The organism is Nonomuraea glycinis, from assembly GCF_014646515.1.
In the GTDB taxonomy this organism is placed as follows: domain Bacteria; phylum Actinomycetota; class Actinomycetes; order Streptosporangiales; family Streptosporangiaceae; genus Nonomuraea; species Nonomuraea glycinis.
This window is the reverse complement of the sequence record NZ_BMNK01000001.1, coordinates 931442-1045543: the sequence shown is the minus strand read 5'-3', so window position 1 is coordinate 1045543 and position 114102 is coordinate 931442. Positions and strand designations below refer to the sequence as shown.

Sequence of the window (114102 nt, the reverse complement as noted above, 5' to 3'; positions counted from 1 at the left end):
TAACCCGGCCGGCAGAGGGAGAGGAACCCGTTCGTGGCGGCAGCGTCCCCCGCGCACCTTGCCATCGGCGTCATCACCGCAGCGGCGGTGATCTTCATTCCCGCGACCGTGTCGTCCGCGGCCGGCGCCGAGCCCAAACCGACCGAGGCCCAGCTCCGCAAGGAGCTTAAAGGGCTGAACCAAAAGGTCGACAAGCTCATCGAGCGGTACAATCTCAAGCGGGTCGAGCTGGCCAAGGCCAAGCAGGCCGCCGAGGTGGCCGAGAAGCGGCTCGCCACCGCCGAGGAGGCGCTCACCGCCGCTCGGGGGCGCGTCTCCGAGCTGGCCAATCTGCGTTACCAGAACGGCGGCATGGCGCTGCCGACGTGGGTGGTGCCGCCAGACGGCGCCTCCGCGGCCCTGCTGGAGCAGCTCACCGCCGAGCAGACGGCCGTGGTTCAGGGCGTGGTCGACGCGCGCGACGAGAAGAAGAACGCCGCCGACGAGGCGGCGGCCCTCGCCCGCGACATCAGCGCCGACACCGCCGAGGTGGCCGAGCAGCGTGACGAGGCCGAGGACGTCATCGACGACATCCAGAAGAAGCTCAAGGACCTCATCCCGTTCAGCACCGGCCGCCGCTCCGACGGCAGCTGGGCGCCCCAGCTCCCGTCAGGCGCCGACAACATCACCGGCCGCACCCGGCTGATGCGCGAGCAGTTGCGGAAGAACTTCAGGCTGCCCTTCTCGGTCGGCTGCTTCCGCTCGGGTGGCGGCGGCGAGCACCCCCTGGGTCGGGCGTGCGACTTCATGATGAGCACCGGCGGCAGCCTGCCCAGCGCCGTCAACAACGCGCTCGGCGACAGCATCGCCGCGTGGACCATCGAGAACCGCAACAAGCTCGGCGTCAAGTACGTCATCTGGAAGCAGCGGATCAACCACGGCTCCGGCTGGAGCCCGATGTCCAACCGCGGCAGCGTCACCGAGAACCACTTCGACCACGTACACATCTCCATGCAGTGACCCGGGCGCCTTCCTGAGCCGCTCGGTCACCGCGCCGGGTTGACGGGCCCGCCTTCGTATTCAGCGGGGTCTGGCCCGAAGGGACCGGCAGGCAGGCGCTCGACGCAGAAGCCCAGCCGGCCGTCATGGTGATGGTCGGCGTACATGACGAAGGTCTTCTTGCCCCTGACGAACCAGGTGGGCTCACCGTGACTGAGTCGCTCGGTCGTCTCGGGCAGGGCGCGGCAGAGCTCTCGCAATGCGTCCAGTGGGTTCATAATCGGACACTATGCGGGAGTATCCCTATCCGGCCTACATCGCCGGCGAGCGCGAGATGCTGGACGAGTGGCTGAACTGGCATCGCGAGACCCTGATGCTCAAATGCCAGGGTCTCAGCGACGAGCAGTTGCGCCTGGCCTCGGCGCCGCCGTCGACGTTGTCGCTGATGGCGCTCGTACGGCACCTGGCCAAGGTGGAGCGCTCCTGGTTCCGGCGCCGCCTGGCCGGTGAGGACATTCCGCACCTGTACCCCGAGCTGGCCGAGTTCACCGAGGCGGGGACGGCCACCTGGGCGGAGACGTCCGCGCAGTGGCGGGAGGAGGTGGCGCAGGCCCGCAAGGCGGCCAGGTGCGTGCCGCTGGACGGGCTCGCCAAGCGGGGGCGGAACGGTCAGGCGGTCTCCCTGCGGTGGATCATGATGCACATGCTCGAAGAGTACGCCCGCCACAACGGCCACGCCGACCTGCTGCGCGAGCGGATCGACGGGATGACCGGGGACGGGGACGTCAGCCCGTGAGCCTGAGCGGATTGATCAGGTCAGCGTAGACGAGCAGCCCGGCCATGATGATCATGACGAACGCCAGCGCGTACGTGAGCGGCAGGACCTTGGCGATGTCGACGTAGTTGGGCTCGGGGCGGCGCATGACCCGGGCGTAGCCGCGCTTGATGCCCTCCCACAGGCCGCCGGCGATGTGGCCGCCGTCGAGCGGCAGCAGCGGGATCAGGTTGAACATGCCGATCGCCAGGTTGAACCCGGCCAGGAGGTTGACGAAGACGGCGAGCTTCTGCACCCCGGTCAGGTCGGAGGCGAGGATCTCGCCGCCCATGCGCCCGGCGCCGACGACGCCCACCGGGCCCTCGGGGTCGCGCTTCTCACCGGAGAAGGCGGCGTGCCAGACGCCGACCATCTTCTCCGGCAGGTTCAGCAGTGACTGCGCCACCCTGCCGGTGAGCTCCGCCATGTGGCCGAAGACCGCGCCGACGCTCTGCGTCTGCATGACCTGGGTGGGCAGGACGCCGAGGAAGCCGACATTGCGCTCGATGGTGTCGGGGTCGTCGGGCTTGGGCCGGTCCTGGGCGATGAGCGTGACGGTCAGCGTCATGGGCTTGCCGTCGCGGACGACGCCGAGCGCGACGTCGCCCGCGCCGTGGGAGCGGATGAGCTGGGTGGCGTCCTGCCACGTCTCGATCTTCTTGCCGTCGAGGGAGACGAGCTTGTCCCCGGCCTTGAGACCGGCCTGGGAGGCGGGGGTCGGCTGGTCGGTGGCCTTGCACTCGGTGCGCTGCTCGCTGATCGGGATCACGCACGTGTTGGTGTCGGGCGACACGATCGGGGCGAACGTGGGCAGGCCGATGCCGACGAGCAGGATCGTGAAGAGGATGAACGCCAGCACGAAGTTCATCGCCGGGCCGCCGGACATGATGATGACCTTCTGCCACCACTTCTTCCGGTAGAAGACCCGGTCCTCGTCGCCCGGTCGTACCTCTTCCTGCGCTGCCTCACGGGCGGTGTCGATGAGGCCCTGGAAGGGGCCGGTCGAGCTGCCCCTGAGCTTGTTGGGGTCGTCGCCCGGCCGGGGCGGCAGCATGCCGATCATGCGGATGTAGCCGCCCAGCGGCAGCCACTTGATGCCGTACTCCGTCTCGCCCTTGCGGCGGGACCAGGCGGTCGAGCCGAAGCCGACCATGTACTGCGTCACCCTGACGCCGAAGATCTTGGCAGGCACGAGATGCCCGATCTCGTGCAACGCGATGGACACCATCAAACCGATGAGGAAGATGACGATCCCCGCGAGAAAGAGCCAGTCCATCTACGTGTGCTCCAGGCAGCCGGAGGGTCTTGACAGCCCCAGGGTAGTCGAACTCTCCGCACCTGGACGGCTTGCGGACAATCCATGCCTAAGGGCGCCAGATGAGCACCAGCGCGCAGTCGTCGTTGTGCCCCGAGGCCATGGCGTTGACCAGGGCACGGGCGCCGTCCCGGAATCCGGACGGCAGCAGCCGCTCGGCCTCGCCCAGCAGCTTGTCGAGCCCGGCGTCGATGTCGCGCCCCGGCTGCTCGATCAGTCCGTCGGTGTAGAGCAGCAGCGCGTCGCCCTTGTGCAGGGTGCCGCTCTCGGGCTCGCAGTGCAGGTCGGGCACCACGCCGAGGACCACGCCCTTGGCCGAGGCGACCTCCCAGTTGCCGGTGCCGGCGTCGAACTTCACCACCGGAGGATGGCCCGCCGAGGTGATGGTGTAGTCGCCGGTGGCCAGGTGAAGCCGGACGTGCACGGCGGTCACGAAGCCCTCGTCGCCGCGCTGGCGGTGCAGGTAGGAGTTGCAGGCGGGCAGGAAGTCGTCGACCGAGCCGAGCAGCCCGCCGAAGGTGCCCGACAGCAGCAGCGCCCTGGTGCCCGCGTCGACGCCCTTGCCGGAGACGTCGACCAGCGCGATGTCCACCTGGTCGCCGTCGCGCATGGACACCAGGAAGTCGCCGCCGAAGGAGGAGCCGCCCGCCTGCTTGAGCACCACCTTGCCGCCCCAGTCCTTGGGCAGCTCGGGCAGCTCGCCCTGGCTTCTCAGCCGGTCGCGCAGCTCCAGCAGCATCGCGTCGCCGCGCAGCCCCTGCACGCCGAGCTTGCCGCGGGTGCGCGCCATGAGCACCGCGAGCACCGTGGTGAACCCGATCGTCACCATCAGCCCGACGCCGATGCTCGCCGCGCCGAGGGTGAAGGCGATGTAGCCGAGCGCGACGGCGACCACCGCCAGCAGCTTGATCAAGTTGCGCACCCGCAGTTGCAGCCCGCCCACCAGGGTGACCAGGATGAGCAGCGAGGGCGAGAACCACTCGGTCGACACCCGCGCCGCCAGCAGGCCGGTGACCAGCGACAACACGGCCAGCGTGATCAGCAGGTTGCGCTCACGCGCGAGAGGCCCGCGCCGGAGGAATCGTACGGCCTGCACCAGGAAGGGCACCCGCACGAGCAGCGCGCGGAGCCGTGGCGGGATCAGCGGGGCCGGGCGGGAACTCATGATGCGCCTGACTGTATCGGTCTGAACCATCTTTGGGCAGCCCACTTGACCAAGACCTTGATCATTAAGCACCGATAATCAGGTGCCGTCCGTCTTGGCCCGTGCGTACCGTGGAGGGATGACCTACCCCATCCGTCCTGTTGCCGAGGCCGAGTGGTCCGCCTTCGGCGACGTGCTCGCCGAGGGGTTCGCCTGGACCCCCCATCCCGTTCAGTCCGAGCGGCACAAGCGGGAGACCGAGTTCGACCGCACCCTGGCCGCCTTCGACGGCGACACCATCGTCGGCTGCACGGCGATCTTCAGCTTCCGGATGACGGTCCCCGGCGGGCCGATCCCGGTCGCGGGCGTGACGGCCGTCAGCGTGCTGCCCTCGCACCGCCGCCGGGGCGTGCTGTCCGCGCTGATGCGCAGGCAGCTCACCGACATCCGCGAGCGCGGCGAGGCGGTCGCGGCGCTGTACGCGTCCGAGACGCCGATCTACGGCAGGTTCGGGTACGGCAGAGCGGCCGGCCAGATGGCGCTGACCATCGACAAGCGCGGCGCCGCCTTCGTCAGGGACGCACCGGTGGATCCGGCGCTGAGGCTCAGGGTCGCCAAGCCGGCCGAGGCCCGCGCCGACTTCGAGCGGCTGTTCGCCGCCGTCGTCACGCAGCGTCCCGGCCTGTACGAGCGCAAGCCGGAGTTCTGGGACAACATCCTGGCCGACGAGGAGTTCGACCAGCGCGGCGCGGGCGCGCTCCGCTCGGTGATCGCCGAGGACGACCAGGGTGTACGGGGTTACGCGCTGTTCAGGATCAAGCCGGACTGGGACGCCGACGGGGTGCCCGCCGGTGAGCTCAGGCTGAACGAGTTGTTCGCCGCCGATCCGGCCGCCTACGCGCTGCTCTGGCGCAGCGTGCTCGACCGGGACCTGGTCAGCAAGATCGTCAGCCATGCCCGGCCGGTGGACGATCCGCTGTTCGCGCTGGTGGCCGACCAGCGGCAGCTGCGCGCTCGCTGGAGCGACGACGTGTGGGTGCGCCTGGTCGAGGTGGACAAGGCGCTGACCTCGCGCTCCTACGCGGCCCCGGTGGACGTGGTGCTGGCGGTGCGGGACGAGGCGTGCCCCTGGAACTCCCGCCGCTGGCGGCTCAGCGCCGACACCACGGGCGCGGAGTGCAAGCCGGTCGACGACGAGCCCGACATCACGCTGAAGGCCGCCTCGCTGGGCTCCGCCTATCTGGGCGACGGGACCCTGATCGAGGAGCACGGGGCCGGACTGCTCGGTGAGCACACGCCGGGCGCCGTCCGCGCGCTGAACACGGCCATGTCATGGAGCCCCAGGCCATGGGCCGGCCTCGTCTTCTGACGTAGAGTCCGGGACATGGCCCTGCAGAGTTTGCAGATCACTGCGATCACCGCGATGCGCGCGCGAGAGGTCTCGCGGCCGTCGAAAGAGCAGCAGGAGGCCGCCGACAGGCGGCCCCTGCGTGACGAGATGCCCAAACGCGACGCCAAGCGCAGGAGCTAGGGCAGCGAGGGAAGCTGGCCGATGGTCTCGTAAGCCTGCACCTGGGCGATGCGCCGGCTGTGCCGCGCGCTGCCGGAGAACGCGGTGCCGAGGAAGACCTCGACGAAGCCGGTGGCCTCTTCGGTGGTGTGCATGCGCGCGCCGAGGGAGACCACGTTGGCGTTGTTGTGCTCGCGGGCGAGCTGGGCGGTCTCCTCACTCCAGGCGAGCGCGGCCCGGATGCCGCGCACCTTGTTGGCGGAGATCTGCTCACCGTTGCCGGAGCCACCGATGACGATGCCCAGGCTGCCCGGGTCGCCCGCCACACCCTCGGCGGCGCGCAGGCAGAAGGCGGGATAGTCGTCCTCGGCGTCATAGACCGAGGGACCGCAGTCGGTCACCTCGTGACCGTGCTCCTTCAGCCAGGACACCAGGTGGTTCTTGAGCTCATAGCCGGCATGGTCGGCACCGATGTAGACACGCACCCGCCCAGTCTTCCACAGCTGCGCCCGCCCGTTTCCAGTGCCGTCGGCTCTGACTAGAGTAAGGACTGCCAACGCCATGCAGCCCTTACGAGAGATGGGAGCGTCCATGCGTGAGATCCGCGTGATCGGCGACCCGGTCCTGCGCACCCCCGCCGAGCCGGTCAAGGACTTCGACCGTGAGCTGCGCCGCCTCATCGACGAGATGTTCCAGGCGATGTACGCGGTGGACGGGGTGGGACTGGCGGGTCCGCAGATCGGCGTGTCGCGGCGCGTGTTCGTCTATGACATCAGCGGGCGCAAGGGCCATCTGATCAACCCCACACTGACCGTCGACGACGCCGAGGAGATCGTCGACGAGGAGGGCTGCCTGTCGGTGCCCGACCGGGGCACGGGGCGACCGGCCTTCGCCCCGGTGGGACGGGCGGCCGGCGTGACGGTCGAGGGCTTCGACCGGCTGGAGCGCCCGGTCCGCGTCCAGGCCCGCGGCTCGCTCGCACGCTGCTTCCAGCACGAGAGCGAACACCTCGACGGCAAGCTGTACGTGGACCGCCTGCCGAAGAACCAGGCCCGGAAGATCATCCTCCAGGCGTAGCCCGGCGCCGAAGGGCGGCGCGCGGCGAACCGTACATCTCATCAGCGGCCTGGAGGAGCACGGCGGGCGGTGCCGCGCACCAGGCGGTCACAGCTGCAGCGACTTGATCTCGAAGAACTCCTCGAGTCCGTGCTCGCCGAGCTCGCGGCCGATGCCGGACTGCTTGTAGCCGCCGAAGGGGGCCAGCGGGTTGAATCCGCCGCCGTTGATGGCCACCTGACCGGTGCGCAGCCTGCGCGCGAGCGCGACGGCCCGCTCCTCGGTGCCCGCCCAGACCGCGCCCGCCAGGCCGTACGGGGTGCCGTTGGCGATCTGGACGGCCTGGTCCTCGGAGGTGTAGGGGATGATCGACAGGACCGGGCCGAAGATCTCCTCCTGCTCGATCGTCATGCCGGACTCGACCCCCGCGAAGACGGTCGGCTCCACGTAGAAGCCGCGCGGCAGCGGCCGCTCGGTGCCGCCGGCCACCAGCCTGGCGCCTTCCTCCTGGCCCCGGTTGATGTAGCGGACGACGCGGTCGCGCTGTGCGGCGGAGACCAGCGGCCCCAGCCGGGTGCCCTCGTCGAACGGGTCGCCCACGGTGTACTTGCGGGCGGCCTGGACGGCCAGGTGGACGGCGTCGTCGTAGTGGTCGCGGTGGACCAGCATGCGGGTCCAGGCGGAGCAGGTCTGGCCGGCGTTGACGAAGCAGTTGGCGACGCCCACCTTGACGGCCACGCCGAGGTCGGCGTCGGGCAGGATGACGTTCGCCGACTTGCCGCCGAGCTCCAGGGCGACCCGTTTGACGTCCTCGACGGCCAGCGCGGCCACTCTGCGGCCGGCCCTGACGGAGCCGGTGAAGGAGATCATGTCCACGTCGGGATGCGCGGCCATGGCCTCGCCGACGACCGGCCCGCGCCCGCTGACCAGGTTGAAAACGCCTGGTGGCAGGCCCACCTCATGGAAGATGTCGGCCAGCGCGTAGGCCGCCAGCGGCGCCACTTCGCTCGGCTTGAGCACGACCGTGCAGCCGGCGGCCAGCGCCGGGGCGACCTTGGCGATGATCTGGTGCAGCGGATAGTTCCACGGCGTGATGGCGGCGACGACGCCGACCGGCTCCTTGACGACGAGCGAGTTGCCGACGCGCGACTCGCGCGGGTGGCTCTCGGCGAGCCCGGCGTAGGAGGCGAGCACGCGGGCGGGCATCAGGGTCTGCACCTTGAGCGCGAACCCCAGCGGCGAGCCCATGTCGGCGGCGATGATCCGGGCGACGTCGTCGGCGCGCCGCACCAGTAGCTCGGCCGCGGCGGTCAGGAGTTTGGCCCGGTCGGCGGGCGCGGTGACCGACCAGGAGCCGAAGGCTTTCCTGGCCGCTCGCACCGCTTCCTGGACGTCCGCCGCGGTGCCCGCGGGCACCCGGTCGATGATCTCCTCTGTGGCCGGATTGACGACCTCGATGGCCTCTCCCGAGGCTGAGGCGGTCCAGGCACCGCCGATGTAAAGCTGACGCATATCTCTCATCCTGGCGTGCCCGTGGTCACTGCGCGAGGGAGTCACGCTTTCCGGGATGAGCTGTGTCCCCCGCGAACACAGCTTCTTCTACCGCCACAGAGGGAGAAATCAGTCGAAACGCGGCGAACGCGTGCGGGTCCGCTTCAGCTCGAAGAAGTCTTCGAACTCGGTGACCAGCAGGACGCCGTCCCACAGCCGGCCCGCGTCCTCTCCCCTGAGGATGGAGGTGATCACCGGGCCGAAGAACGCGTTGGCGCCGACGCGGATGACGGGCGTGCCGACCTCCTGGCCGACCAGGGCCATGCCCTCGTCGTGGGAGATCCGGACGGCCTCGTCGAACTCGTCGGAGTCCATCGCGTCCGCCACCCCCCTGTCCAGGCCGGCGGCCACGAGGGCCTCCTCGACGGTGGGGCGCAGGCTCCCCTCGCCCTTGGCGTGCTGCTCGTTGTGCAGGAGCGTGCCGAGCTCGGTGTAGTAGCGCCCGACGGCGTCACCGTCGTACTTGGCGGCGACCGCGGCCACCGTCCTGCCCGGGCCGACCACCCTGGCGATACGCGCGCGATAGTCGTCCGAGACGTCCTTGTCCTGGTTGAGCACTTGGAGGCTCATGATGCGCCAGCTGATCTCGATGGGCCGGACCTTCTCGACTTCGAGAAGCCATCGTGACGTGACCCAGGCATAGGGGCAGAGAGGATCGAACCACAGGCTGACAGGAGTCTTCTGCGTCATGTGGGGCCATAACCTTGTGAGGTCCGTGTCCTATTCCTGGCATGGCAGGATACGGACAATTCGCAGACGAAGTGGTGAAAAGGAGCGCAACTTGGCAGGCAACCTGACCCGGGACGAGGCTCGTACGCGTGCCCGGCTGTTGAAGGTCGAGTCGTACGAGGTGGCACTCGACCTCACCGAGGGCGACGAGCGCTTCGAGAGCGTGACCACGGTCCGCTTCACCAGCGCCCAGCCGGGCGCCGCCACCTTCATCGACCTGCACGGCGCCCGCGTGCGCAAGGCCGTGCTCAACGGCCAGGAGCTCGACCTGGCCACCTACGACGAGGACAAGGGCCGTCTCCCGCTCCCCTCGCTCGCCGACTCCAACGAGCTGCTCATCGACGCCGACTGCGCCTACATGCGCTCCGGCGAGGGCCTGCACCGCTTCGTCGACCCGGTGGACCAGAAGGTCTACCTGCACAGCCAGTTCGAGACGGCCGACGCGCACCGCATGTACGCCTGCTTCGACCAGCCCGACCTCAAGGCCACCTTCCAGCTCACCGCGCTAGCGCCGAGGGACTGGGAGGTCGTCTCCAACGCCGCGGCCGCCTCCGTGGTGGAGCTGCCCGCGGAGCCCGGCAAGCACGGCACCGTGCCCGCCGCCAAGCGCTGGACCTTCGCCGTCACCCCGATCATGTCCACCTACATCACCGCGCTCGTGGCCGGCCCGTACCACAAGGTGACCGCCGAGCACGACGGCATCCCGCTGGGCATCTACTGCCGCGCCTCGCTCGCCGAGCACCTCGACGCCGACAACATCCTCGAGGTCACCCGGCAGGGCTTCGACTTCTTCCACAAGGTGTTCGGCGTCCGCTACCCCTTCGGCAAGTACGACCAGCTCTTCGTGCCGGAGTTCAACGCCGGCGCGATGGAGAACGCGGGCTGCGTGACCTTCCTCGAGGACTACGTCTTCCGCTCCCGGGTCACCGACGCCGTGGTCGAACGGCGCGCGGAGACGATCCTGCACGAGATGGCGCACATGTGGTTCGGCGACCTCGTCACCATGCGCTGGTGGGACGACCTGTGGCTGAACGAGTCGTTCGCCACCTACATGTCGGTGCTCGCCCAGGCCGAGGCCACCCGCTGGGGCGGCGGGGCGTGGACGACCTTCGCCAACGTGGAGAAGTCCTGGGCCTACCGCCAGGACCAGCTGCCCTCCACCCACCCGATCGCCGCCGACATCCCGGACATGCAGGCGGTCGAGGTCAACTTCGACGGCATCACCTACGCCAAGGGCGCCTCGGTGCTCAAGCAGCTCGTCGCCTACGTCGGGCTGGACAACTTCCTGGCCGGCGTGCGCGACTACTTCAATGAGCACGCGTGGGGCAACACCGAGCTGAAGGACCTGCTCGGCGCGCTGGAGCGCACCTCCGGCCGCGACCTGTCGTCGTGGTCGAAGGAGTGGCTGGAGACCTCGTGGGTCAACACGCTGCGGCCGTCGTTCGAGGTGGCCGACGGCAGGTTCACCTCCTTCGAGGTGCTGCAGGAGGCCCCCGCCGACTACCCGACGCTGCGCTCGCACCGCGTCGCGATCGGCCTCTACTCCCTCACCGACGGCGCGCTGACCCGTACCAAGCGGGTGGAGCTCGACGTGGTGGGCGCCCGCACGGCCGTCGCCGAGCTGGTCGGCGCGGAGCAGCCCGACCTGGTGCTGATCAACGACGACGACCTCACGTACGCCAAGGTCCGGCTGGACGAACGGTCGCTGCGCACGCTGGTCGAGGGCGGCATCTCCGGCTTCACCGAGTCGCTGCCCCGCGCGCTGTGCTGGTCCGCGGCCTGGGACATGACCCGTGACGGCGAGATGTCCACCCGCGACTACGTCAAGCTCGTCGTCTCGGGCATCGCCACGGTCAAGGACCTCACCGTCCTGCAGACGGTGCTGCGGCAGGCGCGGCAGGCCGTCCAGCAGTACGCCGACCCGGCGTGGCGGGCCGAGGGCATGGCGCTGCTGGGCGGCGAGCTGCGCTCGCTGCTGGCCGCCGCCGAGCCCGGCTCGGACCACCAGCTCGCCTACCTCCAGGCGTTCGCGCCGGTGGCCACCTCCGCGGACGACCTGGCGCTGCTGACGGCGATCCTGGACGGCTGCGATGTGCCCGCCGGGCTGTCGGTGGACACGGACCTGCGCTGGACGCTGGTGCACGCGCTGGTCGTCGGCGGCCGGCTGGGCCCGGCCGACATCGAGGCCGAGCTGGAGCGCGACCCCACGGCCACCGGCGAGAGGTCCGCGGCGCTGTGCCGGGCGGCCGTCCCGACGGCCGAGGCCAAGGCCGCGGCCTGGGAGCGGATCGTGGGCGGCGAGCTCGCCAACCACATCGCCCGCACCACGATCAACGGCTTCCAGGACCCGCACCACCCCGAGCTGCTGGCGCCCTACCGCGCGAAGTACTTCGAGCAGGTGGGGCGGATCTACCAGGAGTGGACGTTCGACCAGGCCTCGACGTTCGCGGTCGGGTGCTTCCCCTCGCTGCTCATCGAGGAGGAGACCGTACGCGCGGCGCAGGACTATCTGGCGGCCGAGGAGCGGCCCCAGGCGCTGCGCAGGCTGATCCTGGAAGGCGCCGACGGCGTCAGCCGGGCGCTGCGCAACCGCGCCAAGGACGCCTCCTGAGGGCTCGGGCGGCTTGACGGCGGGGCGAGGATCACGGCGATCCTCGCCCCGCCCGTTTCGGCGGGCCGGGACACCGCCTGCTGGGCGGTCCAGGACACCGCCTGTTCCGGCGGTCCGGGACACCGCCGCCGGTTCGTTCACCGGCGGCGGATTCCGGCCCCGGGCACACCTGTCACGGTGTTAGCCTCGATGACGTGCTCGAATCCGGGATCACGCTCAACGGCCGCTACCTCCTGACCCGCCGGGTCGGTGGCGGCGGCATGGGCGAGGTCTGGCGGGCCGACGACACCGTCCTGCGGCGCACGGTGGCCGTCAAGGTGCTCCAGCCGGCCCTGTCGGAGGACCCCACGTTCCTGCGGCGCTTCCAGAACGAGGCCAGGGCCATGGCCACGCTCAACCATCCCGGCGTGGTCGACGTCTACGACTACGGCACCTGCGAGGTCGCCGAGCGCCAGGTGAGCTTCCTGGTGATGGAGTTCGTCGAGGGCGAGTCGCTCGACCGCGTGCTGCGTCGTGGCCCGCTCTCCCAGGCCGACACCATGCGGCTGGTCGTCGAGGTGGCCGGCGCGCTCGCCGCCGCCCACGCGCAGGGCATCGTGCACCGCGACGTCAAGCCGGCCAACCTCATGGTCCGGGCCGGCGGCGAGGTGGCGCTCACCGACTTCGGCATCGCGCACTCCGCCTCCGCGGGCCAGCTCACCGCCACCGGGGCGATGCTCTGCTCGGCCGGCTACTGCGCGCCCGAGATGGCCACCTCCAGCGACGTGACGCCCGCCGTCGACGTCTACGCGCTCGGCGTGGTCGCCTACGAGTGCCTGACCGGCCGGCTGCCGTTCGAGGGTGATACTCCCGTACAAATCATCTTCAAGCACCTGCACGCCCCCGTCCCCGAGCTGCCCGCCGAGGTGGCGCCAGGGCCGCGCCAGGTGGTGACCCGGGCGATGGAGAAGGCGCCGGAGCGGCGCTGGGCGTCGGCCGCCCTGATGGCGCAGGCGGCGCGGCGAGCCCTGGACTCCCCCGACGCCATCACCGCCCCCGCGCCGGCCGCCACCGTCCCCGCGACCGCCTCCGCCGCCGCTGTCACCACCGGCGGCGGCACCGGCGCCACCGCTGACACCATCGCCGGCACCGCCGGCGGCACCACCACCCCGCGCCGCCGCGCGCTGTCGGCGGTATTGGCCATCACCGCCGCCGTCGCGGTCACCGCGGGGGTCGCCGGGATCGTCTGGATGCGCCCAGCCGAGACCAGCGGCCAGAGCGGCGTCGTCCCGCCGGTGACCCAGCAGGAGCCGCGCACCACCACCAGCGGCCCCGCGCCCAGCGACAGCGGCAGGCCCGTCCCGCCGACGAAGAAGACCCCGGCCCCGCAGCCGAGCACGGGCACGAGCACGCCCACGGTGCCCGCCCCCAGCGCGACGGCCACCGTCACCCCGACCGTGACGCCCACCGTCACGCCCACGGTGGAGCCCCCCTCGGAGCCAGAGCCGGAGCCGTCGGAGGAGCCCAGCACGTCTGAGCCGCCGGCGCCGACCGTGGAGCCCACGGCCACCGAGCCCCCCGGCGAAATCCAGTGCATCAGGACGCCTTGCCCGTGACCGGCGGGTAACGCGGCGCAAGATCGACTATTCTTGCGTTCCGTCACCCCCCGACCGCGCGTGGGAGCCACGTTGAACAGGCCCACCAAGAAGCCCTCCATCATCGTCGATCCCGTGCTGATCATCGGCACCGGCCTGTCGGTCCTGCTGGCCGTGATCTTCTACGTACGCGAGGACACCGCCCAGGCGCTCGGCACTGTGGCCGGGCTCATCGGCGGCGTCATCACGCTCCAGGTCCAGACGCTGCTGAAGGAGCGCCGCAGGATCGACCACGAGACCAGGGTCGGCCACATGGTCTCCACCATCGAGAAGATCCCGTGGCTGCCGGACCTGATGGAGCCCATGCTGCGCGCCGCCAAGCACGTCGAGCGCGACTACGACGGGACGCCGGCCCAGGACGCCTGCCGGCGCGCCTTCGAGGAGTGCCTGCGCACGCTGACCGACCTCGAACGCGGCCACTTCCGCTCGCCGTACGGCGACAACGAGGTGTTCCTGGGGCTGATCGAGCGGGCGCGGGAGCAGATGTGCGTCACCAGCGTGCCCGCCGTCGACCTGACGTGGTGGCGTGAGCCCGTCGGCAGGCAGTACTGGCAGGCCCAGGTGGAGGCGCTGGCGCGGGGCGTGGTGATCCGCCGCGTGTTCATCTACCACGAGTGGACCGACGATCTCGACGCGCTGGCCCGCGAGCAACTCGACGCGGGGGTACGCGTCCGCCGCGTGCAGGCCCTGCGGCTGCCCGCCGCCATGCGGGTGATCACCGGGGTGTGGGACGGCAGTTGCGGGCACGAGCTCAACTACACGGCGGCGGGCGAGGCCGTCCACGACACCTTCACCGTGTCTCCTCCGGATCTCGAACGCCTGATGAGGCAGTTCGAGATGATCGAGCGGAGCGCGGTGGACCTCGACGAGCCGCGGGCGCCCGACCTCGTGCCCTGAAGCCGTCGGCCGTCAGCACCACGAGCGCCACCCACAGCAGCCCGAACGCCAGCCACCGGGTCAGGGGCATGGACTCACGGACGACGAGCAGCCCGATGAGGAACTGCACGATCGGCTCGATGTACTGCAGCATGCCGGTCACGCTGAGCGGGATCTTCGTCGCGGCGGCGCTGAACAGCAGCATCGGCACCATCATCACGAACCCGGAGCCGACGCCGAGCAGCGTGTTGACCACCGACACGTGCCCGAACGTCGCCTGGCCGCCCGCCTGCAACACCACCGTGTAGACCAGGGCGAACGGGAACAGCACCGCCGTCTCCACCATCAGCCCCTCGACGGCGCCGACGTCCACCCGTTTCTTGATCAGCCCGTAGCCGCCGAACGTCACGGCCAGGGCCAGCGCGATCCACGGCGGTCCGCCGTACGCGAGGGTGAGGACGAGCACCGCGACGGCGGCCAGCCCGATCGCGGCCCACTGCGGGCCGCGCAGCCGCTCCCTGAAGATCCCGACGCCGAAGGCGATGCTGACCAGCGGCGTGATGAAGTATCCCAGCGAGGCGTCGACCACGTGCCCGCTCATCGTCGCCCAGATGAAGAGCGCCCAGTTGATCGAGGTCAGCACGCTGGCCAGGGTGAGCAGGGCCAGGTCACGCGGCCGGCGCAGGATCGCGGCCACCTGCCGCCGGCGGCCGAGCGCGAGCACCAGCAGTCCGATCGCCACCGGGGACCAGAGCACGCGCAGGGCCAGGATCTCCACCGGGCCGGTGGGCTCCACCAGCGGCCAGTAGAGGGCGGACAGACCCCACAGCACATAGGCCGCCACGCCGAGCAGGACACCACGGCGCGTAACGGACACCCGGCCCACCCTACGCGGTCTTGGAGCGCAGCACCCTGACCCGTGGGACACGCGGCCCTGACGCACTGGGCCCCGCCCTGGTGTTCGGAAAGCTGGCCATTCGGCCGTGAGAGGGTGATCTGGTGGAAACGACCCGAGATCTGTTCGTCGCCCTGGCCCGGCGCTACGCGTTCGCCGATCTCGGCGCGCTGACCCCGAGTCCGCAGATCGCCGAGGCCTGCGAGTTCGGCCAGCGGCTGCTCTCGCTCGACGCCGAGGACTTCGCGGTGGACACCAAGGCCGTGCCCGCCGACCTGAAGCGGCAGGCGAGGGCCTGTCACATGCCGCAGACGCCGCGTGAGCAGCCGCGTGGCGCCCTTGAGTCGCTGCGTCCCGCCTTCGGGCTGCTGCTGGAGGTCATCGCCATCCGCTGGCACCGCCGCGAGCTGAGCCCGATGATCGCCGCGGTGCACATCGCCGGCGAGTATCTGCCGCTGCTCGCCTTCGAGCCGCGGCTCGGCCACGCGGGCGACCCCGCACGCTGGCCGGCGGGGCTGAACGCGCCCGAGAGCCGGTTCGGGGTGATCGGCGACCGCGAGTGCGACCACACCAAGTCGGAGCAGTCGGCGGCCAACCGGACCCTGCGGGTGGCGGGTGAGCCGCCGCAGGGCTGGCGCGCCTACTTCGACCGCCAGCACAGCCAGGTCGCCGGCGCCCTGGCGGTCTGCGTGGCCACCTGCCGCAACCCCTGCACGGCCATGGACTGGATCGAGCCGGGGCCGCGCGCCGACCTTCAGGCGCGCGCCCGCACCGCGCTGGCCTTCGCCGACACCCCGCTGGTACGGCTCCGCCACGCGGCTCCCGTCGGCCACGGCTTCGGCGTGCCCTCGCCCGAGGAGGTGCTCGAAGCCTGGGAGCGCAGCAGGACGGCGCTGGACAAGAACCCGGTGGGCGCGGCCGCGACGCAGGACGACGGCTTCCCGCTGCCCGGCCTGCCGTCGCTGTTCGGGGCCGTGGCCGCCGTCCCCCTCGCCCCCTCGACGCTGCTGGAGGGCGTCAGCCGGCACGTCGTCTCGCTGATCGAGCGGTAGAGCGCTAGCGCCGGGCGGTGGCCTGCTCCGCCAGGGCGCCGATGCCGTTGAGCAGCCCGCCGGCCAGGTCACCGACGCCGAAGGAGGTGGCCATCGACATCGCGGTCAGCCCGCACACGGCGTCGGGGATCCTGCGCCCGGCGTTCTCGCCCGTGACGATCTCCAGGGCGCAACCCTTGACGTCCACGAGCAGCACGACGGCGCCGGCGGCCTCGGCGCCGAGCGCGGCGTGCAGCTTCTCCGCGAAGTGCCGTCTGCCGCCGACCGGCTCACCGAGGAAGAGGCCGAAGCGCAGTCCGCTGCGCCGCTCGGCGACCGTCAGCGCGTGCCTGACGTCGTCGGCCTGCTGCGGGGTGAGTGCGCGCGTCTCCGCTCGCCATCCGACCGACGCGCCGCCGATCCGCCTGCCGGGCTCGGCCGTCTCCGCGGCGGTCACCCAGTCCGCCCCCGTCACGGCCGCCCAGCGTGGCGGCGGGTCGGTCAGCACCGGGCCGGAGGTGCTCGCGCCGTGTTCGCTGCCCGCGGGACCGCCGAACCACACCGGGCCGGCCGCCGCCCTGCGCGCCGAACGGCGGCCCGGCACCAGGACCAGCAGGCTGATCAGCACGAACAGCCCCAGCGACACCCCGACGAGAAAGAGCAGGATCTCCAGCGCGCTGTCCACACCCCGACCGTATTCCCGGGCCGGTCCGCCGGGCCAGCACCCGCCGGGAGATCATCCCCCCAAGGTGGGCAAAGCCGGGGCAGGTCACCAGAGCGACGGCCTGCGTTCGCCCCAGAATCCGCCCCTGGCGGCCTCGACCTGCGCCGACACCGAGACCAGCGAGACGAAGTCGCGGTACGTCGCCGACCCGAACATGATCGGCACGTCCCTGACCAGGTTAAGATCCTTGACGGGGATCGGCACTCCGGCGAGCGGTCCGTCCGGCGGTTCCCGTTCCAGACGGCGGGCCTGCTGGAGCGCGCTTGTTCGAGAGCCGAAAGGTCGTGCTGGCACGCTTCCGCACCCTGGACATCTCTAGAGAAGAAAGTAATAAGTACCCGGAAATCGGGCGTGGAACACAGTGAGCTGGGCCATAAAACTATGGACAAGGCAGCACTAGGAATCGATCGAACCAGCGGACTACGGTGAGTTGCGTGGACTCCGACCCTCAGCGCGAAGACGGTCACAACACCTCGCCCATCTGGGTGAGCGACCGACCCGAAGGCGAGCAAGCCGCCGCCTCCGCCGCCAAGCCATCGGCGCCCATCACGACGTACGCGCCGATGGAGCGCGCCTCCCTGCGTGACCTGATGCAACAGCCGCGCTTCCGTCGCCTGGGCAGCCGGGCGCTGGTGGCGCTGGCCGTCGGCGTGGTCGTGGGTTTCCTGGTCTCGGACTGGCGACTGGGTGTGACCGCGGCGATCGTGGCCGCGATCCTGGACACGGTCTACCGGGCCCGCTCCAACTCCACGGTGCCGGCCTGGCGGCGTGCCTCCGTCGCCGAGCGCCGGACCGAGGCGCAGCTGCGCAGGCTGGAGCGCAACGGCTACCGCACGCTGCACGCCAGGGCGATTCCCGGCAGCGAGGCCCAGATCGACCACCTCGTCGTGGGGCCGACGGGCGTCTACGCCGTCGACTCCGAGAAGTGGGACAAGCGGCTGCCGGTCCGGGTGCAGATGGGCAAGAAACTCTTCCACGGGCCGTTCGACATGAAGCCCCGCATCACCGAGGCCAAGTGGGAGGCGTCGCAGGCCAGCGAGCTGATCACCAAGTCCTTCGGGCGGGAGATCTCGGTCGTGCCCTCGCTGGCCATCTACGGCCCGCCGGTGCCCTGGAAGATCATGACGATCCGCGGCGTGGACGTCTACGAGGGCGCCCGGGCCCGCAGGTGGATCACCAAGCGGGAGCGCGCGCTGACCGACGCCGAGATCGACCGTATCTACGAGATCGCCGCCCAGGTCCTGCCCGCCCGCTACGGCGAAGGCTGAGGCGAGGGCCGCTCGCGTCGGGTCCGTGCCGTTCCGGCACGGACCCCGGCCTTGTTGTCCGGGCTGTGGACACGCGTCTCAGCTACCGGGCGAGGGGCCGTACCATGTGTAGACGCTAGCGATGGGAGAAATCATGCCCGCCCTCAGGTCACGTACGGTCACCCACGGCAGGAACATGGTCGGCGCCCGGGCCCTGCTCCGGGCGACCGGCGTAGCGGGCGGCGACTTCGGCAAGCCCATTATCGCGGTGGCCAACAGCTTCACCCAGTTCGTCCCCGGTCACGTGCATCTGCGCGAGGTGGGCGACGTGGTGGCGGGGGCGATCCGCGAGGCGGGGGCGATCCCCCGCGAGTTCAACACGATCGCCGTGGACGACGGCATCGCCATGGGCCACGGCGGCATGCTCTACTCCCTGCCGTCGCGCGAGCTGATCGCCGACGCGGTCGAGTACATGGTCAACGCGCACTGCGCCGACGCGATGATCTGCGTCTCCAACTGCGACAAGATCACGCCGGGCATGCTGCTGGCCGCCTTCCGGCTCAACATCCCCACGGTCTTCGTCTCCGGCGGCCCGATGGAGGCCGGCAAGACCCCGGGCCGCAAGCTCGACCTGATCGACCCGATGATCGCCGCGGCCGACGAGTCCGTGTCCGACGCCGACCTGCTGGAGATGGAGGAGAACGCCTGCCCCACCTGCGGCTCGTGCTCGGGCATGTTCACCGCCAACTCCATGAACTGCCTGGCCGAGGCGATCGGCCTGGCGCTGCCGGGCAACGGCACGATCCTGGCCACGCACAAGTCGCGTAAGAAGCTGTTCGAGGACGCCGGCCGTCAGCTCGTGGAGATCACCCGCCGCTACTACGAAGAGGACGACGAGTCGGTGCTGCCGCGCTCGATCGCCACCAGCGAGGCGTTCGAGAACGCCATGACGCTCGACGTGGCGATGGGCGGCTCCACCAACACGATCCTGCACATCCTGGCCGCGGCCCGCGAGGCGGAGGTCGACTTCGGGCTGAAGGAGATCAACGAGATCTCGATGCGGGTGCCGTGCCTGTGCAAGGTGGCCCCGGCCAGCAGCAAGTACCACGTCGAGGACGTCCACCGGGCCGGCGGCATCCCCGCCATCCTGGGCGAGCTCGACCGCGCCGGGCTGCTGCACAGCGACGTGCCGACCGTCAACGGCGGCAGTCTCGGTGACATGATCGCCGCCTGGGACCCGCAGTCGCCCACGGTGCTGCCGGAGGCGGTCGAGCTGTGGCACGCGGCGCCGGGCAACGTCCGCACGGTCAAGCCCTACTCCCAGGACAACCGCTGGGACGACCTCGACCTCGACCGGGCCGACGGGTGCGTGCGCGACCTGGAGCACGCCTACACCGTCGACGGCGGCCTGGCCGTCCTCTACGGCAACATCGCGCGCGACGGCGCTGTGGTGAAGACCGCCGGGGTCGACGAGTCGATCTGGAAGTTCACCGGGCCCGCGGTGGTGTTCGAGTCGCAGGACCAGGCGGTCGAGGGCATCCTCGGGGACAAGGTCAAGGAGGGCGACGTGGTGGTCATCCGCTACGAGGGCCCCAAGGGCGGACCCGGCATGCAGGAGATGCTCTACCCGACCTCGTTCCTCAAGGGCAGGGGTCTCGGCAAGGCGTGCGCGCTGGTCACCGACGGCCGCTTCTCGGGCGGCACGTCCGGCCTGTCGATCGGGCACGCCTCCCCCGAGGCCGCCGAGGGCGGGACGATCGCGCTGGTCGAGGATGGCGACCTCATCGAGATCGACATCCCCGGCCGCAAGCTGGAGCTGCGCGTCCCTGAGGCCGAGCTGGCCGCGCGACGCGAGCGCCTGCTGGCCGACCTGGGCCGCTACCGGCCGCGCGACCGTGACCGGCAAGTGAGCGCCGCGCTGCAGGCTTACGCGGCCATGACGACGTCGGCCTCCACGGGCGCGTCGCGCGACCTGTCGCAGCTGTCTCACTGACCGGCTGTACGAACCTGTCCGGCAGGCGATGACCGTGTCGCCTGCCGTACAGGTATTCGAAAAATGTCGGTGGCCTTACGTATTCTTGGGGTATGGCTACAGTCGTGAAGCCCCAGACCCGCCCGCTGACGACCGCCGAGATCGCCGCCCTCGCCCTGTCCCTCGCTCATCTGGGGTCGGGCCCCCAGGCCGTCACCGCCAGGCGCGGCCTGCAGCACGTCTTCGACCATCTGGACCTCGACGACGACGTCATCGCCGCCACGCTGACCACGCTCACCGAGCCGCTGCCGGTCGACGTGGCCTCCCGGGCGCGGCTCATCGCCGACGCCATCACCAGCCGCATGATGATCCGCCTCCACTACCGTGACGCCGCCGGAAACGTCAGCAGCCGGCAGGTGGAGCCGGTCACCTGCCTGGTCCACCGCGAATACTGGTATCTGGTCGGCGTGTGCCGGACGCGCCGCGCGATCAGGGCCTTCCGGTTCGACCGGATCCTGGCGGTCGAGCCCACTCTGACCCCGTCCCGGCCGCACCTGGCCGACCGCTTCCTCCCCTTCCAGCGCCGCAAGCGCACCAGGGCCGTCGCCTGACCGTTCGGCACACGTGTCCCCTCCCTGCCCGGGAGGGGACACGGCCCCCGTCGGCGCGGTCGAACCGCGCGGGCAGAGGCTGACCGCGCAAGTGTGGGCCCGGCCGACACGCAACGAGCGGTAGAGGCTCGGGGGACTCGCGCAAGCCAGGTAGAACCGGCGCGGAAAAGTGGCCGGTGCTTGACTCTTCGTGCCCCCGGGCTTTGGGATGGCGGCTGCCAGGCTCGCGGGCATGCGTGTTCGGCGTATCTGGCTCATCGGCGTCCTGCTGGTCGCCTCGTCGGGCTGTGCGGTTGCGGCGCTTCCCCCGGCCGGGCCACCATCCGTGAGTGACCTGGTCGCGCGGGAACTGCCCGGACCTTGGCCCGGGGCTTCCACGAAGCTGGGGCCGCCGGGCGCCGAGGCGGCCACGAGGCCGGAGAAGCGGGTGCTGCCCGTTGAGCGGCGGCGCCGGCTGGATCGGGCGCTGGAGCGCTATCTGGCCACCCGGCCGGGCCGCGCGGCGGTGGCCGTCTACGACAGGACCACCGCCACCGGGTACGCCTTCCCCACCGAGCGGGAGCCGTTCATGCTGGCCAGCGTGGCGAAGGTGGACATCCTGCTGGCGCTGCTGCTGCGCACCCAGCAGGAGGGACGCCGGCTGGACGGCTACGAGCGCACGCTGGCCGCACGGATGATCCGTTACAGCGACAACGACTGCGCGCACGAGCTCTACCTGACGATCGGCGGCCGGCGCGGGCTCTCCGAGGTGCTGGGGCGGCTCGGCGTGCGGCACACCCGGCCGGGACCTGGCCTGTATTGGGGGGCGACGCCCAGCCACCCGTCGGACCAGGTCATGGTGCTGGAGCGGCTCACCGCCCCGGACGGGCCGGTGTCGGCGGCCAACCGCCGCTACGCGCTCGGCCTGATGACCACGGTCGCCCCCGCACAGGCGTGGGGCGTGGGCTCGGTGGGCGAGCGAGTGGCGGTGAAGAACGGCTGGCTGCCCGCCGAGGCGCACGACGGCCGGTGGACCGTCAACAGCCTGGGCCGGCTCACCGTCGGCGGGCACGAGCTGCTGATGGCGGTGCTGTCAGAGCGCAGCCCGGACATGAGCACCGGCATCGCCACGGTGGAGGAAGTGGCCCGGCTGGCCGTACAGGCTTTCACCCGCCAGAACACCTGACGGCGAATCGAGCCGCCTCATCGGGCGTACGCGTGGACCAACGGCAGAGCGAATCGCCCCGCGGCCGGACACGCAGACCAACGGCGGAGCGAATCGCCCCGCCTGCCGGACACGCAGACTAACGGCGGAGCGAGCCACCCCACCGGGCATACACGCGGACCAACGCGGAGCGAATCGCCCCGCCGGCCGTACGGGCCGCTCCGCAGGGTGCTCAGCCGCAGCAGCCGCCGCCACAGCAGCCGCCCCCACCGCCGCCGCTCGTGCGGGGGGCGGCGGCGGAGCCGGTCATGGCGACGGTGGACAGCAGCTTGACCGTGTCGTCGTGGCCCTCAGGGCAGGGGGCCGGGTCGCTCGACGCCGACATGGGACGGGACAGCTCGAACGTGGAGCCGCAGGCGCGGCAGCGGTAGTCGTATCGCGGCATACGCCAAGAGTACGGCCGTCACCGGTAGAAGGTCACCTGGGCGTAGTCGGACACCGGCTCGTAGCCGATCGACCGGTAGACGGCGTTGCTCGTCGGGTTGCCCAGATCGGTGAAGAGCACGACCTCGTCGCAGCGCTCGGCCAGCCCCACCTGGCTGGTGTAGGCGGTCACAGCGGCGCCATGGCCTCTCCTGCGCTGCTCCGGCGGTGTGTAGACCGGGCCGATCCGGCAGACTCCGCCCGCAGCCGGCGACAGGGCGGCGAACGACACGGGCACACCGCCGGACTCCCACACGAACAGCTCGCCCAGGGACAGCCGCTGCCTGGTCCGCTCGGGCACGTCCTCGCCCGCGCCCAGCTTGACCTCGGCGAAGAAGGCGTACATCCAGCTCACCAGCAGGGGCAGGTCGGCCTCGACGGCGGGCCGGCCGCGGCCGGGCACGTCGGGGACGGTGAGCGTGCCGAGCCGGTAGAGGCGCTCGGGGAGCACGTGACCGGAGCGGCCGAGCGCCCGCGCCACCTCGTCGGTCAGCTCGCGCGGGCCCACGACCTCGGGAATGTCGCCCTTCAGCGCCCGTACGAGCTCGGCGACGGCGCGGACCGGCATGCGGGCGAGCCCCACGGGACGGGGAGGGGTGCGGAACGCGGCGCCGCGCACCTGGCCGCCGTCGGTCCACCAGCCGAAGTAGGCGTCCTGGGCGGGGAGGCCGGCGCGCAGCCCGGCCAGGACGGTGAGCGGCACCGTGTTGCTCACCGGATCGGTCAGCAGGAAGGGCTCGGCGGCCCTGGCGAACTCCTCGGCGTCCGTGGTGAAGGTCCACATGCGGCAGATCCTGCCAGGCGACCGCGCCGGAGGGAAAGTGAGAAAAGCCCGGCCCCGGACAGGGGACCGAGCCGGAGGGAGAGCGAGAAGGGCCCGGCCCCCGGGCAGGGGACCGGGCCGCGGATCACTTTCGGGCCGCCGGTTCGCGGATCGCTTTCAGGCCGCCGGTTCGAGGTAGGGCGCCCATTGCGGGTCACCGACGAGAGACGCGCCGATGAGCCGCCAGTGAGCGCCCCGTGGCACCGCCGGGGCGACGCGGAGCGACCACCCCAGCTCCTCAAGGTATTTGTCGGCCTTGCGGTGGTTGCACGGCGTGCACGAGGCGACGCAGTTCTCCCACGTGTGGGTGCCACCCCTGGAGCGAGGAATGACATGGTCGATGGTCTCGGCCCGCTGGCCGCAGTAGGCGCAGCGGTAGTCGTCGCGCCGCATGAGAGCGGCCCTGGTCAGGGGAATGCGCGATCGGTAGGGGATGCGGACGTATCGGCGGAGCCGGATCACCGACGGGACGTCGAGCGTGCAGGAGGCGGAGCGCAGCACGGCGCCCCGGCCGTCGCGGTGCACGACGTCGGCCTTCTCCCGCAGCACCAGCACGATGGCGCGGTGCAGCGAGAGCGTGGTGAGTGGCTCGTAGGTGGCATTCAGCAGCAGGACTTGGCGCATCATCGGGCCTCTTCCCGCTGCGGGCGTATGAAGGGGGACATGCCGCGGCATGTCCCGGCTATTCGCCCCTCCTGGGGCATCAACGCTTGCGTCACGTGGACCTCCGCCGGACGGCCCAGCGGATGGTCACCACGGCACCGTCCTGTCTGCAAGTCTGGCGTTTCCCGCGTGGTCCCCGCCACCCCTTAACCTCCAGCCGGAATGACCAGAGGGACGCACGGTACGTTTTATTCCCGCATCACCAGGCCTTTACGCCATCCTCCCGGCATCGCGCTTGCCGTAGGGTTCGAAGCATGACGCGAGAGCCCTACCCTGCCGCACCGCGCGAGGAGACCGTCGAGATCCTGCACGGCACGCCCGTTCCCGACCCCTACCGCTGGCTGGAGGATCCGGCCGGCGCGGAGACGGAGAAGTGGCTGCTCGGGCAGGCGGAGTTGTTCAAGCGGGAGAGCGAGCCGCAGCGCTTCAAGTCGCGGATCGCGGAGCTGCTGATGTCCGGCTCGGTGGGCACTCCGGCCTGGCGCGGCGGCCGGCACTTCTTCAGCCGGCGCACGCCGGAGCAGGAGCACGCCGTCTACTACGCGGTGGACGCGGACGGCACCGAGCGGGTGCTGGTCGACCCGATGGCGCTCGACCCCACCGGGCTGACCACGCTCGACGCGGTCCAGCCCGACAAGGAGGGGCGCCTGCTGGCGTACCAGATCTCGGTGGGCGGCGACGAGGAGTCGGTCCTCTACGTCATCGACGTGGCGACGGGAGCCCGTGTCGAGGGCCCGATCGACCGCTGCCGCTACTCCCCCATCGCCTGGCTGCCGGGCGGCGAGGCCTTCTACTATGTGCGGCGGCTGCCGAGCACCGAGGTGCCGGAGAACGAGCGGCAGTTCCACCGCCGCGTCTATCTGCACCGCGTCGGCACCTCCACCGAGGACGACGTGCTGATCTTCGGCGACGGCATGAAGATGACCAACTACTACGGCGTCTCGGTCTCGCGTGACGGCCGCTGGCTGCAGATCTCCGCCAGCGAGGGCACCGCTCCGCGCAACGACCTGTGGGTCGCCGACCTGGAGGTCTCCACGCCCGAGCGGCCGGAGCTGAGCGTCGTGCAAGAGGGCGTGGACGCCCAGACCGGCCTGGTGTTCGGCCGCGACGGCAGGCTCTACGTGCACACCGACCGGGACGCGCCGCGCGCCCGGGTCTGCGTCACCGACCCGGCCGAGCCCGGCCACGACTCCTGGCGTGACCTGATCCCACAGGACGAGGAGGCGGTGCTGTCCGACTTCGCCATCCTCGACGGCCTGGAGCGCCCGGTCATGCTGGTGGGCTGGACCCGCCACGCGATCAGCGAGATCACCGTGCACGACCTGGCGACGGGCGAGCGCCTGGGCGAGGTGCCGACGCCCGGCCTGGGCACCATCGGCGGCATCTCCGAGCGGCCCGAGGGCGGCCACGAGGCCTGGTTCGGCTACACCGACAACACCAACCCGCCGTCCATCCAGCACTACGACGCCCGGACCGGCGAGACCACGCTCTGGGCGGCCTCGCCCGGCGCGGTGGAGGTGCCGCCGGTGCGCACCGAGCAGGTCGTCTACCGGTCGAAGGACGGCACCGACGTCCGCATGCTGATCATCTCGCCGGTCGACGGCGAAGGCCCGCGCCCGACGATCCTGTACGGCTACGGCGGCTTCGGCCTGTCGATGACGCCCGGCTACTCGGCGTCGATCCTGGCCTGGGTGGAGGCGGGCGGCGTCTACGCGATCGCCAACCTGCGCGGCGGCGGCGAGGAGGGCGAGGACTGGCACCGCGCCGGCATGCTCGCCAACAAGCAGAACGTCTTCGACGACTTCCACGCCGCGGCCGTCCACCTCGTCGAGACGGGGGTGACCACGACCGCGCAGCTCGGCATCTCCGGCGGCTCCAACGGCGGCCTGCTGGTGGGGGCGGCGCTGACCCAGCGCCCGGAGCTCTACTCCGCGGTGGTCTGCTCGGCGCCGCTGCTCGACATGGTGCGCTATGAGAAGTTCGGGCTCGGCGCCACCTGGAACGTCGAGTACGGCACCGCCGAGGACCCCGAGCAGTTCGGCTGGCTGCACGCCTACTCGCCCTACCACCAGGTCCGGGAGTCGGTCAGCTATCCCGCGACGCTGTTCACCGTCTTCGGGTCCGACACGCGGGTGCACCCGCTGCACGCGTGGAAGATGTGCGCGGCGCTGCAGCACGCCTCGTCGGGCGACCGGCCGATCCTGCTGCGCAACGAGACGGAGGTCGGCCACGGCGCCCGTTCGATCAGCCGTACGGTCGATCTGTCGGCGGACACGCTGACCTTCCTGGCCAAGCACTTGGGCCTCTAGGCGGCGTATCGTCAGAGCATGAGCGAGCTGGGGCTGGCGATCGTCGAGGCCGACCCCAGCCCCGTGCTGCGGCCCTACGTGACACGGCTGACGGCCTACCGCGAGCGTTACGCCGCGCCGGTGACCCGCGCGCAGGCGGCGATGCCCGCCACGGTGCTCATCCTGGGCTTCGGCGCGGCCATGGAGGTGGCGGGCGAGCGGCTGACCTCGTTCGCGGGCGGCCTCGCCGACCGCTTCACGGTGACCCGCACGGCCGAGCCGACCGAGGGGGTGGAGGTCTACCTCACCCCGTTCGGGGCCAGGCGGCTGTACGGCGTGCCGATGCGGCACCTGGCGAACCTGACGCTGCCGGTGGACGACCTGCTGGGCCCGTGGGCGCGCACGGTGGTGGCCCGGCTGGCCGAGACGCCTTCGTGGCCCGACCGGCTGGCCCTGACCGACCGGCTGCTGACCGAGCGCATCCTGGCCGGTCCGGAGCCGGACCCTCGGGTGCGGTGGGCGTGGGCGCGGCTGCTGCGCGCCGGCGGCGACCTGGGGGTGTCGTCGCTGGCGGACTCCCTCGGCTGGAGCCATCGCCACCTGGTGTCCCGCTTCCACGACCAGGTGGGGCTCACGCCCAAGGCGGCGGCCAGGGTGATCCGGTTCGGGCGGGCGGCGCACCGGCTGCGCGCCGGGGCGACGATCGCGCAGGTGGCCGCCGAGTGCGGCTTCTACGACCAGGCGCACATGAACCGCGAGTTCAGAGCGCTGGGCGACACGACTCCCGGTCAGATATATCCAAGACCCCGGCCCGCGCCCGGCGCACACTGACGGCATGAGACGAACCGTTTGCGCACTGGCGCGCTATCAGGACTGCCAGGCCGCCCTCGACTTCCTGACCAGCGCCTTCGGGTTCCGGGTGCACGAGACGTCCAAGGACGAGGAGGGCCGGATCAAGCACGCCGAGCTGCTCGTCGACGACGACATCATCATGATCGGGCCCGGCGCCCCCGGCGGTCCGGGCGTCTACGTCGCCGTCGATGACGCGGACGCCCACCATGACCGTGCCAGAGCGGCCGGTGCCCGGATCACCATGCCGCTGGTCGACCAGTCCTACGGCTCGCGGGAGTACGCCTGCGCGGACCCCGAAGGCAACACCTGGTATTTCGGCACCTACCGGCCCTGAGCCTCACGATCGGTGCCGTGCCGGGAAATAGTGGCGCAGCACCGGCTGCCAGCGGTTGGCGGTCACGCCGTGCAGCGCCGCCACCCCGAGGCAGTACTTACTGACGCTGACGGGCCGCACGCCCAGCCGGCGCAGGATCCGGTCCGCCGTGGCGCTCCCGTCGGCGGACTTGGACTCCAGCAGGACGCGGTCACGGCGGGCCGCCAGCGTGCGCCGCCCGTCGCCGCAGACCAGGCCGGTGTCGCAGGTGAGCCGGGCCGAGCCGGACCTGTCCACCAGGGTGACGCGGCTGTAGTCGGTGGACAGCACCGGGCCGAGCGACGGCGGGCGGGCCAGCCGCAGGTTGCCCGCCAGGGTGTCGGCGACGTAGTCCAGCGCCTCTCGGGTGAGCGCGTCGGCCGGGGATGCGTCGTACGGGATGCGGTGTTTGTCGGTGCTGCCGCCCGCGCCGGCGAGCTTGACCTCCAGCCAGCGGCCGCCCCCGTCCAGGTACGTGCGCGTACGGATCTTGAATCTGCGCCGCCGGTCCTGGCGGTGCTGGCGGAAGGTGAGCAGGTCGGGGGTGTCGAAGTAGGTGGAGGTGTAGCGGAACTGCCGCCGCCCGCCGATCCGCAGCACGGCGAACCCGTCGCCGAGCTCGGCCGCGAGCCTGGCCATCGTGGACGCGCTCACCAGATACTTGCGGTCCACCCGGGTCATCAGCCCGCAGGCGGCCGTCACCTCCTCCAGGGTGATCGGCGGCAGCACCGAGGCCACCCCCGCGAGCAGGACGCCGGCGGCCGGCCCCTCCGTGCGGGCCGTCATCGCCAAGCCCGCACAGGCGCGTGCTGCGGCAGCTCGAAGCGGACGTCGACCACGGAGATGTCCCTCACGTAGTCGGCCTGGGTGACGGAGCACTGCAGCACCCGCCCGCCCAGCCGGCTCTCCAGGTCGGCCCGGAGCAGGGCCTGGTCGGCGTGGACCACGTCGAGGGTCACCACCTGGTGGTGGGTACGGCCGAGCAGCCGGGGATGGTCGGCCGCGTACATCACCGCCAGCAGCACCACGTCGAGGAAGAGCGCGGTCAGCGGCCAGGCTGCCGCGATGGCGTTGACCAGGCCGAGCGCGATCGCGACGAAGTAGTAGGCGATCTCCTGCTGGGTGATCTCGTCGGACCTGAGCCGGATGATCGCCAGCACGCCGAACAGGCCGAACCCGACCGCCAGGTCCACCCGCTGGACGAGCAGCAGGGACACCACCGCGAAGATGCCCGCGTTCAGCGCCAGGTAGGCGAACAACAGGTCCCGGCGATGGTGACGGCGGTAGTACAGGCCGTAGGCGAGCGTGATGATCGCCGCCAGGTCCATCGCGAACCCGAGAATCGTGGTCGCTCGCAAGGTGCGCCTCCATGGATCGGTACCGTTGCCGAACAGCCTGCCGACCAGCGGTGAAGCGCCGGTGAGCCGATGATGAGGGCGTTCTCATCAAGATGTCACCCGGCGCGCAGGCGGTATCCCGTCCCCCGCACGGTCTCGATCCGGTCGGCGCCGATCTTGCGCCGCAGGTAGCGCACGTACACGTCCACCACGTTGGAGCCGGGGTCGAAGTCGAACCCCCACACGTGGCTGAGCAACTGCTCGCGGGTCAGCACCTGGTCGGGGTGCCGGCAGAAGACCTCCGCCAGCGCGAACTCGCGGGTGGACAGGTCCACCGACCGCTCCCCGATGTACACCCGCCGGGTGCGCAGGTCGAGGGCCAGGTCCGCGACCCGCAGCACGGTCACCTCGGGCTGCCGGTCGGCCCGCAGCCGCAGCCGTACCCTGGCCAGGAGCTCCTCGAAGGCGAACGGCTTGGCGATGTAGTCGTCGGCGCCGCCTTCGAGCCCGGCGACGGTGTCGGTGACGCTGTCGCGGGCGGTCAGAATGATGACGGGGATGCCCACCTTGGCCTCGCGCAGCCGCCGCAACACGGTGAACCCGTCGCTCAGCGGCAGCCCGATGTCCAGGATGAGCAGGTCGAACGCGCCACTGGCGGCCACGTCGTAGGCCGCGACGCCGTCCTCGACGACGGCGGTGACGAACCCGTTGCCGCGCAGCCCCTTCTCCAGGAAGGACGCGATCCTCCCCTCGTCCTCGGCGATCAGAATGCGGTTCACCGCACCTCCCTGAGTGGAACGGTCATGACGAAACAGGCGCCGCCCCCGGGCGCGTCCACCACGGTGACGGTCCCGCCGTGCGCTTCGGCGATGGTCGTGACGATGGCCAGCCCCAGCCCGGCGCCGTCGTGCGCGCCGGTGCGGCCGGCGCCGCGCATGAAGCGCCGGAAGATCCGCTCACGGTCCGCGGGCGCCACCCCGGGGCCGCTGTCCCGCACCCACAGCTCGACCGACCGATCCCGTACGGCGGAGCCGACGGCGATCAGGTCGCCCTCCTCGGTGTGCCGCACGGCGTTGGCCGCGAGCTGCATCAGCGCCTGGGTGAGCCGCTGCCGGTCGGCGGGCAGGCGGGCCTCGGCCACCTCGTCCACCCGCCAGCGCCGCTCGCCGAGCGCCCGCGCCTTGGCCACCACGCTGACGGTGAGGTCGGCCAGCTCGACCTCCTCGATGTCGAGGAAGCCGGGCTGCTCCGCCTTGGCCAGGGTGAGCAGGTCGTCGACCATCCGGTTCATCCGGTCGAGCTCGTCGGTGACCAGGGCGAGGGTCTCGGCCCGGTCGGCGGGGTCGTCGCCCATCAGCTCCAGGTGGCCGCGGATGACGGTGATGGGGGTGCGCAGCTCGTGGCCGGCGTCGTCGACGAAGTGCCGCTGCACGGCGAAGGCCTGCTCCAGCCGGTCGAGCATGTGGTCGAAGGTCGCGGCGAGCGCGGCCACGTCGTCCTCGCCCGGCACGTCGAGCCGTCTGGTCAGGTCGGCGGAGTCGCTGATCTGGGCGGCGGTCTGGCGCACCAGCCTGATCGGGGCGAGCACCCGCCCGGCGACGAACCAGCCGGCCCCTCCCGCCAGGGCCAGCGCCGCCAGCGCGGTCAGGCCGACCACCCGGACCACGTCCACGATGTCGTCCCGGTGCCGGTCGTAGAAGATCGCCACCACGAAGTGGCCGGACCGGGAGTCGCCCGCCACACTGACCGGGACGGCCGTGTACCAGACCGTCCCGGCGGTGCTCTCGTACATGTCCACGCGTGGTCTGGACGCCTTGGACATGCCGGCGACCAGCGCGTCGTCGGTGTCGAGCCGGGCGGGCGCGGGGACGGCCGTGCGGCGGTCCGCCTTGCCGTCGACGATGCTGAAGAAGGTCTCCCACCGGTCGGGCGGGTTGTAGGCGAGGTAGCCGGTGAGCAACTCTTCCACGTCGTCGACCCGCCGGCCCGTCGAGGGGTCGAACGCGGTCGCGGCGTAGCGGCGCAGTTTCTCCACCTCGTTGACGAACTCGTCGTGCATCCGGTCGCCGAGCCGGGTGAGCAGGATGGTCCAGGTGGCGAAGACCGAGACGGCCAGGGCCAGCCCGGCGACCGCGAGCATCCAGCCCACGATCCGGGCACGAGCGGTCATCCGCATCGGCGCGCCGGATCAGTCGTCATCGCCATCGTCACCGTCATCGCCATGACCGCCGTCGTCACCGTCGTCGCCGTCATCGCCGCCTGGCCTCGGCGACGCCGGACGGACCGGCTCCACCTTGGCCGCGCGCTTGCTCGGTTCGACAGCGGGCCGCTCGGTGGCGGGCCGCTCATCGGCGGTCGACTCGGCGGCGGTCCTCTTGGGGGAGCTCGGCTCGGCGGTCCGCTCTGGGGAGCTCGGCGCGGTGGCGGCCGGTTCGCGGGTACGGCCCTCCTGAGGCTGCGCGCTGCCCTTCGAGGTCTGCGACACGACAACGGGCCCGCCCAGATCCGGGCCGCTGCCCGCGGCCCGGACGAGCCCGATCGCAAGGAACCCGGCGGCGGCCACTCCGATCAGAAGCGCGGCCAGGGGTGTTCGACGTCTCATGACGTCGAGCATGCCGGTTGCGGAGGAGAGGGCGCTGAGGCTCGGATGAGAATGCTCTCATCCGCCGTGCTCAGCCAGGCAGCGTCTCCCCGCCGATCGGCGCGAGAACCTCGCCGGTGTAGTACGACGACAACCGGTCGGCGGCGAAGAAGACGTACGACGGCGCGATCTCGTCGGGGTCGGCGGCCCGCTTCATCGGCACCTGCTCACCGAACTTCTCCACCTTCTCCGGCGGGAAGGTGGCCGGGATCAGCGGCGTCCAGACCGGACCGGGCGCGACCGCGTTGATCCGGATGCCCCGATCGACGAGGTTCTGCGCCATCGAGTAGGTGAAGGCGTTGATCGCCCCCTTGGTCGCCGCATAGTCGATCAGGGTCTTGTTCCCGCGCAGCCCGTTGATCGACGAGGTGTTGATGATCGCGGCGCCTTCGCGCAGGTGCGGCAGGGCCGCCTTGGTCACCCGGTAGTAGCTGTGGATGTTGACCGCGAACGTGTGCTCCCACTGCTCGTCGGTCAGCTCCTCCAGCGAGTCCACCGGCGCCTGGTAAGCGACGTTGTTCACGACGATCTCCAGGCCGCCGAGCTCGGCCACCGTCCGCTCCACGACCTGCGCGCAGTGGTCGCGGTCGCTCAGGTCGCCGGGGAGCAGCACGCAGCGCCGCCCCTGGGCCTCGACCAGCTTCCTGGTGTGGTTGGCGTCCTCGTGCTCCTCGAGGTACGCGATCGCGACGTCGGCCCCCTCCTTGGCGAAGGCGACCGAGACGGCCCGGCCGATGCCCGAGTCGCCCCCGGTGACGAGCGCGCGCTTGCCGGCCAGCAACCCTCTGCCCTCGTAGCCGCGCATCTCGTCCCGCGGCTCGGGCGCCATCCGGCCGGTGTCCCCTGGGTACGGCTGACTCTGCGGTGGTGGTGTGGAGTTCGCATCTTCTGGCATGCCCAGCGCGTGCCCCGGCCGGCGTCCGGCTAACGCCAGGTTCAGCGAGGGAAGACGACGGTCTTGTGACCGTCGAGCAGGACGCGCTGCTCAGCGTGCCATCTGACCGCTCTGGCCAGCGCCACGCACTCGACGTCGCGGCCGATGGCGACCAGGTCCGCAGGCGAGTGGCTGTGGTTGACGCGGGCCACCTCCTGCTCGATGATCGGGCCCTCGTCCAGGTCGGAGGTGACGTAGTGGGCCGTCGCGCCGATCAGCTTGACGCCGCGGTCGTGCGCCTGGTGGTAGGGCTTGGCGCCCTTGAACGACGGCAGGAACGAGTGGTGAATGTTGATCGCCCGGCCGGCCAGCTTCTGGCACAGCTCCTCCGACAGCACCTGCATGTAGCGGGCCAGCACCACCAGGTCCACCTGGTAGTGCTCCACCAGCGCCAGCACCTCGGCCTCCTGCCTGGCCTTAGTGGCGGCCGTGACCGGCAGGTGGTGGTAGTCGATGCCGTGGGACTGGGTCAGGGGGCGCAGGTCGGGATGGTTGGAGACGACCGCGACGACCTCGATGTCGAGCGCTCCGGACCGGACCCGGTAGAGCAGGTCGTTGAGGCAGTGGCCGAATTTGCTGACCATGATGAGCACGCGCGGCCGGCGCGCCAGGTCCCGGACCTGGAACACCATGCCGAACTCCGGCGCCAGGGCGGCGAAGGCCGCGCGGATCTCGTCCTCCGGCTGCGTCGCGGCGAACTGCACCCGCATGAAGAACCGCTGCGCGTCCCGGTCGCCGAACTGCTGGCTCTCGGTGATGTTGCAACCGCGCGCGGTCAGCAGGCCGGCGACGGCGGCCACCACTCCGGGCCGGTCGGGGCAGGACAGGGTGAGAACGTATTCGGTGCTCATGCTTCACTCTCGCGGCGGGGCGCAGGATGGCTCAACCGTCGACAATACCGGGCACGGACCGCCTCATAGACCCGGCCTTGGGTATGTACCAGGCATTACGCGACAGCTTTCGGGGAAGGAGCGCATGCCCTTGGACGCCGTACTACTGGTCGGGGTCGCCTGCCTGTTCGCGATCGTGTCCGGGATGAACGACGGAGGGGCGCTCCTCGCGACGGGGCTCAAGCTGCCCACCGTGCGCCCGGCCACCGGCATCGCGACCATGGTGGTGTTCGTGGCCCTGGTCCCGCTGGCCACCCACCAGGTCGCGCTCACCTTCGTCACGCGGCTGGCCACCTTCGACGGCGACGGCGGTAGATCGGCCACCACCATCGCCGTCATCTGCTCGCTGGTCGTGGTCCTGGTGCTCAGCGCGAAGGGCAGGCCGACCAGCCTCACCCTCGCCATCGTCGGCGGCCTCACCGGGGCGGGCCTCGGCTGGGGGCTGCCGGTCTCCGGCTCGTCCGTGGCCCTCGTGCTGTCCTTCGGCGTCGCGGCGCCTGTCGTGGGCGCGTTACTCGCCTGGGTAGTGAGCGGGCTGCTGATCAAATTCACCACCACGCGCGGGCTGTGGCACTGGCACTGGGCCGGCTTCCTGCTCCAGACCCTCGCCTACGCGGCCAACGACGGGCAGAAGATGCTCGCCGTTTTCATGATCGCACTGGGCTTCTCGGGAGCGCCGCTGGCGTACACGTCGCTGGTGGCCGCCCTGTTCGGTGTCGGCGCCCTGTACGGCCTGCCGAAGGCGGGACGTACGCTGAGCCGGGAGATCATCGCCTTCCGGCCCCTGCACGGCGTGTCGGCGGAGCTGTCGGCGGGCACCGCCGTGCTCGGCTGCTCGGCGCTGGGCATGCCGGTGAGCATGACCCAGGCCATCGCCGGCGGGCTCATCGGCTCGGGCGTCAACCTGGGCGGCGGCCGGGTCCGCTGGTACGCCGCCGTGAAGATCGTCACTGCCTGGCTGCTGACGCTGCCGGCCAGTCTGCTGCTGGCCGCGGTGGCGGCCTTTCTGGTGAAGGGAGCGGGAGCGTGATGGACCGTGTCGACGCAGGCGCATCGGAGGTGGGCCGGTGAAGCGGCTGCGCCGCATCCGCGACCTGCTCATCGGCCGCATGGACAGCGCGCTGTCGGACGCGCTGCTCGGGCAGCTCGCGGCGACCAAGGAGGGCGCCTGGCTGGCCATGGCGATGATCGGCGGCGAGGTCGGCAGGACGGGCGCGCACGAGCAGATGCGCACGATCGAGCACCTCGGCGACGAGGAGCGCCGCCGCCTGGTCGAGGAGCTCCGCTCGGCCCTGGTCACGCCGATCGACCGGGAGGACCTGTTCAGGTTGTCGCGCTCGATCGACGACGTGCTCGACTCGCTGCGGGACTTCGTCCGTGAGTCGCACCTGTATCAGGTGCCCGACCAGATCCGCTTCACCCCGCTGCTCGACCAGGTGATCGTCGGCATCGACGCGCTGGAGAACGCCGTCCGCGACCTGGTCTCCAGCCCGTCGGCCGTGGTGCACGACGCGCTGGAGGCCAAGAAGACGGGCGGCGCCATCCGCCGGATGTACCAGTATGAGATCTCCCGCATCTTCTCCGGCGAGCTGACCGCCAACGCCATGAAGGAGCGCGAGCTGGTGCGGCGCCTGGAGATCGTGGGCATCGCCATCAGCGAGGCCGCGGACGCCATCGCGGACGGCGCCATGAAGCGCTGAGCCGGAGCGAGCCAGAGCGAGCGGGCTAGAGCGAGCGAGCCAGAGCGAGCGGGCTGAAGCGAGCGGGCTAGAGCCCCAGGGCGGGAGCGAGGAGACGGAGCTGGACCAGGGCGTCGGCCAGGTCCGGCTCGGGCGACAGCGGCTGGATCGCCACATGGTCGGCCCCCGCGTCGAGATGGGCGCCGATCCGCTTGGCGACCGTCTCGGGATTGCCCCAGGCCACGATGGCGTCGGTCAGCCGGTCGCTGCCGCCGTCGGCGAAGTCCTCGTCGGAGTAGCCCAGGGTGCGCAGGTTGTTGAGGTAGTTGGGCAGCCGCAGATAGGTGGACGTGTGGGCGCGGGCGATCTCGCGGGCCCGCGCCGGATCGGTCTCCACGACCACGGCCTGCTCCGGCACGAGCAGCCGGTCCGGCCCCAGGATGTCGCGGGCCAGCACGGTGTGCTCGGGCGGCACGAAGTAGGTGTGCGCGCCGCCGGCCCGGTCCCTGGACAGCTCCAGCATCCGGGGACGCAGCGCGGCCAGCAGCCGGGGCGCCTGCGCCTGCGGCGTCGGCAGGACCTTCCTGGCGTCGTCCATGCCGTCGAGGTAGCGGCTCATCGCGGTCAGCGGCTTGGCGTAGTCGTGGCCGCGCATGCTCACCAGCGGGCGGTGGCTGACGCCGATGCCCATCAGGAACCGGCCGGGAAAGGCGTCGCCGAGCGTCGCCTCGCCCGCGGCCATGGCCGTCGCGTCACGCGACCAGATGCTGGCGATCCCGGCGCCGATCGCGAGCCGCTCGGTGGCGGCCAGCAGGACGGCCGCGCAGGCGAACGGGTCCTTGCTCCCCCGGCCGTCGTTGACCCACGCGGAGCCGTAGCCGAGCTCCTCGATCTCCACCGCGGCCCGGCGGCCCTCCCCTGCCGGCGCCTTGGCGATCATGGGGTGCCACACTCCGACGTGCCCGGCGTCCACGGCCACTCCTTCTGGTTAAACTGTTCGATCGAGATGGAACACTACACCAGAGCCCCATCGAGCCGATCTCGCTCCCTGGTGCACGCCTCCCCCGTCGAGGTGTCGCTGCAGGCCGCCCTCGACGCGCTCAGCGACCCGATCCGCCGCCGCATCGTCCGCGAGCTGGCCGGGGTCCCCGACTGGAGCCGCCCCTGCGGCACCTTCAGTCACCTGCCGGTGGCCAAGTCCACGCTCAGCCACCACTTCGCGGTCCTGCGCGGGGTGGGTCTGCTGGAGCAGCGCGACGAGGGTCCGCGCCGGCTCAACCGCCTGCGCAGGCCCGAGTTCGACGACCGCTTTCCCGGCCTGCTCCCGCTGATCCTCACCGAGCCGGAGGACCGCCCATGACCACCAGCGACCGGCCCGCCGCGCGGGTCGTCTGCCTGGACCGCGACGAGCGGGTGCTGCTGCTGCACTGGCACGACCGGGTCAGCGGCCAGGACCTCTGGGAGCCTCCCGGCGGCGGCCTCGACCCCGGCGAGACGCCGCTGCGGGCGGCCCGGCGGGAGCTGACCGAGGAGACCGGCCTGCCGGGCGCCGCCGTCCAGGACCTCGCGGTCGAGGTCGAGCGGGACTTCACCTGGCTCGGCGTCCGCTACGTCAAGACGGAGTCGTTCTTCCTGGCCCGCTTCGCCACCAGCCGCCCCCAGGTGACCCCGGGCGCGCTCACCGAGGAGGAACGCGAGGCCTACCTCGGCTGCCTGTGGACACGGGAGCTGCCCACCGCCGTGGAGCCGCCGACCCTGGCGACGGTCATCCAGCGCCTGACCACCCTCGGCTGACGACCCCTGACAGAAGATCATCGGGTGCCACTGTGACCAACGGGACGGAAAGCCATCGGGTGTCACCATGGCCAACGGTCAGAAGGCCAACGGGTGTCGCCGTGGCCAACGGTCAGAAGGCCAACGGGTGTCGCCGTGGCCAACGGACCTGAGGTCATCGGGGGTCGCTGTGGCCGAGCTCGGCGAGGGTCGTCGCCAACAGCTCGCGCAGCAGCGGCCCCGACGCCTTCTCGTGCTCGCCCTCGACCGAATCCCCCCGCGCCACCCTGGTGTGGTAGACCTCCCGCTCGCGGGCGTCGGTGTAGGGCTGGGCAGTCAGCGCCACCACCACCGTGGCCCGGGTGCCGGCGTCCGGCAGCACGGCCACCGCGTGAGTGCGCAGGCAGGTCTCGTCCGGTTCGCCGAACCAGCCGCACTTGATCCCCGCCTCGGGCGCGCCGAGCGCCTGGCGCGTGCCGTAGGTCTGCTCGCCCTCGACCCGGCGCATCCAGTCCAGGACGCTGCCCGCCACCGGATCGCCGGCGAACGCGGCCTGGGCGAGCGCCGCGTAGGCGGTGGCGACCTCGTCGGCCGCCACCTCGATCGAGCCGAACCGTGAGGGGTCGGCGTTGTGCATCGGCCAGGAGACGCCGGTGCGCTGGTAGATGTCGTCAAGGATGACGAGCGGGCCGACGGCCAGCCAGAGGCTGCGGGTGTCGGAGTTGGACGAGATGACCACCGCGGGCTCCGCGTGGCGACGCCAGCGCTCGGTGTCGGGGATGCGCGCGGCCGTCACCCACGCGTACAGCGGTTTGAGCAGTGAGGCGCAGCGCATCCGGTGCAGGCCGGAGCGGGCGCTGACCGTGCGCGGCGGCGGCCCGCCATGGCCACGGCTGATGCCCGCGGCCTGGGCGCTCGCCCCCCGCTGGAGATCACGTAGCAACTCGTTGTACCCCACGGCTCAACCGTAGCCTCTGCGCGGTGCGTTTCCAGCGACCGCCGGGCGTCAGTCGACGCTCTGATGTCCGACGGGCTCGGCGCCGTAGGTCCGCCGTGCTCGCCGTAGGGCCGCCGGGCTCGGCGCCGTAAGGCCGGCGGTCAGGGGACCTCGGGCTGCGGGGCGGCGCGGGCGTCGTCGGCCGCCGCCTCTGCCGTACGCCCGAGGGCGCGCAGGGCCACGGCGCGGTTGACGTACAGGTCGGGCTGGGGGGCCAGGGCGATCGCCCGGGTGAGGTCGGCGACCGCGCCCTCCGGATCGCCCGCCTCGTAGCGGAGCACCCCGCGGTTGCCCCAGGCGGCGGCCAGCCCGGGAGCCAGCTCGATGGCCGAATCCAGCGCTCGCCTGGCCTCGGGCAGCCGGCCCGCGCCGGTTTCGAGCTGGCCGAGGACCGTCAGCAGGTAGGGGTTGCCGGGGCTGAGCGCGAGCCCCGCCGTGGTGTCGGCCCTGGCCTCCTCGTCGCGTTCGAGGCAGGCGAGCAGGCCGGCCCTGTTGACGTAGGCGTCCACGTAGTCGGGGTCCAGGTCGATCACCCGGTCCAGGTCGGTCAGCGCGCCCGCCACGTCACCCTGGACGATCCGCAGCTCGGCCCGGTTGTAGTGGGCCTCCGGCAGTGGCGGCCCGGCCCGCAGCGCGGACTCGTAGTCGGCCAGCGCCTCACGGTGCCGTCCCAGCTCGAACAGCAGGTTCCCGCGGTCCACGTAGGAGTCGGGGAAGAGGGGATCGATCGCGATCGCCGCCCCCCAGTCCTCCAGGGACTCCTTGGCCCGCCCCAGCACGGCCAGCAGTTGCGCCCGGTTGGCCAGCAGCACCATGCGGTGCAGCGGATGCCGGTCCCCGAGCTCGCGGGCGAGCTCGACGGCCGACTCCACGAGCGCCAGCGCCTGGCGGAGGCGGCCCTGCCGCAGCTCGATCAGCGCCAGCCCGTTGCGGTCGAAGCCCAGCTTGAACGCTCGCCGCACGGGGTCGGGCAGCAGCGTGGAGATGGCGATGGCCTCGTTCATCCAGCCCCTGGCCCGCCCGAGATCGCGCCGCGCCGGTTCGGGGTGGCGGGCGTCGAGCATGGCCAGGCCGTAGGCGCTCGCGGCATGCACGGCCGGGTCCTGGCTGGTCCTGCGCACCTCCTCCCACAGGGCGCGGGCCTCCTCCCGGCGACCCAGGCCGCCGAGCGCCGTCGCGGTGCGCTGGGCGAAGCGCCACCACGCCTCGCCGCCCGGCTCGCTCAGCGCCAGCCCGCGCGCGCCGAGCTCGGCCACCGCGTGCAGGAACCCCTCGCGTACGCCGCGGTCCACGATCGCCCAGAGCTCGGCGGCGTCGCGGAAGTCGGGCGGCGGCTCCGGTCCGCCCAGGTAGACGGTGATGGCCAGCACGGCCGGCGGAATCCTGCGCATCAGCACGTCGAGCAGCTCGGCGTCCGTGGGATCGGCCTGCGCTCCGTTGCAGACGACGAGGGTGCGGCCCGGCGGGACCGCGTCGCGGACGAACTCCGCGATCCCGTTGGCCAGCCTGAGCGTGCGGCGGGGTGCGGGGACCAGGATGCGCTCGTCGTCGGTGAGGTCCGCGTCGAGCGTCCCCCGCCTGGCCGGTACGAGGTCACGCAGCTCGGGTGCGACGGCCCGGATCTCGATGTCGTGGGCCGCCACCAGGTTTCCGGACCGTTCCAAGGCGGCCGGGACCAACCGCCCCAGCAGGGCGGCCCCGACCGTGTAGGGACCGCGCGGCCGCCGATGACCGTCGATCATGGGCATCAGCGGCCGCTCGCCCTCGGGGCGGGCGGGCGGAGCGCCCTGCGCCCTGAGGTGGGACCTTCGCTCGGTCACCCCTTGTGAATGACGCCGGAGGTCCCGCCCAGCCTCGCGGTTCCAGGCTTGCGGACAGCGATGCGCTTCATGATGCACCTCTTCATCGGGGTTATTTATCTATTATTCGGACGCCTCGGGAATTATCAAGATTAATGTCCGAATAAGAAGAGTCTAATGGATAAGAAGCGCCTGGTAATTCATGATGATATGTGCCCTATTGGGACCGAAACCAGCAGGAACTCGCCCCCGATCTTGCTGTGTCGGACCGCCCCATAAGATCGCACAGACAACGGCCGAGCACCGTCATCGACTGGCAGCAGCCGGGCGGCGACTGATGCTGGGACCGCACGATGTCGGTCGCGCGCTTCATCAGCCGCTCAAGGCTCGGTTCCCCGGAGCCCTTGACCGCGTGCGCCCTCCAGGGGCAGTCCTTGGTGTGCGCGCAGGAGGTCTTCGCGTCCACGGGCGGGTCCACCGGCGGGTCCACGCCCTCCGGCTTCAGCGGATCGTCGCGCTTGACCTTCAGCTCGCCGAGCACGTAGGAGGCGCGGCGCGTCACGATCAGCAGCTGCCGGCGCACCGGATCCGGCGCGTCCACCTGCGTCCTGGACGGCACCGCGAGCAGCATCGCCGCCGCCATCAGCCCCCCGCCGATCAGCATGCTCCAGCCGATCTCCTCGCCGAACCCGATCACCGCGATGGCGGCCACCCAGAAGGGCTGCGAGGACATCAGCACCGCCGCGGGGACGGCCGGCACGTGCGTCTGGCCGTACGAGCGAGCCAGGAACCCCAGCGCGCACGAGACGACGGAGAGATGCGCGAGCCCCGCCCAGTCCATCACGCCGGTCGGCAGAGTGATGCCGTCCCGCACGGCCAGCGCGCCGGTGAGCAGGCCGATGGTGCCGAGTTGGACGACGGTCAGCGCGTAGGCGTTGAACGTCTCGCCGTTCCTCGACATCCGGGCGAGCAGCAGCGTGTGCCCCGAGTAGAGGGCGGCCGCGGTGAGCGTCACCCAGAGCGCCGGCAGCGAGAAGGCGTCGTCGCCCACCCCGCGCAGCAACGTGAACACGGTCATGCCGGCCAGCGCCAGCAGCACCCCGACCCAGACCCGTCCGGGCATCCGCACCCTGAACAGGACCAGCGCCATGATGGGCGTCATCACCACGCTGGTCCCGACCGCGAACCCGGAGACCGCGGCGGGCAGGCCGTGCAGCGCGACGGCCTGCCCGCCCTGCCCGACCCCGAACATGACCCCCAGGATGATCCCGTTGATCCACACCGTCGGTGACAGCCCCCGCAGGCAGCCGGGCCGGATGAGGAGCAGCGTCAGGGCCGCGATCGTGTAACGCTCGGCGAGGAGATCGTCCACAGGTAACCGGAGAATGAGATCCTTCATCAGCGGAAAGGCCGACCCCCAGGCGGCGCTGACGAACAACAGGAGCACGACTCCCGTCAGGGGCCGGGGAGCGGGCACGACTGCCATACCGGAAGCATCTCATTACCGTTCGCAGTCGCCACGGCCTAGTGAAGCGGTGGTGAGGTTCCTCTACCACCTGGAGTGAAGAGCCTCACTCGTAGACCCTGACATCCTTATCCGCACCACTCGCCGAACCGGCCATATCCCACCACTCACGCCATCAGGCGTAACAGGGCTCATATGCGGACTTTCAGATGGTCGCGGACACCAGGCGCTTCTCGCCGTAGATGACCGTGAGACCGCCCACCTCGCGGCGCGAGGTCTCCCGCCACCCCTGGCGCTGGTACAGCGCCAGGGCCGCGCCCTGGTTGAGAGTGGTGTCGCCGCACAGGTTGTGGAAGCCCAGCTCCACCGCCCGGCACTCCAGCGCCGACAGCATGGCGGCGCCGAAGCCGCGCCGCTGGTAGTGCGGGTGCACGCGCAACCGGCACACCTCGGCCGTACGCGTGTCGACGGGTTTCAGCCCGCCCATCGACACCACCCGCGAGTCCACCTCACCGACCAGGAAGTCCCCGCCACAGGCGAGGTAGAGCTCCTGGATGCGCGGGAAGTCGTCGTCGTAGTAGACGCCGTCGCCCGGCACCAGACCCACCTCCGCGAGGCAGATCTGGTGCAGGGCGAGAATGGTGTCGAGGTCAGACCAGCGATAACGGCGAATCCTCAGCTTCATGCACCGCCGATCCCTTCGCCCAGGAGCGGCTGCGGCGGCCGCAACTGCTCCCGGTAGGTGGTCAGCTTCGGATGGTTGGCGTCCCGCGCCATCACCGCCTGCTCGAGCGCCAGCGCCGGACGCATGATGAAGTCCGTACGGTATTCCGGGCCGAGCAGACGCAGCGCCTCGGTGGCGGTGTCGAGCGCGTCGGCGAGATCGCCCTCGATCAGGCGGCACTGGGCGCGGTCGAGCCTGATCAGCGTCTGGTCGAGGATGTGGTCCTGATACTTGTCCAGGGCCTGGTCGAGCACGACCTCTGCCTCCAGGGTCTGGCCGAGCTTGGTGAGCACGTCACCCTGGTAGAAGTAGAGCTGCTTCTCGGTGTAGCCGAACGCCGCGTCCTCCTGGTCCCCGGCCTTCATGTGCGAGAAGGCGTTACGGGCCCGGGCCAGCGCCCGCTTGGCCTGGTCGACGACCTCCTTCTTGCTGTCGATGCCGGACAGCATGGCCAGGGCTCGGGCCTCGACGACCGGCGCCATGGCTTGCGCCGCGCACGGCGTCTGACCGGCCAGGTCCCGGCTCTTCTTCGCCAGGTTGAGCGCCTCGCGAGCGTCACCGTAATAGAGGGGAACGAGCGCCTCGCGGGCCGTCACCCAGGCGCGCAGGGCACGGTCACCGGTCTCGTCGGCGGCGGTGCGCCCGGTGCGGAAGAAGGAGCGGGCGAGCCGGTGGTCACCCAGGTTGATCATGATCATGCCACTGAGCCCGGACAGCTGGGCGGCCATCCTGCACAGGCGTTCCTGCAGGTCGATCGGCTGACGCCGGCACATGGCGGTGCGTACGGTGCTCAACTCCAGCAGCACGTCGCACAGCAGCCGGAGCGGCGCCGTCGTGGTGTACTGCCGACCGAAGCTGAGCGTCGCCTCCTCCCACTGGTCGAGCATGGCGGGAGAGACCGTGGCGGACACCAGGGTGCGATCCATCCGCCGCCTGATGCCCTCGCAAGCGCCGAGCACCGGGCCGTCGAGCTTGGCCACGCCCGGATTGCTGGACAGAAGCTGTAACAGGGTGCGGCGGAGGATGTTCTCATCCTCCTCGCCCTCGAAGCTCTGGTCCGCGGGAGGCGGCGGCGTCCCGATGTCGGGCGGCTCCGCCAGCGCCGCGCCATGCCGGCCCTGCAGATCGTTGCCGCCGACCACGCCCGGCATCCGGTGGCCGTGCCCGCAGATGCACGGCCCGTCATAGCCCAGCGAGGCTGGCTCCACGCGGTAGACGGTGCACAGGTAGTGCAGGTATTCGGGGCCGGGCCGCTTGAGCCCGCTCTCATAGGCGGACAGCAGCGTCTCGCCGATGCCGGGAGGTGGCTTCTCGTCCCGATCGAACAGGGCTCTGACCTGTTCGATGACGTCGGCGAGCGCGATCCCGTAGGAGAGGCGGTGCCCTTTGATCTTGGTGGTGCCGAACTGAGGTCCACACACTTCGTGGATCTCTTCGGCGATCTGAGCAGCGGAGCGGCCGGTGGCGAGCCCTTTGGCTCTGATCCGCCGGGCCATCTCCGTTTCCCTGTGCTGTCTGCCGGACATTCCGGCCCCTCTCACAACCTTTATCCTGACCGGCTTGTCACTCTAGTCACCCTGCGTAGCGCCTACGTTGCAGTCCGCCTTGCCATGACTATGGACCATTCATGGCTGCTTGAAAACGTCCCTGTGAAGATTACGGATAAGGATCGTCCTCCGGCGGACTGTTTCTTACAACCTACGAGTGAGAATGCGACTCCCCGCCGGCCCAGGGGGCTCATTGCGCGCGCCGTTGACATGAGTCATGTTTGGCCCACCAGCAACGATTCCTGAGGAGGGGACGAAAGGTGGGGGACGACAACTTCGGACATCTGGAGCGCCTGGTGTTGGAGCTCGACGCCCGTGGGTTTCTCGCACGAGTGGTCCGGACCCAGAGTGGCCGGGTGTTCGTCCGGGTGATCAATCCGAAGGCGACCAGCCTGTCCGAGAACGTCACCTGTCGGCCGACCAAGGTCGCCGAACTCCCGGACTGGTGGTACTGCTGGTCCTGGGGTGAGCGGATGCACACGGTCGACGACCCGGCTGGTGCGGCGACCAAGGTCGCTCGCGTGCTCGCCGCGGTGGGAGAGTGACGACGCGGTGATCCGGGTGGAGCGCAGCCACCACGGCTCACCGCAGCCACCGCGGCTCCACGAGGTCGGCGGGGTGGCCGGTGCGGAGGGTTCCCTCTCGCAGGGGGCCCTGGCCATCCCGCCGCCTCCGATTTCGTCACTCAGAGTGACAGGCTCGCTTCGCGGGTTCGCCCGTGGAGCGCTTCGGGGCCCCCTCCCGGAAACGGCATGGGACACGCTTCCGGGTGTGTGTCCCGGCCAAGCCGTCCGTCATCGGAGCGTCAGGCTCCTCCCTTCGCGGCCCAGGAGCCTGACGCCCCCGTCTTCCCCGGCGTGATGTGACGGCGGCCGGTTCGGTCGGCGGTATCTTTGGGGAGTTTGGCCCCATACCGCCGACCGAACCGCTTTCGAGGAGGACCCGTCCCGTGTCCCTGCTGGCTTCACCGGCACCGTCGCCGACCCCATCACTGTCCGAGCTCCCCAGCTTGGGCGAGGTCAGCACCCAGATAGCGAGCGTCTGCTCGAACGACACAGTGCTCTGCGCGACCCTGGCCGGATGGTTCGACAACGCCGCCTGGGCTCCGCTCGTGGCCAGCCTGATCACCGTTCTGCTGATCCTGGTGTTCGGCATCGTGATCCGCAACATCGTGCTCCGGCTGATCACCAGGGTCGTCGCCCGCACCGCCGTCAGCGGGCCGCTCTCCGGCCGCTGGCGCAAGGGCTCGCAGGCCGAGGGCATCGACACACTGCTGCGTGAGCGCCGCAGGCAGCGGGCCGAGACCATGGGGTCGGTGCTCAAGCACATCGCCACCATCGTCATCATCGGCACGACCCTGCTGACCGTGCTGGACCGCCTGACGATCCCCATCGCGCCCCTGCTCACCAGCGTCGGCATCCTCGGCGTCGCCATCGGCTTCGGCGCGCAGGAGCTGGTCAAGGACTTCATCGCGGGCATGTTCATGCTGCTCGAAGACCAGTACGGCGTGGGTGACGTGATCGACACGGGCGCCGCGATCGGCACCGTCGAGGCGGTCACCCTGCGCGTCACCCGGCTGCGCGACTCCGACGGCCGCGTCTGGTACATCCGCAACGGGACCATCACCCGCGTCGGCAACGAGTCGCAGGGCTGGTCGCGCGCCTACATGGACGTCCCGGTCTCCTACACCAGCGACATCACCACCGTGCGCGTGCTGCTGGAGCACGTGGCCGAGGAGATCTGGGCCGACGTCGAGTTCCGCGAGACGATGCTCGTGGAGCAGCCGAAGGTGTACGGAGTGGAGCAGTTGTCGGACAGCACGCTGGTCTTCCGCCTGTCGGCCAAGACGCTGCCCGCCCAGCAGGCGCAGGTCGCCCGGGAGCTCCGGCTGCGGGTGAAGTCGGCGCTGGACGCCGCGGACATCGCCATGGTGCCCACCGCATAGGCTGGGGCCGTGACTGAGATCTCCTTCTACGACGCCGTCGGGGGCGAGGAGACGTTCCGCCGTCTCGTGCACCGTTTCTACGAAGGGGTGGCCGACGACCCGCTGCTCCGTCCTCTCTACCCCGAAGAGGATCTGACAGGCGCCGAGGAACGGCTCCGCGGGTTCCTGATCCAATACTGGGGTGGCCCCAACACCTACAGCCAGCAGCGCGGGCACCCCAGACTGCGGATGCGGCACGTGCCGTTCGTGATCGGCGAGGCCGAGCGTGAGGCCTGGCTGAAGCACATGCGCGACGCCGTCGACGTGCTGGAGCTGTCCGAGGAGCAGGACAAGCGGCTCTGGGACTATCTCGTCTACGCCGCGCAGAGCCTGGTGAACTCGCCGACATAGCGGGCAGGACACGCCACATGGATATCCCCTGGTGGCGTGATGCCGTCGTCTATGAGATCTACGTACGCAGCTTCGCCGACGCCTCCGGAGACGGCGTCGGCGACCTGGCCGGGGCCCGTGAGCGCCTGCCGTACCTCAAGCGGCTGGGTGTCGACGCCGTCTGGCTGACCCCCTTCTACACCTCTCCGATGGCCGACGGCGGTTACGACGTGGCGGACTACCGCGACGTCGATCCGCTGTTCGGGACGCTGGCGGACTTCGACGCGCTGGTCGCCGACGCGCACGCGCTCGGCCTGAAGGTGCTCGTGGACATCGTGCCCAACCACAGCTCCAGTGCGCATCCATGGTTCCAGGCCGCGCTGCGGGGCGAGGGCCGCGATCGTTACCTGTTCCGCGACCGGCCGAACAACTGGCAGTCCACCTTCAGCGGCCCGGCGTGGACGAAGCTGCCGGACGGCTCGTGGTATCTGCACCTGTTCGCCCCCAGTCAGCCGGACTTCAACTGGCGCAATCCCGAGGTGCACGCGGAGTTCCTGGACATCCTGCGGTTCTGGCTGGACAGGGGGGTCGACGGGTTCCGCATCGACGTGGCGATGGGGCTGTTCAAGGCGGAAGGACTGCCGGACGTCGAGGACCAGTCCTTCAAGACCGCCTCGCCCGTGTGGGGCCGGCCGGAGGTGCACGAGGTCTACCGCGACTGGCGCAGGCTGCTGGACGGCTATCCGGGTGAGCGGATGGCCGTCGGCGAGGTGTGGACCGACAGCCCGGAGGACCTGGCCCGCTACGTACGCCCGGACGAGTTGCACCAGAGCTTCAACTTCGCCTGGCTGCAGGCGCCCTGGTCGGCGACCGCGTTCAGAAAGGTCATCGACGACACGCTGGCGACCGTCCCGTTCGCCACCTGGGTGCTGTCCAACCACGATGTCGTACGGCACCGCACGCGCTACGACACCGCCGATCCCGGCACCGGACTTTCACGGGCAAAAGCCGCATTGCTCACAATGCTTGCGCTGCCCGGGTCGGCATATCTCTACCAGGGGGAGGAACTAGGCCTCCCTCAGGTAGAGGATTTTCCACCGGAAGCGCGCCAGGACCCCGTTTTCATCCAATCAAAGGGCGAACTGCCCGGCCGCGACGGCTGCCGGGTGCCGATGCCGTGGTCGCCCCGTGGCGCCTCCCACGGGTTCTCCCCCCAGGGGGTGACGCCCTGGCTGCCACAGCCGGACTCCTTCGCTGCGCTCAGCGCGGACCGGCAGGCCGGTGACCCGGACTCGACGCTGGAGTTCTACCGGCGCGCCCTGGCCTGCCGCGACACGCTGGTGCGGACCGTCCCGTACGAACTGCGGTGGCTGGACTCGCCCGAGGACACGCTGGTCTTCGCACGCGGCTCACTGGTCTGCGCACTCAACTGCGGCACCGATCCCGTACGACTTCCGCCGCACGAACGCGTCCTGCTGTCCAGCGGCCGGCTCGACGGCCGGACCCTACCCCCCGACCAGGCCGTCTGGCTGCACCGCGACGCCACGTAGGACGACGCTGCCCCCCGCAACGCCACGTACGGGCGGCGCTGTCACCCCGCCACGTAAGGGCGGCGCTGTCACCCCGCCACGTACGGGCGGCGCTCGAATCCTGGTGTCACGCAGGGGCGGCGCTCGTACCGTCGCGCTCGTCGCGGACGGGGATGACGGGCACCGAGATCAGCAGGCACACCAGCCCTGCCACGAACGCCGCCCAGTAGCCCGCACCGGTGATCAGCAGCCCGGCCACCGGTGTCACGGCCAGGACCACGATGTTCTGGACGGTGTTGTGGGTGCCGAGCACCCGCCCCGCCGCGGCCGGACCGGCGAGCTCGCCTGCCGCGAGGTAGGCCAGGCCGTTGCCCGCCACAGTGATCAGCGAGGCCAGCGCCAGCATGGCGACGCCGGGCCAGGAGCGGGTGAAGGTGCCCAGCACCAGCAGGGCCAGCACGCCGAGCGCGACCAGGGTGAGCAGCCGCAGGGGAGCCATCCGCAAGCCCGTCACGTCGGACCAGCGGCCCACCGCGACCCGGATGGCCGCCCCGCCGATGGCCGCGAAGCCGAAGAGCTGCCCGGCCTCGACCCCGTCCCAGCCGTAGACGCCGACCAGACAGGCCACCCCGTACGTACCGACCACCACCTGCGGCACCACCTGCAGGGCGCTGGTGGCGTGCACCCGCCACAGCGCCGGCTGCCGGTAGGGCGAGACGGCCGGAGCCGCGCCGGCCCGGCCGGGGGTGTGCGGCGGGTCGGCCAGGAAGACGGCGGCCAGCACCGCCGCGAGCAGGCACGTGCCCGCGCAGACGATCAGCACGCCGGAGATGCCGTGGGCGCGTGCGACCGGTGGCAGGATGAAGGCGGCCGCGGCCATGCCGAGCGTGTAGGAGACCTGGCGCACCCCCATGGCGACCCCGCGTTCCGGCGGCAGGAACCAGCGCAGCACGATCCGGCCGCCGCCCACCAGCGCGGCGCAGCCCGCGGCGCCGGCCAGGGCGAGTAACGCGATCACCGCCCAGATCTGGTCGACGAAGGCCACCGCGGCGAACAGCACGGCGGCCGTCCCCACGCCGAGGCCCAGGACAAGGCGCTCGCCGCACCTGTCGGCCAGCGCGCCCCAAGCCACGAGCGCGAACAGGATGCCGATGCCGGGGGCGTTGCCGATGATCCCGGCCACCGGAAGGGACACCCCGAAGTGCCGTTGCAGGTCGGGGATGACGAGGGGCAGGCCGGACAGCCCGAGGGTGACGCCGGCGTGCGCGTTGACGCCGAGTCCCAGCATCACCCAACGCCTCATGCCACGATTTTTCATGATCGAGGCGGAGATGTGGGGGTCAGTCGCTGGTGAAACACTGAAGGTACGACCTCTCGTCGGCCGTGAGCCTGCGCGGAGCCTCGCGCTCCACGTCGTAGGCCACGAGCACCGACCGGGCGGTCACGTACAGCTCCTCGTCGTCGCGGATCTCGTACCGCAGCGTGAACCGCACCGCCCCGAGGTCCGTCACCCAGGTCTCCACCCTGACCGGCTCGGCGCGGAACCCGAGCGGCCGCTTGTAGTCGATCTCGTGCCGGGACACCACCAGGCCCTTGAACGGCGTCTCTCCGGCCCGCTGGCGATCGACGTACAGCATGCCCAGGCGGGCGTCTTCGAGGTAGTCGAGGAAGCGGACGTTGTTCACATGGCCCTGTGAGTCGATGTCCGCGAATCTCACCATGCGGGGAAAGACGTGCCGCTGTGCGAGGGAGTGTTGAACCACGGGGCAACGCTACCGGTTCATCGCACATGCCCCAGCTCCGGCCCTGTCACATCACCCCGTACGACAAGCGGCCGAGACGCCAGATCAGGGACATCCCCAAATCGCCGGAGCACAAGACCGAGCTCTCAATCCCCCATCGACCGGATCCCATGCCTCTGGCTGCTCGGCCCGCGCCGCTTACACGCCGAATCCCGCGCGGAGAGCTCCGTGCGGGATTCGGGCTGCGAGATCAGGCTGGATCAGTCGCGGTGCAGCTTCCGGTACGTCACGCGGTGCGGGCGGGCGGCGTCGGCGCCCAGGCGCTCGATCTTGTTCTTCTCGTAGTCGGCGAAGTTGCCCTCGAACCAGAACCAGTTGGAGCCCTCTTCCCACGCCAGGATGTGCGTGGCGATGCGGTCGAGGAACCAGCGGTCGTGGGAGGTGATGACGGCGCAGCCCGGGAATTCGAGCAGGGCGTTCTCGAGGGACGACAGGGTCTCGGTGTCGAGGTCGTTGGTCGGCTCGTCCAGCAGCAGCACGTTGCCGCCCTGCTTGAGGGTGAGCGCCAGGTTGAGCCGGTTGCGCTCGCCGCCCGACAGGACCCCGGCCTTCTTCTGCTGGTCGGGCCCCTTGAAGCCGAACGCGGCGATGTAGGCGCGGGACGGCATCTCGACGTGGCCGACCTTGATGTAGTCGAGGCCGTCGGAGATCACCTCCCACACGTTCTTGCCCGGGTCGATGCCGCCCCGGCTCTGGTCGGCGTAGGAGATCTTGACCGTGTCGCCCACGGTGATCGATCCGCTGTCGGGCGTCTCATTGGCCATGATCATGCGGAACAGCGTGGTCTTGCCGACGCCGTTGGGGCCGATGATGCCGACGATGCCGTTACGCGGCAGGTCGAACGTGAGCCCCTCCATGAGCAGCCGGTCGCCGAAGCCCTTGGTGAGGTTCTCGGAGGTGATCACCGTGGTGCCCAGGCGCGGGCCCGGCGGGATCTGGATCTCTTCGAAGTCCAGCTTGCGGTGCTTGTCGGCTTCGGCCGCCATCTCCTCGTAGCGCTCGAGGCGGGCCTTGCTCTTCGTCTGGCGGGCCTTCGGGTTGGACCGCACCCACTCCAGCTCGTCCTCCAAGCGCTTCTTGCGCTTGATGTCCTTCTGCCCTTCGACCTTGAGCCGTGCGGCCTTGGCCTCCAGGTAGGTGGAGTAGTTGCCCTCGTAGGCGTAGGCGCGTCCCCGGTCGAGCTCCAGGATCCAGGTCGCGACGTTGTCGAGGAAGTAGCGGTCGTGGGTCACGGCCAGGACGGTGCCGGCGTATTTCTCCAGGTGCTGCTCCAGCCACTGGACGCTCTCGGCGTCGAGGTGGTTGGTGGGCTCGTCCAGCAGCAGCAGGTCGGGGGCCTCCAGCAGCAGCTTGCACAGGGCGACGCGACGGCGCTCACCACCGGACAGCATGGTCACGTCGGCGTCGGGCGGCGGGCAACGCAGTGCGTCCATCGCCTGCTCGAGCTGGCTGTCGAGGTCCCACGCGTTGCGGTGCTCAAGCTGGTCCTGCAGCTTGCCCATCTCCTCCAGCAACGCGTCGCTGTAGTCGGTGGCCATCTGCTCGGCGATGTCGTTGTAGCGCTGGAGCATCGCCATCGTCTCGGCGACGCCTTCCTGCACGTTGCCGAGGACGTCCTTCTCCTCGTTGAGCGGGGGCTCCTGCTGGAGCATGCCCACGGTGAAGCCCGGCATCAGTTTGGCGTCGCCGTTGGACGGGTGCTCCAGGCCGGCCATCATCCGGAGCAGCGTCGACTTTCCGGTGCCGTTCGGCCCGAGAACGCCGATCTTGGCGCCTGGCAGGAACGACAGCGTGACGTTGTCAAGAACGACCTTGTCACCATGAGCCTTGCGGACGCGCTGCAGCGTGTAGATGTACTCCGGCATGGTATCTAGCTTAGGGGCACTCGACCCGGGCTTCCGCCGCCCCACTCCCCCACCCACCAAGCCGCCTCACAACGCCCTCCCCCGCACTCCACCCCAACGGCCGCCGGTGATCGGCCGAAGACTCAGGCGGGGCCTCTCCTGACAACCCCTCCCCCCGCACTCCAACCCGAACGGCCGCCGGTGATCGGCCGAAAGCTCAGGCGGGGCCTCTCCTGACAACCCCTCCCCCCGCACTCCAACCCGAACGGCCGGCGGTGATCGGCCGAAGGCTCAGGCGGGGGCCTCTCCTGGCAGACGGGGTGGTGGTGAGGGGACGGCTGGGATGCAGATGCGGTTTCGCCCCAGTTCCTTCGCCCGGTAGAGGGCCAGGTCGGCCGCCGCCAGGAGCTCGATCAGGTCGTCGCCGTGGACGCTCATCAGGGCGACGCCCGCCGAGACCGTCACCGTGATCATCGCCTCGTCGGCGGGAACGGCCATGCGGCCGATGCGGGTGCGCAGGCGCTCAGCCACGCGCCGGGCTTCAGGGAGGTCCGCCCCGGGCAGCAGGACGACGAACTCCTCGCCGCCGAAGCGGCCCACCACGTCGTATTCGCGCACCTGGCTGCGGAGCATCCCGGCCACGCCGACGAGAACCTGGTCCCCGGCGAGGTGGCCGTGAACGTCGTTGACCCGCTTGAAATGGTCGATGTCGATGATCAGAAGGGCGAGGGTCTGGCCGGTGCGCCGGGCCCGGACGATCTCGGTGTCGGCCTCCCGCTGCCAGGCGGCGGCGTTGAGCAGGCCGGTTTTGGCGTCGGTGCGGGCCGCCGCCTGAAGTTGGGCGTGCAGCAGGCTGCGCTGGAGCAGGACGACCGGCGGGAGCGCGAAGACGAGCAGCATGAGGTTGAGGTGGCTCCCGATCGCCACCGTGATGCCGAGGCACAGCTCCACCACGTCCAGCAGGATGCTCTCGCGGTTCCACAGAACCTCGCGCCAGCGGGAGTCGGGATCCGCGGTGTGCGCGGCGACGGCGACGAGCGCGGTGTTGATGAGGGCGAAGAGCAGGGCGGCGGCGACCGCGTACATGATCGGGACGGCACTGCCGTGGGACAGCACCCTCGGGTCGGGCACCAGCCGGTGGAAGACCACCGAGGCGACGCAGCCGGCCAGGCCGATGGCGGCCGCGCTCAGCACCCGGCGGTGCAGGACCGTCGCACGGACCCGCACCTGCAGCAGCACCTGCAGCACGATCGGCGCGAAGAGGGCGTAGACCGGCGGCAGCAGCAGCGCGACCGGCAGCCACCAAGCCGACAGCAGGTCGCGTGAGACGCCGGCGGGCATGCCGAGCCGTCTGGTGGCCTCGATGCAGACCGCGCCACAGCTCATCAGGGCGACGAAGGTCAGCACGTCCGGCAACCGGACCTCGGTGGCGGCCCCGAACAGCAGGATCGCCGCGAGGTCGAGCAGGACGATGACGCTGATGTAGGCCACGAGCAACCGGCGCTGGGCGAGGAATGGCCAGCGACCGGCCAGCGATGACACACCGTCGCGAGGTTTTGTCGAGGCGTGACCGGCTGTCACCATCCCGCGTCCCTCCTGACTAACGATGTTCGACTTCTCCCCGCCATGAAAGACGGGGATCCTCCCGCCTCACGGCGGGGTGTTCACTGCTGCTTCTGCGCCGCTCTCGCGGGGGAGATGTCGGGGCGGCGCCAGGGTCGTCGGGATTGCCGTCCTGGTCTGATCTGCCCTGCACAGTCGTTTCGGGTGTCCGCCGTCCCGGCGGCCACGTCATGCACGGCCCCATGCCGTTCAGGCCGCTAAATCGTCCAGGGCGTGCAGGGTCTTCAGGTGGATGCCTTCGGCCAGGATGTTGAGCGCGACGTCGACGTCCGGGGCGACGTCGACGCCCGGGGCGTGGTGCTCACCGCAGGAAGGGCAGTCCCACGCGCGGAACGGCAGCCCCACCGCACACCACCTCCTACACGACGCATAGCCTACATTGTGCAATGCTTCGCATACTTTGAGTGAGCTCGAACATAGTAACGCCTCCTCCGTGGTCACACCAGGTGAACACCCAAGCGGCATACATCGACCACCAGCGCCGACCCCCCACGCCACTGTCCGTGATCCACCCCCACGCACTGCTGGGCGGTCCACCTACCGGCGAGCCGTCCTCCGACGGAAGTCACACTCGGCCCCGGTCCGAGGCTGGAGCCTTGTGCGAACCCTCGGTAACACAATAGTTGCGGAGTGTGCGATGTGCGATGGGAACCGATACGTTGGGCGGAGCGACCACATGTGTCATGGGGTCGGTAATAGGACACCGCTCACTCCGCGAGCGGAGCCGTTCGGAAAGGAGCACACATGGTGCGGGGCGTTACCTGGACCTGACAGCTGCCCTGACCGTCTTCACGGGCAATGCCATCGGCCGCTTCTCCGGACGCTTCAGCCGCCACTTCTCCGGCCGGTGCCCTCTCCGCCCTTCTTCTCCGACCCGCCCTTCTTCTCCGACGGCGCCCCCGCCCAACCGCGATGCGCACCGTCGGCGTCCTTCTCTCCGGTGACTATGCCGCCGCCTTCTCTCCGGTGACTATGCCGCCGCGCGCTCTTCCGTGGGCCATTCGGCCTCTTCGCCGTCCTTGTCGTCGGCCGCGCCAAGGATGCGGATCGTCGCGTTCTCGGGCGCCGGTCCGTCGGTCGCGGATCGCTCTGTGGGCGCCGGGGCGGCGGACAGGGGATCCGGCACCGACTGGAGAGCGCCCGCGCGGCCGCCGGGGTGGGCCGCGCCCAAGGCCCAGTCCCGGGTCTCCTCGTCCAGGCGCTCACGCATCTCCCTGCTCACCGCGGCAGCGGCGCCGCCCCGCTCCGGCTTGGCGAAGGTGCCGGTGCCCCAGCGCAGGTCGTGGCCCACCGAGCTCGCCTCCACCTCCGGCATGAACCGGCGCTCACCCTCCTGCTCGAACTCACGGATGCGGAGCTTGCCGGAGACCACGACGGGCTGCCCGACCCGGACCGAATGCGCGACATTGTCGGCCAGGGCGCGCCAGCAGCGCACCGCGAAGCAGACCTTCTCCCCGTCGACCCACTGGCCCAGCTTCTTGTCGAAGTAGCGGTGCGAGGTGAGCACTCGGAGCGAGGTCACCTTGACGCCGTCGTCGAAGGTGTATTGCCGTGGCTCTGCTGCGACATTGCCGGTGAGCGTGATGTAGATGTCGTTCATCCCGTTGCCTCCCATGCGGCGGGCCGAGCGCCCGCGACCTGGGCCCACGGTGCCCCACCCGCCCGTCCTCCCGGGCACCCGAACGACGTTCTGTGGACAGCCCCGCGACCGGCGGAAACCCTGTGGACAACGCCCTCAGCCCGACAGCTCCGACCGGCGGACAACAGGCCCGACCCGACAAGCTCTCAACCGGCGCAGACTCCTGAGGACGAAGGGCTCAGCCCGACAAGCCTCGCATGGCCGAGTAGAACGCGTGGTGACGCGCGAGCTCCGTCTCCACCGGCTCCACCACCATCTTCTCGGCGATCCCGGCGACCCGCCGCCGCATCTCCCGCTCCAGCCGCTCGCGCTCCTTGGACGCCCCGAGCTCCACGAAGTTACGGGACGCGATGCCCGACAGAGCGCCGAGCCCCAGCACGGAAAGCGTCATCAGCCCCACCCAGGGCAGCGCCTCGGTGTCGCCCACCAGTTGCAGCGACGAGGGAAGACCGCCGGGCAGCAGCAGACCGGCCAGCAGCCAGGCCACCCCTAGGCCGAAGCCCGCGACGAGGACGTACTGCCACACCTTGAGCGCCCGCCACCAGCCGGGCACCCGGTCGAGCTGCGGAGCCACCTCGGTGAGGCTCGTGGTGAGCGCCTGCGGCAGTTGTGCCAGCTGGGAACGTGCCGCCCGGTGCACCGCGGTGTTCCAGACGGGGTGCATCCCGACCGTCAGCCCGTCGGCGAGCGCTTGGACCGCGTTGGTGACCTCGGCCGACTGCGCGCTGACCGAGCCGGTGGTGATGCCGCGGATCTCGTCCCCGATGTCCTCGAGACGCAGGCTTTTGATCGGGTCCGGCCGAAGCTTGTCCACCCAGCGCGGGTACGGCCAGCCGACCCACTGGCTGGAGCGCTCGGCGTACACGTTCTCCATGGCCTCGCCGACGGCGGGGACGCCGACGGCGTCGCAGAGCGCGTCGGTGAGCCCCATTCTGCGGGCCTCGTCGACGGAGGCGGGCGCGGCCAGCGCCTCGCCGACCGGCATCGACTTCGTCAGTCGCTGCATCAGCCGGTGCAGGTCGGCCTCGAGCTTGTGGATGGCGGCGCGGCGGCGCGAGACGGCGCCCGCGACGACGCTCTTGAGGCTCTCCACACCCCGCCCGGTGACGGCCGAGGTGGGCACCACGCTGGGGTGCTCGACGCCTTCGCGGCGGAGCAGGTCGTTGAGGTCGATGACCAGCTCGGCGAGCTCCTCGGGAGCGAGCCGGTCGGCCTGGTTCAGCGCGAACACGGTGACCGCCTCATGCCCGGCCAGCTCCGTGACGTAGCGGCGGTGGGTGGAGGCGTCGGCGTACTTCTGCGGGTCGAGCACCCACACCACCAGGTCGGCCAAGCCGATGAGCCGGTCGGCTTCGGTGTCGGTGAGCGCCCTGATGGAGTCGTGGTCGGGCAGGTCGAGCAGGATCAGCCCGTGCAGCTGGCTCTCGCCCTTGTCGAGCGCGCTGGCCCTGGCGAAGCGGTGACGCCACTGGATCTGCAGCCAGTCGAGCAGCGGCGCCGCGCCTTCGAGGCCCCAGACGCAGGCGTGCGTGCGCGCCGTGGTGGGCCGGCGCACGCCCGTAGGCGACAGCTCCAGCCCGGACATGGCGTTGAAGAGCGACGACTTGCCGCTGCCGGTGCCGCCCGCGAGCGCGACCACGGTGTGCTCCGACGACAGCTTGAGCCGGTCGCCGGCCAGCAGCAGCAGCGCTTCGGCCTCCGACAGCAGCTTCTGGTCCAGCCGGCCGGGGCCGAGCTCGACGATCTTGGTGAGCGCGGACAGCCGGGGAGCGAGCCTCGGCTTGGAGGTGGCTACGGTCATCGTGCGACCTCGAGGTTGTACGTCGCCTGGTAGAGGCGGGTCGCGGCGGACTCGTCGGGAACCCCGGCGGAGTCGAGCGCTTGCACGTAACGCATGGATTCCTCGTCGAACAGCATCCCGATCCTCGCCCTCAGATCGCTGAGCGCCTTGGCCCCGATCCCCCGCAGTGACTCGGCGCCGAGCAGCGCCTTGACGAGCCGGTGCGGCACTCCTTCGGTCCTGCCTCCGCTGAACATCGCCACCATGAAGATCAACGACAGTGAGTCCGGGTCGAACGACACCAGTTTGGACACCGACCGCTTGGCCACGCCTTCGGTGCGTACCAGCTCGGTGATGTGTTCCTGCCAGGCGGAGACGGCCCGGCCGGCGTGCCGCAGCAGCTCGTCGGAGGGCTGGTCCAGCCCCTCGCCGAGGGTGGCGCCCACTTCGGCGCGGTGCCGCCAGCGGCCGATGACCTCCTCGCAGGCCCTGTTCGCGGCCGCGATGATCACCGACTCCAGGCCCGCGCGCAGTGCCGCACGGAACGCGATGATCCGCTCGGAAGCCTGCTTGCTCACCCTGCCGTTCTTACGGATCTGCAGGGAGCGCATCAGATCGCCGGAGCCGGAGAAGTCCTGCCAGCGGGCCAGCACCTCGCCGTGGATCAGCGCCCCGCCCCCGAACGCCTTGTCGATCTCGGTCAGCGCCCCCATGAAGGCCCGGTCGACGTCGCCGCGCAGCTCTGTCCTGACGGCGACCTGCTTCTCCAGGTGCCGGGCGAGCGCCGGAACGCGGGTGCGGAAGCTGTCGAGCACGCCGTTGAGCGTCTCCTTGACCGCCAGGGCGCGACGCGCCTCGTCGACGGAGAGCTCGGCGAGCCAGAGCCGGAGGTCGGTGACCTCGCTGTCGGGCAGCTTGCCGTCGGCGACCTTCGACTCGCTGATGACGAACCGGTCGATCTCGCCCATGCCGTATTCGGTGAGCATCCGGACGAAGTGCTTCACCACCACGTCCCGCGCCTTGGGCTGCACCCGCGACAGCACGATGGCGAGCCTGGCGCCGCGCTCCTTGGCCAACCGCAGCAGGTTCCAGGCGGGGGCGTCGGCGTAGCGGGCGGCGGTGGTGACGAAGATCCACAGGTCGGCCGCGTCGAGCATGCGGTGCGCGATCTCGTGGTGCTCCTCGACCACCGAGTCGATGTCGGGCGTGTCGAGCAGCGCGACGCCCTGCGGGAGCTTCTCTGTGGCGACCACCATGAGGCTGCGCATGTCGGTGTCGGAGGTCTGCTTGTCGATCCGGCGCAGTCGGCCGAGCAGTTCTCCCTCGGCGAACCACTTCTGGTCGTCGGGGTGACAGACGAGAACGGGCACGCCGGTGGTCGGCCGCCGCACGCCGGTACGGGAGACGTTGCGCTCGGCGAGCGAGTTGACCAGCGTGGACTTGCCCGCGCCGGTCGAACCGGCGATCACGATGAGCGCCGGCGCGGTCCTCATCCGCACTCTCGGCAGCACGTAGTCCTCAAGCTGGGCCACCAGGTCCGCGCGCTCCTGCTTGGCCTCGTCGGCCCCCGGCAGGTCCAGCCCGAACCGCAGCCCCGCGACACTCTCCCGCAGCGCGCCGATGGCCGCCATCAACGCCTGCGCGGCTTCCGCCGGCAGCTCCTCTTCCTTCTCGGCAGCGGGCCCACCGTCCTCGGTCCCGCCGGACGTCCCCTCGGCTCCACCCTCATGGGGTACGGAGTCCGCCGCGGCCTTCTCAGCCGTGACTTCCCGCTCGGCGTCCTCAACCGGGACTTCCCGCTCGGCTGCCGGAGCCTGCGCCGCCTCGAAGTCTCCGGACGGGGCGGCATCGGCATCGGTGGTGAAGGCCCACGGCTTGGCCTCCGCCGCAGGCGCGGGGACGGCTGCCGCGGCGGGCGCGGGGTCCTGAGGCCGCCGAGACGAGGGATCGACCGCCTCGGGCTTCGCGGCCTTCTTCGCGGCGAACGCCCACGGCGTGGCCTCCGCCACGGGCGCGGACTCCTTGGAGACGTCCTGAGCCTCGAAGTACGCCACCACGCCCTCGGCCGCAGAAGCGGATTCGTCCGCCTCGGGCTCCGCATCCTTCGCGGCGAACGTCCACGGCGTGGCCTCCGCCACAGGCGCGGACTCCTGGGACACGTCCTGAGCCTCGAAGTACGCCACCACGCCCTCAGACTCTTCAGGCACGGAGTCCCCAGGCTCATCCGGCGCGAAGTCCTCAGGCCCGTCCAGCGCAGAGCCCTCGACCTCGTCCAGCACAGAGTTCTCGGACTCGTCCGGCGCGAATCCGTCGGGCCCGTCCAGCACGGAGCCCTCAGGCTCATCCGGCGCAGAAGCCTCGGGCTCATCCAGCGCAGAAGCCTCGGGCTCATCCAGCGCAGAAGCCTCGGGCTCATCCAGCGCGGAGGCCTCGGGCTCATCCAGCGCGGAGGCCTCAACCTCGTCCGGCACGGAGTCCTCGGGCTCGTCCAGCGCGGAGGCCTCGGGCTCGTCCAGCGCGGAGGCCTCGGGCTCGTCCGGGGTGAGGGCCGGGGGCTCGGGGGTTTCGGGGGGATCGTCCTTGGGGGTCTCGTCCGCTTCCGCGTCCACCTCGGTCGTCGCCTCGGTGGAGGGCGGGGCGGCGTCGTGGTCCGCCGGCAGGTCGATCAGGGCGCGGAACTGCAGGGTCTGCTCCCCCGGCGCCTCATCGTGTTCGTCATCCATGGCCGTGTTCACGGCAAGCGCTCCGCTCGAACCATCTGGACCTCCTGGCCGACCCTTACGACGTCGCCGACGACGATGATCGCCGGTGGCCGTATCCCAGCCGCGGAGACGCGGTCGGCCACGGTGGCAAGCGAGGCGATGACCGCCCGCTGGGTCGGAAGGGTACCGTCCTGCACCACCATTACGGGAGTCTCTGGGGAGCGTCCGTCTCGAACGAGGGCTTCGGCGACCTTCCCCAGCCGTTCGACGGCCATCATGAGCACCAGGGTGCCATGGGAACGAGCCAGCCCAGGCCAGTCAACGGTGGATTTGGGATCATCTGGTGCTACATGCACGGATATAACGTGGAATTCCTGGCTCACCCCTCGATGGGTCACCGGCACACCGGCCGAGGCGGGCACCGCGACCGCGCTGGTGATCCCCGGCACCACCAGCACGGGAATGCCGGCCTGAGCACAGGCGATCATCTCTTCGCCGCCGCGGCCGAAGACGAACGGGTCGCCTCCCTTGAGCCGTACGACGAACTTGCCCTGCCTGGCGCGATCGACGAGCACCTCGTTGATCGCCTCCTGGGAGAGCGACCTGCCGTAGGGAACCTTGGCCGCGTCGATCAGCTCGACGTCGGGCGCCAGCTCGTCGAGCAGCGCCCGTGGGGCGAGCCGGTCGGCCACCACCACATCGGCCTGCGCGAGAAGCTGCCGGCCGCGTACGGTGATCAGCCCGGGATCGCCGGGCCCGCCGCCGACCAGAGCGACGCCGACGGGTTTGGTGCGATTGCGCCGCGCGTCGACGGTGCCGTCACGCAGCGCGCCGACCACGGCGTCGCGGATGCCGGCGGCCCTGCGCGGATCGCCGCCCGCGGTGACGGCCACGCTGATCTCGTCGACCCGTCCGGAGGCGGGGGTCCAGGCGGCGGAGGCGTCCTTGTCGTCGGCGCGCACGCACCAGATCCGTTTCGCCTCGGCCTCGGCGGCGACGGCGGTGTTGACGGATCTGTCGTCGGTGCACGCCTGCACGAGCCAGGCTCCGTCGCAGTCACCCACCTCGTAGGGGCGGGCCTGCCAGGTGATCCGGCCGGCGGCTATCAGGTCGTCGAGAGCGGGGGTGACGCCCGGCGACACCACGGTCACCACCGCCCCCGCCTCAAGCAGCGCGGGCACCCGCCGCTGGGCGACACGCCCGCCACCTACGACGAGGGCTCGGCGACCCTGAAGCCGCAGGCCGAGGAGGTAGGGACCCATAGTGGGGGAATCTCCCGTTCGCGAAGTTTTGTGTGCTAGGAGGTAAACCTACCGGCTATCACCGCGTCAGTTGCTTCGCACGAGTTAACGACCGTCGAGCGAAACGAGACCCGTCCCCGACCTCCATGCGGCGTCCGGCCGTCGCCCAGAGTGGCTCAAGGATAGTGCTCGCCAGCGACCCCGTCGTCATACGGGCTTCTCCGTCACGCCCGCCGAGTCGAAGGTCGCCACCTCGTGCATGACCCGCACGGCCGCGCAGACCAAGGGGTGAGCGAGCAGGGCGCCGGTGCCCTCGCCGAGCCGCAGGCCAAGGTCCACCAGAGGGGGCAGGCCGAGGTGCCCGAGTGCGGCGGAGTGGCCGGGCTCGGCCGACCGGTGCCCGGCCACGCAATGATCGATGGCGGCGGGGTCGAGAGCGGCCGCGACGAGCGCGGCGGCGCCCGCGATGACGCCGTCGAGGATCACCGGCACCCGTGCCGCCGCCCCGCCCAGGATGAAGCCCGCGATCGCCGCGTGCTCGAACCCGCCCACGGCCGCGAGGACCCGCAACGCCTCGGTCGCCCGGCTCCCATCCCCCTCCTGCCCGGAACCCACCGAACCCGAGCCCACCGGGGCCGAGAGCCCTCCGGAGCCGGCCGGAGCCGAGAGCCTCCCGGAATCCGCCGGGGGCGTTTCGGTGAGCAGGTGGTTGGCGCGCAGTGCCTCGCGGACCACGCCGATCTTGCGGGCGTGGGTCTCCTCGTCGATGCCGGTGCCCAGGCCGGTCACCTCGGCCGGGTCCCTGCCGGTGAAGGCCGAGATGAGCGCCGCGGAGGCGGTGGTGTTGGCGATGCCCATGTCCCCGGTGATCAGACAGCGGGCGCCCGCCGCGACCAGGTCGCGCGCGACGGTCATCCCCGCTTCGAGAGCCTGTACGGCCTGGTCGACGGTCATCGCGGGCCCTTGGGACAGGTCCGCCGTGCCGTACGCGATCTTCCGCTTGACCAGCCGGGGGTCGTCGGGCAGGTCGGCGGCGACCCCGACGTCCACCACGGTCACCGAGGCGCCGATCTGGGCGGCGAAGGCGTTGGCCACCGCGCCGCCGGCCAGGAAGTTCGCCACCATCTGCACCGTCACCTCCTGCGGCCACGGGCTGACACCCCTGGCGTGCACGCCGTGGTCGGCGGCGAAGATGGCCAGGGCGGCGGGGACGGGCATGGGCGGCGGGCTGACGCCCGCGGCGCCCGCGAGGCGTACGGCGACCTCTTCCAGCGCGCCGAGCGAGCCGCGCGGCTTGGTGAGGCGGTCCTGGTGGGCGCGGGCGTCGGCGAGGACGACCGGGTCTGCGGAGCGGATCGCGGCGAGCGTCTCTGCGAGCACGGGAACCTCCGGAGTCACGGGTTGACGGGGGTGGAGCGCTTTCTCGTACGGGCTCTGGTCGAAGCTTCGCAGCTCCGTGGCGGAGCGCCTTCTCGGGTCGGAGTCGCCCGGCTCCGACGTCCTACGGGGCGAGTTGGAGCACTTCCTCGTAGCGGTCGATGACCACGTCGGCCAGGGTGTCGCAGTCGCCGATCACCTCGGCGCAGCGGATGTCGAGATCGGGGTGCCCGGCGACGTACGCCAGCGCCTGGGCCCATACGCGCTCCAGCGCGCCACCGGCGAACAGCAGGTAGGGCACGACGATGACGCGCTTGGCGCCGAGGCGGCGGCACCGCTCCAGACCGCCCGGGACGCCGGGCGGGGTGAGGGAGACGAACGCGGTCTCGACGGTCATGAAGTCGTAGGCGTGGGTCTCCCAGAACAGCCGCGACACCCGGTGGATCTCGGCGTTGGCCACCGGGTCCATCGAGCCGTCGCCGACCAGGACGACGGCGGTCTCGCCCGGCTCGATGGGCAGGGGCAGGCTCTCGGCGGGCAGCGTGTCGACGGCTCGCAGCCTGGTCCTGGCGCCGACGAGCTCCAGCGGGCGAGGGCTGGGCGGCATCTCGGCGGCGGCGTCGTTGAGCCGCTCGGCCAGCATCGCGAGCACGCGCGGGTCGGGTCCGAGCGGGCGGCCGGAGTCGTACATCAGGGTGGGGTGTTTCTTCTGCTCCAGCGCCATGGCGTGGGGCAGTTCGTCGCCCACCCGGCTCAGGGTGAGCGGGAGCGTCACCAGGCGGTGGTGCCCCCTGGCGACCAGGGAGGCGACGGAGTCGCTCAGCCGGGGGGTGGCGCGTTCGAGGTAGCCGGCGGAGACGTCGGTGGCGCTCGGGTCGAGTCGGCAACGGAGCCGGTGGACGAATCGCCCGAATTCCGCAGAGTCGGCGTCGTCGTTCGAGCCCTGCCCGATGAGCAGGAGCGGCGGCTTCATGCGAAGGAACTCCGGTGCGTAGAGGAAGACACGCGAGGATAACCGATGTGCGCCGGTGGGCGACAGGTCACGGTGTGTGCGCGGGTGTCGCGTGGACGACGAAAACGGGGTCGGCGGCGGTCAGGCTGTGGGATCCGTCGGGGCCGAGGGCCAGCTTCGCAGCCAGGATCTGGCTGCCTTCGGCACGATAGCCGAGCTCGCGCAGCCGGTCGAGCACGGCGGACACGCGTTCGACGGTCTTGAGCGCGCACACGAGTGAGCGGGGACGGCGGGCGGCGCAGGCGACGATCACGTCGGTGCCGCCGCCGCCGACGAAGACGGCGTCCGGGTCGGGCAGCGGTTCGAGCGCGGGCGGCGCCTGTCCCCTGGTCAGCGCCACCTTGACGCCGTGGGCGAGCACGCTGGCGCGCAGCCGGGCGCAGGCGTCCTGGTCGCGTTCGACGGCCACGACGGCGGCTCCCAGCCTGGCGCACTCGACGGCGATCTCGCCGCCGCCCGCGCCCACGTCCCACACCAGGTCACCGAGGCGGGGGCCGAGCTTGGCCAGGACGTACGCCCGGACCTCCGGCGGCAGCCGCGACTCCAGCGGCGGCGCCCACTCCAGTGCCCACTCCGACGGGCCGGGCTGCGCGCCCGCCACCCAGCCCGGCTCCTTGGGCCGGTGCAGCGGGTCGACGACGAGCACCACGTCGGGGTCCTTCCAGGGCCGGGTGGTGGCCTCGCCCATGCGGCTGTCGGTGACGCGCTGGCCGGGGCCGCCGAGGTCCTCGCAGACGATGAGGGAGCGGGGCGTGGTCGGGGCGAGCTCCCTGGCGATTTCGCCGGGGCCGACGCCGGGGGTGACGAGCACGGCCACCTTGTGGTGTGCCCGGCAGGCGTTGACCGCGCGGTTGAGCTGGTGCGGGCCGGCGGGGGCGACGACGAGGGCGTCCTCCCAGCCGAGCCCGGCGCAGGCGAAGGCGCGGGTGATCAGCGAGGTGGCGGGGAGCACGTCGGGCTTGAGCCCGTGGGCGCGCAGCCGGCGCACCACGCCGAAGAAGCCGGGGTCGCCCTCGGCGAGCACGACGGCGGGGCCTTCGCCCTGTTCGAGGTGCTCGTCGAGGGTTTCGAGCAGCCTGGTGTCGGCGACGGTGGGCGCGGTCAGCGCCAGCCGGCCGATGACGGCGTCGGGCCCGATGACGAGGCGGGCCGCACGCAGCCGCTCGACCGCCCTGGCCGACAGCTCCGAACCGTCCCAGCCGACAACTGTGATCATGGGCCTCACCGTCCTCACCTCCAGGGTGACGGCTCTACCGGCGGTTGACCAACCTTCACGGCAAATCCGAGGGGATGAGGCTGAAGATCACCAGGTCCTCCCCGTCCAGGGCGTTGCGTTCGACGCCTTCGCGGACGAAGCCGGCCTTCTCCGCCACCCGGTGCGAGGCCGGGTTGGACCTGGTCGCGCGGAGCTTGACCCGCCGGAAGCCGTGCTCGCGGAAGAGCCAGCGGGCGATGGCGGCGACCGCCTCGGCGGTGATCCCGTTGCCGCGGGCCCACGGCGCGGCCATGTAGCCGACCTCGCAGCTCCGGTTGGCCCAGTCGACGTCCCTGAGGTCCACGTGGGCGGCGAAGCGCGCGGTCGCCCGGTCCTCCACCGCCCAGGCGAGGCCCTGGCCTCTGGTCCGCATCCGCTCGGCCAGGTCGATGTACCGCCTGGCGTCCGTCTCGGTGTAGCCGCGCGGCACCCCGATCCTGGCCTGGGTGAGCGGGTCGGCGGCGGTGATCGCCAGGTCCGGCGCGTCCGACTCCGCCAGCGGCCGGATCAGCAGCCGCGGGGTGCGCAGCTCGGTGCGGGGCAGCGTGTCGGCCGAGGTGCGGTCGTCGTCGCGCAGCAGGCCGAAGACGACCAGGTCATGCGGTCCGTCATCCTCCAGTACGGCGGCGCGCAGCACGCCTTCCCAGGTGAAGCCCGCTTTGTGGGCCACTCGGATGGACGCGAGGTTGTCCAGGTTGGCCGTCAGGTCGATCCTGCGCAGCTCGGTGGTGGCGAACGCCCAGTCCGTCAGCGCCCGTACGGCTTCGGTGGCGAAGCCGCGTCCCCGGTAGAGGGGGTGGACGCCGTAGCCGACCTCGGTGGTGCCCGCGCCCCAGGAGGTCTTGAACAGGCTGATGGCGCCCACGATGCGATCGTCGTTGTCGTGCATGGCCAGGTGCACGCCCTGCCCGGAGCGCCGCAACCCGTGCACGCCGTGGGCGAGCCACTGCTTGACGCCCGAGACGTGACCGGGCGCTCCCGGCGGCAGGAACGGGACTTTGGACCGCACGATGGACCTGATCCGGTCCGCGTCCTGAGGGCCGAACTGCCGGAGCACCAGACGTCCGGTAGGGAGGTCGACGTCCACATCGAACACCCTCGGCAGGCTACACAATCGCCATGTTTGCCCATGAAAGCGGGGGTAGGTGCGCTTGCAGGGAGGGGCGTTACCCAGGAGCGGAGGTGGTGACCGGTGCGGCTCGACTTCATCCGGCCGCTCTACGAGCGCGGTGGACCGTACACGAGCGTGTACGTGGGGGCGCTCGCCGAGCGGGAACGGGCGGTGCAGTGGGCCGGCCTGCGCGGCGAGGCGGTGCGGGCGGGCGCGCGGATACCGCAGGCGCTGGAGGAGGAGGCGCTGCGGCCGGGCCCGGGGCAGGCGGTGTTCGCCACCGAGCACGACGTGGTGCTGGTCGAGAGGCTGGCCGAGCCGCCGCGGCCACTGGCCCGCTTCTCGCCGCTGCCGCACGTCACGCCCATGCTGATGCGGCGCGGTGAGAACGTGGCGCACCTGCGGGTGGTCGTGGACCACGCGGGGGCGGAGGTGACGGTGTTCGGCGGCGGCTCCCCGCGCAGCGCGACGATCGAGGCCGAGGACTGGCCGCTGCAGAAGACCGCGCAGGGCGGCTGGTCCCAGAAGCGCTATGAGCGAGCCGTGGAGGAGACCTGGGAGAAGAACGCGGTGGCCGTCGCGCACGAGATCGACGAGCAGGTACGGCGCATCGGCGCGGACCTCGTACTGGTGGCGGGTGAGGCGAAGTCGCGGTCCCTGGTGGGCGACCATCTCGGCACCAAGTCCACCGACCGGATGCTGATGGTGGAGCACGGCCATCGCGGCGGTCTCGGCGGGTTCGAGCATGATGTGGAGGTGGCGCTCGACCGGTGGCTCGATCGCAGGCGGGCCGAGCTGCTGGCGCGGCATCGCGAGCAGGACGGGCCGGTGGGGATGACGCAGGTCGCGCGCGCCCTGCGTGAGGGCAGGGTGCACGCGCTGCTCCTGCCCGGTGAGCTGGACCGGCAGGTCTGGGTCGGCGAGGGCGGCACCCAGGTGTCGGCCGACGACGGGGAGCTGCGCGACTGGGGCGTCGAGAAGCCGGTCGCGGAGCGGGCCGACTCGGCCCTGGTCAGGGCGGCGACCATGACGGACGCCGAGCTCTGGTTCACCGACCAGGTGCCGGACGTGGCGGCCGTGCTCAGGTACTGACGATCACTTCGAGCGTGCGCGGGCCGTGCACGCCCTCGACCCGGTTGAGCTCGATGTCGCTGGTGGCCGACGGGCCGCTGATCCAGGTGAGCGGGCGGGCCGGGTCGAGCCTGGCGACCGCCTCGGGCACCCCGGCCACGATTTGCTCGGCCCGCACCACGCACAGGTGGTAGTCGGGCACCAGCGTCTGCGCCCGGCTGCCCTGGCCGGGCCCCGCGTCGAGGACGATCGTGCCGGTCTCGGCGATGGCCACCGCGCAGCCGGTGACGACACCGTCGGCGGCGTCCAGCTCGGCCAGTGAGCCGCCGGCGCGCTCGGCCTGTCCCGCCCACTGGGGCGGCAGCCCGTCGGGCACCACCATGCGGCGGCCGCGTACCAGCTCAGTGATTTTGTCCGGGACCTCGGCCGACGGCAGGACGTGCACGATCGCGCGGTAGTCGTCCACCCGCTCGGCGAACAGGCCCACCAGGTCGGCCACCGATGTCCGGGTGCGGTAGGCGCGGGGGATCTCCACCTCGGGCGCGTCGCGGACGGCCTGCCTGATCCTGCCGAGGATCTCGTCACGGGCGTTCATGACGCTCCCACCAGTCTCTGAAGGATTCTTCCGGGATGTCGGGCAGGTCCCGGGTGTCGGTCCAGGCCGACAGCGGGCCGGGCAGCCGCTTGGGGACCAGCTTGCGGAAGCGGGTGGCCAGGCGCTGTGCCTTGCCGAGTCGTACCGAGTCGTCCAGGATCCAGCCCGCGACGCGCATGCCCGCGCGCTCGGCCGGGTTGTGCGGCGCCTTGCCGCGCAGGTGGACGAGCACCTCGGGGATGTCGATCGCCACCGGGCAGACCTCGTAGCAGGCGCCGCACAGGCTGGAGGCGTACGGCAGGGAGGCGTCCAGATCCGACGACATGCCTCTGAGCTGCGGGGTGAGGATGGCGCCGATCGGGCCCGGATAGACCGAGCCGTAGGCGTGGCCGCCCGCGCGCTCGTAGACGGGGCACACGTTCAGGCAGGCCGAGCAGCGGATGCAGCGCAGCGCCTGGCGGCCGACCTCGTCGGCGAGCACGCCGGTGCGGCCGTTGTCGAGCAGCACCAGGTGGAAGTCCTGGCCTTCGACCGCGCCCGTCCACATGCTGGTGTACGGGTTCATCCGCTCGCCGGTGGAGCTGCGCGGCAGCAACTGCAGGAAGACCTCCAGGTCGCGCCAGGCGGGCACCAGCTTCTCGATGCCCACCACGCTGATCAGGGTCTCGGGCAGCGTCAGGCACATGCGGCCGTTGCCCTCGGACTCCAGCACCACCAGCGTGCCGGTCTCGGCGACCATGAAGTTGGCGCCGGAGATCGCCACCTTGCTCCTGAGGAAGCGTTCGCGCAGGTGCAGCCGGGCGGCCTCGGCGAGCGCGGCGGGCTCGTCGGTGAGGCCGGGCGGGGTCTCGGGCATCTTGTCGAGGAAGATCTCGCGGATCTCGGCCCTGTTGCGGTGGATCGCGGGGACCAGGATGTGGCTGGGGAAGTCGTCGCCGAGCTGGACGATCAGCTCGGCCAGGTCGGTCTCGTAGGCGGTGATGCCCTGCTCGGCCAGGGCCTCGTTGAGCTCGATCTCCTGGGTGGCCATCGACTTGACCTTGACCACCTCGCTCTCGCCGGTGGCCTTGACCAGGTCGGCGACGATGCGGTTGGCCTCGGCGGCGTCGCGGGCCCAGTGCACGTGGCCGCCCGCCCTCGTCACCGCCTCCTCCAGCTGGATCAGGTAGCGGTCGAGGTGGCGCAGGGTCTCGTCCTTGATCGCCTTTCCGGCCGCGCGGAGCTCCGTCCAGTCGGGGAGCTCGCCCACGACGTTCGCGCGCTTGCCCCGGATGGTGTGCGTGGCTTTCCGGAGGTTGTACCTGAGCTGAGAGTCTTGTACGGCCTTCGCAGCGTTTTCCGGGAAATTTCCTGGCATGCCGAGGAATGTGCCGCTCATGGGGTCGCCTCCGTCGTCGCGAGGATCTCCGCCAGATGCATGATCCGCACGCCGGAGCGCTGCCGGCCGAGCGTGCCGCCGATGTGCATGAGACAGGAGTTGTCGGCCGCGCAGAGCACCTCCGCCCCCGTGCCGGTCACGTGACGTGCCTTGTCGGAGCCCATCGCGGCGGAGACCGCCGGGTTCTTCACCGCGAAGGTGCCGCCGAAGCCGCAGCACTCCTCGGCTCTGGGCAGCGGGACCAGCTCCAGGCCGCGCACCTTGCTCAGCAGCCGGGTGGGCTTGTCGCCCAGGTGCAGCCCCCGGAGCGAGTGACATGTCGGGTGATATGTCACCCGGTGCGGGAAATATGCGCCTACGTCATCGACTTTCAGGACGTCGAGCAGGAACTCGGAGAGCTCGTACACCCGAGGCGCGACCTCGGCGATGGCCGCCGCGCCCTTGCTGCCCGGCCGTACCAGCTTGGGGTACTGCTCGCGCACCATGGCCGCGCACGACCCGGACGGCGCGACCACCGCGTCGTAGCCGGCGAAGACCTCGGTGAAGTGGCGCGCCAGCCGTACGCCCTCCTTCGGATAACCGGTGTTGACGTGCATCTGCCCGCAGCACGTCTGCGCGGCCGGGAAGTCGACGTCGCAGCCCAGCCTGCGCAGGAGCGACACGACGGCCTTGCCGGTGCCGGGGAAGAGCGTGTCGTTCACGCACGTGATGAACAGGGCGACTCGCACGCCTCACCTTCCGAGCTTTCCGGGGTATGGTCTGACCACAGTATGGTCAGACCATACCGGACGACATCGTCGGACCGCACCCCCTCGTGGCCGCCAAGGAGACCCCGTTGACCGACCGGCCCGCCAAGAAGACGCGCACGTTCGAGGACGTGCTCGCCCAGATCGAGCGGCGCATCGTCGAGGACGGCCTCACCGTGGGCGCCCGGCTGCCGGCCGAGCGGCAGCTCGCCGAGCAGCTCGGCGTCGGCCGCTCGTCCGTGCGCGAGGCGATGCGCGTGCTGGAGACCCTCGGCGTGGTGTCCTCGCAGGTGGGGCGGGGTCCCGACGCGGGCGCCATCCTCACCTCCCGGCCGGACACCGCGCTCACCGACCTGCTCCGGCTGCACCTCGGCCTGGCGAGCCTGGAGCTGCGCGAGGTCATCGACACCCGGCTGATGATCGAGCGCTGGGCCGCCGACCGGGCGGCGGCCGCCCGCGCCGACACCTCGGGCCTGGCCGCAGCGCTGGCCGCGATGGGCACGGCGGGCTCGGCCGAGGAGTTCGTGGAGCACGACACGGCCTTCCACTGCGCCCTCGCGGACGCCTCCGGCAACCGGCTGATCGCCGCCATCATGCGCTCGCTGCGGGACTCGATGCGGCGCTACGCGGTGGAGGCGGTGGAGCGGCTGGGTGACACGTCCCTGCTGCAGGCCGACCACCGGCGGATCCTGGCCGCCGTCGACGCCGGCGACCCCGGCGCGGCCTCCCGCGCGGTGACCGACCACCTGGCGCACGCCTACCCGTCGCTGTTCCCGGCCGCTGACGGCTAACCGGTGGAGTCGGCGACCAGGCAGTTGGCTCCGGCGCAGGTCCGCATGGCCTCCAGCCGGGCCCGCAGGTCGGTCAGCAGCTCCGGGGAGGCGGTCGCGGCCAGATTGTCGAGCTGGTAGGGGTCCGAGCGCAGGTCGTACAGTTGCTCCTCGCCTGTCTCATATTTGACATAGGTGTAGCGCGGCGTGCGCACGGCCCGATAGGGCGGCACCGGCGTCTGCGCGGCCGAGGACCGGTTGGTCGGCCGGTCGAACTCGATCAGGGCGTTCTTCCGCCAGACCGCCGGCTGCCCGCCGTGCAGCACCGGCAGCAGCGACCGCCCCTCCGCGAAGGGCGGCGGGACGGCCCCGCCGAGCGCCGAGATGGTGGGCGCGAGGTCCACCGTGGCGCCCATCTCCCCGATCGTGACGTTCCTCGGGATCCCCGGCCCGCGCACCACGAGCGGGACCTTGATGGCCTCCTCGAACGGCGTGGTCTTGCCCTTCGGGAGGCGGTGGGTGCCCTGGTGGAAGCCGTTGTCGGAAGTGAAGAAGATGTAGGTGTTGTCGAGCTTGCCGGTCTCCCGCAGCGTCTCGACCACCGAGCCGACGAGGTCATCGACGCCCAGCATGGCCCGCATCCTGTTGCGGTAGCGCCGGTCGACGCGCCGGATCTGCTTCTTGGTCAGCGGGGGCCTGGAGCGCAGCCACTCCGGCTCCCGGCTCACGTCCTCCCTGTTGAACGAGGGCGTCCTCGGGGCACGGGCGCCGGGGAACGCGCCGGCGTGCCGTACGGCGGAGTTGGCCGGCAGGTGCGGCGCGATCGGGGCGAGATAGAGGAAGAACGGCGTCCGGCTGCCGGCGATGAAGTCGCCGGCCTTGCCCGCCAGCACGTCCGAGAGGTAGTCCTCCTCCCCCCAGCCGTAACGGGTCACCCGCCCGTTCTCGTTGAGCCGGTAGCCGTACTCCCGATAGAGATGGCTGACCGGAACGGCCCATTCGTCCCAGCCTGGCGGCACGTAAGTTTTCGGGACCACATTGCCCGGATAGTGGTTGAGATACTTGCCCATCAACGCGGTGCGATAGCCGGCGTCCTTCATCCAGGTTCCGATGGTGGAACGTTCCAGACCTAGTTCGTAAAATCTGGCAAAGCCCCCCTCTGGCGGCGTATTCGTCCATACTCCGTGGCTGTGCACGTACTGCGAGCGCAAGATCGACGAGCGCGACGGACAGCACCAGGAGTTCGTCACGAAGAACCGCTCGAACGAGGTCCCCTCGTTCACCACATGCTGCGTGATGTTCGGAAAGTACGGCAACGTCCCGTAATCGAGGTCGTCGGCCACGATGAAGACGATGTTCGGCCTGCCTCCTGAGGCCGCGGCGGGCTGGGCCACCGGTAGCACAAGCAGCAGGACACAGACGAGACGACACAGAGCCTTGTACACGAAGCACACGTCCCCAATGGATCCGCATTGACACCCGGCCCCTCACCGACCCCTAATAGAACTTAATTCGGGAGGTGTCGATTTGAAGCTCGGCCTTAACCTCGGCTACTGGCAGCGCAACGCCGACGACGCGACCGACTCGGTGCTCGCCGCCGAACGGCTCGGCTACGACTCGGTGTGGACCGCCGAGGCCTACGGCAGCGACGTGTTCACCCCCCTGGCCTGGTACGGCGCGCGCACCTCGCGCATCAAGCTCGGCACGTCGATCGCCCAGATGTCGGCCAGGCCGCCGGTCACCACGGCCATGACCGCGATGACCCTCGACCACCTCACCGGCGGCCGCCTGCTGCTCGGCGTCGGCGCCTCCGGCCCTCAGGTCGTCGAGGGCTGGTACGGCCAGCCGTTCGCCAAGCCGCTGGCCAGGACCCGCGAGTACGTCGAGATCATGCGCAAGGTCTGGCGCCGCGAGGAGCCCGTCACCAACGACGGCCCCCACCACCCGCTGCCCCTGCCCGGCGGCCTCGGCAAGCCGCTCAAGCTCATCACCCACCCGCTACGCCCCGAGATCCCCGTCTACCTGGGCGCCGAAGGCCCCAAGAACGTCGCCCTGGCAGCCGAACTCGCCCAGGGCTGGCTCCCGCTGTTCGCCTTCCCGTCCAAGATCGAGGAGATGTACGGCGAAGCGCTGGCGCCCAGGAGCCCCGGCTTCGACATCGCCGCCATGGTCATGGTCGTCATCTCCGACGACGTCCGCGCCGCCCTGGACGGCGTCAAGATGATGCTCACCCTCTACATCGGCGGCATGGGCGCCAAGCAGCGCAACTTCCACGCCGACATCATCGGCCGGATGGGCTACGCCGAAGCGGCCGAGCACATCCAGTCGCTCTACCTCGCGGGCCGCCGGGATGAGGCGTTCCGCGCCATCCCCGACGAACTCGCCGACGGCATCTCCCTGGTCGGCCCGCCGGGCCGCATCAAGGAACGCCTGGAACTCTGGCACAAGTCCCCGGTCACATCCCTGCTCGTCATGGGCCCCCGCGACGAGCCGACCCTACGCACCGTCCGCGACCTGGTCCTCGGCTGACGGCCTGGACCATGTTCTGGCCCATTCTGGCCGACGGCAGGCGCCGGACCGGATGGGATTTACCTGGTGCTCGGCACGATCCCGCCGCCATTGATCCCGCAGGACGTCGAAGGCCGAAGGCAGGCCCTCGATGTGCTGAAGGACAATGGAATCAAGGTCATGGTCCATGGTCGCTACCAGATGAGCAGGGAACGCCTGGATGAACTGATCCAAGTCCTCCAGCAGACCGCCGACCAGTACGACACTCTCGTGGACAGAGCTGCCAAGGCACAGTCCGAGCACGACGGGAAGGACTGATCATGACGCCCCCCTTGTCTCTTTCTCTCTGCTCCACCAGCACCGCTGAGGAGTTTCGATACGAGCACATACGCTCTACGAGCCCTCAGGTGCGGCGGCGACAGCATCTGAAGCCCGTGCGCGTGAACCCCACGACGTCAGCGGTTCTCCACGGACCCTGGCCCGCAGTTTCCAGCAACTCACCGTTGGTCGGGCCGGCGCCCTACGAGGACTGCGACACGGACGAGCATGTCCGTACATATGTCTCCCGTCTTTGGAGCGAGGACTGGGACAGTCCCGAAGACTCTCTCTACGACGACCTGTGAACCCCGGAGAAGTACGGCTCGTCTGGTTTCCCTTCAGCCATGCGGAGCCGAAACCCTACAAGAAGCGCCCGGTCCTGATCATCGCCACCGCAGGAGCCGGATCAGATCGCGCCATTCTGGCAGCGATGATCACTTCGAGTGCCAAGCGCGCCACGAATCCGGGCCCGCATGACGTGGTGATCTCAGACTGGCAGTCAGTCGGGCTCGTAGCCCCCTCCATCGTGCGTGCCCATCGAATCTGGACCGCACCGATTCAGTCGGGGCGTGGGGCCGGGTCGGCGGTGACAGACCTCAACAGGGGCCTGCTCGCGGCGCCTGCCCCGAGCACCCCGGCGAAGCCGAGCCCCACGCAGACCAGGAGCATGGTCAGGCCGCCGCCGTCGGGTGCGCCGCTCATGAACGGCAGCCCGCAGAACACTCCCACCGCGATCGACCCGCCGCCCATCACCGCGAGCGGGACCAGCGTCTCGGTCCTGCGGGCGCGGTCGAGCACCGTCAGCGGCGTGCCCGCCAGCCGCAGCAGTCCGTACGTCTGCCGCCGGTCGAGGATCGAGGAGGCCGCGGTGATGCCCGCGCTGGCGATGGCCACCAGGAACGACACCGACAGCACCACCACCGTTCCCGAGCGGATGTCGTCGATGATCTGCACGTTGTCGTGCTCGTGGTCGGCGTCGGAGGTGGGGGTGCGGCCGGGGACGAGCCCGGCCAGGGCGGTGCGGGCCCGGTCCATGGTCGCCGGATCGGCGTGGCCGGCCGGGGTCACGCCGACGAGCTTGTCCGAGCGCCGCACGGTGGCGGTGACGCCCGCCTTCCCGAGCCGCTCGCGGGCCTGCTCGGCGACCGCCGACGGCGACCCCTCGGGGACGAGGACGCGCAGCTCGCCCGGGGTCGCGCCGGTGGCGAGCGCGCCCGGGGTGAGCAGAGCGAGGAAGCCCGCGACGAAGCCGGTCATGGCCACGCCGCTCACGGTGCGCCAGGCCGAGCGGGGGTCGTCCACCAGTCTGCGGCCGGCGAGCAGTCCGGCCGGCCTGCGGGCGGTCGCGGCGGTGACGCGGCCGATGATCCCGACCACCCACGGGCCGACCAGGTTGACGCAGAGGAACGCCAGGCCGATCACCACCGCGACGACCGTCACGCTGGTGGCCTGGCCCAGCATGGGGACCACGGCGAGTACCGCCAGCAGGGCGAGTGCCCTGAACCAGCGCATGGCGGGCGGGGTCTCCCGCTTGGCCACGCCGAGCGGGCTGACGACCACCCGCCTTAGCCCGGCCACCGCCGACAGGCCCACCAGCAGCGGCACCGCGACCAGGCAGGCGGCCGGCACCAGCGGGTGCGGCAGCAGGTCCGCGGCGAACCAGGGGCCGCCGCTGATCTCGATACGGGTGAGCAGCGGCACGGCCAGCGCGTAGGCGGCGGTCCCGGCCAGCGCGCCGGCGAACGCCACGATCACCGCCTCGGCCACGGTCATGCCGACCACCTGGCCGGGCGTCGCGCCGACCAGCCGCAGCGTGGCCAGCCGCTGGTCCCGCCTGGCCACGGTGAGCCGGGCCGCGGCCCCGCCGAACACCAGCAGCGGCACCACCATGAGCACGCCGGCGATGAGCGCCAGGATCTGGTAGCCGCGAGCGTCCTCCGAGGGCCTGCCCACCAGGTCGGCCACCTGGGTCGGCCGGCTGCCCGCGGTCCACTCGTCGCTGCGCGCCGCCGTCATCTCCGGCGCGTCGGGCCGGTGGCCGACGACCGCGACCAGCTCCTCCGGGTGGATCAACGCCTCCTCGCCGAGTACGCCCGTCCGCGCGGGGAAGCGGGCGGCGAGCTGGTCGGCGGGGAGCCGCCCGGCCAGCTCGGCCAGCGCCGGGGAGAGCCACGCCTCGCCCGGGGCGGGGAAGCGGGCCAGCCCCGGCGGCGCGGGCGCCCGGCCGTTCAGTGCGGCCAGGTCGACGACCGTGATCTTCCGGCCGCGTACGTAGTCGTAGCGTGTCGCCTCGACGGCCACGGCCTTGCCCGAGGCGGCCGCCACCGGGACGCGCCAGGCGCCTCTGTCGGCCCTGGCCTGGAAGGCGAAGTTGGCCGTCACGGCGAACAGCAGCAGCATCGTGGACACGGCCACCGCGCCCAGCGTGAGCCAGGTGCCGAGCATCCCCTTGCGGCCGCCTCCTCTGAGCAGCCGCCACGTCAGGTCGAGGTTCACGTCCGCACCCCGCCCACTGCCAGCAGGCCGTCGCGGACCTCGACCGTACGCTCGCACCAGGAGGCCACGTTGGGGTCGTGGGTCACCACGACCAGGCCGGCGCCGTTGCCCCGGGTGGCCTCCACCAGCAGCCGCATCGTCTCCTGGCCGGTCGTCTGGTCGAGCGCGCCCGTCGGCTCGTCGGCGAACACCACCGCCGGCTTGGTCACCAGCGCCCTGGCGATGGCCACCCGCTGCGCCTGCCCGCCGGACAGCTCGCCCGGCCGCCGGGTCTCCATGCCGCCCAGGCCGAGGGGCCCGAACCAGGAGCGCGCCTGACGTACGGCCTTGGCGCGAGGGACGCCGCTCAGCATCAGCGGGAGCGCGACGTTCTCCTCGGCGGCCAACTCCGGCAGGAGCTGCCCGAACTGGAAGACGAACCCGAACCGGGTGCGGCGCAGGGCGCTGCGCGCCCGCTCGCGCATGCCGTCGATGCGCTCGCCGAGCAGGCGTACCTCACCCCCGTCCGGTTTCATGATCCCCGCCAGGCAGTGCAGCAGCGTGGACTTGCCGGAGCCACTGGGCCCCATGATCGCCACGGCCTCCCCGGCCCGCACCGCGAGATCCACGCCGCCCAGCGCCACCGTCTGCCCGAACCGCTTGGTCAGGGCCTGTCCAACAAGCACATCGTTCATGCCTCAGAGCCTGGCGGGCGGGCAGGGTGGCGCGGATCGGCTTTGTGACCGGTTTCCCCTCGGCCGAACGGTTGATCCTAGAGTTGGCCCCGTGACTATTCGGGTGCTCATCGCCGACGACCAGCAACTCGTACGTACCGGCTTTCAGATGATTCTTGACGCCCAACCGGACATGGAGGTCGTGGCGGCCGTCGCGGACGGCGCGGAGGCGGTCTCCGAGGCCAGGCGGTTACGGCCGGACGTGTGCCTGCTCGACATCAGGATGCCCAGGCTCGACGGGCTGGAGGCGACCCGCGCGCTGGCCGGGCCCGGTGTCGAGGCCCCCATGCGGGTGGTCATCGTCACCACCTTCGACCTGGACGAGTACGTGTACGGCGCGCTGCGGGCCGGCGCGACCGGCTTCCTGCTCAAGGACAGCGGGCCCACGCTGCTGGTGGAGGCGGTCAGGGCGGCGGCCGGCGGCGAGTCGCTGGTGTCGCCGTCGGTGACCGTCCGGCTGCTGCGGCACCTGGCGCAGCCCCGGCGCGGGCCCGCCCCGCTGCCCGAGCCGCTGACGGACCGCGAGCTCGACGTCGTCCGCCTGGTCGCCAAGGGCCGCACCAACCAGGAGGTGGCCGCCGAGCTGTTCGTGTCGCTGTCGACGGTGAAGACGCACCTCGGCAGCGTCTTCACCAAACTCGGCGCCCGGAACAGGGTGGAGATCGCGGCATGGGCCTGGGAATCGGGCGTCGTCACCTGATTAGCGGAGGGATCTGCGGGATACAAGTGAAACAGAACCTCAGCGCATGGCCCGGGGGGAGAACATCGTGCGCTTTGCCCAGGCACCGCCCATCAAAGCCGCCTCTGCCGTCTACGTGACGCTCGCGGCGCAAGTCGTCTCCCTGGGCGCCCTCGTGCTCTTCGAGCGGGTCCGCGGACGCGAGCTCGCCACGCAGCTCGCCGCGTTCGGCGGCCGTCCACGGGGCGCCGACGCCGAGGCCCTCGTCGGCGCGGTGACCGTCTTCGCGGTGCTGCTGATGCTGACCACGGCCGCCACCCTCGCCGCCGCTGCCGCCTACGTCACCTGGCTGGTGCGCGCCAGACAGGCCAACGACCCCTCCGCGCCGTCCACCGCGGTGGCGGGCGCCTGGCTGATCCCCGGCGTCAACCTGGTGGGGCCCGCTCTGCTGGTGCACGAGCTCTGGAAGGGCGCCCGGCCGCCGTCCGACCGGCGGGCGCGCTGGCTCGCGCTCGTGGCGGCCTGGTGGCTGAGCTGGCTGACGACGCTGACCCTGGCCGTGACCGGACTCGCCCGCGACCCCTCCGGCGGCCTCACGGGAGCGGGACTCGCCGAGCTCACCTGCCTGACCCTGTCCGCCCTGCTCTGCGCGGCCACCGTACGCGAGATCACCCGCCTGCAACAGCTCGCCTGCACCGCCCCGGACAGCACGGACCAGCCCTTGAGCCCTCTGCTCGGCACCGCCCCCATCGGCCGCACCACCTGACCGCTGTCGCGCGATCACCGGACGGGTGACGGATCGACACCGCCGGCCGGCAGCCCTACGCAGTGGTGCTGTCAAGATCCTTGACGGCGCACCCGTCTGAAGCCCTTTCTGTACGATGCGGTCCGGCATCGGAAGGGGCGGACGAAAGGTTGATATGCCGAAGACTACTGTGACTCTTCTTTCACTGGCGTTAGCAGCAAGTCTGGTTGCCTGTTCCCCGGACAACGACCAGCGCGGGCCGGGAGCGGAGGGCGATCGAAGATCGTCGGAGACCGGCATCAGTGCCGACTTCCCTCGGCAGAACGTGATCGTTACGGCGGTGTGCTCGCCGGGGAACGGCAGCGGCGGAGTCGTCAACGTCGATGGCTGGGAGCCGCAGAGCTGGAAGCACGTGGCGCATACGGAGTTCCGGCTGCCGGACACGGCGGTCGTTCAGTCCGACAAGGGCAGGCCGGCCACCGCGGTGCAGGAACTGTGCAAGCTGGCCGACATGCTCGCCGATGCCAGGGATGTGACGGCTATCAGATCGCTCTTCGATCAGGACTTCACGAAGATGGCCGTGGTCACCGAGGACCCGGAGACCGAAGGGACTCATGTCGGATACCTCGACCGCTCGGGGAAGTTCACCGATCTGACGGGGAACGAGGAGTTCGGCAACACTCCGCACGAGGACAATGCGGTCTTCGTACCAGACGGGAGTGCGGTCTGGTTCACCCATGAGGTGGACGGCCAAGAGCGCGTCGCCAGCCGAGCGCTCGCCGGGGACCACAAGGCGGTTGACCAATTGCAGGTCGAGACCGTCGGCGAAAGGCACCTCATCGTGGTGGGGACGCCGGGCAGGGTGGTGCTGGCCAACGACGCTCACGTCTCACCGGACGGAAAACGCCTCCTGAGCGAGAGCTACGTCCAGGAACTCGCGGCAGATCTCCGAGCAGTGGGCCCGGACCTCGTGGAGAAGGGCCGCTTCATCTCCTGCGACGGCGGGGGCCAGGTGGGCTGGCTGGACAACGACACGGTGCTGTGTGACGCGAAGAGCACCCGTGAGGGCAGATTCGCCACACTCGACATCTCTCCTGGGGCGAAGCCCGGGGCGCCCATCGTTCCCGACAACGACCATGGGAACAACGGCATGGTGGTCTCCCCCGACGGGCAGCAGTTCGCGTTCCTCTCCGCGAAGGGGACCGTGAGGGACTACTACCTCTGCGACACCAAGCCGGGCTCCACGCCCAAGAAGGTCGAGCGGACCGGGGAGTTCTCCACCCTCGGTGACACTGCTGTGTTCATCGACTGGCGCTGACACGTCGGTTTCTTCATCCACCGGCCGGTGCGATGGATCGAACCCACCCACCTCGAAGCCCCTCAGGCCGCGGTGGGGCCGGAGCTGCCCTGGCTGGCGTGCCAGAGGGCGCGGGGTGGGGTGGTGAGGGCCGGGCCGCTGAGGTCGGAGTAGGGCGAGAGTCTGAAGCCGTTGGCGTACTCGATGGCGCGTCCGCCCACGGGGCCGCCGTCGGCGGGGGGCGCGGTGAGGAGGGCGCGGGCCGCGTCGGCGCCGCGTGAGCGCCACACCGCGTCGAGGTCCACCAGGTTCCAGCAGTCCAGGGCGCGGATGGAGACCGCGCGGGTGCCGGTGCGCCGGACCACTCCCCTGGCGACCAGGAGCCACGAGCCGAACACCGTGGACGCGCACCGGCCCTGCACCGACTCGAAGAAGGTCAGGTCCACCGGCCCGGTCGAGTCGTCGAGGGTGGCGAAGATGATCCGCTGGCCGGAGCGGATGGCGGGCGTCTGGGTGGCCACCTTGACCCCCGCCACCAGTACGTCGGCGCCGTTGCGCAGGTCGAGGAGGTCCTTGGCGCGGGTCACGCCGAGCACGTCGAGCAGCTCGTCGTGGAAGCTGACGACGTGCCGGCTGATGTCCATGCCGAGGATCTCCAGCTCGGCCTCGACCATCTCCGTCTCCGTCATCTCCGGCAGCTCACCCGGCGCGATGTGCTCGGCGAACCCCAGCGGCAGCTGCACGGCGGCCTGGCGGCGGTCCTGGACCGGCTTCGGGGTGTAGCGCCTGGAAGTGCGCGGTCCTGACTGGACGCCGCTGGCGGAGGCCCGCTCCAGCACGCCGACCTGGGCGATCAGGTCGCGCCGGGTCAGCTCGCCGGGCCGCCAGCGGTCGCCGCCGCCGGGCCGCAGATGGTGCAGCGCGTCCAGGCCGCCGACCTGGACGATGCGTTCCAGGGTGGGCCGGGAGGGGCGGGCCCGGTCCCAGAAGTCCGCGAGCGAGGTGTACGGCCGGCCCGCCACCATGCGTTCCACCTCCGCCTCGCTCACCCCCTTGATCGCCGAGAACGGCACCCGCAGCGCGTACCCCTTGCCGATCTCGGAGAGGCGGAAGTCCCTGAGCCGCCTGGGCAGGTCGGCCTCGCCCAGCCCGGCGGGGTCGACCCGGACCTGGACGCGCGGGCCGAGCCGCTCCACCCGCCAGTCCTTGGCGGACTTGTTCACATCCAGCGGGAGGATCTCCACCCCGCACTGCCTGGCCTCGTCGATGATGACGCGCGGCGGGTACATGCCGGGGTCGTGCGTCAGCACCCCGGCGAAGAACGCGGCCGCGTGGTGCCGTTTGAGCCAGGCCGACTGGTAGGTGGGCAGCGCGAACGCCGCCGCGTGCGCCTTGCAGAACCCGAACCCGCCGAACGCGTCGAGCACCTTCCAGGCCCGCTCCACGGCCTCGTCGCCGAACCCGTTCGCCTTGGCCAGCGGCACGAAGTGCTTGCGCACCCGGTCACGGCCCTCCGGGGTGCCGAGCGCGCGCCGCAGCGACTCGGCGAACGACAGGTCCCGGCCCGTCATCACCTCGATGATCCTGAGCACCTGCTCGTGGAAGACCACGACGCCGTGCGTCTCCTTCAGCGCGCCGTGCAGCTTCTCATGCGGATAGTACGGCTTCCGCCACCCATGCCGGGCCTCCAGGTAAGGGGTGACCATGTCGGAGTTGACCGGCCCCGGCCGGAACAGGGAGATGTCCACGATCAGGTCGTGCATCGTACGCGGCTCCAGCTTCGCGACCAGCTCCCGCTGGCCCGGCGACTCGATCTGGAAGCAGCCGAGGGTACGGCCGGAGCAGATCATGTCGTACGTCGCCTGGTCGTCGTGCGGGACGTACTGGACGCCGGGGTCGGCGCCGGGCCGGCCGTCGAGCTCGACCCGCACGTCGTCCACCCGCTCGATCTCGGTCAGCGCGTAGGCCAGCGCGGACTGCATCCGCACGCCGAGCACGTCGAGCTTGAGCAGCCCGGACTCCTCCACGTCGTCCTTGTCGAACTGCGACATCGGGAAGTCCAGCAGGCTGCGTTCGACGGGGGTGCGGTCGCGCAGCCCGGAGTTGCCGATCAGCACACCGCACGGGTGCAGCGCGATGTGCCGGGGCAGCCCGTCGAGCTTCTCCGCCAGCCGGAACACCCGGTCGAGCCCGGCCTCGCCGAGCCGGCTCTCGCGCAGCTCGGGCAGGTCGCTCAGCGAGGCGGTGATCTGCCTGGCCCTGATGTGCGGGAACGCCTTGGCGATGGCGTCGATCTCGTGCGGCGGCAGCCCCATGGCCCCGGCCACGTCGCGGATGGCGCTGCGGGCCCGGTAGGTCTCCATCATGGACACGCAGGCGACCCGCGACTCGCCGTACCGGTCGAAGATCGCTTTGTAGCAGTCGAGCCGGCGCGCGGACTCCACGTCCATGTCGATGTCCGGCAGCCCGATGCGCCCTTCGGACAGGAAGCGCTCCATGAGCAGGCCGTGGTCGAGCGGGTTCACCTCGCCGATGCCGATGAGGTAGTTGACCAGGCTGCCCGCTCCCGAGCCGCGGATCGCGCAGCGGATGCCCATCTCGCGGATCATGTCGGTGATGCCGGCCACGGCGATGAAGTAGCCGGACAGGCGCTTGCGCTCGATGATGTCCAGCTCGGCGCCGAGGCGCTGCCTGGCGTCGCGGGAGCGGGCCAGGCCGCGTGCGGCCAGCCCGTCCTCGACCCGGTGGCGCAGCAGCGGCACCGGGTCGCGGCCGACCTCCGGCAGGTGCAGGTCCGGCGGGTCCTTGCGCAGCGCGAGCAGCTCCGCCGGGTCGAGCGCGCAGGTCTCGGCGAGCTGCCGTGTGGTGTGCAGCAGGCGGCCGATCCGGCTCTCGTCGGCGCCGCAGATCTTGGCGGCCACCTGCCACATCTCCTTGCCGCTCTTGAGGTAGGCGTGCGAGGTGGTGCGCTCCAGGTGGCGCGGGTGCAGCGGGACGAGCTGGCGGGCCGCGTCGAGCACGTCGCCGACCTGGTGGTCGGCCGGGTCCAGGTATCTGACGGCGTTGGTGAGCACGGCCGGCACGCCCGCGGACTCGGCCAGGCGGAGCATGCGCAGGGCCGTGGTGGCGTCGTGGAAGCCGTACTGGTCGACCAGCTCCACCACCACGCCGGGCAGCACCGAACGCCACAGGCCGAGCAGCATCCTGGCCCGGTCGTCGCGCCTGGCGGCCACCGCGCGCCCCACGTCGGAGCGGGGGCCGAGCAGCACCACCAGTCCCCCGTCGCCGTCGGCGTCCCAGTCGCCGATCAGCTCGCGGGTCACCCGCGGCTCGCCGCGCTCGCCCGCGTAGTGGGCGGCCGTGACCAGGCGGACCAGGCGGGACCAGCCGCGCGAACGGGCCAGCACCGTGACCCGGTCCTGAGCGCCGGGCCCGGTCCGCGGCCGCCGCGAGCCGGGGTCCGGGTCGGAGCGCGACCAGCGACCGGGGCCGGGGGCCGTCCCGGAGCGCCGTCCATGGCCGGGATCTGGGTCGGCGAGGGCGAAGTTCACGCCGTACACCGGGGAGATCCCCGCGTCCGCGCACGCCTGCGCGTGCTTGACCGCGCCGTACAGCCCGTCGCGGTCGGTCAGCGCCAGGATGTCCATGCCGTGCTCGGCCGCCCGCGCCACCAGCCCTCGCGGGAAGGCGGTGCCGTAGCGCATCGAGTACGCGGAGCTCACGTTCAGGTGCGGGAAGGGCGGCGCCATCAGTCCCACGCCCTCATGAGCAGCCAGCCACTGCCGGCGGTGTCGAACCTCAGCTCGTACGAGCCGACCTCGCGCCCCGGGCTGGCCTCGACCCGCCAGAACCGGCGCTCACCGGGATCCCCCTCGCTGGTCTTCCACCACTCGCGCGCGACCACCCAGTGGTCGAGGACGCGGCGGACGAGGTAGAGGCGGTCGTGCCAGACGAACTGGGTCGGCTCCCCGTCCCTGGTCCACACCTCTATCGGATCGCCATAGAGTCTGCTCAAGACGCTTCTCCCCGCGGCTCTGGTCGGATGCTGAGCCACCCGGGGGAAGACGGGTGCTTGCTACGTATCGAACATATGTTCTTACGCCCCGAAGTGCAAGTCGCCCGCCCGCCGGACGAGCGAGTTGGCGCCCAGCGAGTTGCGGATGCTGAAGGCCACGCTGCCCGCCCGGTAACGGTCGTCGGAGCACTCCACGGGCCGGCCCTCGTAGGTGGTGGTGGCCCGGCGCTGGCGCAGCAGGGGGCTGCCGCGCCGTACCCCGAGCAAGCGGGCGTCCTGCGCGCCCGCCGAGACCGCGTCGATGAGATGCTCGCCGTAGGCGAACACCAGGCCGGCCGAGTCGTAGAGCGCCTCGGTGACCGACTCGCACTCCGGCGGCAGCGCCTCGACCGCCGGGGCGATCCAGTGCGCGTACGCCGTCCGCTCCAGCAGCACCGGCTCGCCCTCCAGCGACCGCAGCCGCAGCACGTCGAGCACCTCCTGCGGGCCGAGCCTGGCGGCCTCGGCGGCGCTCGGCGGCCGGCGGTGCTGGCGGATCACCTGACCCTCGAACCGGTAGCCGTTGGCGCGCGCCCACTGGGCGAAGCTGTGCAGCTCGGCGAAGCTCTGGCTGCGCGCGTTGCCGAGCACGATGCGCCTGGCTCCCTGCCGCGATCCGACCAGGCCCTCGGCCACCAGGACGGCGACCGCCTGCCGCACGGTCCCCCGGGCCGCGCGGTGCCGTTCGGCCAGCTCGGCCTCGGAGGGGAGCTGCGCGCCGACCGGGTGGACACCGGTGAGGATCTCGTCGCGCAGCTCATCGGCTATCCGTTCATAGCGCGCAACCATCTACGACCCTCCCAGTTCACAAAAGAGCAATGTATATGCGACTTACTAGGGCTCGCTTGTTTGTACAAGTTCCCTTAAATTCTTCCCACACCCCCGGAGTGGAGGCCCACGTGTTCACACCTCGCGCTCGTGTGGCAGGCGTCATCGCTGCCCTGACCGTTGTTACCGCGGCGTGCGGCGCCGCGCCATCAGCTCAGCAGGCGTCGACCACGGAAGGCGGCGTGAACGCGAGCACCGCGACCTCCGCCGCCGACTTCGGCGGCCTCGACAAGCTGGTCGAGGCGGCCAAGAAGGAGGGCAATCTCCACGTCATCGCGCTGCCGCCCGACTGGGCCAACTACGGCGAGATCATCAAGGCGTTCGAGGCGAAGTACGGCATCAAGATCGAGAGCGAGGACCCGGACGCGGCCAGCGCCGACGAGATCAACGCCGTCAAGACCCGCAAGGGCCAGGACCGCGCCCCCGACGTGCTCGACCTCGGCCAGTCCTTCGCGATCAGCGGTGCCACCGAGGGCCTGTTCGCGCCGTACAAGGTGCAGACCTTCGACAAGATCCCCGAAGGCCAGAAGGAGCCCACCGGGCTCTGGACCAACGACTACGGCGGCTACATCTCGATCGGCTGCGACGCCAAGAAGATCAGCGCCTGCCCGACGAGCTTCGCCGACCTGCTCAAGCCGGAGTACAAGGGCAAGGTCGCGCTGAACGGCAACCCGACCAAGTCCGGCTCGGCCTTCGCCGGCGTCTACGCCGCCTCGATCGCCAGCGGCGGCTCCTTCGACGACATCCAGCCCGGCCTGGACTTCTTCAAGAAGCTGAAGGACGCGGGCAACTTCAACCCGGTCGAGACCACCCCGGCGACCATCGAGAAGGGCGAGACCCAGATCAGCATCGACTGGGACTACAACAACGCCGCCTACGCCCCCCAGATGGCCGCCAAGGGCCTCGACTGGCAGGTCAACATCCCCAGCGACGGCAAGTACTTCCAGATGTACGCCCAGGCGATCAACAAGGACGCCCCGCACCCGGCGGCGGCCCGCCTGTGGCAGGAATACCTCTACAGCGCCGAAGGCCAGAACCTCTACCTGAAGGGCTTCGCCAGGCCGGTCCTGCTGCCCGTGATGGAGGCCGACGGCACCGTGGACAAGGCCGCGGCCGAGGCGCTGCCCAAGGTGGACGGCACGCCCACCTTCCCCACGAGCGAGCAGGTCGACGCGGCCAAGGCCAAGCTGGCCGGCGGCTGGGACGCCGCGATCTCCGGATGAGGCGGCCCAAGGGGTGGCTCGGCGCGCTGCCCCTGCTCGCCTTCTACGCCTTCGTCTTCGGCCTCCCCCTGGTGGCCCTGCTGGTGGGCGCCTTCACCTCGCGGGGCGAGCCGACGCTGGCCAACATGCGCCAGAGCCTGGAGGGCGGCAACCTCACCTCGATCGCCGGCAGCGTCCAGGTGTCGGCCGTGGTGGCGCTGCTCGGGGCCGTGCTCGGCACGTTCCTCGCCTACGCCGTGGTCACCTCCAGGTTCGCGGCGCTGCGGCACTCGGTGCTGACGGCGTCCGGCGTGCTGGCCAACTTCGGCGGCGTCCCGCTGGCCTTCTTCTGGGTGGCCACGCTGGGCAACTCCGGCGTGGTCAGCGGGCTGCTGGGGCTGCCCACCGGCGCCCTGTACACCTTCTGGGGCCTGGTCGTCGTCTACCTGTACTTCTCGGTCCCGCTGATGGTGCTGGTCATGGCACCGGCGCTGGACGGGCTGCGGCCGCAGTGGCGGGAGGCGGCGGCCAACAACGGCGCCACCTCCTGGCACTACTGGCGCTACGTCGGCCTGCCCGTGCTGACGCCGGCCCTGCTCGGCGGCGTGGTGCTGCTGTTCGGCGGGGCGTTCGCCGCCTACGCCACGGCGGCGGCCATGGGCGCGGGCACCGTCGTGCCGCTGGTCACGCTCAAGATCGCGAACGCGCTGACCAGTGACGTGCTCATCGGCCAGGAGAACGTCGCGCTCGCGCTCAGCCTCAACATGATCGTGATCGCCGGCCTGGTGATGGCCGTCTACCTGCCACTGCAGAGAAGGAGCACCCGATGGCTGCGGTGACGGGCCTGGAGCAGCCGCTGGTCGTGCCGTCGGCCGGGCCGCCCGCCCGGCCCAGGGTCTGGCGGGCGGTCGTGCTCCTGCTGGCCGCGCTCTACTTCCTGGTGCCCCTCGGCGCCTCCCTCTGGTACACCATCTACACCCCCACCACCGGCGTGTCGTTCGAGGCCTACGGCGAGCTGCTCACGGCCGAGGGCTTCGCCGCCAGCCTGGCGCTCTCCCTGGGGCTCGGGCTCGCCACCATCGTGCTGGTCCTGCTGCTGACGCTCCCGGCGATGCTGGCCGTACGGCTCAGCGCGCCGCGGCTGCGGCCGGTGATGGAGGTGCTGTGCACGCTGCCGCTGGTGGTGCCGCCGATCACGTTCGTGGCCGGGCTCGGCACCTCGCTGCGCACCGGGGCCGAGGTGCTCGCGCCGACCCCGTTCTGGGCCACGCTCATCGCGGTCCAGGACCCGGCCTTCCCGATCGTGCTGGTGCTGGCGTACGTCGTGCTGGTGTTGCCGTTCGTCTACCGGTCGCTGGACGCCGGGCTGCGCACCATGGACGTGCGCACGCTCGTGGAGGCCGCCCGCAACCTGGGGGCTTCGTGGCCGTACGTGCTGCTGCGGGTGATCGTGCCCAATCTGCGCTCGGCCCTGGCCAGCGCCTCGTTCCTGACGCTCGCCCTGGTCTTCGGCGAGTTCACCGTGGCCAGGCTGCTCGGCTATCAGCCGTTCGCGGTGTGGATCGTGACGATCTCCGGCTCCCGGGGTCAGGTGTCGGTCGCGGTCTCCATCCTCAGCCTGCTGCTCATCTGGCTGCTGCTGCTCGCGGTCTCCAGCGCTTTCGGTAGGGAGAAGAAATGACGTCCAAGGTGGAGTTCCGCGACCTGCGGCGGATCTTCGGCAAGACGGTCGCGCTGGACGGCCTCGACCTGACCATCGAGCCCGGCGAGTTCGTGGCGCTGCTCGGCCCGTCGGGCTGCGGCAAGACCACGGCGCTGCGGTGCGTGGCCGGGTTCGAACGGCCCGACTCCGGAGCCGTGCTCGTCGACGGCAAGGACATCACCGACGTGCCCGCCAACAAGCGCGACGCCGGCATGGTCTTCCAGTCGTACTCGCTCTTCCCCAACCTGAACGCCCGCGACAACGTCGCCTTCGGCCTGCGGGTCCGCCGGGTGCCGGTGGCGGTGCGGCGGGCCAAGGCGGACGAGCTGCTGGAGCTCGTCGGCCTGCCCACGCACGCCGACCGCTTCCCGCACCAGCTCTCCGGCGGCCAGCAGCAGCGCGTCGCGCTGGCCCGCGCGCTCGCCCTGGAGCCGCGCGTGCTGCTGCTCGACGAGCCGCTGTCCGCGCTCGACGCGAAGGTACGGGTCGCGCTGCGGGAGGAGATCCGCCGCCTCCAGCTCGACCTCGGCATCACCACCATCTTCGTCACCCACGACCAGGAGGAGGCCCTGTCGATCGCCGACCGGGTCGCGGTGCTGCGCGACGGGCGGCTGGAGCAGGTGGGGGCGCCCGCCGAGGTGTACGACCGGCCCGCCACGCCGTTCGTGGCCGAGTTCGTCGGCACCATGAACCACCTGGTCGGTCAAGCCTCGCCGGAGGGCACCGTCACGGTCCTCGGCCACACCCTGCCCATCGACGGGCCCTCCCCCGACAGCCCCGAAGTGGACGTCCTCATCCGCCCCGAGGCCGTACAGGTCACCCCCGCCGAGGACGGCGAGGCCGAGGTGCTGGTCGCGTCGTTCCGCGGCTCGTCCGTCCGGCTGCGGCTGGCCCTGGCGGGCGGCGAGGTCCTCGCCGACGTGCCGGGCCACGAGGCGGTACGGCTCGCCGCCGGCACCCGGGTCACGGTGCGCCTGGTGGAACGACCGGTCCTGGTGGCCCCCCGCACGGTCACGGTCCCCGCCCCCGTCACCGAACCCGCCGATGCCGTCTGACCTACCACCCGACAAGCCACCTGGCGATTTCCCCGGGCCGCCTGAAATGCCGGATGGCCCGCCTTCTGATGGGTCCGCCGGAGGACCGCGGTTCGACGGGCCGCCTGCAGGGTCGTCCTGGGCTCTGCAGGCGGTGCTGTTCGACCTGGACGGCACCCTGGTGGACAGCGAGCCGCACTGGTGGCAGGCCACGGTGTCGGTGGCGCGCACGCTCGGCGTCGAACTGGGCCCCGCCGACACCCCGCACGTCCTCGGCCGCACGGTCGAGGACACGGCCGCCCACCTCCTGGCCGCCACCCCGCCCCCTCACTTCCCTGAACGCGCTACGCCCGCCCAGCCTGCCGCCGACCTGATCCGCCTCCTCACCGAGTCGTTCGCCCAGCGCGTCGAGCAGGGCGTGGAGCTCATACCGGGCGCCACGGCCCTGCTGCACGAGCTCGCCGCCGCCCGCCTGCCCACCGCCCTGGTCAGCGCCTCCCCGCGCAGCATCGTCGACCTGGTGCTGCCGAGACTCGGGCACCGTTTCGCCCAGGTCGTCGCGGCTGAGGACACCACGCGCGGCAAGCCGTACCCAGACCCTTATCTGGAGGCGGCGCGACGGCTCGGCGCCGACCCGAGCCACTGCGTGGCCATCGAGGACAGCCCCACAGGCGTCACCGCCGCCACGTCAGCAGGCTGCCGCGTCCTGGTGGTCCACCCGAAACACGGCCTGCCAACCCTCCGCGACATCCGCCACGCCTGACGGTCAGCGTCCGCCTGAAGCGCTTTCAAAGCCTCTGTGGGGGAATCTCTTCATAAGAAGGCGCGAAAGTGTAGCCTGACCGCAGGCTGGCGGATGAGGAGAAGATCGTCGTGCTGTTGCGCTTCAGAGTGGCCAACCATCGGTCCATCCGCGACGAGCAGACCCTCTCCCTCGTCGCCGTGCCGCGCCGCGGCGAGACCACGGAGCTCGACACGGTCCGGGTCGCCGGCATCTACGGGGCGAACGCCTCCGGCAAGTCCAACGTCCTCAGCGCGCTGATGTGGATGAGCGACGCGATCCGCTCGTCCCACACCCAATGGGAACCGGTCGGCGGAGTGCCCCGGCAGCCGTTCAAGCTCTCAGACGCCGGGCGGGCGGCCGCGTCGTTCTTCGAGCTGGACTTCCTGCACAAGGACGCACGCTATTCGTACGGCTTCGAGGTCGACGACACGCAGATCCTGGGCGAGTGGCTCTACACGTTCCCACACGGCCGCAAGAAGAAGCTGTTCGAACGATCGGGCGCCGAGGAGATCACCTTCGGCCGCGCTCTCACCGGCGAGAACCAGCGCATTCGCCGGCTCACCCGGCCCAACTCGCTCTACCTGTCCGCCGCAGCGTCCAACAACCATCCGCTGCTGGGCGCTCTGTACGCCGACCTGATCAACAAGGTGATGTTCGCCCAGCATGGCGAGGAGGACGAGAAGCTGCGCCTCCACCTCACGAAGTTCCTGCTGAACGAGACGGATTTCGCCCCGGCCCTCAACAAGCTGCTGCGACTGGCGGATCTCGGCGTGGAGCGGGCCGAGGTCATGGAGAGACCGAACGACCCGACGCCGGACGATCCCACCGAGTCCGCAGCGGTGCTGAGAGCGGTCCGCGCCCAGGTCGTCCTGCGTAGAACGTCCGGCGGCGTGCCCCTCAGCCTGGAGGCGGAGAGCGCGGGCACCAGAGCCTGGCTCTCCCTGCTCGGCCACGCCCTCATCACCCTGCGCGGAGACGCCGTGCTCGTCACGGACGAGATCGACTCCAGCCTGCACCCTCTCCTCAGCTCCAGCCTCATCCGGATGTTCAGAGACCCGGTGATCAACAAGCGAGGCGCTCAGCTGATCTTCGCCTCGCACGACACGACCCTGCTGGGCTCGATGCTCGACAACGAGATCATGGCCAGGGACGAGGTCTGGTTCACCGAGAAGGACGACTCCGGCGCCACCAGCCTCTACGCTCTCGCCGAATTCCATCCCCGGCGCGACGAGAACGTCGAACGCGGCTACCTTCAGGGCCGCTACGGCGCGGTTCCGTACCTCAACTTCGACAGCATCCGCGAAGTCTTCCGCGAAAGGGACGAAGCAACACGTGAGCCACAGGCGTAGCCCCCAGCGCCTTGACCGTCCCACCGGTCGCCGCACGCCGCGAAAGCGTGTCCTCATCGTCTGCGAAGGCCAGGTCACCGAGGTCGAGTACTTCGAAGGGATCCGCGACCACTTCCGGTCCCTGCCCGTTGAGATCCGAGCCTGCAAGGTCATCGGCCTGGGCCGGGACCCCGGTTCCCTGGTGGCCTATGCCATCCGTGAGCGTGACAAGAAGGACAAGGAGGCACGCGGTCAGCGCGACGCCAACCTCGCCTACGACGAAGTCTGGTGTGTGGTCGATGTGGACGACCACAGCACCCTCGACCAAGCCATGAGCACCGCGCGCAAGGGCCAGGTGCACCTGGCGGTCTCCCACCCGTGCTTCGAGCTGTGGATCCTGTATCACTTCGAGACGTGCACTGCAGCGTGCGACTCCGATCAGATCAGCCGCAAGCTCAAGAAACACATCAAGGGGTACGACAAGCACCTGGGACGGGACTTCCCCTTCGCCGACCACGAGCTCGCCCGCGAACGCGCTCAGCGGGCGGATCCCGATCACTGCGAGGCCAACCGCAAGGGGCGGAATCCGTCAACCAACGCTTGGCTGATTGTCGAGGCCATACGTCAGGCAGGCAGAAATAGGTAAGCTTGCGCGCCGTGAGCGGTGAAACATCCCACATCGGGCGCTACAGGCTGCTGCGAGTGCTGGGCCAGGGTGGGATGGGCACGGTTCATCTCGCCGAGGACTCCTCCGGGCAACAGGTCGCGATCAAGGTGATCAATCCGGAGTTCAGCCAGCATGAGCAGTTTCGCATGCGTTTTCGCAGGGAGGCCGACGCCGCGCGGCGGGTGCGGCGGTTCTGTACGGCCGCGGTGCTGGAGGCCGCGCTCGACGGGAGTCAGCTCTACGTCGTCACGGAGTACGTACCAGGTCCTAATCTTGAGCAGGCCGTACAGCAGTCAGGGCCGTTACGCGGGTCGAGTCTGGACGCGCTGGCCGTCAGCGTGGCCACGGCGCTCATCGCGATCCACGGCGCCGGGGTGGTGCACCGCGATCTGAAGCCGTCCAACGTGCTGCTCTCCCCCGTCGGGCCGCGGGTGATCGACTTCGGCATCGCGCGGGCGCTCGACACTCTCGGCGGCGTCACCGGCACCGGCGAGCTCATCGGGACACCCCGGTACATGGCTCCCGAGGTGCTGCGCGGGGAGCCGGTATCGCCCGCTTGCGACGTGTTCTCGTGGGGGTGTCTGATCGCGTACGCCGCCAGCGGGCGCTCGCCGTTCCCCGGGGAGACGCTGCCGGCGATCGTGTACCAGGTGCTCAACACCGAGCCGAACCTGGACGACGTCGAGCCTGGGCTGCGGGAGCTCGTCATGGCGGCGCTGCGCAAGGACCCGGCCATGCGGCCGACCGCGCAGCAGCTGCTCGACCATCTCGTGGGGCGGTCGGCGGCACCCGAGCAGGCCGCCCAGACGGTGCAGGTGGCCTGGCAGAAGGCGACCACGCCGCTGTTCGAGGGGGCGGCGCCGCGCAAGCACCGGGGCAGGCTCTTCGCGGGGATCGCGGTGGCGACGGCCGTCGTCGTGGCCGTCGCCACGACGGCCTGGGCGATGCTGTCCTCCGGAGGGCCGCCCGACCTCGCCGTCCTCTACCGGGAGGATTTCACCCAGACCACCGGCGGCTGGAACGGCACGTACGACCCGAACGCCTCCTCCAGCTACGGCTACCGCACCGACGGCACGTACGGGCTGGACGTGGAGCCGGACACCGAGGAGCGCTGGGCGGAGGCCGCCATCCCGTTCCTGGTCAAGAAGCCCACCACCACGCCCGAGCCGTCCGCCACGCCTACGCCGATGCTGCCGGAGACGGTGCTCGTGGCGGTCAGTGCCGAGGTGCAGCAGGTTACGGGGTCCGGGGAGTACGGCGTTTACTGTCACGCGGCGGATGACAAGAGTTATTACGAATTCGGGCTGGACACCGGGGGTAATGCTCGCATTCGGCGGATCTATGGGGGGTCGGGCGGGACGCTCACCCAGCCGGTCAAGGTCGGGGAGTTGAAGGGGAAAGTCCGGATTGAGGCCGCCTGTGAGCAGACGGGGTCAGCTGTGCGGTTGACCATGTGGGTGAACGGGGAGCAGGTGCAGCGGGCAGACGACCCCAATGGGATCGGTAACGGCGGGGTGGGGTTGTTCACCCGTACGCCCAAGGACAGCGAGTCGATTTTGAAGACCACCTGGGATGACTTCGAGTTGCGAGGGGCTCGGGAGCAGCAGTAGGGAATCCGGCGGCTCAGGTCCGGCGGTTCGCGGCCAGCCGGCTTCCTCGACGCCTGAGGCGGACGGTCCTGACGCGCATTCGGTCTCGATCAGCGGCGGGCCGGACGCCCTTGATGCCTCACCGGCGACCGGCGCGCGAGCCTCTCGGGCGGTCAAACGATCTCGTCATCGTCTTCCAGGCGCACCAGGTCCCCTACTGGCCCTCCCGTAGCCAGGATGTTTTCCAGGACCTCGCAGATACTGTCGATTCCGGCTTCTCGCACAAGTAAGAGATCGGGGCAGTTGAAGTATCTGCCGTTGAAGCACTCTCCTGACATCTCCCACCGTTCCCAGATGTCATTGATCGCAGCCATGGTGAGAACCGTCGCACTCCATCGCGATCCGTCCTCCAGCGTCAGGATCAGATCCAAATTCGATGCCTCTTCCGGCTCTTGCCCAACTCCGATGAAGAGGACGGTGGCGCCACCGATCCTTCTCTGGATATCCGACTCACTGGCCATAAATCCTCGCCATCATCTTCTTCGCACAGAGCATCATCTTATCCAGATAGAAGCTGACGAGAACGAGCACACACGAGTCGGCGCTGCCTGCTTACCGACACAATGTCGACCCGAACTCCTTACGATACCGGCCGATCACCGTGAAACTGCGTCGTCCGATTCATCGCCGCACTCGTGATAGACATACTGATCGATGTCGAGCGATGCCCTGGCCGCACCCAACCAGGCCAGCAGGTCAGCCCCGAGGAAGATACCTTTCTGCTGCGGATCGTCCGGGTCTCTGATCTTCTGAACAATCTCCAGAGAAACGGCCACTTCCCCGGAGTCTACGAGTCGTCCGAGGGCGTCGGCTAGATCCGTCCCCCATCCGAGGACCACCGGTTCCAGATCCTCCGGTCTCGCTCCGCCTCCCACCGCGCCGGCATGCCGAATCCAGGTCGCACGCGATCGTGGAGGCGATTGAGGACGCCAGCGGCTTCCGATCGACGTCGACTCGTCGGGCTCCGCCCCCAAGCTCCTGGTGATTTCCTCCGGCTGCAAAGACTCGCTGACTACCCTGAGGTACATACGAAATGCGCTCACCGGAAGAACCCATCGTCCATGGCAGAACCGAACTGCTCATTGCCGAGATTTCGTACGACCGTAACGTCCCGTCCGATTCTTAGCATCACTGAAGTTGGATTAATGATCCGACCGCCTGCTCCTATATAATATAGTTTTCGCTGATGAGCCTCATCAGCCGTGGACCATTTCGCGCGATCAGGTCTGGGTGACGTACGACTAGACCTTTCGCTACGAAACCCTCCACATGCTCCTCGATAAGACCACTGTGCAAGGCAAGAAGACCCTCGCACATCTCGAAGAACGCATCTAAGATTTCTTCTTCTGCATTTTCCACCGCAGGGTCGAACACTTCGACCATAATCTCAAGGAGATATTCAAAGGTGCTGACATACAGTCCGTCCTCCATATATTCGGCCTCCAGCTTCCGGACGACTTCTCGTGCATATGGCAGCGTCGTCCATATGAATTCTCGACCGCGGCCCATCAGCTCTTCCAGGCTTACGAAATGATCCAGATCGAACTCGTCCATATTCAGCTCCTTCGGCCGACCATCTAGGAACATCTCGTAACAGTGCCGGCGACAGAGCATCGGAGGCAGTCGAAAGGCGGCCGGAGGCGTTGAGACAAGCCGGTCGGCGCCTGGTCCATCAACCACCCAGGCGCCGCCGTCAAATCCGCCAGCACGGAATGAATCGCCCGGCGGCGACCTCCAGGATCTCGAATCCACCGTCCTCACAGAAAGTCTCTATACACGGCAAGTCTCACATCACTGATACAACGCTTCCATCGGTCGCTTTCCAGCGTCTCACTATGCCAGACCACCACAGGATCGCTATCTGACATGCAATATCCATAAATCTGTTCCGCGACATCTTCGGTGAAGAGGTGATCGAAGTGAAAGGCTCCCTCGAACGCTGACCAGGCCACGCCATCCGCATCTGTACACGCCTTCTTCAGGCATTGCCGTAGATAGGGAACAAGGCGCTGATCGATGTCATTGGAGGTGAGATCATACTCCCAGACGATCAATCCCTTCATGCCTTGCTGAGGGTGCATACGAAAAATTTCCACCCCCTCCGGACGCACTCCGGAAAAGCTGAACGTGGCCTTCTGAAGGCAATCTTCAACCCGACCGAGGGTGAAAATAATGATGACTGCAGGGCCACTCCAACAGACGGCGTCTCTGATAGAGCTCACAAGAGGCCCCGCTTTATCACGTTCTCGGCACCAGGAACCAGAAGAGGAGAGAAGATTTTCCGCTGACAGTATCCTTCCTCTACCTTGAACAGCACAACCACTTTTCCGTCGCCCTTCAGGTAGATCCCCGTCCATGAACTCCACTGACCTTCAGTCGAAGTTCTCTGTGGCGACGTCAGAAGCTGCGAGGCCGCCTGCGAACCGACAGGGTCCGCTGTGACGTTGATTATGTGGGTGAATGGCGAGCAGACGGGGCCCTCACGTGATCGGTAACGGCAGGGTGGGGTGTTCACTCGTACGCCCAAGGACTGTCAGTCGGTGTTGAAGACCGCCTGGGATGACTTTGAGTTGCAGGGACAGCCGTAGGGAGCCCCTGCGCTCAGGCCACAACCCCGATCAAGTTCGAAGAGCCGCCATGGCCCTAGCCACACGGCGAGAATTGAGGCGGAGGGCCAAGGGCGAACGTCAGGCCAGCGTGTCGAAGTCGCCGGCCTTGAGGTCGTGGACGAACGCCTGCCACTCGGGGCGGGTGAAGAGGAGTTTGGGGCCGTCCGGGTCCTTGCTGTCGCGGACGGCGACCACCTCGGGAAGGTTCATGGCGACCTCGACACACTGACCGCCGTTGTCCGAAGAACGCGATGCCTTCCGCCACACGGCGGCGCTCAGGTCCATTCGCGCCTCACTTCCTCGATCTTCAGGACGGATACGCGCTCAGGATAAGCCCACAGCCGGATCGCCTCATAGCGCTGCCAGATCGAGGTCACAACATCATGGTCCGTCGTGGTGTGGGCCTGCGCCGGTGAGTCTGAGCTGACGACGTCCGGCTGACCGTTCGGGAGTTCGGCGATCATAAAGGCCCCTGCCAGACCCGCAACGCATTCTGGATCGACCACCTGGAGGAAGACAGCAGGTCGCTGAGCCGTCTCCAGTAGATGGCCCAATTGCTCTCGCATCACCTGGGGGCCGCCGATTCTGCGGTGCAGCACGCCCTCATCGATGAGCACCAGGAGCATTGGCGGCTTTCTGCGGTCAAGGATGTGCTGCCGCCGCATGCGGGCTTCCACACGCTCATCCACCTCTTCGGGCGCGACCTGCGGCCCCTGGCTGAAGACGTGACGGGCGTATGTCTCGGTCTACAGGAGGCCGGGGATGAGCAGGGGATCCCAGGAGCGTAGGACGAGAAGGTTGGGCTCGATCTCCTCGACCCAGTTCCGGAACCACATCGGACTGCCCGGCTGGGCGACGATGCGCTGATAGATCCGGGCGAAGGAGACGCTCGCCGACTTGCCGAAGAGCATGTCCAGCCGCTCGGCGTCGGACCGTGACGGGGTGCGGGTCGCCTTCTCCAGCCAGCTCACCTGCGTCTGCGTACACCCGAGCCGAGACGCCACCGCCGCCTGCGACAACTCCGCCGCCTCCCGCAGCCGCCGCAACTCGGCACCGAACCGTACGCGAGGCGAATCCGGATCGAGAGACGGCACCACGTGCATGACATTTCCCTCCAATTACCAGAAAACGGAAACATCTCCAGTCGCTGACACCATTTAAACCACACCCGACAGACGATTGTCATTGTCGATGCTGCCTTGGCCTGGCAACTCGGTCGCCGGCCCCACAGCCAAGAAGGCACCCTGAGCACAGATGTTTTCGGCAACAGGTGAAATGGCCGGCCTCACTTCCCGTAGCTGGGAGTGAATAGGTGGCGAAATTGTTCCGCGCCCTGGCCGAACTCCTTGGAAGCACTTGGAAGGCGGAACCATGACGGCGCGCGAACCGTACGAGAGATTCAGCCACCTGGCCCGCCTGGGCTGGGACCTGCACAGCCTGGGCATCCGTGTCTCGCTCGTCGTTCCAGTGACCGGACAGCCGGTCCTGGAGATGCACTCCATGAACGGCACCGCGATCCGGGTCACCGTCATCCGCCGCTACTGCGGCTGGGTGTTCACCTGGCGGCCGTGGTGGTCACGACTGTGGCGGCGCGACACCTGGGTGCTGGCCGACGCCACCAATGCCGCCGACATCATCGTGGCCGAGGCGAACGCATGAAAGGGCCGCTCAACTCTTATGACTCACTCCGGCCGGCGTTCACGACCACGCAACACGCCACCTGGAGTCGGTCCTTCCCCGCGACACCGATGTCCGTTCCCGAGGCTCGTGGCTGGGCCCGCTCCCTGCTGTCCCTCGGCGGCCCGTCCCCGATCCTCGACGACACCCTCCTCCTGCTCAGCGAGGTCATCACCAACGCCATCACCCACTCCGACTCCAGCCACAGCGGCTCCGGCCAGGTGACCGTACAGATCGCCCGCCTGGGCACAACCGTCCAGGTGGAAGTAGCCGACGCAGGCTCCTCCACCACCATGCCCGCCGTACGCACCCCTGCCCTCGCCGACGACGGAGGCAGAGGACTGTGGCTGGTGGACACACTCGCCGACAAGTGGGGATTCCAGCACGACGAGACCGGCGGACTGGTCTGGTTCCGCCTGACGGAGCACGCCTGTCCTCCGGTCGCCGCCGCCCCCTGGGCATAGGAAACGGTGGACCTGTTTTGGCAGATGTATCCAAGCACGCCGCGAGGATCGCCCAGCCTCCATGTACAGGACCTGGCGGAACCTTCGCGGCCAACCACGAGAACGGCCGTGGCGGAGGAACCCTCTAGCTCAGACGAACCTGTACTTCCGCTTGTCGAGACCGCCTCCCCGCTCACCTCACTCGGACGTACGATTCAGAACCTGACGCATCTCGTCCGCGACCTAGCAAGCACCAGGATACTGGCACAGCACAGTCGATAACGGCCTCACCCTCGATGCCCATTAGGAATTACCAACCAATTGCGCAATATGCCCATCTGCCGCCGCCACAAAATCAAGAAAATCATGTTTTGGAATTTTCGTATACCCGCGATTTGCGTCGTACTGCCGCGCAACCAGGTCGACGACAAATTGTTTATACCTCATCCTTGCGCCCCATTGCTCGCAATTTTCAACCGTCCTTCTTTTTTTGTATGCTACGCAAAAAACATGATGGTCATCCGCCGCAAACTCAGAACTCTCTACATCAAGAGAGGTCGCCGCCATGCCATCGGCAAGGTGGAAATTCTCGCCCACGTCGCGCTCGGAGTAGTACTCCTCTGCTTCGACCTGCTGTGGAAACTCGTACACAACTTCCGACAGCGACGGAGCACCCCCTTGAGTTTTGTCGCTCCACGAGCGTATCCGATAGGCGCTGGCGCCGATAAAGGTCACGTCCGTACTGCTGCGTACATCAACCAGTTGTCTCGATATATTCATACGGCCCTTGATCGCCTTGGGTACCTGCCCGTCCGCCAACAACAACTCATCAATGTGAACTCTTGCCGCACCTCCGTCAACGACCTTAGGAGCAGTGCTTCCACTTGCGCCGCAGCCTAACACCATCAAAGCGAGGATAAACATTGATGAGGTATAGCCAAAATTAGTAGTTCGCATTTCAACCTTCTATCTATACTGGAAAAGGTTCTCATCTCTGAATTGAGTGAAAAGGCCGTTATTCAGATTGATCCAGAGATCGTAAGGGCCAATGTGACGAGCCGAGTTAATATCGTTCTTATGAAATCGATAATAGATCGACCACCCCATAATTGCCGACTTCCTATCTCCCGCATCCTCGACCTCCCCCTTCCAGAGAGCCCAAACTCTTGGCGCTGTCGCCGTCAGATGTCTGTTTCGGCCGAGTGCCGCCATGATGAACCCATAGTGCACATTAGAAAAAATGTCGTAATATACTCGCCCTCCTTTACAGTCTTTCTTGATACAAATAAATCCGTCATTGCGCAACTTGCCCGAGCCAAGATTCAAGTGTTTACGTAGATACTGCTTGTGATCCCATCTCCCATCTGTCTTGAACATATCTACCATCCGTTTAAATGCATTTCCAATTTTCACCCTACTCTTACTATGCAAGCCTTCCTTGATGGATCGAAATGCAGAACTATCTAGATTCGTGGCCATCTCATAAGTGGTAAGCAGCAGAGCAGTATAGAAATCGTGATGCAGATCCTTTGCCCAAGAAGGCCTATTTCGCACCTGTTTGTCGACCCACTTCACACAGCCGCTGGAACCTGGGTCAGCTCCGCAATGCTTCCTATACGTAGCCTTGCACTTCTCCGAGAAGCCGAGGCTCCCATCGGCACACCCGCGAGACTTTCCTTGGCGTGGTGTCGCCCCTAAAGCCCCTCCTCCCGCTGTCTCAGCTGAAAGAAGCATACTCCAGACAGCCGCCAGTTCATCCACATCAAGATTCGAATAGTAAGCAATTCTATACTGTTCACGAGCCTCCAGGCTTGCTTCGTCGTAGCCTTTTGGTTTGACCGCTCGGCTACCGAGATAGGTATTGTCTGCGACAAAGTTTTCGAAATGCCACTGAGGATTGTCCTGGGCAACCCTGCCGTCGCCGACGTTCTCGTTACCCCAGCTGTAGAGGGGATCGCGAACTCTGAAGCAGCCCCAGCCGCCACATATCCATCCTTTATCCGGGTCCGCGGTGGCGGCCGTGGGAATGGAGTTGCCAGAGGTTGGGGCCCAGTCCTGCCATCCGCTGCCGCCGCTGGCTGGGTTGCCCTCGACGGCCCAGTGACCGGTGGGGTCGGTGTGGGTGAGGGGTGAGGCGTTGGCGTAGGTGTAGCGGTTGGCCTGGACCGATGGGCTCGGTGACAGGGTCATGGTGTCGCGGCTGGTGAAGGTGCCGGTGCCGGGCTGGTACCAGCGGGCGTGCATGTTGACCTTGCCGGTGTCCGGGTCGGTGTATGCGCCCTGGTAGCCGAGATTGGTCTTGGCCCCGGTCTGGTCGGTGATCGCACCGAAGGGGTCGTACGCGGTGGTGGTGGCCAGGGCGGTGTTGCTGTACGTGGCTACCAGGTCGCCGTGCATGTCGGTCAGGCTGGCGAGGGCGGGGTTGGCGCCTTCTTTCTGACCGAGCAGGGCGCCGAAGGCGTCGCGGCCGTACCGGGCCTGGACGACGCCGAGGGTGTCGACGATGGCGGCGAGGTTGTTGCTGAGACCCGTGTAGGCGAAGGTCTCCTTGGTGACCCCTCTGATGCGGCTGGTGACGCGGTCGAGGGCGTCGTAGCTGTAGACGCTTTCGCCGTCGGCGATGAGCCGGTCGAAGGCGTCGAAGGTGAGCTGGGTGGTCGTACCGTCCTTGGTCTCACTCGCCATGGTGCCGCGCGCCGTGTAGGTGTAGGTGCTGCCACCGCCGGATGTCATCCGGTTGCGCGCGTCGTAGACGTACGTCTTGTCGCCGGCCTTGGTGCGGTTGCCGGCCGCGTCCCACTCATAGGCGGTGGTGGCGCCGCCGGGGGCGGTCCAGGACGTGAGCCGTCCGGCGTGGTCGTAGGCGTAGGTGTTGGTGCCCGCGCCCGCGGTGCCGGCGGTGGTCTTGGTGGTGAGGTTGCCGTCCTTGTCCCAGCCGTAGGTGATCTTCGCGAGCTGGCTGCCGCTGCTGTTCCCTCGCCTCAACGTGTGAGTGAGCGGCTGGTCGAGGTCGTCGTAGGTGAAGGACTGGGAGTCGGTCGTGGTGGTGCCCTGGACGGCGGTCAGGGAGGTGAGATTGCTGGCCCCGTCATAGCCGTAGGTGAGCTTGCGGCCGGTGACCGGGTCGGTGGCGGTGTCCAGGCGGCTGGCCTTGTCCCAGGTGAAGGTGGCCGTGCCGGCGGCGTCGGTGCGCTGGGTGGGGTTGCCGAGGTCGTCGTAGGTGTAGGCGGTCTGCTGGGCGGTGCCGCGCAGGATGCTGAGCGGAAGGCTGCGGTCGTTGTAGTTCACGCTCAGGTCGCCGACGGTCGTCGCGCGGCCGGCGAGGTCATAGCCGAACGTCCGCTCCGCGCTGGCGGCGTCACCACCGCCGCCGCTCTCCAGGGTGAGCCGGCCCAGGTGGTCGAAGGTCCGGTCGGTACGCACGCCGCCCGGCTGCAGGGTGGACAGCGCATTGCCCCCCGCATCGTAGATCTGGGTCCAGGTACGGTCGGCGGCGTCGGGGTGAGCGGCAGTGACCGGCTCGGTGACCGTTTCCGGCAGACCGAGGCTGTTGTACGCGGTCCAGGTGACGTTGCCGCGGCCGTCGGTGAGCCGGGTGCGGGCGCCGCTCGCGTCGTAACCGAAGCCGGTGGTGATCGACTCGCTGTCCGAGACCGGCTCGATCATCGAGGTGACCCGGCTGAGCGCGTCGAACGTCTGCCGCGTGACATGACCCTCGGGCGAGGTGGCGGAAATCAGGTTGCCCGCCAGGTCGTACGTGGAGCTGCTGCTGCGCAGGACCGTGCCGGAATTGTTCACGTCCTTGACGCCGATCTGGCGGCCTGCCAGGTCGTACTCCAGCGTGGTGGCGTTGCCCCGTGGATCGGTGGCCGTGACTGGCCTGCCCGACAGGTCGTACGTCACGGTCGATCTGTTGTTCATCGGATCGGTCGTTTCGATGACCTCTCCGGCGGCGTTCACCTTGTGCGTCGTCGTCTTATTGTCCGGCGCGACCGTCGTCAGGAGGTGTCCGACGTCGTTGTAGGTCATGGTGGTGGTGGAGACCGTCGCGGTGGGTTTGCGTTCGATCACGGCCGCGGTGATCTGCCGGCCCAGGTCGTCGTAGGTGACATCGACCCGGGCGCCGGTCGGGTCGATACTGGCCTTCGTCTCGCCCGCCATGGTGTACTCGGTGATCCAGCGGCCGGGGGTCTGCCCATCGGGGGCCGGATCGGTCATCCGCACCTGGCGGCCGAGCTTGTCGTACTCGAACGTGGTCGTGTGACCGCGGGTGTTGGTGGTCGAGATCAACTGCCCGGCGAGGTCGTAGGCGTGCTCGGTCGTGGGGGTGATGGCGGTGCCGCCCGGTGGGGTGTAGCCGGGGGCGGTCTGCTTGGTCAGTCGCCCGGCCTTGTCGAAGACCGAGGTGACGGTACGCCCTTCGGCGTCGGTCTCGTGGGTTTTGCCGCCGAAGGCGTCGTAGCCGTACCTCGCCGATGGCTGCCCGCTGCTGGTGGCGCCCGCCTTGTCGATCTGGACCTGCGGGCCGGTCGCCTGGACCAGGCGGCCCAGAGGGTCGTAGCGCAAAGTGGAGGTGAAGTCGGCCTGGTCAGCACCATCGGCGTTGCCGCGGGGGTCGGTGGTGGCGACGACCAGACCGCGCTCGTCGTAGGCGGTGGTGGAGACCAGATCCTGCTCGCCGTTCTCGACTGTCTCCTTGGTGGTCCGGTTCTCCTTGTCGTAGGTGAACTGGGTGACCTCGGAGCGCGTACTGCCCTTGCCTGTTTGGGTGGCCTTGAGAATGTTGCCGTTGGCGTCGTGAACGTAGGCGGTCTTGCGGTTGAGGTCGCCGGGGTCCAGCACCTGCGAGGTGAGCAGGCCAGCCGCGTCGTAGACGAAATCGGTGGTGATGGTGGTGGTCGCGCTCTGGCTGACGGCCACCTTGGTACGGTTGCCGGCCGCGTCGTAGGTGTTGTTCTCCAGCACCACGTTCCTGGGGGCGCCGGAGCCGTTCAGCTTGGCGTCCTGGGCCGTCTTCTTGGCGGGCAGGTTGTCGTTGAAGTAGGTGTAGGTGGTCTTGCGGCCCATCACATCGGCCCGCGTGGCCAACCGGCCGCCGAAGTCGTACGTGAACGCCTCCAGCACCTCGTTCACGGCCGGCTTCGGGCTGACAGGACTGTCGGTCCACCCCTTCAGGGTCCGTGAGGTGAGCTCGCCGCGCTCGCTGTAGGCGTGCTCGACCACAGCTCCTCGCGGGTCGGTGGTGGAGGCCAGTTGCCCGAGGGTGTTCCATACCTGGCGGACCACGCCGCCTTCGGGGCCGGTGACCGTCTCGACCCGGCCGTGGTCGTCGTAGGTGGTCACGGTCGCGCGTTCGGCGTCGCCTCCGGTGAGGTCGGCGATGGTCTGGCTGAGCCGGTTGCCGTCCGGGTCGTAGGTGTACGTGACGCGCTTGGTGTGCGTGACGTTGGATATCTCGTTCTTGACGCCCGGTTCTGTCTGGGTGGTCACCCGGCCCACAGCGTCGTAGGTGAAGGTGCTCTTGAGGCCACCCGGGTGAGCTTGCAGGATCTGGATCCCGGCCGTCACGCGGCCGAGCGGATCATGCTCCAGTCTGGTGACCAGCCCTTCCGGGGCGGTCTGCTCGGCCAGATCGCCGGCGGCGGTGTAGCGGTAGTTCCAGGTGTTGCCACGGGCGTCGGTGGCGGACTTCGTCAGGCCGGCGGGGATGGTGCCGCCGTCGATGGCGGTCTCGGTGCCGTCGGTGTAGCTGATCGTGGTGGCGCGGCCGTTGGGGAAGTCCAGGGTGGCGGGGCCGGTCTGCTTGATCGGCTCGCCTGATGCGTTGTAGTCGACGGTCGTGGCGTACCTGTTGTCCTCAGCGCTGGAGGAGCGGGCGTCCCGATAGGTGAGCAGTTTGTCGTTGCGCGGGTCGTACTCGTCGTCCCTGTTGAGGTAGTAGGTGGCGTAATCAATGTGGCAAATGCTCGAGGTACGACACGTTCTTGCTCTGATCGGGTTACCGCGCTTGTCGTTCCACTGCCGCGAGACATTTCCGTTACGGTCGGTGACCTTGGAGGGGAATCCGCCGGTGTCGTACTCGTACTTGGTCTGGTACAACTTCTGGTCTTCCTCGTACACCAAGCGGAAGTTGCGCCCCCCGTCGTAGGCGTAGGTCACCGTGCCGTTTCGCGGGTCGGTCACCTTGACGGTCGCGACCTGGTTGCTCCAGTCGGTCACCGATGTGCCGATCTGCCACGTGCCGCCGTGCCGGTCGGTGTGCGTCTTGAGGCGGTCGGTCGCCGTGTCGTAGGTGTTCGACGCCCAGACCCGTCCGGACGGGAGCGTGCTTCCCGCCAGCTTGTTCGGCACCTTTGTGCGAGCCGTGTAGTGGGCCTGGACTTCGGCGCTGGTCAGCGGCTTGCCGTACAGGGCGAACTCGTCGATCGAGCCATTGAACGCGAAGACACCACGAGTCCTGGGCCCACCAGGGATGTCGGACCAGGAGCTGCCCCGGTCACCGCTGCCGATGACAGCGTTCTCCCGGAACTCCGGATAAAGCTCGCCGGTGACCTCGCCCACCGACTGACCGTCGAGAAACATCTCCTGCCGCGTGCCGTCGACGTTGAGCACCACATGGTGCCACTGGTCATCCGTGACCGGCGCAGCGCTGGTGACCGGAGTGTACAGCGGCGGCCCGGAACCGTTCCTGATCTCCCCCAACTGACCACGCAGAAGCCCGTCGGTCCCTACGTACAGTGCCGGTATCGTCGCCCCGTCCCCACCGTTGAGCTCGCTGGCGGAGAAGATCATGCCGCTCTGTGCCGTCTTGAACCAGGTTTCGATGGACACCCGATCCCGCAACCGGGCCAGCGTGAACAGCGGCAGTCGGACATGCGACTTCGTGAAGCCTGCCGCCGTGTCCGTGCTGCCTTCCAGCGCGCCGGGCTGCCCCACGGTGACATCGGTGTACTGGCCCGTCTGCCAGCTGACCTCGTTGGCCGCCGGCTCGAACCGCTTGTCGCCCAGCCGCCAGTACCCCACCGGCTCGGAATCCAGCACGATGCTGCGATAGCGGGACCCGTCCGCGTAGGTGTAGCCGGTGCAGTTCGGTGCCGCGACCGGTGCGCACACCTGGGTCAGGTTGTCGCCCTCGTAGCCGTAGGTCCAGGTGAGACTCTGTCCGTCCACCGGGTCGGTGGACACCGTCGCCACCCGGGGGCCGGACCAAGTGAAGTGCAACGAGCGACCGCCCACGCCGGTCGCCTCGGTGAGCTTGCCGTCGCTGCCGTACGTCAGCGTCTGCGCCCGCCCGCGAGCATCGGAGATCTTCGTCAGGCGGCCCGAGGCGTTGAAGGAGAAGCTGGTCGACGACTGATCCATCAACCGCCAGCCGCCGCCGTCGACATCCGACAGCACGGCGTGCATCCCCGGCGGCGGCTGATACCCGCCGTCCCCCTTGCTCGCGAACCGCACCCGGCTACCGTCAGGGTAGAAGACCAGCAGCCCGGTCACCTGTGAGCCCGTACTCTCCGCCACGATCTTCATGTCCCACTGGGTCGACCACCCGGCGCCGAAGATCCCATCGGTGCGTGCTTCGAGACTGTTGTAGGTACGCGTCACCGAGAGCGGCGGCCCCGCGACGGCTATCTGCGCATCGATGACAGCGGTGGTGTAGTTACCGGAGATCGGCGCGAACTCCTGACCGCCGCTGGCCCGCTCACCCAGGTGCGCCCCCGTCTCCGGCTGAGGCGCCCCCGTGGTGAACCGCTGATTGTCCGTCCGCGCCGACCCCTCACCTCCCGGGTCGACGACGCGGGCCCACCACTCGTACTGCTTGCCCCACTCCAACTCACCCGCCGGCACCCGCCAGGTGTCCTTTCCCGCGAGCCTTCCCGACTCCACGCACTCCGGCGTCGGATCGGGTTCCGGGAACCCGCCGTCATCCTCGTCTTCCTCCAGCACCTCACACACGGTGTAGAAGAAATTGAAATCCGCCGATGACCCGCCGCCCCCGCTTGTCACCTGCACGCTCAGCAGCGGCGTGGCCTCCACCAGCGCTCCGTTTTCGGGCCAGAAGTCGTCGATGAGCGGAAAGCCCATCGCCGCTTGCCGATCGAGCTGCTCCGCCCGCTCAACACCCCCGGGAAGCTTCGGCCCGGTGCTCTGCGAGGTGGAAACTTCGACCGACGGTCGCTTCTCCAACGGCAACGCCCCACGTACGGGACCGTCCTCGACCTCCGGCGGCCCGCTGGATGCCTGAGTGACGGAGGTGTCCACCAGCGTCGGCAACCCAGCGGCCGTCCCGGTCATCTGCTTGGGAACGTCAAAGGGCCCCGTGGCCAGGAGTTCTTCGGCCTGTGCGACCGCCTGGGCTTGAACGGGCACCACAGGAAGAAACAGCAGCCCAGGCAGCGATGCGGCGACCAGCAACGGAATCAGGCGCGGCGATCGAGCCCACGACGAGAACCGGCGCATACGCCACCACACTCCGAACCACGAAGGACGCCCGCCAAGGCGTTAGCCGTCGCCCTCCGCAGCGGTGGAAGTACTCGTTCTCCGCGCAGCTCGGAGCTGATCATCAACCTGATGATCAACGTAAGAAATTATGACCATCCCGACAAGAGGAGCGATCATCACAAAATGGATAACAGCCCTATCCGGTATGCAACCCTCCGTTATCACAGCCTTGCCTGCCTCAAGCCCAGGGCGCCGCCGGGTATGCCGCACCCCCGTGAACGTGAGCAGCGGTGGCAAGCCCTGCCTTTCCCGAGGACGTGCCCTCTCAACCGAGGCGGGTGGTGCTTGATCACGGTTTGGTGTCGCGCGACCGGCCGATCTTGACGTGGGAGCACCCGAAAGACCTTATTAGAACGTCTGTTCCCATTTGTGCAGGAGGTCTTCGTGCGCCACCCGCTGGTTCGCCGATTAGCCGCTTACTGCGGCGCCGCCGGTTTGATCACCGGCCTGCTCGCTGTCGTGGCCCCCGCCGCGTCGGCGGCCGACACCACGACCGACCTCGGGGTGACCTTCGACTCCTACACCGCCGACCTGGCCGTCGGCGCCGGTCGGGTGTTCGTCGCCGCCGACGACCGGATCATCGTGGCCGGCACCGACGGAAACCTCACCGGCGACGTCGTCACCGGCCTGCCCGGCGTCCGCGAGCTGGCCATGAACGCCGACGACACCCGCCTGTACGCGGCGCTCGCCGGCTCGAACGAGGTGGCCGAGATCGACACCGCGAGCCTCGCCGTCACCCGGCGGATCGACCTGTCGGCCCACCCGTGCCCGTCCACCCTGGCCTTGCTGGGCGAGCGGCTGTGGGTGGGGCACGGGTGCTACGACAACGGCCCTGGCGGCCTCGTCAGCCTGGATCTGGGCGCGGCCACACCGGCTCCGGTGGCGGTAGAGGGCGAGCACCTGCGCGCTCCCGTGCTCGCGGCCGCCGGCGACACGCTCGTGGTCGGCCTGACCGGCCTGCACCACGCCGACATGCTGGTCTACGACGTCGGCGGCGGCACCGCGGAGGCGCGCGGCACGATCGACGGCGAGGAGTGGCGCATGGACTACCTGCGCGACCTCGCCCTGACCTCCGACGGCACCACCCTGTTCGCCGCCGCCGACGCTCCCGGTCACTTCGCCAGGTACGACACCAGGACCCTGGCGGCGACCGGCACCTACGGCGACGGCTGGGACGGGTATCCGTCGGCCGTGGCGCTCGGCCCGGGCAGCGCCTACATCGCCGCGGGACGCCAGTGGGGCAGCACCGACCTCACGCTCTACGACGCCGCGACCGGCGCGGCGATGTTCGCGGCCGACCAGCCGGACGCCGAGCTGCTCCCGGACGGCGTCGCGTTCTCCGGTCCGGACGTCTTCGTGCTGCTGCGGAGCTCCGCGGACCGGCTGCTGCTGTGGCGGGTGACGGGCGCCGCACTGCCGGCGTCCAAGCTGACGGTGACGGCCCCGGCGTGGCAGTACGCCGGCTCACCGGTCACCGTCGAGGGACGGCTCACCCGCACCGACGGCAAGACGCTCGGGATCAAGCCACTCGCGGTGACCCGGCGCCTGATCAACGGGGCCAAAGAGTCGATCACCGGCGTGACGACACAGAAGAACGGCACGTTCACCTTCGAAGACACGCCACCGGACATCGGTGAAGTGACCTATCTGGTGTTCTGGGACGGCGACGACCGCTATCGCCGAAGCAGCGCCTCCGTCACCGTGAAGGTCAGGCACAGATCCGCCCTCACCATGACCGGGCCGCAGTCAGGCGTCGTCGGCACGGCCATGGAGCTGACCGGCGTGCTGACGGCGGGCGGCCAGCCGCCCTCGCCGGGGTCCACGCTCACCGTGCAGCGCAGCGTGTCCATCGACAACGTCAGCGCCGGAAGCGTCAAGCTCCCGCCAGTGCGCGTGAACGCCGACGGCACGTACACCTTCACCGACACGCCCGCCATCGCCGGCAGGTACAGCTACCTCGCGTTGTCGTCAGGGGATGCCAAGGCCGGGCCGGCCAAGGCCACCTATCAGCTCATGGTCGAGTGACCTGACGGCCGTGCCCGGCCATCGAGCCGGGCACGGCCGTCAGCCCTTCATCGCACCGCCGAAGTCGAAAGAGCCCGCCAGGTACTTGTCGACCGCCACGTAAAGGATTGCCGCCAGCGCCGTGTACAGGATCGAGAACGCGGCGAGCCGCTCGTAGGCGTCCTGCCCGTACCGGTGACGGTTTCCCACTTGTAGCGCCGTAGCCGACATCACAGCGCGCTGCCCACAATCGGCCACCGGCCACCGGCCATCCCGAAGCGAAGGCCCTCAGAGCACGCCGGCGCGGGCCGCAGCCAGAGCCGCATCCGCCGCCCGATCGGCGTCCCGCTCGGTCACCGGCTCGTGTGCGACGAACAGCCGGTAGTAGATCGGCGCCACCGCCACCCTGATCACCTCCCGCACATCGACCGTGACAGGCAGCTCGCCACGGTCGACGGCCCGCCGCACCACCTGAGCCGACTGCTCGTGGCGGGCCTCGAAGAAGTCGTGCAGCGCGCGGGCGGCCTCGGGGCTCTGCATGGCGGCCGCCACGAACGCCGACGAGACTGGCCCGAGCTCGGGGTCGTCGAACCCGCTCTGCACCAGCCTCGCCACCCCGCGCAGGTCCTCCTCGATCGTGCCCGTGTCGGGGATCGGCCATGGCTCCTCCTGAGCCATCTCCAGAGCGTCGGCGATCAGCCCTTCGACGCTCCCCCAGCGCCGGTAGACCGTCGTCTTGTGCACGCCCGACCTCTCGGCCACGTTCTCCACGGTCAGGCCGCGCATGCCGTGCTCGGACAGCTCGGCCAGTGTGGCCCGTCGTACGGCGTCGCGGACCCGCGCACTGCGTCCACCGGGTCGCTTACTCGTCTCCAAAAACTACTCCAGTTGCATTAAGTCTCAAGTCGTGGCAAGCTAAAGCTACGTCAGTTGCGATTGGAGTGCCACCCTGACCATCCTTCGAAAAGTTTCCAAGGCGTACGGCCGGCATCAGGTGCTGGTCGATGTGTCCGTGTCCGTCCGGAAGGGCGAGCGGCTGGGCATCGTGGGCGACAACGGCTCGGGCAAGTCCACGCTGCTCCGGCTGCTGGCCGGAGCCGAGCGGCCGGACGAGGGCGAGGTCGTGGTGCCCGCCGACGGCGGCTATTTCGGCCAGACGCTCGACCTGCCGCTCGGCCACACGGTTCAGCAGGTGATCGATGCGGCGCTGGCCGAGCTGCGGGCCATGCAGCGCAGGATGCGCGAGCTGGAGTCGGCGCTCTCCGACGACCTCATGGAGGAGTACGGTGATCTTGTCACGGCCTTCGAGACCCGTGGCGGCTACGAAGCCGATGCCCGGGTCGACAAGTCGCTCCATGGGCTCGGCCTGAGCCATGTCGGGCGCGAGCGGATGCTGTCCAGCCTGTCGGGCGGGGAGCAGGCCCGGCTGGGTCTGGCCTGCCTGCTGGCGGCCTCGCCAGAGACGCTGCTGCTCGACGAGCCCACCAATCATCTCGACGAGTCCGCGCTGACCTGGTTGGAGGGGCGGCTGCGCGACCACCGGGGCACGGTCGTCGTGGTGTCCCACGACCGGATCTTCCTCGACCGGGTGGCCACCGCCATCCTGGAGGTCGAAGGCGGCACGACCACCCGCTTCGGCGGCGGCTACACCGGCTTCCTCGAGGCGAAGGCGGCCGCGCGAGCACGGCACGAGCAGGCCTACGCCGCCTGGCGCGCGGAGGTGCGTCAGGTGCGTGAGCACGCCGCCACCACCGCGCACCGCGTCGCGGCGGGCCGGGTCATGCGAGACAACAACAAGATGGCCTACGACCGCAACGCCGGACGGGTGCAGAGCTCCATCGCCAGCCGCGTGCGCAACGCCCAGGAGCGCCTGCGCCGCCTGGAGGCGGACCCGGTCCCCGAGCCGCCCCGGCCGCTACGCTTCCGTGGCACGTTCAGCGAGCCCACAGCCTCGGTGACCGCCACGAACGGCCAAGCCGCAGCATCCCCGCACCACACGCTCAGCCGGCTCCCGACACCCGCGAACGACACAGGCGCGCCCGCGCGGACCATCGCCTCCGCGAACGGCACGCTGGTGGAGCTGCGTGACGTTCGGGTCGGGGATCGACTGCAGGTGGAGCGGCTGACGATCAGGGCCGGTGACCGGCTGCTGGTCCATGGTGCGAACGGCGCGGGCAAGAGCACGCTGCTGCAGGTGATCGCCGAGCGGGCGCGCGGCCGGGTGGGTCACCTGCCTCAGGAGATCGTCTACGATCCCGCCCTGCGGGTGCTGGACGTCTACGACCACGGTCCTCGCCACGAGCGGAGGAGCGCGCTGCTGGCCACCGGCCTGTTCCGGCCGGAGACGCTCGATCTCAAGGTGGGCGCGCTCTCCGTGGGGCAGCAGCGGAGGCTGGCGCTGGCCGGTCTGCTGGCGGCCGAGCACGATCTGCTGCTGCTCGACGAGCCGACCAACCATCTGTCACTGACCCTGGTGGAGGAGCTGGAGCAGGCGCTCGACGGCTTCGGCGGCGCGCTGGTGGTCGTGTCGCACGACCGTGCGCTGCGACGGCGGTTCAGGGGAACCGAGCTGGAGATTTCGGAGGGACGCATATGTTGACCAGGATTTCCGCGGGTGCGCCGTACGGCATCGCGACCGGGCCTGATGGTGCGCTGTGGTTCACGCTGGTGCATCAAGGGCGCATCGGGCGGTTGGTGCCGGGCGAGGAGCCGGTCGTGCATCAGCTTGACCCCGCTGACGGCGGGCCGACGGTGATCGCGCCTGGTGCCGATGGCGCGATGTGGTTCACCGAGTTCCAGGGTGGCCGGGTCGGGCGAATCGGGGCGGATGGGGAGGTGACGGCGTTCGACGTCTCCTCGCCGTACGGGATCGTGGCCGGTGCCGACGGGGCGATGTGGTTCACCTGCATGCAGACCGACAGGATCGGGCGGATCGGGGCAAACGGGAAGCTCGCCGAGTTCGAGGTGCCGGGCGGGATGCCGTCGGGGATCGCCGCCGGGCCCGACGACGCCCTCTGGTTCACGCTCAACCAGGGCAACGCCGTCGGGCGGATCACGTTGTCGGGCGAGATCACGGTTCATCCGCTGCCGACGGCGGGGGCCGCGCCGGTGCACATCACGGCGGGGCCTGATGAGGCGCTGTGGTTCGTCGAGATCGGCGCTGGCCAGATCGGGCGCATCGACGTGGCCGGGAAGATCACCGAATATCCCCTGCCCGACCGTGCCGCCCGGCCCCACGCCATCGTGGCCGGCCCGGACGGCGCCCTCTGGTTCACCGAGTGGGCCACCGGCCACGTCGGCCGCATCACCGTGGACGGCACGATCGGCGTTTACCCCCTCCCCCAGGTGCCGGCACAGACCGCCGAGCCGGAGCTCTCGGAGCAGGCCGCTGAGCCGCACGGTCTGACAGTTGGGCCCGATGGGGCGATCTGGGTGGCGCTGGAGGCAGGCGCCCTGGCCAGGATCGAGGTCCCGGCCGGCTGACCCCCGCGCCTACGCGTCGGGACCCGACGGCCCGAGCCTCGCCCAGACAAGGCACCACTCCCGACACGGGATGAAGTGAAGCCCGGCAGCTCGGTCCTGAGCTGGGGATGGAGCCAAGAGCAAAGCCCCACGGAGGTCCCCGGGAACATCATCGGCCAGGAGCAAGGTTGACTGGAGGTATGCATGCGATCGTGATCGCCGCCCAGGGCGGCCCAGAGGTTCTTGAGTACGTGGAGCGCCCGGATCCCACCCCAGGCGACGGGGAGGTGGTGATCGACGTAGCGGCGAGCGGCGTCAACTTCCTCGACATCTATCACCGTTCCGGCGCGTACCCTCTGCAGCTGCCCGCCGTGATCGGCTCCGAGGGCGCGGGCATCGTGTCCGCCGTCGGGTCCGGGGTGCGGGAGGTGGCCGTGGGCGACACCGTGGCCTGGGCCGGCGTCCTGGGCAGCTACGCCGACAAGGCCGTGGTGCCGGCCGACCAGGTGGTCCCGGTCCCGGAGGGGGTGCCGGCGGACCTGGCCGCCGCCGTGATGCTCCAGGGCATGACCGCCCACTACCTCACCCACTCCACGCACGAGGTGAAGCCGGGCGAGACGGTGCTGGTCCATGCGGGAGCCGGTGGGATGGGGCAGCTGCTCATCCAGATCGCCAAGCTCAGGGGCGCCAAGGTGATCGCCACCACCTCCTCAGAGGCGAAGGAGAAGCTGGCCCGTGAGGCGGGGGCCGACGAGGTGCTGCACTACGACGACTTCGCCGAGGCGCTGGGCGGCCAGGTGGACGTGGTCTACGACGGTGTGGGCGCCACCACGTTCGACGGCGGGCTCAAGGTGCTCCGCCCGCGCGGGCTCATGGCCCTGTACGGCGCGGCCAGCGGCCCGGTGCCGCCGGTGGATCCGCAGCGGCTGAACGCGGCCGGTTCCGTCTTTCTCACCAGGCCGAAGCTGGCCGACTACATCGCGGACCGGGACGAGCTGCTGGGCCGGACGTCGGATCTGTTCGGCTGGATCGCCGCCGGTGAGCTGAAGGTGAACGTTCACCAGCGCTACCCGCTGGCGGAGGCGGCCCGCGCCCAGGAGGACCTCGCGGCCCGCCGCACCACCGGAAAACTGCTGTTGATCCCTTAGCCTTCCCAATTACCCTCCAAGCATGGACATAGCCGCATCTGTCGGGTCGTTCGCCTTGGTGGTGGCGTTGCTGACGGTGACTCCCGGCCTGGACACGGCCCTCATCCTGCGCACGTCGCTGGTGGCCGGGAGGCGCCCCGCCTGGGGCGTGGTGCTGGGCATCCAGCTCGGCACCCTCGCCTGGGGCCTGCTGACGGCCGTGGGCCTGTCCGCGCTGCTGGCGGCCTCGCAGGTCGGCTATGAGGTGCTGCGCTGGGCGGGCGCGGCCTATCTGGTCTGGATGGGCCTGCGCATGCTGCTGGCCAGGGGTGACGCGCCCGGCGAGGAGGAAGCCCGGCAGGAGGTACGGTTCCGCACCGGCTTCCGGCGCGGCCTGGTGACGAACCTGCTCAATCCCAAGGTGGGCGCGTTCTACGTGGCGATGTTGCCGCAGTTCATCCCCCAGGAGGCGCCGCACGCGGTGATGGGCCTGCTGCTGGCGGGTGTGCATGTGGGCGAGGGGCTGCTGTGGAGCGCCGCGCTGATCGGATTCGCGGCCCTGATGAGCAGAACCCTGCGCACGCCGTCCGTCCGCCGGCTGCTCGACCGGATCACCGGCGTGGTGATCGTGGGGTTCGGCGTACGGCTGGCCGTCGACTGACCGGTGGGCGTCATCGTGGGGTTCGGCGTACGGCTGGCCATCGACTGACCGGTGGGCGTCATCGTGGCGGCCGGACGTCGACCGACCTACGAGGGCCAGGACAGGAGGCGGGCGCCGAGCACGGCGGTTTCGAGGGTGAAGCGCTGGGTGGGGTCGTCCGGGGAGAAGCCGGTCAGGTGCCGGATGCGTTGCAGGCGGTAGGTGACGGCGCGGGTGCTGATGCCGAGCCGGCGGGCGGCGGCGGTCTGGTTGCCCTGGGCGGCGAAGACGGCTTCGAGCGTTTCGAGTAACGGCTCGGGGCCGCCTCGGGCGTCGAGCAGTGGGCTGAGCACGCTGGTCACCAGGTCGTCGATGGCGCTCCTGTCGCGCAGCAGCACGGGGAAGACGAGCAGGTCGGCGGCCTTGACCACGTCGTGCTTGAGGTCGAGCCGGTCGGCCAGGTCGAGGGCGCCGGCCGCTTCCCGGTAGGAGGTGACCACGCCGCCGGGTCCGCGGTGCGGCCGGCCGACGCCGACCCGCCAGCCTGTCGGGAAGCGGGATCGTACATGGTGGGTGAACTCGCCGACGGCGGCGGGGAGGGTGGCGGGGACGACGCAGACGAGCAGTTCGTCGCCGTCGGAGGCGCGGACGGCGAGGAGGATGTTGTGGGAGCCGAAGCGGGCGATCAGGTCGCGTTCGATCCGGTCGGGGTCGACGTCCCGCAGGCCGCCGGCGACGGCGACGACGTACGACTCGGCGAGGCGGAGGCCGAAGTGCTCGGCGCGTTCGGCGAGGCGTTCGGCCCTGCCCTGGAGCAGGTCGTCGACGAACTCCCTGCGTTCGACGTCCGCGCCTCGGATGGCGGCGAGCTGGGCTTGGTCGTACCCCTCCATGAGGGCGGAGACGGCTTTGCGCAGGGCGGGCAGTACGGCGGGAGCGGTCAAGCCGTCGGCGGCGGCGAGCGCGGCGTCGACGAGCGTTCGCAGGGGGAGGCCGAGTTCGGCGGCGCGGGAGCCGGCGGCGCGGTAGGCGTCGAGTTCGGCCCGGCCGGGCGGCAGGCCGGTGGCGGCGGCCTGGCGCAGCGTGCGGAGGTGCTCGCCGAGCAGGTCGGCGGGCAGCTCCCGGCGGTCGGACACGGTCAGACTCCTACGTCGCGCCTGTCGAAGGCGAGGACCGCGGTGAGGGCGAGCACCGCGGTGGCGCCCGCCAGCACAAGGTAGTCCCCGACCGGAAGCCCCTGATAGAGGGGCTGGCCCTCGGCGTAGTAGTGGAACGGGGAGACCCATTTGAGCCAGGCGATGGCCTCGACGCTCTTGCCGATGGTGACGACGACGTAGCCGAGCAGCGCCCACCCGCCGACGACCGTCGTGGCGAGGGCCCTGCGCCCGGTCGCGGCGCCGACGGCCAGGGTGACGGTGCCGAAGAAGAGGCCGAGCAGCAGCACTCCGGTGTGGGCGGCGAGGATCCGGTCGAAGGTGACGCCGATGCCGACGGCCTCGGCCATGACCCAGGTGACGAGCAGCGTCACGGCGGCCACCGCGAGCAGGCCGAGGGCGAGGGCGGCGAAGCGGTCGAGGACGAGCCGTTTGCGGTCGATGGGCAGGGTGACGATGAGCTCCAGCGTGCCGGCCTCCTCGGGCTGGGCGATGGCCCGGTTGGCGGCGAGCATCGCGCACGCGATGAACAGGAACGGCACGAACAGCTGGTAGACGACCGACTGCAGATAGCCGGCGCCGCTGGTGAAGTCCTGCAGCCCGCCCATCAGGTCCTTGAGCGCGCCGGGGAACTTGGCCATCGCCTGCGCGCCGTAGAGGTCGGGACTCTGCTTGATGCTGCTGTAGACCCCGAGGTACATCATCATGAAGGCGCTGAGGCCGATCGCCCACCCGATGAGGCTCCGCCGGTAGTCACGCAGACTCTTGGCGATCATCGTGTCTCTCCTCGTCGCTGTAGTAGGTGAGGAAGATCTCCTCAAGGTCGGGTTCGGCGCTGACCAGGTGCACCACGGTGTGCCGGGCCGCCGCCTTGATCAGCGCGTCCGGCCTGCCGTCGATGGTGCAGCGCACGGCGGCGCCCGTCACGCGCAGGTCCCGCACGCCGGGCAGTCCGGCGAACTCCTCGGCCGGGACGGGCGCGTCGAAGTGCAGCTCGATGCGGCGCACCGCCTTCTCGCGCAGCGCGGCCACGTTCTCCACCGCGATCAGGCGACCTTCCCGTACGATGCCGACCCGGTCGGAGACGTGCTCCACCTCGGCCAGCACGTGTGAGGACATCAGCACGGTACGGCCCGCGGTGCGCACCTCCCGGACCATGGTCAGGAACTCCTGCTGCACCAGCGGGTCGAGGCCGCCGGTCGGTTCGTCCAGGATGAGCAGCTCCGGCTCGTGCATGAACGCCTGGATCAGCCCGATCTTCTGCTTGTTGCCCTTGGAGAGCTTGCGCATCGGCACCGACAGGTCGGCGTTGAGCCGTTCGGCCAGGGCGTCGACGCGGGCGCGGGGGACGCCGCCGCGCACTCTGCCGAGGAACTCCAGGTAGTCCCTGGCCCGTTCCCTGCCTTCCAGGGCGAGCTCGCCCGGCAGGTAGCCGATCCTGCCGCGCACCGCGGCCTCCCGCGAGCCGCCGCCGAGGACACGTACGTGGCCCCGGGTGGGCCTGATCACGTCGAGCAGGAGGCGGATCGTCGTCGTCTTCCCCGCGCCGTTGGGTCCGAGGTAGCCGAAGACCTCTCCCGGCTGGATCTCCAGGGTGAGATCTTC

General features: G+C 69.9%; 106 protein-coding genes, 2 pseudogenes and 1 riboswitch (2 of these 109 only partly in view). Of the genes and pseudogenes, 47 read left to right on the top strand and 61 right to left on the bottom strand.

The window, feature by feature from the left end; genetic code table 11:
• Positions 1–28: riboswitch (cyclic di-AMP (ydaO/yuaA leader) on the top strand; it begins 109 nt to the left of the window's first position.
• Between the two features lie 5 nt (positions 29–33).
• Positions 34–999, top strand: a complete 966-nt coding sequence (locus tag IEY87_RS04860; RefSeq protein WP_189137215.1) for a coiled-coil domain-containing protein — start codon at positions 34–36, stop codon at positions 997–999.
• Positions 1000–1025: 26 nt separating this feature from the next.
• Here the strand turns inward: IEY87_RS04860 and IEY87_RS45480 are convergent, their stop codons facing one another.
• On the bottom strand, positions 1026–1256 hold the full coding sequence (locus IEY87_RS45480) for an MmcQ/YjbR family DNA-binding protein (RefSeq protein ID WP_225278027.1): 231 nt from the start codon (positions 1254–1256) through the stop codon (positions 1026–1028).
• 11 nt (positions 1257–1267) lie between these two features.
• On the opposite strand from IEY87_RS45480, the gene IEY87_RS04850 reads away from it, so the two are divergent.
• Positions 1268–1774 (top strand): DinB family protein, encoded by a 507-nt coding sequence (locus IEY87_RS04850; RefSeq protein WP_189137214.1) that lies wholly within the window; start codon positions 1268–1270, stop codon positions 1772–1774.
• Here IEY87_RS04850 and IEY87_RS04845 read toward each other — a convergent pair.
• Together IEY87_RS04845 and IEY87_RS04840 are read right to left on the bottom strand one after the other, a co-directional pair.
• Positions 1764–3068, bottom strand: coding sequence for a M50 family metallopeptidase (locus IEY87_RS04845; protein WP_189137213.1), 1305 nt, complete (start codon positions 3066–3068; stop codon positions 1764–1766). The two genes, IEY87_RS04850 and IEY87_RS04845, sit on opposite strands and share 11 nt — an antisense overlap.
• 88 nt (positions 3069–3156) lie before the next feature.
• Complete coding sequence (locus IEY87_RS04840; protein WP_189137212.1) at positions 3157–4272, bottom strand: PP2C family protein-serine/threonine phosphatase; 1116 nt, start codon at positions 4270–4272, stop codon at positions 3157–3159.
• 118 nt (positions 4273–4390) lie between these two features.
• Here IEY87_RS04840 and IEY87_RS04835 point away from each other — a divergent pair, with 118 nt between their 5' ends.
• Positions 4391–5620 (top strand): GNAT family N-acetyltransferase, encoded by a 1230-nt coding sequence (locus tag IEY87_RS04835; RefSeq protein WP_189137211.1) that lies wholly within the window; start codon positions 4391–4393, stop codon positions 5618–5620.
• Positions 5621–5635: 15 nt separating this feature from the next.
• Positions 5636–5782, top strand: a complete 147-nt coding sequence (locus IEY87_RS04830; protein WP_189137210.1) for a hypothetical protein — start codon at positions 5636–5638, stop codon at positions 5780–5782.
• Here IEY87_RS04830 and IEY87_RS04825 read toward each other — a convergent pair.
• Positions 5779–6246 carry a ribose-5-phosphate isomerase gene (locus tag IEY87_RS04825; RefSeq protein ID WP_189137209.1) on the bottom strand — a complete coding sequence of 156 codons (468 nt, stop codon included), beginning with the start codon at positions 6244–6246 and terminating at the stop codon, positions 5779–5781. The two genes, IEY87_RS04830 and IEY87_RS04825, sit on opposite strands and share 4 nt — an antisense overlap.
• A gap of 106 nt (positions 6247–6352) precedes the next feature.
• Here IEY87_RS04825 and def point away from each other — a divergent pair, with 106 nt between their 5' ends.
• Positions 6353–6838, top strand: a complete 486-nt coding sequence (def, locus tag IEY87_RS04820; protein WP_225278028.1) for a peptide deformylase — start codon at positions 6353–6355, stop codon at positions 6836–6838.
• A gap of 87 nt (positions 6839–6925) precedes the next feature.
• On the opposite strand, the gene IEY87_RS04815 is transcribed toward def, so the two are convergent.
• Both IEY87_RS04815 and IEY87_RS04810 read right to left on the bottom strand, forming a co-directional pair.
• Complete coding sequence (locus tag IEY87_RS04815; RefSeq protein WP_189137208.1) at positions 6926–8329, bottom strand: aldehyde dehydrogenase family protein; 1404 nt, start codon at positions 8327–8329, stop codon at positions 6926–6928.
• A 108-nt stretch (positions 8330–8437) separates the two neighbouring features.
• On the bottom strand, positions 8438–9058 hold the full coding sequence (locus IEY87_RS04810) for a mycothiol-dependent nitroreductase Rv2466c family protein (RefSeq protein ID WP_189137207.1): 621 nt from the start codon (positions 9056–9058) through the stop codon (positions 8438–8440).
• A 91-nt stretch (positions 9059–9149) separates the two neighbouring features.
• Here IEY87_RS04810 and pepN point away from each other — a divergent pair, with 91 nt between their 5' ends.
• From pepN to IEY87_RS04795, 3 genes are all read left to right on the top strand, one after another.
• A complete protein-coding gene (pepN, locus tag IEY87_RS04805) occupies positions 9150–11708 on the top strand; it encodes an aminopeptidase N (protein WP_189137206.1) in 2559 nt (852 codons plus the stop codon).
• A 194-nt stretch (positions 11709–11902) separates the two neighbouring features.
• A complete protein-coding gene (locus IEY87_RS04800) occupies positions 11903–13303 on the top strand; it encodes a serine/threonine-protein kinase (RefSeq protein ID WP_189137205.1) in 1401 nt (466 codons plus the stop codon).
• Between the two features lie 72 nt (positions 13304–13375).
• On the top strand, positions 13376–14239 hold the full coding sequence (locus IEY87_RS04795) for a hypothetical protein (RefSeq protein WP_189137204.1): 864 nt from the start codon (positions 13376–13378) through the stop codon (positions 14237–14239).
• On the opposite strand, the gene rarD is transcribed toward IEY87_RS04795, so the two are convergent.
• Positions 14133–15095: an EamA family transporter RarD gene (rarD, locus tag IEY87_RS04790; RefSeq protein ID WP_189137203.1), complete on the bottom strand. Its 963-nt coding sequence runs from the start codon at positions 15093–15095 to the stop codon at positions 14133–14135. The genes IEY87_RS04795 and rarD overlap by 107 nt on opposite strands.
• A 122-nt stretch (positions 15096–15217) precedes the next feature.
• Here rarD and IEY87_RS04785 point away from each other — a divergent pair, with 122 nt between their 5' ends.
• Positions 15218–16165, top strand: coding sequence for a hypothetical protein (locus IEY87_RS04785; RefSeq protein WP_189137202.1), 948 nt, complete (start codon positions 15218–15220; stop codon positions 16163–16165).
• Between the two features lie 4 nt (positions 16166–16169).
• Here IEY87_RS04785 and IEY87_RS04780 read toward each other — a convergent pair whose 3' ends face one another.
• Positions 16170–16829 (bottom strand): DUF5130 family protein, encoded by a 660-nt coding sequence (locus tag IEY87_RS04780; RefSeq protein WP_189137201.1) that lies wholly within the window; start codon positions 16827–16829, stop codon positions 16170–16172.
• An 84-nt stretch (positions 16830–16913) separates the two neighbouring features.
• A complete protein-coding gene (locus IEY87_RS04775; protein ID WP_189137200.1) occupies positions 16914–17162 on the bottom strand; it encodes an amidase family protein in 249 nt (82 codons plus the stop codon).
• A 140-nt stretch (positions 17163–17302) separates the two neighbouring features.
• On the opposite strand from IEY87_RS04775, the gene IEY87_RS04770 reads away from it, so the two are divergent.
• From IEY87_RS04770 to IEY87_RS04755, 4 genes are all read left to right on the top strand, one after another.
• Entirely contained in the window at positions 17303–18136 is an 834-nt protein-coding gene (locus IEY87_RS04770; RefSeq protein ID WP_189137199.1) for a nuclease-related domain-containing protein, read from the top strand.
• Between the two features lie 133 nt (positions 18137–18269).
• A complete protein-coding gene (gene ilvD / locus IEY87_RS04765; RefSeq protein WP_189137198.1) occupies positions 18270–20108 on the top strand; it encodes a dihydroxy-acid dehydratase in 1839 nt (612 codons plus the stop codon).
• Positions 20109–20200: 92 nt separating this feature from the next.
• Complete coding sequence (locus IEY87_RS04760; RefSeq protein ID WP_189137197.1) at positions 20201–20698, top strand: helix-turn-helix transcriptional regulator; 498 nt, start codon at positions 20201–20203, stop codon at positions 20696–20698.
• Positions 20699–20930: 232 nt separating this feature from the next.
• Entirely contained in the window at positions 20931–21863 is a 933-nt protein-coding gene (locus IEY87_RS04755; RefSeq protein ID WP_189137196.1) for a serine hydrolase, read from the top strand.
• A 211-nt stretch (positions 21864–22074) separates the two neighbouring features.
• Here IEY87_RS04755 and IEY87_RS04750 read toward each other — a convergent pair whose 3' ends face one another.
• The 3 genes from IEY87_RS04750 to IEY87_RS04740 all read right to left on the bottom strand — a co-directional run bounded on the left by IEY87_RS04750 (position 22075) and on the right by IEY87_RS04740 (position 23772).
• On the bottom strand, positions 22075–22287 hold the full coding sequence (locus IEY87_RS04750) for an FmdB family zinc ribbon protein (RefSeq protein ID WP_189137195.1): 213 nt from the start codon (positions 22285–22287) through the stop codon (positions 22075–22077).
• Between the two features lie 18 nt (positions 22288–22305).
• A complete protein-coding gene (locus IEY87_RS04745; RefSeq protein ID WP_189137194.1) occupies positions 22306–23109 on the bottom strand; it encodes a GNAT family N-acetyltransferase in 804 nt (267 codons plus the stop codon).
• A 156-nt stretch (positions 23110–23265) separates the two neighbouring features.
• Positions 23266–23772, bottom strand: coding sequence for an HNH endonuclease (locus tag IEY87_RS04740; RefSeq protein WP_189137328.1), 507 nt, complete (start codon positions 23770–23772; stop codon positions 23266–23268).
• A 293-nt stretch (positions 23773–24065) separates the two neighbouring features.
• On the opposite strand from IEY87_RS04740, the gene IEY87_RS04735 reads away from it, so the two are divergent.
• Genes IEY87_RS04735 through IEY87_RS04725 form a run of 3 tightly spaced genes read left to right on the top strand, consistent with a single transcriptional unit; the run spans position 24066 to position 27285 of the window.
• A complete protein-coding gene (locus IEY87_RS04735; RefSeq protein ID WP_189137193.1) occupies positions 24066–26120 on the top strand; it encodes a prolyl oligopeptidase family serine peptidase in 2055 nt (684 codons plus the stop codon).
• A gap of 18 nt (positions 26121–26138) precedes the next feature.
• Complete coding sequence (locus IEY87_RS04730) at positions 26139–26930, top strand: helix-turn-helix domain-containing protein (protein ID WP_189137192.1); 792 nt, start codon at positions 26139–26141, stop codon at positions 26928–26930.
• Between the two features lie 4 nt (positions 26931–26934).
• Positions 26935–27285, top strand: a complete 351-nt coding sequence (locus IEY87_RS04725) for a VOC family protein (protein WP_189137191.1) — start codon at positions 26935–26937, stop codon at positions 27283–27285.
• Positions 27286–27288: 3 nt separating this feature from the next.
• Here the strand turns inward: IEY87_RS04725 and IEY87_RS04720 are convergent, their stop codons facing one another.
• The 7 genes from IEY87_RS04720 to purU all read right to left on the bottom strand — a co-directional run bounded on the left by IEY87_RS04720 (position 27289) and on the right by purU (position 33066).
• Complete coding sequence (locus IEY87_RS04720) at positions 27289–28089, bottom strand: polyphosphate polymerase domain-containing protein (protein ID WP_189137190.1); 801 nt, start codon at positions 28087–28089, stop codon at positions 27289–27291.
• Positions 28086–28631: a DUF4956 domain-containing protein gene (locus tag IEY87_RS04715; protein ID WP_189137327.1), complete on the bottom strand. Its 546-nt coding sequence runs from the start codon at positions 28629–28631 to the stop codon at positions 28086–28088. The genes IEY87_RS04720 and IEY87_RS04715 overlap by 4 nt, the downstream gene beginning before the upstream one ends.
• Positions 28632–28756: 125 nt before the next feature.
• Positions 28757–29419, bottom strand: coding sequence for a response regulator transcription factor (locus IEY87_RS04710; RefSeq protein WP_189137189.1), 663 nt, complete (start codon positions 29417–29419; stop codon positions 28757–28759).
• Complete coding sequence (locus IEY87_RS04705; RefSeq protein ID WP_189137188.1) at positions 29416–30810, bottom strand: sensor histidine kinase; 1395 nt, start codon at positions 30808–30810, stop codon at positions 29416–29418. The genes IEY87_RS04710 and IEY87_RS04705 overlap by 4 nt, the downstream gene beginning before the upstream one ends.
• Positions 30811–30828: 18 nt before the next feature.
• The gene (locus IEY87_RS04700) at positions 30829–31242 is read right to left on the bottom strand and encodes a hypothetical protein (protein ID WP_189137187.1); all 414 of its coding nucleotides are present in this window, start codon (positions 31240–31242) and stop codon (positions 30829–30831) included.
• A gap of 70 nt (positions 31243–31312) precedes the next feature.
• Entirely contained in the window at positions 31313–32176 is an 864-nt protein-coding gene (locus IEY87_RS04695) for an SDR family oxidoreductase (protein ID WP_189137186.1), read from the bottom strand.
• Positions 32177–32217: 41 nt separating this feature from the next.
• Complete coding sequence (purU, locus tag IEY87_RS04690; RefSeq protein WP_189137185.1) at positions 32218–33066, bottom strand: formyltetrahydrofolate deformylase; 849 nt, start codon at positions 33064–33066, stop codon at positions 32218–32220.
• Between the two features lie 124 nt (positions 33067–33190).
• On the opposite strand from purU, the gene IEY87_RS04685 reads away from it, so the two are divergent.
• On the top strand, positions 33191–34135 hold the full coding sequence (locus IEY87_RS04685; protein ID WP_373294324.1) for an inorganic phosphate transporter: 945 nt from the start codon (positions 33191–33193) through the stop codon (positions 34133–34135).
• Positions 34136–34172: 37 nt separating this feature from the next.
• Positions 34173–34805 (top strand): DUF47 domain-containing protein, encoded by a 633-nt coding sequence (locus IEY87_RS04680; protein WP_189137183.1) that lies wholly within the window; start codon positions 34173–34175, stop codon positions 34803–34805.
• A 67-nt stretch (positions 34806–34872) separates the two neighbouring features.
• Here IEY87_RS04680 and IEY87_RS04675 read toward each other — a convergent pair whose 3' ends face one another.
• Positions 34873–35757 carry an LLM class F420-dependent oxidoreductase gene (locus tag IEY87_RS04675; RefSeq protein ID WP_189137182.1) on the bottom strand — a complete coding sequence of 295 codons (885 nt, stop codon included), beginning with the start codon at positions 35755–35757 and terminating at the stop codon, positions 34873–34875.
• Between the two features lie 78 nt (positions 35758–35835).
• Here IEY87_RS04675 and IEY87_RS04670 point away from each other — a divergent pair, with 78 nt between their 5' ends.
• Positions 35836–36144, top strand: coding sequence for an ArsR/SmtB family transcription factor (locus IEY87_RS04670; RefSeq protein WP_225278029.1), 309 nt, complete (start codon positions 35836–35838; stop codon positions 36142–36144).
• Positions 36141–36578 carry an NUDIX domain-containing protein gene (locus tag IEY87_RS04665; RefSeq protein WP_189137180.1) on the top strand — a complete coding sequence of 146 codons (438 nt, stop codon included), beginning with the start codon at positions 36141–36143 and terminating at the stop codon, positions 36576–36578. Before IEY87_RS04670 ends, IEY87_RS04665 begins: the two co-directional genes overlap by 4 nt.
• A gap of 154 nt (positions 36579–36732) precedes the next feature.
• On the opposite strand, the gene IEY87_RS04660 is transcribed toward IEY87_RS04665, so the two are convergent.
• The 5 genes from IEY87_RS04660 to IEY87_RS04640 form a co-directional block, all read right to left on the bottom strand.
• Entirely contained in the window at positions 36733–37515 is a 783-nt protein-coding gene (locus IEY87_RS04660) for a hypothetical protein (protein WP_189137179.1), read from the bottom strand.
• A 140-nt stretch (positions 37516–37655) separates the two neighbouring features.
• Complete coding sequence (locus IEY87_RS04655) at positions 37656–39374, bottom strand: tetratricopeptide repeat protein (protein WP_225278030.1); 1719 nt, start codon at positions 39372–39374, stop codon at positions 37656–37658.
• A 196-nt stretch (positions 39375–39570) separates the two neighbouring features.
• A complete protein-coding gene (locus IEY87_RS04650; RefSeq protein ID WP_189137178.1) occupies positions 39571–40839 on the bottom strand; it encodes a DMT family transporter in 1269 nt (422 codons plus the stop codon).
• 184 nt (positions 40840–41023) lie between these two features.
• A complete protein-coding gene (locus IEY87_RS04645) occupies positions 41024–41503 on the bottom strand; it encodes a GNAT family N-acetyltransferase (protein WP_189137177.1) in 480 nt (159 codons plus the stop codon).
• Positions 41500–43038, bottom strand: coding sequence for an NsdA family TPR-like regulatory protein (locus IEY87_RS04640; RefSeq protein WP_225278031.1), 1539 nt, complete (start codon positions 43036–43038; stop codon positions 41500–41502). Before IEY87_RS04640 ends, IEY87_RS04645 begins: the two co-directional genes overlap by 4 nt.
• Before the next feature lie 311 nt (positions 43039–43349).
• On the opposite strand from IEY87_RS04640, the gene IEY87_RS04635 reads away from it, so the two are divergent.
• The 4 genes from IEY87_RS04635 to IEY87_RS04620 all read left to right on the top strand — a co-directional run bounded on the left by IEY87_RS04635 (position 43350) and on the right by IEY87_RS04620 (position 46953).
• The gene (locus IEY87_RS04635; protein WP_189137175.1) at positions 43350–43634 is read left to right on the top strand and encodes a hypothetical protein; all 285 of its coding nucleotides are present in this window, start codon (positions 43350–43352) and stop codon (positions 43632–43634) included.
• A gap of 404 nt (positions 43635–44038) precedes the next feature.
• Positions 44039–45034: a mechanosensitive ion channel family protein gene (locus tag IEY87_RS04630; protein WP_189137174.1), complete on the top strand. Its 996-nt coding sequence runs from the start codon at positions 44039–44041 to the stop codon at positions 45032–45034.
• 9 nt (positions 45035–45043) lie between these two features.
• Complete coding sequence (locus IEY87_RS04625; RefSeq protein WP_189137173.1) at positions 45044–45424, top strand: globin; 381 nt, start codon at positions 45044–45046, stop codon at positions 45422–45424.
• 17 nt (positions 45425–45441) lie between these two features.
• Complete coding sequence (locus IEY87_RS04620) at positions 45442–46953, top strand: glycoside hydrolase family 13 protein (RefSeq protein WP_189137172.1); 1512 nt, start codon at positions 45442–45444, stop codon at positions 46951–46953.
• Between the two features lie 106 nt (positions 46954–47059).
• Here the strand turns inward: IEY87_RS04620 and IEY87_RS04615 are convergent, their stop codons facing one another.
• From IEY87_RS04615 to IEY87_RS04555, 13 genes are all read right to left on the bottom strand, one after another.
• Positions 47060–48235 carry an MFS transporter gene (locus tag IEY87_RS04615; RefSeq protein ID WP_189137171.1) on the bottom strand — a complete coding sequence of 392 codons (1176 nt, stop codon included), beginning with the start codon at positions 48233–48235 and terminating at the stop codon, positions 47060–47062.
• A 37-nt stretch (positions 48236–48272) separates the two neighbouring features.
• Positions 48273–48695 (bottom strand): acyl-CoA thioesterase, encoded by a 423-nt coding sequence (locus IEY87_RS04610; protein ID WP_225278032.1) that lies wholly within the window; start codon positions 48693–48695, stop codon positions 48273–48275.
• 239 nt (positions 48696–48934) lie between these two features.
• Positions 48935–50599: an energy-dependent translational throttle protein EttA gene (ettA, locus tag IEY87_RS04605; RefSeq protein WP_189137170.1), complete on the bottom strand. Its 1665-nt coding sequence runs from the start codon at positions 50597–50599 to the stop codon at positions 48935–48937.
• A 270-nt stretch (positions 50600–50869) separates the two neighbouring features.
• Positions 50870–52162 carry a GGDEF domain-containing protein gene (locus IEY87_RS04600; protein ID WP_189137169.1) on the bottom strand — a complete coding sequence of 431 codons (1293 nt, stop codon included), beginning with the start codon at positions 52160–52162 and terminating at the stop codon, positions 50870–50872.
• A 228-nt stretch (positions 52163–52390) separates the two neighbouring features.
• Complete coding sequence (locus tag IEY87_RS04595; protein ID WP_189137168.1) at positions 52391–52546, bottom strand: hypothetical protein; 156 nt, start codon at positions 52544–52546, stop codon at positions 52391–52393.
• 625 nt (positions 52547–53171) lie between these two features.
• On the bottom strand, positions 53172–53801 hold the full coding sequence (locus tag IEY87_RS04590; protein ID WP_189137167.1) for a single-stranded DNA-binding protein: 630 nt from the start codon (positions 53799–53801) through the stop codon (positions 53172–53174).
• A gap of 217 nt (positions 53802–54018) precedes the next feature.
• On the bottom strand, positions 54019–55641 hold the full coding sequence (locus IEY87_RS04585; RefSeq protein WP_189137166.1) for a GTPase: 1623 nt from the start codon (positions 55639–55641) through the stop codon (positions 54019–54021).
• Positions 55638–58343 carry a dynamin family protein gene (locus IEY87_RS45475; RefSeq protein WP_225278033.1) on the bottom strand — a complete coding sequence of 902 codons (2706 nt, stop codon included), beginning with the start codon at positions 58341–58343 and terminating at the stop codon, positions 55638–55640. Before IEY87_RS45475 ends, IEY87_RS04585 begins: the two co-directional genes overlap by 4 nt.
• An 8-nt stretch (positions 58344–58351) precedes the next feature.
• Entirely contained in the window at positions 58352–59584 is a 1233-nt protein-coding gene (gene cobA / locus IEY87_RS04575; protein WP_189137165.1) for a uroporphyrinogen-III C-methyltransferase, read from the bottom strand.
• Between the two features lie 186 nt (positions 59585–59770).
• Positions 59771–60943 carry a nicotinate-nucleotide--dimethylbenzimidazole phosphoribosyltransferase gene (locus IEY87_RS04570; protein ID WP_189137164.1) on the bottom strand — a complete coding sequence of 391 codons (1173 nt, stop codon included), beginning with the start codon at positions 60941–60943 and terminating at the stop codon, positions 59771–59773.
• Positions 60944–61064: 121 nt separating this feature from the next.
• The gene (locus IEY87_RS04565) at positions 61065–61913 is read right to left on the bottom strand and encodes a sirohydrochlorin chelatase (protein ID WP_189137163.1); all 849 of its coding nucleotides are present in this window, start codon (positions 61911–61913) and stop codon (positions 61065–61067) included.
• A 67-nt stretch (positions 61914–61980) separates the two neighbouring features.
• Positions 61981–63168, bottom strand: coding sequence for a bifunctional cobalt-precorrin-7 (C(5))-methyltransferase/cobalt-precorrin-6B (C(15))-methyltransferase (locus IEY87_RS04560; protein WP_189137162.1), 1188 nt, complete (start codon positions 63166–63168; stop codon positions 61981–61983).
• Positions 63169–63223: 55 nt separating this feature from the next.
• A complete protein-coding gene (locus IEY87_RS04555) occupies positions 63224–64303 on the bottom strand; it encodes a GNAT family N-acetyltransferase (RefSeq protein WP_189137161.1) in 1080 nt (359 codons plus the stop codon).
• Between the two features lie 96 nt (positions 64304–64399).
• Here IEY87_RS04555 and IEY87_RS04550 point away from each other — a divergent pair, with 96 nt between their 5' ends.
• Entirely contained in the window at positions 64400–65410 is a 1011-nt protein-coding gene (locus IEY87_RS04550) for a baeRF2 domain-containing protein (protein ID WP_189137160.1), read from the top strand.
• Here IEY87_RS04550 and IEY87_RS04545 read toward each other — a convergent pair.
• From IEY87_RS04545 to IEY87_RS04535, 3 genes are read right to left on the bottom strand one after another with little or no spacing between them, the layout of a single operon-like run.
• Complete coding sequence (locus IEY87_RS04545) at positions 65400–65984, bottom strand: LutC/YkgG family protein (RefSeq protein WP_189137159.1); 585 nt, start codon at positions 65982–65984, stop codon at positions 65400–65402. The genes IEY87_RS04550 and IEY87_RS04545 overlap by 11 nt on opposite strands.
• The gene (locus tag IEY87_RS04540) at positions 65971–67362 is read right to left on the bottom strand and encodes a lactate utilization protein B (RefSeq protein WP_189137158.1); all 1392 of its coding nucleotides are present in this window, start codon (positions 67360–67362) and stop codon (positions 65971–65973) included. The genes IEY87_RS04545 and IEY87_RS04540 overlap by 14 nt, the downstream gene beginning before the upstream one ends.
• Positions 67359–68090 carry a (Fe-S)-binding protein gene (locus IEY87_RS04535; protein ID WP_189137157.1) on the bottom strand — a complete coding sequence of 244 codons (732 nt, stop codon included), beginning with the start codon at positions 68088–68090 and terminating at the stop codon, positions 67359–67361. Before IEY87_RS04535 ends, IEY87_RS04540 begins: the two co-directional genes overlap by 4 nt.
• Before the next feature lie 107 nt (positions 68091–68197).
• Here IEY87_RS04535 and IEY87_RS04530 point away from each other — a divergent pair, with 107 nt between their 5' ends.
• Complete coding sequence (locus IEY87_RS04530; protein ID WP_189137156.1) at positions 68198–68899, top strand: FadR/GntR family transcriptional regulator; 702 nt, start codon at positions 68198–68200, stop codon at positions 68897–68899.
• Here the strand turns inward: IEY87_RS04530 and IEY87_RS04525 are convergent.
• Positions 68896–70272 (bottom strand): sulfatase family protein, encoded by a 1377-nt coding sequence (locus IEY87_RS04525; RefSeq protein ID WP_225278055.1) that lies wholly within the window; start codon positions 70270–70272, stop codon positions 68896–68898. The genes IEY87_RS04530 and IEY87_RS04525 overlap by 4 nt on opposite strands.
• Positions 70273–70405: 133 nt before the next feature.
• Here IEY87_RS04525 and IEY87_RS04520 point away from each other — a divergent pair, with 133 nt between their 5' ends.
• The 3 genes and pseudogenes from IEY87_RS04520 to IEY87_RS47105 all read left to right on the top strand — a co-directional run.
• A complete protein-coding gene (locus IEY87_RS04520) occupies positions 70406–71407 on the top strand; it encodes an LLM class F420-dependent oxidoreductase (RefSeq protein ID WP_189137154.1) in 1002 nt (333 codons plus the stop codon).
• 66 nt (positions 71408–71473) lie between these two features.
• A complete protein-coding gene (locus tag IEY87_RS04515) occupies positions 71474–71704 on the top strand; it encodes a hypothetical protein (RefSeq protein ID WP_189137153.1) in 231 nt (76 codons plus the stop codon).
• A gap of 301 nt (positions 71705–72005) precedes the next feature.
• Positions 72006–72245: pseudogene (locus IEY87_RS47105) on the top strand (type II toxin-antitoxin system PemK/MazF family toxin); the annotation flags it as partial.
• A 17-nt stretch (positions 72246–72262) separates the two neighbouring features.
• Here the strand turns inward: IEY87_RS47105 and IEY87_RS04510 are convergent.
• Together IEY87_RS04510 and IEY87_RS04505 are read right to left on the bottom strand one after the other, a co-directional pair.
• The gene (locus IEY87_RS04510) at positions 72263–74200 is read right to left on the bottom strand and encodes an FtsX-like permease family protein (RefSeq protein WP_189137152.1); all 1938 of its coding nucleotides are present in this window, start codon (positions 74198–74200) and stop codon (positions 72263–72265) included.
• Positions 74197–74874 (bottom strand): ABC transporter ATP-binding protein, encoded by a 678-nt coding sequence (locus tag IEY87_RS04505; RefSeq protein ID WP_189137151.1) that lies wholly within the window; start codon positions 74872–74874, stop codon positions 74197–74199. Before IEY87_RS04505 ends, IEY87_RS04510 begins: the two co-directional genes overlap by 4 nt.
• Positions 74875–74965: 91 nt before the next feature.
• On the opposite strand from IEY87_RS04505, the gene IEY87_RS04500 reads away from it, so the two are divergent.
• The 3 genes from IEY87_RS04500 to IEY87_RS04490 all read left to right on the top strand — a co-directional run bounded on the left by IEY87_RS04500 (position 74966) and on the right by IEY87_RS04490 (position 77655).
• The gene (locus tag IEY87_RS04500) at positions 74966–75613 is read left to right on the top strand and encodes a response regulator (protein ID WP_225278034.1); all 648 of its coding nucleotides are present in this window, start codon (positions 74966–74968) and stop codon (positions 75611–75613) included.
• 67 nt (positions 75614–75680) lie between these two features.
• Positions 75681–76358: a DUF4328 domain-containing protein gene (locus IEY87_RS04495; protein WP_225278035.1), complete on the top strand. Its 678-nt coding sequence runs from the start codon at positions 75681–75683 to the stop codon at positions 76356–76358.
• Between the two features lie 115 nt (positions 76359–76473).
• Positions 76474–77655, top strand: coding sequence for a hypothetical protein (locus IEY87_RS04490; RefSeq protein WP_189137148.1), 1182 nt, complete (start codon positions 76474–76476; stop codon positions 77653–77655).
• 62 nt (positions 77656–77717) lie between these two features.
• Here the strand turns inward: IEY87_RS04490 and IEY87_RS04485 are convergent, their stop codons facing one another.
• From IEY87_RS04485 to IEY87_RS04475, 3 genes are all read right to left on the bottom strand, one after another.
• A complete protein-coding gene (locus IEY87_RS04485; RefSeq protein WP_189137323.1) occupies positions 77718–81383 on the bottom strand; it encodes a DNA polymerase III subunit alpha in 3666 nt (1221 codons plus the stop codon).
• On the bottom strand, positions 81383–81649 hold the full coding sequence (locus IEY87_RS04480) for a DUF6504 family protein (protein ID WP_189137147.1): 267 nt from the start codon (positions 81647–81649) through the stop codon (positions 81383–81385). Before IEY87_RS04480 ends, IEY87_RS04485 begins: the two co-directional genes overlap by 1 nt.
• An 81-nt stretch (positions 81650–81730) precedes the next feature.
• Positions 81731–82477 (bottom strand): GntR family transcriptional regulator, encoded by a 747-nt coding sequence (locus IEY87_RS04475; protein ID WP_189137146.1) that lies wholly within the window; start codon positions 82475–82477, stop codon positions 81731–81733.
• Between the two features lie 221 nt (positions 82478–82698).
• On the opposite strand from IEY87_RS04475, the gene IEY87_RS04470 reads away from it, so the two are divergent.
• The 8 genes from IEY87_RS04470 (at position 82699) to IEY87_RS04435 (ending at position 90843) form a co-directional block, all read left to right on the top strand.
• On the top strand, positions 82699–83739 hold the full coding sequence (locus IEY87_RS04470) for an ABC transporter substrate-binding protein (RefSeq protein ID WP_225278036.1): 1041 nt from the start codon (positions 82699–82701) through the stop codon (positions 83737–83739).
• Positions 83736–84557 (top strand): ABC transporter permease, encoded by an 822-nt coding sequence (locus IEY87_RS04465; protein ID WP_189137144.1) that lies wholly within the window; start codon positions 83736–83738, stop codon positions 84555–84557. The genes IEY87_RS04470 and IEY87_RS04465 overlap by 4 nt, the downstream gene beginning before the upstream one ends.
• Positions 84545–85399, top strand: a complete 855-nt coding sequence (locus IEY87_RS04460) for an ABC transporter permease (protein WP_189137143.1) — start codon at positions 84545–84547, stop codon at positions 85397–85399. Before IEY87_RS04465 ends, IEY87_RS04460 begins: the two co-directional genes overlap by 13 nt.
• Positions 85396–86475 carry an ABC transporter ATP-binding protein gene (locus IEY87_RS04455; RefSeq protein WP_189137142.1) on the top strand — a complete coding sequence of 360 codons (1080 nt, stop codon included), beginning with the start codon at positions 85396–85398 and terminating at the stop codon, positions 86473–86475. Before IEY87_RS04460 ends, IEY87_RS04455 begins: the two co-directional genes overlap by 4 nt.
• A 133-nt stretch (positions 86476–86608) precedes the next feature.
• On the top strand, positions 86609–87217 hold the full coding sequence (locus tag IEY87_RS04450) for an HAD family hydrolase (protein ID WP_225278037.1): 609 nt from the start codon (positions 86609–86611) through the stop codon (positions 87215–87217).
• A 110-nt stretch (positions 87218–87327) separates the two neighbouring features.
• A complete protein-coding gene (locus IEY87_RS04445; RefSeq protein ID WP_189137140.1) occupies positions 87328–88587 on the top strand; it encodes an AAA family ATPase in 1260 nt (419 codons plus the stop codon).
• Positions 88571–89212 (top strand): RloB family protein, encoded by a 642-nt coding sequence (locus IEY87_RS04440; protein ID WP_189137139.1) that lies wholly within the window; start codon positions 88571–88573, stop codon positions 89210–89212. The genes IEY87_RS04445 and IEY87_RS04440 overlap by 17 nt, the downstream gene beginning before the upstream one ends.
• Before the next feature lie 11 nt (positions 89213–89223).
• Positions 89224–90843, top strand: coding sequence for a serine/threonine-protein kinase (locus IEY87_RS04435; RefSeq protein ID WP_225278038.1), 1620 nt, complete (start codon positions 89224–89226; stop codon positions 90841–90843).
• 152 nt (positions 90844–90995) lie between these two features.
• On the opposite strand, the gene IEY87_RS04430 is transcribed toward IEY87_RS04435, so the two are convergent.
• The 7 genes and pseudogenes from IEY87_RS04430 to IEY87_RS04400 all read right to left on the bottom strand — a co-directional run bounded on the left by IEY87_RS04430 (position 90996) and on the right by IEY87_RS04400 (position 94594).
• A complete protein-coding gene (locus IEY87_RS04430; protein WP_189137138.1) occupies positions 90996–91343 on the bottom strand; it encodes a hypothetical protein in 348 nt (115 codons plus the stop codon).
• Positions 91344–91478: 135 nt separating this feature from the next.
• Positions 91479–91910, bottom strand: a complete 432-nt coding sequence (locus tag IEY87_RS04425) for a DUF4279 domain-containing protein (protein ID WP_189137321.1) — start codon at positions 91908–91910, stop codon at positions 91479–91481.
• 136 nt (positions 91911–92046) lie between these two features.
• On the bottom strand, positions 92047–92436 hold the full coding sequence (locus tag IEY87_RS04420) for a hypothetical protein (protein WP_189137137.1): 390 nt from the start codon (positions 92434–92436) through the stop codon (positions 92047–92049).
• A gap of 203 nt (positions 92437–92639) precedes the next feature.
• Positions 92640–93248, bottom strand: coding sequence for a hypothetical protein (locus tag IEY87_RS04415; RefSeq protein WP_189137136.1), 609 nt, complete (start codon positions 93246–93248; stop codon positions 92640–92642).
• A gap of 321 nt (positions 93249–93569) precedes the next feature.
• On the bottom strand, positions 93570–93776 hold the full coding sequence (locus IEY87_RS04410; protein WP_189137135.1) for a DUF397 domain-containing protein: 207 nt from the start codon (positions 93774–93776) through the stop codon (positions 93570–93572).
• Positions 93767–94225 (bottom strand): annotated as a pseudogene (locus tag IEY87_RS04405) (DUF5753 domain-containing protein); the annotation flags it as partial. The gene IEY87_RS04410 and the pseudogene IEY87_RS04405, both read right to left, overlap by 10 nt.
• Positions 94226–94237: 12 nt before the next feature.
• Positions 94238–94594 (bottom strand): helix-turn-helix domain-containing protein, encoded by a 357-nt coding sequence (locus tag IEY87_RS04400; RefSeq protein ID WP_189137133.1) that lies wholly within the window; start codon positions 94592–94594, stop codon positions 94238–94240.
• A gap of 268 nt (positions 94595–94862) precedes the next feature.
• On the opposite strand from IEY87_RS04400, the gene IEY87_RS04395 reads away from it, so the two are divergent.
• The gene (locus IEY87_RS04395) at positions 94863–95150 is read left to right on the top strand and encodes a hypothetical protein (RefSeq protein WP_189137132.1); all 288 of its coding nucleotides are present in this window, start codon (positions 94863–94865) and stop codon (positions 95148–95150) included.
• Entirely contained in the window at positions 95147–95632 is a 486-nt protein-coding gene (locus tag IEY87_RS04390; protein ID WP_263653116.1) for an ATP-binding protein, read from the top strand. Before IEY87_RS04395 ends, IEY87_RS04390 begins: the two co-directional genes overlap by 4 nt.
• A 282-nt stretch (positions 95633–95914) precedes the next feature.
• On the opposite strand, the gene IEY87_RS04385 is transcribed toward IEY87_RS04390, so the two are convergent.
• Positions 95915–96535 carry a hypothetical protein gene (locus IEY87_RS04385; protein ID WP_189137130.1) on the bottom strand — a complete coding sequence of 207 codons (621 nt, stop codon included), beginning with the start codon at positions 96533–96535 and terminating at the stop codon, positions 95915–95917.
• Positions 96536–96577: 42 nt separating this feature from the next.
• Positions 96578–103978: an RHS repeat-associated core domain-containing protein gene (locus IEY87_RS46575; protein WP_189137129.1), complete on the bottom strand. Its 7401-nt coding sequence runs from the start codon at positions 103976–103978 to the stop codon at positions 96578–96580.
• Positions 103979–104494: 516 nt separating this feature from the next.
• Here IEY87_RS46575 and IEY87_RS04375 point away from each other — a divergent pair.
• A complete protein-coding gene (locus IEY87_RS04375) occupies positions 104495–106135 on the top strand; it encodes a YncE family protein (protein ID WP_189137128.1) in 1641 nt (546 codons plus the stop codon).
• A 39-nt stretch (positions 106136–106174) separates the two neighbouring features.
• Here IEY87_RS04375 and IEY87_RS04370 read toward each other — a convergent pair whose 3' ends face one another.
• Positions 106175–106324 (bottom strand): hypothetical protein, encoded by a 150-nt coding sequence (locus IEY87_RS04370; protein ID WP_189137127.1) that lies wholly within the window; start codon positions 106322–106324, stop codon positions 106175–106177.
• Between the two features lie 78 nt (positions 106325–106402).
• Positions 106403–106990 carry a TetR/AcrR family transcriptional regulator gene (locus tag IEY87_RS04365; RefSeq protein ID WP_189137126.1) on the bottom strand — a complete coding sequence of 196 codons (588 nt, stop codon included), beginning with the start codon at positions 106988–106990 and terminating at the stop codon, positions 106403–106405.
• A gap of 136 nt (positions 106991–107126) precedes the next feature.
• Here IEY87_RS04365 and IEY87_RS04360 point away from each other — a divergent pair, with 136 nt between their 5' ends.
• The 4 genes from IEY87_RS04360 to IEY87_RS04345 all read left to right on the top strand — a co-directional run bounded on the left by IEY87_RS04360 (position 107127) and on the right by IEY87_RS04345 (position 111364).
• The gene (locus IEY87_RS04360; protein WP_372462284.1) at positions 107127–108713 is read left to right on the top strand and encodes an ABC-F family ATP-binding cassette domain-containing protein; all 1587 of its coding nucleotides are present in this window, start codon (positions 107127–107129) and stop codon (positions 108711–108713) included.
• On the top strand, positions 108707–109597 hold the full coding sequence (locus tag IEY87_RS04355; RefSeq protein WP_189137124.1) for a Vgb family protein: 891 nt from the start codon (positions 108707–108709) through the stop codon (positions 109595–109597). Before IEY87_RS04360 ends, IEY87_RS04355 begins: the two co-directional genes overlap by 7 nt.
• Positions 109598–109776: 179 nt before the next feature.
• Positions 109777–110724 carry a quinone oxidoreductase family protein gene (locus tag IEY87_RS04350; protein ID WP_189137123.1) on the top strand — a complete coding sequence of 316 codons (948 nt, stop codon included), beginning with the start codon at positions 109777–109779 and terminating at the stop codon, positions 110722–110724.
• Between the two features lie 22 nt (positions 110725–110746).
• Positions 110747–111364 (top strand): LysE family translocator, encoded by a 618-nt coding sequence (locus IEY87_RS04345; protein WP_189137122.1) that lies wholly within the window; start codon positions 110747–110749, stop codon positions 111362–111364.
• 86 nt (positions 111365–111450) lie between these two features.
• Here the strand turns inward: IEY87_RS04345 and IEY87_RS04340 are convergent, their stop codons facing one another.
• The 3 genes in view from IEY87_RS04340 to IEY87_RS04330 are tightly spaced (at most 2 nt apart) and all read right to left on the bottom strand, a layout consistent with a single transcriptional unit that may run on beyond the window.
• Complete coding sequence (locus IEY87_RS04340) at positions 111451–112479, bottom strand: PucR family transcriptional regulator (protein WP_189137121.1); 1029 nt, start codon at positions 112477–112479, stop codon at positions 111451–111453.
• A gap of 2 nt (positions 112480–112481) precedes the next feature.
• The gene (locus tag IEY87_RS04335) at positions 112482–113273 is read right to left on the bottom strand and encodes an ABC transporter permease subunit (protein ID WP_189137120.1); all 792 of its coding nucleotides are present in this window, start codon (positions 113271–113273) and stop codon (positions 112482–112484) included.
• Positions 113251–114102 carry the 3' portion of an ABC transporter ATP-binding protein gene (locus IEY87_RS04330; RefSeq protein ID WP_189137119.1) on the bottom strand. Its footprint extends 60 nt past the window's final position, so 852 of the gene's 912 nt are visible here — the last part of the coding sequence; the start codon falls outside the window, past its right edge; its stop codon occupies positions 113251–113253. The genes IEY87_RS04335 and IEY87_RS04330 overlap by 23 nt, the downstream gene beginning before the upstream one ends.

Excerpts from the sequence above, each read along its gene's own strand:
- IEY87_RS45480 (WP_225278027.1), bottom strand. The coding sequence starts at position 1,256 with ATGAACCCACTGGACGCATTGCGAGAGCTCTGCCGCGCCCTGCCCGAG.
- IEY87_RS04850 (WP_189137214.1), top strand. The coding sequence starts at position 1,268 with ATGCGGGAGTATCCCTATCCGGCCTACATCGCCGGCGAGCGCGAGATG.
- IEY87_RS04845 (WP_189137213.1), bottom strand. The coding sequence starts at position 3,068 with ATGGACTGGCTCTTTCTCGCGGGGATCGTCATCTTCCTCATCGGTTTG.
- IEY87_RS04840 (WP_189137212.1), bottom strand. The coding sequence starts at position 4,272 with ATGAGTTCCCGCCCGGCCCCGCTGATCCCGCCACGGCTCCGCGCGCTG.
- IEY87_RS04835 (WP_189137211.1), top strand. The coding sequence starts at position 4,391 with ATGACCTACCCCATCCGTCCTGTTGCCGAGGCCGAGTGGTCCGCCTTC.
- IEY87_RS04830 (WP_189137210.1), top strand. The coding sequence starts at position 5,636 with ATGGCCCTGCAGAGTTTGCAGATCACTGCGATCACCGCGATGCGCGCG.
- def (WP_225278028.1), top strand. The coding sequence starts at position 6,353 with ATGCGTGAGATCCGCGTGATCGGCGACCCGGTCCTGCGCACCCCCGCC.
- IEY87_RS04815 (WP_189137208.1), bottom strand. The coding sequence starts at position 8,329 with ATGCGTCAGCTTTACATCGGCGGTGCCTGGACCGCCTCAGCCTCGGGA.
- IEY87_RS04810 (WP_189137207.1), bottom strand. The coding sequence starts at position 9,058 with ATGACGCAGAAGACTCCTGTCAGCCTGTGGTTCGATCCTCTCTGCCCC.
- ilvD (WP_189137198.1), top strand. The coding sequence starts at position 18,270 with ATGCCCGCCCTCAGGTCACGTACGGTCACCCACGGCAGGAACATGGTC.
- IEY87_RS04760 (WP_189137197.1), top strand. The coding sequence starts at position 20,201 with ATGGCTACAGTCGTGAAGCCCCAGACCCGCCCGCTGACGACCGCCGAG.
- IEY87_RS04755 (WP_189137196.1), top strand. The coding sequence starts at position 20,931 with ATGCGTGTTCGGCGTATCTGGCTCATCGGCGTCCTGCTGGTCGCCTCG.
- IEY87_RS04750 (WP_189137195.1), bottom strand. The coding sequence starts at position 22,287 with ATGCCGCGATACGACTACCGCTGCCGCGCCTGCGGCTCCACGTTCGAG.
- IEY87_RS04745 (WP_189137194.1), bottom strand. The coding sequence starts at position 23,109 with ATGTGGACCTTCACCACGGACGCCGAGGAGTTCGCCAGGGCCGCCGAG.
- IEY87_RS04740 (WP_189137328.1), bottom strand. The coding sequence starts at position 23,772 with ATGCGCCAAGTCCTGCTGCTGAATGCCACCTACGAGCCACTCACCACG.
- IEY87_RS04735 (WP_189137193.1), top strand. The coding sequence starts at position 24,066 with ATGACGCGAGAGCCCTACCCTGCCGCACCGCGCGAGGAGACCGTCGAG.
- IEY87_RS04730 (WP_189137192.1), top strand. The coding sequence starts at position 26,139 with ATGAGCGAGCTGGGGCTGGCGATCGTCGAGGCCGACCCCAGCCCCGTG.
- IEY87_RS04725 (WP_189137191.1), top strand. The coding sequence starts at position 26,935 with ATGAGACGAACCGTTTGCGCACTGGCGCGCTATCAGGACTGCCAGGCC.
- IEY87_RS04720 (WP_189137190.1), bottom strand. The coding sequence starts at position 28,089 with ATGACGGCCCGCACGGAGGGGCCGGCCGCCGGCGTCCTGCTCGCGGGG.
- IEY87_RS04715 (WP_189137327.1), bottom strand. The coding sequence starts at position 28,631 with ATGGACCTGGCGGCGATCATCACGCTCGCCTACGGCCTGTACTACCGC.
- IEY87_RS04705 (WP_189137188.1), bottom strand. The coding sequence starts at position 30,810 with ATGACCGCTCGTGCCCGGATCGTGGGCTGGATGCTCGCGGTCGCCGGG.
- IEY87_RS04700 (WP_189137187.1), bottom strand. The coding sequence starts at position 31,242 with ATGAGACGTCGAACACCCCTGGCCGCGCTTCTGATCGGAGTGGCCGCC.
- IEY87_RS04695 (WP_189137186.1), bottom strand. The coding sequence starts at position 32,176 with ATGCCAGAAGATGCGAACTCCACACCACCACCGCAGAGTCAGCCGTAC.
- purU (WP_189137185.1), bottom strand. The coding sequence starts at position 33,066 with ATGAGCACCGAATACGTTCTCACCCTGTCCTGCCCCGACCGGCCCGGA.
- IEY87_RS04685 (WP_373294324.1), top strand. The coding sequence starts at position 33,191 with ATGCCCTTGGACGCCGTACTACTGGTCGGGGTCGCCTGCCTGTTCGCG.
- IEY87_RS04665 (WP_189137180.1), top strand. The coding sequence starts at position 36,141 with ATGACCACCAGCGACCGGCCCGCCGCGCGGGTCGTCTGCCTGGACCGC.
- IEY87_RS04650 (WP_189137178.1), bottom strand. The coding sequence starts at position 40,839 with ATGGCAGTCGTGCCCGCTCCCCGGCCCCTGACGGGAGTCGTGCTCCTG.
- IEY87_RS04645 (WP_189137177.1), bottom strand. The coding sequence starts at position 41,503 with ATGAAGCTGAGGATTCGCCGTTATCGCTGGTCTGACCTCGACACCATT.
- IEY87_RS04640 (WP_225278031.1), bottom strand. The coding sequence starts at position 43,038 with ATGGCCCGGCGGATCAGAGCCAAAGGGCTCGCCACCGGCCGCTCCGCT.
- IEY87_RS04620 (WP_189137172.1), top strand. The coding sequence starts at position 45,442 with ATGGATATCCCCTGGTGGCGTGATGCCGTCGTCTATGAGATCTACGTA.
- IEY87_RS04615 (WP_189137171.1), bottom strand. The coding sequence starts at position 48,235 with ATGAGGCGTTGGGTGATGCTGGGACTCGGCGTCAACGCGCACGCCGGC.
- ettA (WP_189137170.1), bottom strand. The coding sequence starts at position 50,599 with ATGCCGGAGTACATCTACACGCTGCAGCGCGTCCGCAAGGCTCATGGT.
- IEY87_RS04600 (WP_189137169.1), bottom strand. The coding sequence starts at position 52,162 with ATGGTGACAGCCGGTCACGCCTCGACAAAACCTCGCGACGGTGTGTCA.
- IEY87_RS04590 (WP_189137167.1), bottom strand. The coding sequence starts at position 53,801 with ATGAACGACATCTACATCACGCTCACCGGCAATGTCGCAGCAGAGCCA.
- IEY87_RS04585 (WP_189137166.1), bottom strand. The coding sequence starts at position 55,641 with ATGACCGTAGCCACCTCCAAGCCGAGGCTCGCTCCCCGGCTGTCCGCG.
- IEY87_RS45475 (WP_225278033.1), bottom strand. The coding sequence starts at position 58,343 with ATGGATGACGAACACGATGAGGCGCCGGGGGAGCAGACCCTGCAGTTC.
- cobA (WP_189137165.1), bottom strand. The coding sequence starts at position 59,584 with ATGGGTCCCTACCTCCTCGGCCTGCGGCTTCAGGGTCGCCGAGCCCTC.
- IEY87_RS04565 (WP_189137163.1), bottom strand. The coding sequence starts at position 61,913 with ATGAAGCCGCCGCTCCTGCTCATCGGGCAGGGCTCGAACGACGACGCC.
- IEY87_RS04560 (WP_189137162.1), bottom strand. The coding sequence starts at position 63,168 with ATGATCACAGTTGTCGGCTGGGACGGTTCGGAGCTGTCGGCCAGGGCG.
- IEY87_RS04545 (WP_189137159.1), bottom strand. The coding sequence starts at position 65,984 with ATGAACGCCCGTGACGAGATCCTCGGCAGGATCAGGCAGGCCGTCCGC.
- IEY87_RS04540 (WP_189137158.1), bottom strand. The coding sequence starts at position 67,362 with ATGAGCGGCACATTCCTCGGCATGCCAGGAAATTTCCCGGAAAACGCT.
- IEY87_RS04505 (WP_189137151.1), bottom strand. The coding sequence starts at position 74,874 with ATGAACGATGTGCTTGTTGGACAGGCCCTGACCAAGCGGTTCGGGCAG.
- IEY87_RS04490 (WP_189137148.1), top strand. The coding sequence starts at position 76,474 with ATGCGGTCCGGCATCGGAAGGGGCGGACGAAAGGTTGATATGCCGAAG.
- IEY87_RS04485 (WP_189137323.1), bottom strand. The coding sequence starts at position 81,383 with ATGGCGCCGCCCTTCCCGCACCTGAACGTGAGCTCCGCGTACTCGATG.
- IEY87_RS04475 (WP_189137146.1), bottom strand. The coding sequence starts at position 82,477 with ATGGTTGCGCGCTATGAACGGATAGCCGATGAGCTGCGCGACGAGATC.
- IEY87_RS04465 (WP_189137144.1), top strand. The coding sequence starts at position 83,736 with ATGAGGCGGCCCAAGGGGTGGCTCGGCGCGCTGCCCCTGCTCGCCTTC.
- IEY87_RS04460 (WP_189137143.1), top strand. The coding sequence starts at position 84,545 with ATGGCTGCGGTGACGGGCCTGGAGCAGCCGCTGGTCGTGCCGTCGGCC.
- IEY87_RS04455 (WP_189137142.1), top strand. The coding sequence starts at position 85,396 with ATGACGTCCAAGGTGGAGTTCCGCGACCTGCGGCGGATCTTCGGCAAG.
- IEY87_RS04430 (WP_189137138.1), bottom strand. The coding sequence starts at position 91,343 with ATGGCCAGTGAGTCGGATATCCAGAGAAGGATCGGTGGCGCCACCGTC.
- IEY87_RS04425 (WP_189137321.1), bottom strand. The coding sequence starts at position 91,910 with ATGTACCTCAGGGTAGTCAGCGAGTCTTTGCAGCCGGAGGAAATCACC.
- IEY87_RS04420 (WP_189137137.1), bottom strand. The coding sequence starts at position 92,436 with ATGGACGAGTTCGATCTGGATCATTTCGTAAGCCTGGAAGAGCTGATG.
- IEY87_RS04410 (WP_189137135.1), bottom strand. The coding sequence starts at position 93,776 with ATGGACCTGAGCGCCGCCGTGTGGCGGAAGGCATCGCGTTCTTCGGAC.
- IEY87_RS04400 (WP_189137133.1), bottom strand. The coding sequence starts at position 94,594 with ATGCACGTGGTGCCGTCTCTCGATCCGGATTCGCCTCGCGTACGGTTC.
- IEY87_RS04395 (WP_189137132.1), top strand. The coding sequence starts at position 94,863 with ATGACGGCGCGCGAACCGTACGAGAGATTCAGCCACCTGGCCCGCCTG.
- IEY87_RS04390 (WP_263653116.1), top strand. The coding sequence starts at position 95,147 with ATGAAAGGGCCGCTCAACTCTTATGACTCACTCCGGCCGGCGTTCACG.
- IEY87_RS04385 (WP_189137130.1), bottom strand. The coding sequence starts at position 96,535 with ATGTTTATCCTCGCTTTGATGGTGTTAGGCTGCGGCGCAAGTGGAAGC.
- IEY87_RS04355 (WP_189137124.1), top strand. The coding sequence starts at position 108,707 with ATGTTGACCAGGATTTCCGCGGGTGCGCCGTACGGCATCGCGACCGGG.
- IEY87_RS04350 (WP_189137123.1), top strand. The coding sequence starts at position 109,777 with ATGCATGCGATCGTGATCGCCGCCCAGGGCGGCCCAGAGGTTCTTGAG.
- IEY87_RS04345 (WP_189137122.1), top strand. The coding sequence starts at position 110,747 with ATGGACATAGCCGCATCTGTCGGGTCGTTCGCCTTGGTGGTGGCGTTG.
- IEY87_RS04335 (WP_189137120.1), bottom strand. The coding sequence starts at position 113,273 with ATGATCGCCAAGAGTCTGCGTGACTACCGGCGGAGCCTCATCGGGTGG.